We start from the raw sequence: 95,930 nt of genomic DNA on the forward strand, positions 1-95,930 counted from the left end.
CCCCGCCATGCCCGCGAGCATGCGCTCGACGTAGGGGCTCGCGTCGAAGAGCTCGTCGCAGCATGGCTGCTTGCACTGAAGGTGCGCGAAGCTTCCCTGATAGTTGCAGATCCTCTCGGTGGGAAACGTCTTCTCGACTTGGGTGTCCACATTGGTGCTCAGGATGAAGTAGTCCTTATGGCCGATGAGGGACCGTAGGTCGAGATAGGGCTGCGAGGCCAGCTCGCGCAGCATGAAGTCGATGTATCGCGCATAGTATGCCCATCGCTGCTCGAGGCTGGGGTAGAGGTGGTAGAAGCCGTCGAAAAGGCTCTTGAAGCCAAAGGCTTGCTGCCAGTCCGTCATTCCGGCGCGCGCCATGCCTGCGCGGTTGTAATGGTTGAACCCGGCGGCGCTTGACATGCCCGAGCCGATGCCGACGATGATGGCGTCGGCATCGTCGATAAGGCTTCGAAGCCTATACGCTTCCCTCTCTAGAGACGGCATTGGGCAATCTCCTCGAAAGCCGGGGCCATATCGCCGTCAACGAGAATCGTCTCGCACGATGCATCGGGCGCCATAGCCTGGCTGTAGTTGAACACGATGTAGGTGGCGTGCTCGCAGACGTTCGCGATCTGGGCGAGCATGTGCTTTATGATGCCGTTGCGCAGTCCCACGCCAAGTTCGAGGATGGCGACCCTGCCGTTGCGATGGGCTTGCACAAGGCGCTCGAGCTCCTCGAGCTGGGTCATGGCGAGGGCGTCTGGATGGGCGAGGCGCCGCTCGTCAACCGACGTGCGCGTGCTCCCCTCAGTCTCGAGCACGCGCTCCTCGTCGAACCCGGCGCGCGCGAAGTGCCCGTCGATGTTGCATGTGACCACGAAGGTGTCGGCGTGCTCCGTAAGACGCCGCAGCCCGTTCATGAGCGAGCCGGGCTCATATTCGAGATACTCCTTTTGATGGAACCGCTCGGCCCATCGGCGTCGCACGCTGGCATCCGGGGAAGCGAGCCCCTGCAGTATGCAGCCGATGCCGTCTGCCTGAGCGAGGTCGCCGTACGCCTCTTGGAAATGAGCATCGGCGCAGAAAAGGTTGAGCCCCTCCGCCATGTCGAGTCCGTTGCTAGCGCCGATGATGACAAGATCCGCTTCGGCTAGCGCCCTGCCTATGCGAACTGCTTTCGCCGTCTCCATGCGCTACCTCCCCAGCGTCTTGCGCACGTCGGCGAGCACGTCGGCGATGTCGGCGCGAACGGCGAGCCCCCGATCCTCGATCGCGCGGGGGAGAAACTGCGTCTTGTTGTTTACGGCGATGTAGCTGGCCTGCGGTAACTGCGCCGTGAGGGCCCAGAACGGCTCCTGGATAAACGCGGGCGTCATGCGGCCCACACCCAGCTCGAGGAAGAGGATCCTCTGCCGTGCGTGCGCGTCGAGCCAGTCGGACACCTTGCGGTACTGCTCCTCGTAGAGTTCGCCCTGCAGGAAGTTGCCGTAGCCGCGAACCCAGGGGAACGCCTCTGCTCCGCAGTGCGGGCAGCGCGGCACGAGCTCTGTCGGAACCTCCAGACCGTCTCCCATGGCCTCTACCATGTGGGAGACCGGCTCGACCGCGTTCCACACCTCGTCGGTGCAACAGTGGGAGCACTGAAAGAAGCGGTGGTCGCCTTGGATCTCTGCCACTTTCTCCCAGGGATAGAGCTTCACAAACTGCGTGTCCTGGTTGGTGGTGAGCACGAAGAAATCCTTCTCGGCGAGAATGGTGTCGAGGTCCCTGTAGGGCTTGCGCAGCGGGGCGTTGAGCGTGGTGTCGAGGAAGGTGGCGAGGTATCCCCAGCGCGCCTCGGCGGTGGGCCAGCGGTAGAACGACCCCTCGAAAGCGCCCTTGAAACCGTAGCGCTCGGCGAATTTGCCGAAATGCCTGCGATAGGTTGCGTTGTCCTCGTAATAGAAGTCGCCGCCGTCCGCCGCGGAGAGCCCAGAGGCCCCGCCCACCAGCACGCAATCGGCTTCCTCGATCATGCGGGCGAAGTCCCTGATTTGCTGGTCGTAGGGCTCGGGCTCGCGGTCACTCAGCTCATAGGGCGTGCCGCCGCTGCGGTAGGCGGCCTGAAGGGAAAACGATTGGTTGGTGAGCTCGATAACGAGCTGCTCGTACAGGGTCACTGGATACCTTCTTTCAGCTATTATAAACAGGTGTCTATAAAAAGTATCCATGTCGATTTGCTTAAGAGCAATGAACAGCTTCGGCCTGCTGTCGATAAACGAGCGTTTGCCGGGCATTGTCGAGCGTTGCAATTGGAGGGGTAATGGAAGCGGGGAAGATCGATCGTCGCCGACGCTATACACTCTCGGTCATACGGGAGGCGTTCTTCGCGCTGCTGGCCGAGGTCGGCTTCGCGAAGATGACGGTAGCGGATATCTGCCGCCGCGCCGATATCAACCGTGGCACGTTCTATCTGCACTACGAGGACAAGTTCGCCCTGCTCGACGCGCTTATCGACGAGGCCTTGGCGGCGGTGCCGCCGCTCGAGGGAACGGAGGCGGGTGCCCTCTGCCAGCGTCCGCCGGCAAACGATGACTATTATCTGCTCTACTCGGATGACGATGCGTACGCCCGGGTGGCACAGCGCGTCGTCGAGCGCGGCGCCGAGCAGATGATTCCCTCGATCATGGAGGAGACTGGGCTTTCGCGCGAGGACGCCTATCTGCTCTTCGTCCACAACGTCCAGGGAAATCTCGCGGTCAACCGCCTGCTCGGTTGGAGGCGAGGGCCCGAGTTTGCCCACGCTCAGGAGCTGCTCAGCGCCTATTCCGAAGGGGGCATGCGGGCGGTGTCTGCCCGCTATGATTCTCGTAGTTCATCTTGACCACGGGTTCATTTCAAGTAAGCAGTGCAGCTATGAGCTGAGGATAAAGCGCCACAGTGTGCCCCGCGTTCTCGACTTCCCGGCAGAAACGTGAGTCCTTTGGTTAACGCATCTCAAGATTGAGCGTTGGTTCCGCTTTTGATTTGGTGGCATGACGGAGTGGACGGCATGGCATTGTCGCATCGCCGTGCTGTCGCAGCGCCAGACGTCTTCGTGGCTGCCGTTCAGCCCTCGTCGAGCTCCTTCAGCCGGGAGAGGCAGCGGTCCAGAAACCCGCTCCTAGCTTGCGCGGCAAGGAGTCCGTCGCAAAAGCGGTCGCCACGAACGCACCACGTGATGCATGCACGTATCAGGTCAATGTCCCCATGGTCGATGTCGCAGCTGTCTATACCTTCCGAGGTGTCGATGCTATGGCGTTCAAGCGTCTCGAAGTAGCTGGTGTCCGCGAACCCGTCCAGTCCATAGAAATCGTCGACGAAATCCTCGAGTCCGAACGTCCCGCCCCCAAACTCGACATTCATGTTTCTGTCCGCCAGCTTGCCAGCGTACTTGGTTAGTCTTTCGAACATGTTCGCTCCTTAGCTCAAAAGTCCGTTGTCGCCCAGGTAGTCCACGAAGGCATCGATGATCCGTGCCGTGCGAGTCGCGATGTCTATTTCGGTGAAGTCTCCCATGACTTGTGCCAGGCGCTTGAGTTCCGTGATCTTTGTTCCGGCTTTGCGCTTGCCATTGCCGTCGGTGTATCCCTCATAGTATTTGCGTTTATCGCAGAATCTGTAGTCGGCCGCGCGGATGTTTACACGCTTCTCGAGCAGCGCCTTGTTACCCAGCGCCTCCAGGCTGGATTGATCGACGAGCGGGTCTATCTCGTTGCGCTTCTTGGCATAGATGTGCTCAATTTCGAGCGTGGTGTCTAGGTCCATGAGTGGTTGATCTGGGTCTGCGTACGCCCACCAAGTGAGTATGGACTTTGTTACAGGCCTGCCGTTGGTGAACACGTAGGTTCGGAATCGCTCAGCAATATTTGCGCGATTGAAGTGGTGGTTAGGAAACTCCACCGGGCGGTGCTCCACGATGTTGATCATCTCGGGATACACTGGCGAACGCAGCGCGTTCACGCCGGGTCGCTCAATGGCGTAGGCGAAAATGAATGCCGTGATCTTGTTTAGAAAGCCGTAGAGTGCCTCGTCATCGAGGACACCTTTGCTGTCGCTGTTGGCAAGGAACCAGACGCTTAGCAGATAGGTCCACATGCCGTTGGGGGCGTAGTTCAGCACGAAGAGCCTGCGGAGCACGCGCTCGCTGAACCCTTCCTGCGCGTCGACGCGTTTCCAGAAGCCGAGCAGCGCCTCGAGATCGGCGAGCGTGGCGTCCTCCTTGAGCATGGCGTAACCATCGGCACCGAAGAAGTCGCGCAACGATGCGGTGGTCGTGTCGCGGATGCCTTTCTTCGCGCGGCGGTAGTACATGTAGCGCGTAAATAGCTCATCGGTTGGTGTGCCGCGCATGGGCCGGAAGATAGCGTTCGCTCCCTCCTCGAGTCCCTTCCAGCGACGGATGAACTCGTCCTTGCGCCCCGTGTCGGAATAATGCTTGTAGAACTGGCTCTTGAAGATGTCGGCATCCGAGAGAGGCAACCCTCGGTCGTTTAGAGTCGAGAAGATGCGTAGCGCGGTGTCCTGCGATTCCGCTTCAATGGGCAACAGTATCACATTGTTGATGACGCGTGTGGCCATGTAGACGGTGTAGGTGGGCCACTCGCTCACCAGTTGCTCAATTTTCCTCTGGAAGAAAGCGAAGTTGCGGGCATAGGCGCTCTTCCAGCCATCGCCTACATTGCCCTCTCGTAAAATCTCGAGGAATTCATTCTTGTCGTTGTCCGATGCAACCTCGGAGTCGATCTTGAGGCGTTCCATGTCGGGCTCGTCGAACTCGTCGGTTTTCCATACACAACGGGCGATTGCCTCGCGCATCTTCACAGACTGCTTATCCTTCATGTTGGTGAACTTGTCGTAGAACGCGCGGAGCAGCAGCATGATGGTGGTGAGGCGCTGCTGGCCGTCAATGATTTCGAGTTGGCCAGAGAGGTTCTTAAAGGTGACGATGGGTCCTAGGAAGTATTCGTCGTTCTCGCTGTCGAAGCGCTCGTAGTCATCGCCCGGAAAAGCGAACGCGAATAGGTCATCCCACAGCGTTGCGCATTCGTCCTCGCCCCAGGCGTAGGGCCTCTGGTAGTCGGGGATGAGGAAGTCTGATCGCTTATCGGTGAGAAGATCGCGAATCGATCGCTGGTCGATGTTGAGCTTGGACATGAGCTGTACCTTCCGCGCGGGAACAATCAAGATGACACGGATTATATCGCCGAAGTCGTCATTCGCTCTATTGCTGCGAGCTACTGAATCTGGCAACCTCTGGCCAACCCTTACGGTTTCATGTCGTGATCCATATCGGCGCTGATTAATGTCCGTGATGCTTCTGCTTGCACCTTCTTTGGAGAGCGCGAGCGAGAGATGCGATCTACAGACGTCTGAATAGCTCCATCCGTTTTGGTTACAACAAAATGTGTGCCGCGCGCCTGCGGCATGAAGAAGGGAGATTCTTGTGAATATCGTTGTATTGAGCGGTAGCCCGCGTAAGGGCGCCAATACAGATACCATGGTCGAGGCGTTTGCCGAGACCGCGCGTGAGGGCGGCAATACGGTCGAGGTCGTCCGCGTTGCCAGCAAGAAGATCGCCGGCTGCTTGGGATGCCAGTACTGCTTCGCTCATGAGGGCGTCTGCGTGCAGAAGGATGACATGGTCAACGTGATCGAGTCGCTGAAAGACGCAGATATGGTCGTCTTTGCCTCGCCTATCTACTGGTTCGATATCACTGCGCAGGAGAAGGCTGTCATCGACCGCCTGTACGCCTTCGGTGCTACGGGCTTCCCGTTCACCAAGACGGCCCTTTTGCTCGATAGCCACAGCGAGGGCGTCTATGATGCGGCGATCGCCATGTACAAGTCCACGTGCGCATACTGCAAGTGGGAGGACCAGGGCATTGTCACCATCAGCGGTATGACCGAGCGCGACAGCATGGCCTCCTCGCCCAAGCTGGAAGAGGTGCGAGAGCTCGCTCGCAAGCTCGCCTAAGGGCAAGAAGAGCGCATGGCAATCGGTGTTGGTGGAAATGCTTGCTGTCCTTACCGAGAGATAGGGGCGCATTCCCTCAAGCGCTGTATAGAACAATTTTTAAACGCAGAAAAATAACTGAAAACAAATTAATCCGCGTTAAAATATTGTCAAACAGAAGTTAATGAGGGAAGGTTGCGTATGCGTCGCAAGGCAGACGAGCTACTTAGGGAATGGCGAGACAGAGCTGATAGAAAACCTTTGCTGGTCAAAGGCGTGCGCCAGTGTGGCAAGACCTATTTGCTCAGAACGTACGCCCAGGATCTTTTCGAATCGGTTGTCTACGTTAATCTTGAGAACGACCGGTCGGCGCGAGCGGATTTTTCGGGCGGTCTTGACCCTCATTCGATTGTGCGCGCGATCGAGGCTCGTACGGGACAGCGTATCGTGCCTGGCAAAACCTTACTGTTCATTGACGAGATCCAGGCATGCGAGGAAGCGCTCACTTCCCTTAAATACTTTTGCGAAGATGCTCCCGAGTATTACGTTGCGGCTGCCGGGTCGCTTCTTGGGGTTGCCATTAACCATCAGTCGTATTCGTTCCCCGTCGGAAAGACCGACTTGATCGAGATGACTCCACTCGATTTCGAGGAGTTTCTCTGGGCAATGGGGCACGATCAGCTGGTCGATGAGATACGCTCGTCATTCGAGTTAATGGGTCCTCTTGCGCCAAGCCTTCATGAAAAGGCGCTTAGGCTCTATCGACAGTATCTTGTTGTTGGCGGAATGCCCGAGGCGGTCCAAACGTATATCGATGATCAGTCAATCATTGATGTGGCCGAAAAGCATCGGATTATTCTCGACGGATATTCCGCCGACACCAATAAATATGCTGATGAACGCTTGAGCGCAAAGACGCGTGCGTGCTTCGATTCCATTCCACAGCAGCTTGCCAAAGAGAATCGCAAATTTCAATACAAGGTAGTGCGAGCGGGGGGCAATGCGTCTCTCTTTGGAGATGCTCTCGACTGGCTTGTATTGTCGGGTACGGTGGCGCGCTGCAGCCTAGTCGGGCAGATCGAAAGCCCTTTAGAGGCCTTCGTTAACCCTTCTGCTTTTAAAATCTATCAGGCGGATACAGGGCTGCTCGTCTCCAAGGCCGGTGCTCAACGCGCCGATATTCTTGCCGGCATCGGCGGCACATTCATGGGTGCACTTACCGAAAACTACGTCGCCCAACAGCTTTCAGCCATGGGCTATCCGCTGCATTATTGGGCGCGAGATAATCGTGCGGAAATCGACTTTGTAGTAGAGAAGCAGGGATGCTTGTCTGCGATTGAAGTCAAGGCGGGAGAGAACACAAGATCTCGAAGCCTGTCCTCACTTAAAAAGACCCATCCGGGCGTACGCCTTATCAGGCTATCGACTAAGCCCTTTGGAATGAATGATGGGCTTATGTCTGTTCCACTTTATGCGGCATTTTGTCTATAGGGATGATGCTGGTGTAATGCATGGGGCCCAGGGCGCAGCGTTTACTGCGCTCCGGGCCCCGCTGCTTAGTTAAACCATGACGGTTTGGTCGCCGTCGTCCTAGTCAAACAAACTCGGCATGTCGTTTTCCTTCATGAGGGCACCGGCAGAGGGCAGGCTCTGCGCGGTGAACTTCTCGGCCGAGACGCCGGCGCCAAGAATCTCCTCGGTCGTGCCGACAGTGGTGACCGAGCGGCCCTTCTTGGCCGTGAAAGCCTGGACGCCCTGCGTGTTGGTGGTCGTCTTGGTCTTGAGCAGCGACGTGTTGAAGTTCATCAGGCGGTAGTCGCTCGAGACCAGCGCGATGTCGCGATCTTCCTTGAGCACCTGGGCATACAGCAGCTTGCTGCCACCATAGATGGCGTTTTTGAGGCGCTTGCGGTTGGTCTTGGTAACGTATCCGGCAAGCGCGACACGCACCACGCGGCCGTTCTCAAAGACGAACAGCACGTCGGCCTTGTAGTCCTCGGGGTCGATGACCCAGATGACGTTCTCGTCGGGTTCCATCTCAAGATCGGTCGGCAGGTACGAGCCCAGCTGTGCCGACTTGGTGTCCTCAAACGCCGTGACCTTGCACTTGTACACCTGGCTCTTGTTGGTAAAGACCAGCAGCTCGTGGGTGTTGGAGGACGGGAACTCGATAAAGGGTTTGTCGCCGTCCTTGTACTTGAGCGTGGTCGCCTTCTTGAGCACGCGGTCCGTCATCTTCTTGAGGTAGCCATCGCGCGAGAGCATGATCGTAACCGGGTACTCCTCGACCTCGGGCTCCAAGCTTACCTCGATAACCTCATGGGGCTCGATCCTGCCCGTGCGGCGCGGCATCACGTACTTCTTGTTGACCGCGGCCAGCTCGTCGCTGATGACCTTCTTGATGTTCTCTTCGCTCGAAAGGATCTCCTCAAGCTCGGCAATCTCACCCTCGAGCTTGGCGATGTCCTTGGTGCGGTTGAGGATGTACTCCTCGTTGATGTTGCGGAGCTTGAGCTCGGCGACAAACTCGGCCTGGGTCTCGTCGATGTCGAAACCCTTCATAAGGTTGGGTACGACCTCGGCCTCGAGTTTGGTGCCGCGGATGATGGCGATCGCCTTGTCGATGTCGAGCAGGATCGCCTCAAGGCCGTGCAGCAGGTGCAGGCGCTCGGACTTTTTGCCCAGGTCAAAGTTAATGCGGCGACGCGTGGACTCAATACGCCACTTGACCCACTCGTGCAGAATCTGGCGCACGCCCATAACACGGGGATAGCCGTCGACGAGCACGTTGAAGTTGCACGAGAACGAATCCTGCAGCGTGGTCGAGCGATAGAGCTTGGCCATGAGCTTGTCGGGGTCGACACCGCGCTTAAGGTCGATGGCGATACGCAGACCCGAAAGGTCGGTTTCATCGCGGATGTCTGCGATCTCCTTGACCTTGCCCTCCTTGGAGAGCTTGACGATGCGCTCGATGATGACATCGGTCTTGGTGGTGTAGGGGATCTCGTAGACCTCGATGATGCGCTCTTCGGGAATCCAGCGCCAGCGGGAGCGAATCTGGAAGCTGCCCAGGCCGGTCTCGACGATCTTCTCCATCTCCTCGCGGCGGTAGATAATTTCGCCGCCGGTCGAGAAGTCGGGCATGGGCATGTACTCGAGCAGGTCGCAGTCGGGATCCTGCAGGTAGTGCATCGTGGCGGTGCAGACCTCGTTGAGGTTGAAACCGCAGATGTCGGACGCCATGGCGACGCCGATGCCCTTGTTGGCCGAGACGAGGATGTTGGGGAACGTGGTGGGCAGCAGGCGCGGCTCCTTCATGGCGCCGTCGTAGCTGTCGACGAAGTCGACCGGGTCCTTGTCGATGTCCTTGAAGATCTCGGCGCTGATGGGGGAGAGCTTGGCCTCGGTATAACGAGAGGCGGCGTAGCTCAGGTCGCCCGAATAGTACTTGCCAAAGTTGCCCTTCGACTCCACGAAGGGGGCAAGCAGCGCTTCGTTACCCGTCGCCAGGCGCACCATCGTCTCGTAGATCGCGGCGTCGCCGTGCGGGTTGAGCTTCATGGTCTGACCCACGATGTTGGCGCTCTTCTGGCGCTCGCCCTTGAGCAGACCCATCTTGTACATAGTGTAGAGCAGCTTGCGATGCGAGGGCTTAAAGCCATCAATCTCGGGGAATGCGCGCGAGACGTTGACGCTCATGGCGTAGGGCATGTAGTTGACCTCGAGCGTCTGCGTGATCGGCTGGTCGGTGACCTCGGAGTGCAGGCCGATGACGTTCTCGGCGTTGACCTGCTTTTTCTTTGGCTGGTTCTTCGTCTTCTTCTTTGCCACGATTTCCTCTTGAACTTCTTATAGGCCGTCGTTATCGATTTGCTGCTACTGCAGGTCCAGCTGGTCCAGGTATTCCTTGCCGTGCTCGGAGATATGGCGCTTGCGGCCCGCCTCGTCGTTGCCCAGCAAAAGGTTGAACATGGTTTCCATCTTGGTGACGTCCTCGGGCTCCACCTTGATCAGGCGGCGCGTCTCGGGATTCATAGTGGTGAGCCACATCATGTCCGGGTCGTTCTCACCAAGACCCTTGGAGCGGTTGATGGAGCACTTTTGGTCGCCGACTTCTTTGAGGATGCCGTTCTTCTCGAGCTCGGTGTAGGCAAAGTAGGTCTTCTCTTTGCAGTTGATCTCGTAGAGCGGCGACTCGGCGATATACACGTAGCCTTCGTCGATAAGCGTGGGCACCAGGCGATAGAGCATGGTGAGCACGAGCGTGCGGATGTGATAGCCGTCGACGTCGGCGTCTGTACAGATGATGACCTTGTTCCAGTTGAGGTTGTCCAGGTCGAAGGCACCGAGGTTCTTGATCCGCTTGTCCTTGATCTCCACGCCGCAGCCCAGCACGCGCATAAGGTCCATGATGATGTCGGACTTAAAGATGCGCGGATAATCCTCCTTTAGGCAGTTGAGGATTTTGCCTCGGACGGGCATAACGCCCTGGAACTCGGCATCGCGCGAGGTACGAATGGCGCCTGCTGCCGAGTCGCCCTCTACGATGTAGATCTCGCGGCGGCTCTTGTCCTTGGAGCGGCAGTCGATGAACTTCTGCACGCGGTTGGCCATGTCGGTCTTCTGCTGCAGGTTGGTTTTGATGCTCTGGCGCGTCTTTTCGGCGTTCTCGCGCGAACGCTTATTGATGAGCACCTGCTCCATGATCTTGTTGGCGGCATCTTTGTTCTCGATCAAGTAGGTCGAGAGGCGCTCCTTAAAGAATGCCGTCATGGCCTGCTGGATAAAGCGGTTATTGATGGCCTTTTTGGTCTGGTTCTCGTAGGACGTCTGGGTGGAGAAGCAGTTGGTCACCAGTACCAGGCAGTCCTGGACGTCTTGCCACTTAATGCCAGTCTCGTTTTTGTTGTACTTGCCCTGTTGCTTAATGTAGGCATCGATGGCGCTGGTCAGAGCGCTGCGGGCGGCCTTCTCGGGCGAGCCGCCGTTCTCGAGCCACGATGAGTTGTGGTAGTACTCCTGCATCGTAAGGGTGCGCGAGAAGCACATGCACGCGGTGATCTTTACGTTGTAATCGGGCAGGTCCTCGCGATCGCGACCGCGACGGTCGGCCTCGATAAAGAAGGGCTCGGTAAGGTAGTCGGCACCGACCTTCTCGAGCACGTAGTCCTCGATGCCCTTGGGGTAGCAAAAATCCTCTTCGGAAAACTCGCCGTCGTCGCCTTCGATGCGCAGACGGAAGGTCACGTTGGCGTTGACCACGGCCTGGCGGCGCATGGTCTCGCGATACCAGTCGTGGGGAATGCTGATCGAGGTAAAGACCTCAAGATCGGGGCGCCACTTGATGGTGGTGCCGGTGCGGTTCTCATCGCTGGGCTCAATCTCGAGCGCCTTCTTTTTGGTGCCGACGACCTTGCCCTTCTTAAAGTGCAGGGAGTACTTGTTGCCGTCGCGCCAGACGGTGACGTCCATGTACTCGGAAGCGTACTGGGTCGCGCACGAGCCCAGGCCGTTGGTGCCGAGCGAGAAGTCGTAGTCGCCGCCCTGGTTGTTGTTGTACTTGCCGCCGGCGTAGAGCTCGCAGAAGACGAGCTCCCAGTTAAAGCGCTTCTCGGAAGGGTTCCAGTCGAGCGGGCAGCCACGGCCATTGTCCTCTACCTGAATAGAGCCATCGCGAAAGGCGGTGAGGGTGATGAGCTTGCCGTAGCCCTGGCGCGCCTCGTCAACGGCGTTGGACAGGATCTCGAAGGCGGCATGCGCGCAACCGTCGAGTCCGTCCGAGCCAAAGATGACGGCGGGGCGCAGGCGTACGCGCTCCTCGTCCTTGAGCTGGCGGATACTGTCGTTACCATAGTTTGCGGTGTTTTTTGCCATACTCGCTCTCTCGGTGCTCCTTTGCTGCGTTTTAGTCATATAGATAGTCAAGGTAGCATAGCCCAGGCCTTGGGCGATTCCAACCAACACGAATTCCATCGAACAATCGTTCGGATTAACGGGTAAAACGTGTCGTGCGGATTGTTGTTCCGAATCGAACATTGGGACAAGCGTCTCGTTTTATGGGCCACGGGCGTGCGTGTGCGAGTCCCTTTGGCCCATAAGGAACGCTGGCGGGTCGTTATTTGGGCCGTGGGTCACTTCGCCGGCGTCGTGTTTCGTCATACGCTCATAGTGGAAGCCGATGCCACGGGGTCGACTTGGGACTCGGGCAACGGATGAGCTGCAAGCCGAAAGGAGCGGTGAGGATGATGAAGCCCATGACGAAGAAGCTGCTGTTAGGAATTCCCACCGTGACGCTTTCGGCCGTGCTGGCATGTACGGTGGCCGGCTGCGGCGGTAATGCGCCGAGTGGCTCGGGCGGGAGCGCACCTGTGCAGGAGAAGGCCGAGAAGCCCAAGGCCTATGAGTCGCAGACGGTCGAGGTGGCAGGCATTACCTATGAGTCGGTGGCTCACGGTACGTTCTATCGCGGTGATGCCAAGAAGCAGGACGGCTTTTACCTGCACATCAAGATTACCAACAACAACACAAAGAACAGGACGTTCAGTTCCTTTAACGTGCATGCTGCCCAGGGCGATCTTGAGGCAGGCGACCCGTTGTTTACTTCCGGCAAGGCGGCCGTGCTCGACTACGTTGCAAGTGAGGCTCCCGATGAGCTTCACGAGGGCATCGATCTTTCCAAGAGGCCAGATATCGGCCCGGGCGAGACCGTTGAGTACGTGTATTTCTGGGCGCCCAAGACGGCGTACTACGGGCCCATCACTGTCGAGTTCGTAGACGCTTACGCCCCCGCCAAGAATCATGAGGCCATGCACTTTGACACCACGGGATGCGAGACCAAGGAGTTCAAGGCGGCCGGCGGCGTGGCCGATTCTGGCGAGAAGGCAGATTTAACGGGCATCGACTGCGCATCGTACAGCATCGAGGCCGCCGATGGGTACACGCTGGATTCGTCCGACGAAGAGCACGAAAAGGCAAACTTCTTCCACGACGAGACTGGAGGACGCCTGAACATCAGCATCTTCCTACGCTCGCCGGAGGAAGAGGTTGCAAGCCTAGAGCAGGTCTACGAAGGTAAGGAGACAACAACCGACCAGGTCGAGTACAACGGCATAACGTGGCTGCGCTTTACCGGTCCCGACAACGGCCATACACTGTTTGCGACGGCTCCCGCAACGGGTGAAACCGTCCGCGTGTCGATTGGCTGGAAGATCGATTGGGACGCCGCCGTGCCCATGATGGAGGCGCTGAAGCTCAAGTAACGCCGCGATTCTTACGTCAGGCGACTCAGGGCTGGCTCCGAGTTATCGGGGCCAGTCCTTTTTGGTGCTCGATGAGCCGAGCCGGCGTCTCTCACAAAAATAACTAGGAGCTAGCGAGACTTATCCGAATTGACCTCATTGGCGGTGTCTTTTTCGAGCGCCGTGCGGCGGGCGCTGTAGGCGATGAGGCCCGCGCCTGCCGCGGCGAGTGCTGCAGCGGCTGCTGTAAGGGGAGCGTTGACATCGCCCGTGCCCGCAAGCGCGCCCGCTTTTCCGGAGCGCTTGTTATTGCCGTGGTTCTTGCCGCTGCCGGAGCTGCTTCCGCCGGAGCCGCCGCCCTCGTCAGTACCGCTGCCACTCGAGCCACCATCGCCGTCTGCTGTCATCGGGGCGTCGTGAAGTCCTGTCGTATCCGCGCTGTCGCATACGCCGACCTGCACTTCTGAGCGTTCGCATGCCGCGTCGGGCACATGAAGCTCGTGCAGAACGGCACTCAGCGCCGAGTTTGCGCCCGGTCGGATCTCCTCGAGCGTTACGGGATCGAGCGCCACCAGATTACGCGCCTTCGCATACAGCGTGACGCGTTTGCCCACTTCGTCGCTCCAACTCTCGGGGATGGCGAAGCTCATGCGGAACTGTGCCGTGCAACCCGGTGCCAGCACGGCGTTGCCGTTGTCGGCTACCAGCGGGTGCGTTGCAAAACGTGCGCCCAGCGTCTCGAGCGCGTACTTTACGTGTGTCATGTCGTTGGCCGAAGCGTCTTCGGCAAGCTCTGGATCGTAGATCGAAGCCATGCGTGCGTTCGCTCCGAATCCGATGGATGCGCTGGAGAACGGCTGGCTGGAGCCCTCTCGGTACAGATCGATTGTGCCGGCAGTCAGCAAAGTGTTGCCGTCGTTTCGCACCGTGACCATGAAGGATTCGCCTGCTGCTCCGGGCACCACCGCGCCCGAGGTAGCGACCGCGCCCGTCGGAGTGGCACACGCCACCAGAGGCACTTCGATGCCGTGCAGCTCTGCCTCGCTCTTCTCCGCGCTCACAATGTGCGTGGCGAGCGCGGAGAGCATGCCTCCCGACGTCAAAAATGTCGTTATCTGATCGACGGGATGGTCCAGCTCGCACATCACGAACGGCTCCGTGAACAGATCGCCTGCCAAGGTGCTGGCGAAGATGCGGAAGTGCTTGCCCATCACTGCTACCGGGTTGCCTTCTTCGTCGTAGGTTTGCCCCACCTTGCCATCGGTGTTCTCTACATAGAGCGCGCACCTGCCGTTGTTGCTTACGCTAAACGATGCCGGGCCACAGCCTGCGGCACCCACGGGCTGCGTTGCAAATGCCGATGCACCTCGCGTCCAAGTAATATGCTGCAGCTGCTCGTTGACGGTGGCCAAAAAGCCCGAATGTTGTGGCCACGGCACCGCATGGGGCACCGTGGCGTCTGGTGGCATAACGCCCCAGCCCGCAATGGACTGGCCGATCACGGCGTACGATGCGCAGCCGCAACCGTCTGCGGTCTCGTACGCAACGGGCACCACCATTTTGCCGTTGATATTCTCGGGCTCGCTCAGCTCGATACTCGACGGTGCCTGCGGAAAGCGAAGAACTTGGCGGAACGTCAGGCTGTCGCCCAAATCATCCGACCACAGGGTAAAGCATTCCAGCGCAACCTCGGCCTCGCTGCCGAGCGCCTTCTCTGCGGTGGTTCCGCGGCGGTGGAGGTAGGCACCCGACAGGCGTCCGTCGACCAGCGTCTTGCCTGCCGTGATGCGCGGGCACTGCAGGCAATGGTAGCCATCCTCTTGCAGGCGGCCGCGCGAGATGCTGCGCCATGACGTATGCGACACCACGCGGATCTCGTCATTACTTATGCGCAGGCGCACAACGGACAGTATGCCGGCTGTGCTTGCCGTATCGAAAAGGGTGTTGTCGCCGGCGGGGCGCTCGCCCGAGACCAGCAGCACGTAGGCGTCCTGGTTTCCTCTTCCGTCCGTATATTCCACCACGTCGAAGTCGTAATCGAATATGCCGTCGCGCTCCACGTCGCCCTCGCCAAACCCAAGGGGAAAGTCCACGGGCGTGGGAGCGGACCACGTGCCGTTTGCCTTTGTGTGCACCACCAGGCGCGAGCGGCCATTGTCGCCGTAGCGCACCGAGGCGATACGGAACAGGCATTCTACGCCGGCAATCATCGTTAGCTTCATGTGGGCTTCGCTGAGCACGCCGGAAAACAGCACGTTGTCGCTCGAGGGTTTTATGCCGCCACGCTCGTCCTCCGACACGCCGGCAGAATTGGCGTTCGGGTCCGCAACGGCGTTCGTTGACTGACCGATGTAGGTGTACTCATACATCGGCGCGGCGTTTTCGTCGTTTTCCATCAGTGCGTGGACGAAATGCTCAACCTGTCCCGTGTCGTCGCTTTCTGCATCCGCCTCGAGCTCAATGCGCGTGACCGCTTGATCCCAATCGCGCACGACAGGCGCGACGTTTATCGCGGCGGCTGCAACCTCGGCGCGTGCGAGCAGCTCGGAATTGGTGACGATGGTGGCCGACGCGATAAACTGCGGCACACCACCTGCCTCGGTGTTGCCGGGCGTGCCGAAGCAGGCATCCAGCGTGTAAGGCGTATCTCCACCCAATGCCAGCTCAGAGCGTTGGGGCACATACCGGTCGTCATTGTTCACCGACATATTCCACGAATCGATGAGTGTGGGCCACGACCCCGACCAAGCCTTGGTGGTCCACTTGAACATTACGAACTGGAGTATCACATCGACATCGACGTCTGCACCCACGCGCAGCCGCGGAAGCTGGTGTCCATCTGCCTTCTCGTACCCAATGAACAGCGTGAGGGATGCGGCACCGCGCACGGCAGACGAAGCGACGCCTGCAACGCCGGCTCCAAAGGTGACGGCAAGTCCGATCTGGATGGTGAACGAGCCCGACGTGTTGGAATAGTCGAGCGAAATGTTCTTGAAAAACGCCGCGCCGCTGCCGTGCGTGTGGGCACCCACAGCGAGCGCCAGCTTCGCCAGCACCCAAGGGTTGACGTTTAGGAAAAATGGCACCGGTCCTAGGGTAAACTGCTCGGTCCAATTGAGGTCAGTTCTTACCTGGAAGAGGGCCTTAATATTGCCGTATGCAGGGTCGTTGTTGTTACCCCAGGTTTTGCCCACCCAATCGTAGGCGAGCGAGCCGTACAGCTGTGTGGCGATATCCATCGTGAACAGCGGCGTGCAATGGTGGCGAAGGAGCTTGGTGTTTCTTGGATCGGTGCCCGAACCGGCACTCATACTCTTGTACTGATTCCACTTCCCCTCCATCTCGTCGAGGTAGCGGTTTGCCTGCTTGGCGCCCGACTCACGCGGCGATTTCTTCCAGTATTCCGGATCAGGGTTGCCCGAATCGTTCATATAGCTGGCTGGTTTGTATCCTCCGCCAAACAGTACGTACCCGGCAAACGAGAAATCGAACAGAATGGGGAACGAGGGCATCCAGCACGTGAACTTATTACCACCGATGCCGGGAAACGATGCGGGGAAATCAAACGGAGTGATCTCTTGGTCCATAGTGGTGGGGACGATAGTGGTCGATCCGGATTCCGCCTTTGCCGCCGGCGCGGTAACAACGGCCATGGGGGAGGAGAGCGTGTAGGTTTTGTCCTGGTAGTCGAGGACAAAGCGCAGCTTGCATCCTTCTTCCAGAAGGCTCGACGCTGCATCGAGGAACTTGTCTTCGAGTGTGAACGTCGCCAGATTATCCGCGCTCGATGCGCTGGCCTTGATCTGACCAATCTGCGTGACGGTTTCGGTTGAGCTGCCCGCAGCGGGCATCACTTTATTGATATGCAATGTTGCCTGCCCGCCCTGCGGCAGATGAGCCTGCACGGTAAATGCGTGCGTATCGGGCTGCTCGTTTGCCGTGTCGTCCTTCGGCAATGCCATGAACGTGGCTTCAGCGTACTGGATGTCCCATTCGTCGAATGTGAGCTGGCGGAAGTACGGCTCGCCGTCGGAAAGCGGACGCGTGGGCGCGGTTATGGCGGTGCCGCCCTGGATACGCGCAAGGGGAATCTCGACATCGCGGTAGCCCGCCATGCTAATGGAGATGCCGCCGTTAAAGTCGTACGCGTCAAGGAGCTTTGCCTCGTCTACGTAGCCTTCCGAAAGCGAGGCAATCTCAAAGATGGCGGTGCCTTCGTCATCGGTCGTGGCGGCGAGCTGCTTGCCTGCGGCGTAGCGCGACGTGAGCGTGACCTGCGCTCCCTTGATGGGCATATTCTTGTTGGCGACGTCGACCACGACCACACCAAACACGGTGCGCGAGAGAACGAGCACCCTGAAGGGGTCTTTTTCGTCGGCATAGGCCGCGGTGGGCGCGAACGGCAGCAGGAAGGCATTTTCGCTTCCCGGCACGCGAGGCAACATGATGCTCGCTAGTGAGGACGCTCCGGCAACAAGTAACGAACGGCGATCAAGCATCTTGGGCTCCCATCCCGCAAATATCGGTGGAAATAATCCAATTTTGCGAGAAGACGCTTCGTGGCGGTAGTGCCGTTCAAGGGTCAAAATGTCCAAATTGATCGAGCGAAGCGCCGGGTTCCGGAACGCGTTCGATGCGCTTGGCAGCCCGGTCGCTAACGCAACATGTGCGCGACCAGCTCGGCGCGTGTGCCGATGCCAAGCTTTGCGTATACGCCGGATAGGCGGTTTTTGACGGTGCCCGGCGATACTCCCATATGGCGTGCGATTTCAGCGTTGGTCCATCCGCGGCAGGCGAGCATGGCCATGGTGAACTCTGTGGTCGTTAAATCGTCGGCAACGTCCTCGCCCGAATCGGGGTTGTGGATGCGCCGCCAGCCGTAGCTGAAGCGGTACGTGATCTCGATGATGCGTGCGAAGTCGTCAGGGTATTGCGTTTTTAGGCATGCCTCGATGAGCCCCTGCAAAAGGCCGTGGTGCTCGCCAATGAGCTCGATAAGGCCGTCGGGGCGCGCAATGTCCCAAGCGGCTCCAAAATGCGCTTTTGCGGCGTCGATGTCCTTGAGGCTCATGCATGCCATGGAAGCTGCCAGGTGCAGGAACAGTTCCGAGATGGGATAGCTTCCCTGTTTCATAATTAGGGCGTTTTCCGCCATGCCCAGGCTGCGGCCGTATTCGCCGCGCAGATACAAGGCGTGCGCCATCACGTAGCTGGCGAACAGTCGCAGGCCTTCGGGTAGGTGCGCCGCAAGTGGATAAAACTCTTCGGCAGAATACGGGGAAGGCAAGTGCAGCAGGACGCTCGCGGCCGAGGCGAACAGGATATGCGTGGCGTGGACGGCGGGCGATTCCTCGTCGGCCGGCGTATCGAGGATGCCCGCAAGGCACCGGCGGGCGTCGGCGATACGGTTGAGCGACAGACTGGCGTATCCGCAGATAAAGCATGCGGAATAGCGCAGCGCGGGATCGGTGACGTCAAGATAGGGGTGCGCCGTCTTGGCGGCGAGTGCGGCCTGTCCGCGAAAGTACAGCGCTTCTGCCGTGGCGATGGCGCGTGAATCGGGGTCGGAAATGCCTGCAACCGCAGCGTCAATCTGCCCCGGCACAAAGGCGGTGCACATCAACGGCATGGGAACGCATGGGTAGCCATCGCAGTCCATCTTCCATCTCCCAACAGCTGGCAACACTAGCAGCAATTGTACTCTTGTTGCTCGGGACTGGAATTTGTGGGTATCGCCTACGATTGTGCCGAACGTATAAAGGAAGAGTCTATTGGCGATGCTCCCAAGGTGGCTACCGAAGTCTAGCTGACCTTGGGATATAGAAAAACTGCCGCCCCTGCAAAAAGCTCTGTCGCAGCGATGGGAAACGTATCTCGTTCTGCATATAATGAGGTCATATGACGGTGCGTCTGCATACGCGCGGCGCATTTCCATCGAACCGAGAAGGAGCTCTGCATGGATCCCAACAAGCGTCCCGACGACATGGTGCGTATCACCACTCCCGAACTTGCCCAGGTGTTCATCGATGAGCAGGTCGCTGCAATCCGCGAGCAGATCGGCGACAAGAAGGTCCTGCTGGCTCTTTCCGGCGGCGTCGACAGTTCGGTTGTCGCGGCCCTGCTCATCAAGGCCATCGGCAAGCAGCTCATTTGCGTGCATGTGAACCACGGCCTGATGCGCAAGGGTGAGAGCGAACAGGTCATCGACGTCTTCAAGAACCAGATGGACGCTAACCTGGTCTATGTGGACGCGACCGATCGCTTCCTGGATAAGCTCGTGGACGTCGAGGAGCCCGAGGCCAAGCGCAAGATCATCGGTGCCGAGTTTATCCGCGTGTTCGAGGAGGAGGCCCGCAAGGTTGGCGACGAGGTCAGTTTCCTCGCCCAGGGCACCATCTATCCCGACATTCTTGAGTCCCAAGACGGCGTGAAGGCTCACCACAACGTGGGCGGTCTGCCCGAGGATCTGCAGTTTGAGCTCTGCGAGCCCGTCAAACTGCTGTACAAGGACGAGGTCCGCGTCGTGGGTCGCGAGCTCGGCCTGCCCGAGAACATGGTCGAGCGCCAGCCGTTCCCCGGTCCCGGCCTGGGCGTCCGCTGCCTTGGTGCCATCACCCGCGACCGTCTTGAGGCGCTGCGCGAAGCCGACGCGATCGTGCGCGAGGAGATCGACAAGGCGGGTCTGACCATCTGGCAGTATTTTGCCGTCGTGCCCGACTTCCGCGCCACCGGCGTGCGCGAGGGCAAGCGCGCCTACGATTGGCCCTGTATCATCCGCTGCATCAACACCGTCGATGTCATGACCGCCGAGGTGCCTGAGCTCGACTGGGCGTTGCTCAAGCGCATTACCGCCCGCGTCACCGCCGAGGTTCCCGGCATCTGCCGCGTGTGCTACGACCTCACGCCGAAGCCCGTCGGCACGGTGGAGTGGGAGTAGGCTTCTACTCTTTTGGGCGAATTGCATTGACAGGGAGGGGGTCCCGCGCAAACGTGTGCGGGACCCCTTTCGTTTTACTGTTCGGTTAATGCTGCGGATCGTTTTGGAAGGCTTGCGAGCATAGTGGTCCCGTTCTCGGAACTTGCTTCGACCTCTACAGCGCCACCGTGAAGCGCTGCAATCTCCCAAACGAGCGCGAGTCCGAGTCCTGCGCCGCCGTATGCCCTGCTGCGGGATTTATCCAGGCGAAAGAACGGTTGGAAGATGCTCTCGTGGTACTGCTTGGGTATTCCCGGGCCCTGGTCCTCGACTCGCAGGAACACGCGGCTGTTGTTGTCGCAGATGGAGACGTTGACAGTCGAGCCGGGGCGGCTGTAACGGATGGCATTTTCGACCAGGTTAAACACCAGCCGATAGAGGAGCGTGTCGCTCCCGATTACTAAAGCGTCTCCAGCACAATTGAGGGCTATGCCCTTATTTTCGGCAAGTGGCGCAAGGTCGGTGAGGACCTCTTCGGACAAGGGACCAAGTTCAACATCGTCCTCGCAAGGAACGCTGCGGAGCTCACTCATCTCGAGCAACACCTTGGTCATCCGCGACATCCGCTCAGTTTGTTCTTGTAGCAGGCCGAGCAGCTCGGCTGTTTCGGGTTGCAAACCGGAGTGCTCGGAGATGAATAGTTCAATCTGTGCTTGCATAAGGGCGAGCGGGGTGCGAAGCTCGTGTGCGGCGTTGCCGGTAAACTGACGCTGTGCAGAGAACCCTTCGCCAAGACGAGCGATCATGTCGTTGAAAGAGGCGCTGCATCGTTGTAGCTCGGTGGGCACATCTTCATTGAGTCTGATTTCGCTTAGGTTGTCAGGCTGCACACGCTCAACCTGAGCTGCAAAAGCCCGTAGCGGTTTGAGTGCACGGCCGCTCACAAAGTATGCCAGCGCGCCGCCAAGGAGTGTGACTCCAGCCGTGATGTACCAGGCTGTCGTGCCAAAAGACTCCTGTGCGTCATTTACGACGATTGTGACCTTGTCATCGAGGGCCGCTTTCGTTGGGTCGAACGCCTGGAGCGAATCTTCGCCGGTTGCGTTAAAGGCCGAGATGTCGCTGCCGATGGCATCCATGTAGCGCATGCCCGTATAGCCGACCAAGCAGTTCGTCAGTACGCATGCCGCACACGTCAGCAGTGCCGTCATAATCGTTATGCGCCATTGCAGCGAAAGCCCTTTCATTCTCCATCCTCCATAACGTAGCCCTCTCCAATCCGATTGCGAATCGGGTCGTATCCCAAAGCGCTGCGTAGCTTTTTGCGGAGCGACGAGATATGAACGCGGGTTGCGTTGCTAAAGCTGTTGACGCTGCTGTCCCATACATGCTCGATAAGCTCTTCCTGGCTCACCGGCCGCCCCTGGTTAAGCATCAGGTATTCCAAGATGCCGGTCTCCTTGCGCGTGAGGGATAGGGTCTCGCCGCCCACGGAGGCGAGGCGCGCCTTGGTGTCAAAGCTCAACAATCCACAGGCTAGAACAACGTCGTTTTGCGTAAAGCGCCTGAGCGTGAGACTGCGTATGCGTGCCGCCAGCTCGTCAAGATGGAACGGCTTGGTGAGGTAGTCGTTGGCGCCCGCATCGAGCCCCGCTACCTTGTCGGAGACCTCGCCACGTGCCGAGAGCACAAGCACCTTGGTCTCACAATCAGTTGTCCTGAGTTGCCTGAGCACGGTCATGCCGTCGACATGGGGGAGATTGAGGTCGAGCACGACAAGATCAAAGGTCTCGACATCGAGCAGATCGAGGGCCTGCTGCCCGTCGTAGCAGCAGTCGACGCTATAGGCTAAGTTGCGCAGGCTGCGTGCGATCGCATCGCACAGCGCCCGCTCGTCCTCGACGACCAAGATGCGCATAACGTTCTCCTTGCATAGTCATTCGCGCTTAACACGGATTTTATAGTCGGTATGGTCCAATGGGTCGCGAAACGAAAGGAGTGGTCAGATTGTTCAAAGCGATTAAGCCTGTGGCGCAGGTGGCTTTGCTGATCGTTGGGGTAGCCATGGTTGGCTTTGGCATTATGCGCGGCGAGGCAGATGCCGTGCTGGCCAAGGCAATCAGGCTGTGCTTGGAGTGTATCGGAATTGGTTAAAAGAAAAAATACCGTATCGCATCTTTTGGCGAGATTTCGCGGATTGATTCAGGCGGCGGCAACGCTTGCGACCAATATTCACCTGCCTAACTTTGCCAAGGGAGGCATCTACCAGGGGGCGGGCAAAGCCGTCTGCGTGCCGGGGCTCAACTGCTACTCGTGTCCGGCGGCCTCGGGTGCGTGCCCCATCGGGTCGTTTCAGTCGGTGGTGGGCTCGTCTAAGTTCAGCTTTTCGTATTACGTCACCGGAACACTCATTCTGATCGGCGTGCTGCTGGGGCGTTTTGTATGCGGCTTTTTATGCCCGTTTGGATGGCTGCAAGAGCTTCTGCATAAGATTCCCGGCAAAAAGCTCTCGACGAAAAAGCTCAAGCCGCTCACGTACATCAAGTACGCCGTGCTGCTGTTTGCCGTGGTGCTGCTGCCCGTTCTGGTAGTCAACGATGTGGGCATGGGCGACCCGTTCTTTTGCAAGTACATCTGTCCGCAAGGCGTGCTCGAGGGCGCGATTCCGCTGTCCATCATGAATACGGGAATCCGTTCCGCGCTGGGAAAGCTCTTTACCTGGAAGCTCGCAATCCTCATTGTGGTTGCGGTGCTGAGCGTGCTGTTCTACCGCCCCTTCTGTAAATGGATTTGCCCCCTCGGTGCGTTTTATGCACTCATGAACAAGGTGTCTTTGCTGGGGATCCAGGTTGACCAGTGCAAATGCGTCTCGTGCGGCAAGTGCGCCAAGGTGTGTCAAATGGACGTGGACGTTACGCGTACGCCCAACCATGCCGAGTGCATTCGTTGCGGCAAATGCGTGGGCGCGTGCCCCGTCGATGCTATTAGCTTTCGCTATGGGCTGGGTGTGACGGGCGACAAACCCGCGCAGTCCACGCAAGCCTGCGAAAACAAATAGGTACCTATATAAGTTTCGATATAAACGGAGGAACCATGAAACTGTCAAAAATTGCGGCTCTGTTGATGCTGCCCGTGCTGGCGCTGACTCTCGCGGCGTGCTCTGCCCCCAAGGGCGACGCGAAGGGTGCTACGAGCGGCGATGCGCAGATTGCCGAGCTTGTGGCACAAAAGCCGTCGAGCGCCGAGGAGGCGGCCGAGCTGTACCAGCAGCTGCTGCAAAAGGAAAACGAGATCTTTGCGAGCGATAACGCCCTATGGGAAAAGGTGTTCCTTGCGGCCAACAAAGACACTCCCATGATTGAGGACGGCAAGAACTACGGTGACTTCTTGCTCGATACCATCGAGGGCGCCAAGGATCAGTTTGCGGCTGACGAGCTTAAGACGCTTAAGGCCGGCGCGCAGCAGGTCAAGGAGATCGAGGACAAGCTCATGGCGCTGGAGAAGGAGTTCCCCGGATGTGGCAGCACGCCCGGCGAGGGGGAGAGTGTTGATGCCTCGACCGCGGGCATGACCAACGGCGAGAGCGGGGAGACGAAGTTCCCCAGCTTTAAGGGCAAGGACTTGGACGGCAACGATGTAAACAGCGACGAGCTGTTCTCCAAGAACAAGGTCACCGTCATGAACTTCTGGTTTACCACCTGCAAGCCGTGCGTGGGAGAGCTGGGCGATCTGGAGAAGCTCAACAAGGAGCTTGCCGAGAAGGGCGGCCAGGTCGTGGGCGTTAATTCCTTTACGCTCGATGGCAACAAAGACGAGGTGGCCGATGCCAAGGACGTGCTTTCCAAGAAGGGCGTAACGTATAAGAACATCTGGTTTAAGTCGGACAGCGAGGCCGGAAAGTTCACCTCCAACCTGTACTCGTTCCCGACCACCTACGTGATCGACCAGAACGGTAACATTGTGGGAGAGCCGATCATGGGCGGCATCAACTCCGCTGAGCAGCGCGAGGCGCTCAACAAACTGATCGATCAGGCACTCGCGAAGAGCGAACAGTAAGTCCGTGGGACAGACAACTGAAGGGGAGTCGCTGGAAACAGCGACTCTTTTTTCTGCTTCGGGGTAGCATCATGGGTATACGTCGAAAGGGCACGCAGCTTTTCGTGCATTGCCTGAGCGGTGCGCGAAGCAACCAAGCTGTGAGTTTTCTTAAGCGTTCTGGGTATGGCAGTGTCAAGAATATCGGCGGCATAAGCGGCTACACGGGAAAGGTGGTGCGTTAGCTATGAAGGTGGTTATCGTTGGAGGCGTCGCGGGCGGCGCATCGGCGGCGGCACGTTTGCGCAGACTCGACGAGCAGGCCCAAATTGTCATCTTTGAGCGCACGGGTTTTGTATCGTATGCCAACTGTGGGCTTCCGTACTACATTGGCGGCGTGATAGAAGAAGAGAGCGCATTGACGCTGCAGTCTCCCAAGGGCTTTTGGGATCGCTTTCGCATTGCGGTCAAGACGAGTCACGAGGTGTTTGCCATCCATCCCGATTCGCATACGGTCGAGGTTCGCAATATGCTGACGGGCGAGGAATTTGTCGAGACGTATGACAAGCTCATCCTGTCGCCGGGTGCAAAGCCGATTCGCCCTGCGTTGCCGGGCATCGACTCGGATAAAATCTTTAGCCTACGCACCGTTGAGGACACGCTGCGTATTCACAGCTATGTTCGAGAGCGGCGACCGAGCAGTGCCGTCGTGATCGGCGGCGGCTTCATTGGCGTCGAGACGGCGGAGAATCTGTGCGAGCTGGGGCTCCAGGTGACCCTTCTGCAGCGTCCCGTCCAGCTTATGAACAACCTGGATTACGACATGGCGACCCTTTTGCATACCGAGGTGCGTGAGCACGGTATCGATCTGCGCCTCAAGGCCGATGTGACAGGTTTTGAGGAAGTTGATGGCCGCGTTGTCACCCATGTTGCGGGCGATGACCCTATCGGAGCCGATATGGTGCTGCTTGCCATTGGCGTGGCACCTGAGAGCCATCTGGCGCAAGAGGCGGGGCTCAAACTGGGCATCAAGGGGGCTATTGTGGTCAACGACCGCATGGAGACCTCTGCTGCCGACGTGTATGCCGTGGGCGATGCCGTGCAGGTCACGCATCAGGTGACCGGCGAGGACGCGGTCATTTCGCTCGCCGGCCCCGCCAACAAGCAGGGGCGTGTCGTCGCCGATGTCATAGCCGGCATGGACAGCTGCTACCTCGGATCGTTGGGCTCATCGGTTATCAAGGTATTCGACTTGACGGCGGCAAGCACGGGACTATCCGAAAAGGCGGCACACGCGGCGGGAGTTGACTGCGACAGCGTGGTCCTGTCGCCCGGTTCGCATGCGGGTTATTATCCGGGTGCAACGCCCATGACCATGAAGGTTGTCTTCGAGAAGCAGGGATTGCGCCTGCTGGGTGCGCAAATCGTGGGCATCGATGGTGTGGACAAGCGTATCGACGTTCTGGCGACTGCCATCCAGGCAGGCATGCGCGGCGATAGGCTTAAGGATTTGGACCTAGCATACGCGCCGCCGTATTCATCGGCGAAGGATCCCGTCAATATGGCGGGCTTTATGATCGAGAACCTCAATCGCGGCATACTGGCGCAGTGGCATTGGGAGGATGAGCCCAACTTGCCACGCGATGGCAGCGTGCAGCTGCTCGATGTTCGTACGGAAGGGGAGTATGAGCGCGGGCATATCGATGGTTTCGTAAACATTCCCGTCGATGATCTGCGCAATCGCCTGGGCGAGCTCGACCGGGCCAAGCCGGTCTACGTGATTTGCCAGAGCGGCATTCGCAGCTACATTGCTTGCCGCATTTTGGCGCAGCATGGCTTTGAGTGCTTTAACTTCTCGGGCGGCTATCGCTTCTTTGCAGCCGTGACTGAGGCTCGCCGCGGCAGCGCTAACGTTATGCCGTGCGGGTTCGAAAAGTAGCGCGCATTGGAATGTGACAAAGTGACAGCCTCTTTGTCGCATCGGGGATGTTATATGCGGGATGGTGCGCCATGCGGCGTGCTGTCCCGTTCGTTTTTTGGCGCGGTTCGTTACATTCCTCACTGGTATCGGCCAAAAATGAGGATAGAGTAGGACAAACGCGCCGAACGTGAACGGCGGGGGAGCGGGCGAGCGCGCCCGCGCGAGAGAGGTTGCCGTCCATGCTGGATCTCAGAGTTATTTGCAAAAGGTACGTTACGCAGTCGTTTACGCAGGTAGCGCTCGACAGCGTAAGCCTGTCTTTTCGCGATAACGAGTTCGTAGCCGTTCTGGGTCCCTCGGGTTCGGGTAAAACTACGATGCTCAACGTCATCGGTGGACTCGACCATTTCGATTCGGGCGATCTGCTGATCGACGGCATCTCGACCAAGGACTTCAACGACCGCGATTGGGATGCCTATCGCAATAATCGCATCGGCTTTGTGTTCCAGAGCTATAACCTCATTCCGCATCAGAGCATTTTGGAAAACGTGGAGTTGGCGCTTACGCTCACGGGCGTGGGGCATGCCGAGCGCCGCCAACGTGCGCGCAAGGCGCTCGAGGCAGTCGGTCTGGGCGAGCACGTTGACAAGCGCCCGAGCCAGCTTTCGGGCGGGCAGATGCAGCGCGTGGCCATTGCCCGCGCCCTGATCAATGACCCCGAGATTGTGCTGGCTGACGAGCCGACCGGCGCCTTGGACTCAACGACATCCGTACAGGTCATGGATTTGCTCAAGGATGTTGCGCGCGATCGTTTGGTCATCATGGTCACGCACAATCCCGAGTTGGCATACAGGTACGCCACGCGTATCGTCACCCTGGCGGACGGCAAGATCACCGACGATTCCGACCCCTTTGATGCTGCCGAGGCCGCGCGTCGCGAGGCCAAGCCCACGCGCAAAACCTCGATGAGCTTTGTGACAGCGCTGGGGCTTTCGGCGCGAAACCTTTTGACCAAGAAGGGCCGTACGGCTATGACGGCCTTTGCTGGTTCGATCGGCATTATCGGCATTGCGGCGATTCTGGCGCTCTCCAACGGCGTAAACGGCTACATCAAAAAGGTCGAGGAGGATACGCTCTCGAGCTACCCGCTCACCATTTCCAAACAAGATTATGACCTGTCGTCCATGATGGGCGGGCATGGAGCTACGGATGAGGAGGCGTCCGAGGACAAGGACGCGTCCGACGGCGCCACCGGCGGCAAGGCTCAGGGGACCGATAAGATCCCTGTGGTCACGGCCGTAAAGGATATGTTCGCAAGCGTTAAGTCCAACGACATGACGAGCTTTAAGGCATGGCTCGATGCCGGTGGCGACGGCATCGATAAAGAGGTCAACGCCATTCAGTACGGCTACGGTGTATCGCCGGTTGTCTATCGTGCCGGCAAGGGCGATGAGAAGCCTGTCCGGCTGGTGCCCAACGCTATGACTGAGGCCATGAGCGGAGGTGCGAGCTCGGCGGCAACGGTGAGCATGGAATCCATGGGAACGTCGGTCTTCAACGAGATGATTGACGACCAGAGCCTGCTCGACAGCCAGTACGATGTTGTTGCCGGCCATTGGCCTACGTCAGCCAACGAGGCCGTGATGGTGCTTTCGAGCCGCGGAACGGTGGGCGACTACACGCTCTACAGCATCGGTGCGCTGGATATCGATGAACTCAACGACCTGGTTAACAGCGCCATGACGGCCGACGGCAAGGTCGAGGCGCCCAAGACCGGCGCCGACTTTACCTACGACGATGCACTGTCCACGACGTTTAAGGTGCTGTCGCCGGCAGATGCCTATCGCAAAAACGAAGAGACCGGCATGTGGACTGACATGGCTGGCGATGCCGACTATATGGCGGCCAAGGTTGCCGACGGTATTGACGTGCGCATTGTGGGCGTGGTGCGACCCAACGAGACGGCCAACGCGAGCGCATTATCCCCGGGCATTGCCTATACGCATGCGCTGACTCGCCAGCTTATGCAGCGTGCTGCCGATTCGCAGATTGTGCAGGAACAGCTTACCCACCCCGAGACGGATGTCTTTACGGGTAAAACCTTCGACGAGCTGCAGGGCGAGGCCAAGCAAGGCGTGGATTTGGGCAGTATGTTCAGCGTAGACGAGGCGGCACTGAAGAGCGCGTTCTCACTCGATACGTCTGCGCTCTCGGGCGCGGCAGGTGGCATGGACCTTTCTGGTCTCGATTTGTCCGGGTTGGACATTGACCTTTCGGGTGTTGGGCGAGACATCGATTTCAGCGACATCATGGCCAAAGCGCCGGCTCCAGATTTCTTGGGTATCTTCGATGGGTTGGAGCTTGCGCCCGAGCAGATGCGGCAAGTGGGGGTGCTCGCCAACCAGCTGTTTGAGGGCTTTCTGCGGTCTGATCAGTTTAAGGTGCTGTCGCCCGAAGATCTTAAGGACGCGTCAAAGCTTGCTGCCGCATTCTCAGCGTACCTTGAGAATGATGCCGCCGCCCAGCAATGCTTGGCTCAGCTTAAGGCGCTCGGCGGCGATGCCTTGGCCGAGCGTCTGCAGCAGGTGATGGGCGACTATGTGCAAAAGCAGCTGGCTCCGTATTTGCAGCAGTCTATGGATCAGGTGATGAAGGCGGTCAGCGAGCAGATTGCGACGACGGTATCAACCCAGCTCAAGGCGGGTGCGGCAGGGCTCATGGGCCAAATGGCGACGCAGATGTCTTCGAGTTTTGCCAACCTGGCGAGCGCCATGCGCGTGGATGCGGGCGCCTTTGCTCGTGCCATCCACTTCAACATGGACGCCGAGGACCTGAGCTCGCTCATGATGAGCTATGCCAAGGCGTCGAAGCTCACCTACGACAACAATCTGACCACGTTGGGCTATGCGGACGAGGCGGACCCCATTTCGGTCAAGATTTTCCCGCGCGACTTTGAGGCCAAGGAGCGCGTGCTCGATTACATCGATGCGTACAACAAGCAGGTCAAAGCTGCTGGCCACGATGAGCAGGCAATCTCGTATACCGACTACATGGGCATCATCATGGGCTCGGTGACCGACATCGTGAATACTATCAGCTTGGTGCTCATCGCATTCGTGAGTATCAGTTTGGTGGTGAGCTCCATCATGATCGGCATCATCACCTACATCAGCGTGCTGGAGCGCAAAAAGGAGATTGGCATCCTGCGCGCGATCGGCGCGTCAAAGCGCAACGTGGCCAACGTATTCAATGCCGAGACCTTTATCGAAGGCCTCATCGCTGGCGTCTTTGCTATTGTCGTCGTGGTGGCCGTGAGCTTTCCGGTTAATGCCTGGGCGCTTGCGGCCAAGCAGGTGCCCAACCTGATGAGCCTGCCCGTTCAAGACGCGCTGATGCTCATTGTAATTTCGGTGCTGCTGACGGTCGTTGCCGGCCTGCTGCCGGCTCGCAGCGCATCCAAGAAAGACCCTGTGGAAGCCCTACGCTCCGAATAATGTGACAAAGGGACAGTCCCTTTGTCACATTGGGTGGCTAGCTCGTTTTGCCCATCAACGTGATACGGATGCTTGGATGGGTGTACTCGTCAAATTCATCCTCGGGATCCGTGTCAAACGAATAGTACGTTTTGATGGGGTTGCCACTCGTCCTGATGGAGATTCTCTCGTAGAGCGAACCGTTCAAAAAAGCCTGCCTAAACTCTTCGGGGAGCTTTTGCGGTGCTAGGAGCTCGGGACTCACGGTCTTGACGTCTACGGTTTGGACGACAGAGGAAAGTTCGTCCAAGTCGAGCTCGATGCGGGCGAGGTTGTCCTCAAGGCTCGCGTCGGGGTCGATCTCTGCTATGTAACTCACTTCCTTGAGCGTTCCCTTGTTGTCGAAATCCAGGTACGTATAGGTCTTCTGGGTATCGGAGTCGCCGTCGTGAAGGTAGCCGCGGACGTGATAGCCGTAATCTTGATATCGCTCGTAAGGGTCATCGGCGGATACGTACTCGCATGCGGGCTCTAGCGTCTTGCGGGCGATGGCGATCTGCTCGGCCGCGGCCGCGGCGTTCTGTTGCATCTCGATGTTTCCCTGCGCCAGCTGCGGGATATAGGCACCGCACACGATTGCGAGGGGCAGTGCCACAAGCGCGACGATCCACTTTTTTGCACGGGGGATAGGCACGCCACAGGCCTCTGCCATGGCCTTTGCGTTGGCAAAGCTTTCGGCAAGCACGTCTGCCGCGGTGGCGACGGCGCCTACGGCAGCGGCGACTTCTGCCGCACCGCCCAGGTTGCGTGCGGTCTCATTGTCGCTGTTCTTGAGCAGACGCGCGGCGGCCTGCGTGCCAACAACGCCTGCAATTTGTGCCGAGCGGTCTTTTTCGCTCTGCTCGACGGCGAGCCGGTGCTGCATTTCCCTCCACTGCTTGCCGCGCATGCCAAAGCGCGGCGCGAGCGCGCAATAGCAGAAGATGATGAGCTCGACGGCGGTGAGCGCCAAGGCGGTCATCATGCCCGTCTCCTGGAAGCTTTCATGATGGAAGACGATATCGTCAATCATTTCGAAGGGAATGATCAAAAAAGGCAGCACAAACGCCATGGCAAGCGCCGCGCCGGCAACCTTGGGACAGATGCAGTATCGCTGGATGCGCTTGCGTTCTTGTTCGGAAAGTGTAGCCATAGCTGCTCCTTGGTGTCGTGGCGGTCGTTGCGGCGCATGGGGTGCGGGGCGCATCAGTTTGAGCTAGCGCTGGATAAGAACATAGAGCAAGATGCTCATCGCGATGAGCAAGAAGCCCGCGATGTTAAACATCAGTGTGGCAAAGTTGCCCACGATGGGGCGTTCGACATAGCTTTTGTCTGGGTTGCTGGGGTTGTAGTACACGGTCATTTGGCTACCGAGGGGCCAAAGCTGCTCCGCGAGGGTGCCTAGGCGGGCGATGGGGCCTGTCTGCACGTGCAGCCAGCCCTTGGCGTCTTCGTAGGCGGTGGCTTGCGTGCGGATGGGGAGTCCCGACAAGCTTTTGGTCTTTATGCCACGGAATTGTTTTTTCGCGCGGTATTGCGTGCCGTCGACGGTGTATTCCAAAACGGGATTCATTCTGCCTTCACCCATAAAGCGATGGTCGATGACCGTCCCCATGGTCACGGCGGTACAGGCCTTGGCTTTCTTGCGGGCGGCGGCCTTCATGAGCATGCTCGCTCCGATAAACAGGATGCCGATGCCTCCAACCGAGATGAGCGCGAGCAGAGATATCTGCGAGGTGGTCACGGCGTTCTCCTTTGGCACGATACCGTCATATGTGACCCAGTATAGAGAATCCCGCCATCGATGAGCTATTGCGGGGGGGGGGGGGTCAATTCTGAATGTGACAAATGGACTGTTCCTTTGTCACATCGGGGACTGCGGAATCGAGGTCTAATACTTTTCCCGAGAAGTGAACGAGTGAAAACGGACTCCCGAAGCATCGACACTTTTGGCGTGCAATTTCCTGCGGTTTTGCCAGTCAAATCCTGCGGTTTTGACGCCTAAAAATGTCAATGCTTCGGGGGTCCAAATACAGCCGTTCACTTCTCGGGAAAAGTATTAGACCTCGAAATATGGGCGGCGTTCGCGAACGGCAACTAGCTTGCGTCCGGTAGCCGGCACTTGGGGCAAAGGGACTGCCCTTTTGCCCCTTCACCATTGCATCGTATCTGGTGTGGAAAAAATATCGCCTGCGTTCTCGCGCCTGCGAAGAGTTCCTGAACCGCTTGAATGGGATGTGACAAAGGGACAGTCCCTTTGTCACATTGATTTGAGAATGGATGTTGATGTATTTATCGCTGGCTCCTATGGAGGGGATTACCGGGCATGTGTTCCGTCGCGTGCATGCGGAGTGCTTCGGCGCGCTCGATTGTTATTACACGCCGTTTTTGCCGCCGCCGCGGGTGGGCAATCGCTTTGGCGGCAAGGCGTTTAAAGAGGTCGATCCTGCCAACAACCAGGGACTTAACGTGGTGCCCCAGCTGATGTCCAAGAATGCGGACGAGTTTGTGTGGGCGGCGCAGGTGCTTGCCGATATGGGTTACCGCGAGGTCAACCTCAACCTTGGCTGCCCTTCGGGTACGGTGGTCGCGAAGGGCAAGGGTTCGGGCTTTCTGCGCAATTTGGATGAGCTCGAGGTGTTCTTGAGCGACGTGTGCGAACGCTCGCCCTTGCCGGTGTCGGTCAAGACCAGACTGGGGCTCGAATGCGATGACGAGTACGAGCGCGTGCTCGACCTCTATTGCCGAATGCCGCTGGCGGAGTTGATCGTGCATCCGCGCGTGCAAAAGGACCGTTATACGGGCTCACCGCGCAAAGAGTTTTACGGCGAGACGCTGGAACGGGCGCCGTTCCCCGTGGCCTATAACGGCGACATCTTTGATCTTGAGGACATGGATGCACTGGTGGAGGCCTATCCCGGAACACGCCACGTCATGTTGGGGCGCGGCTTGCTTGCGAACCCAGCGCTCGCTCGCATGGTCAAGGGCGGCCCTGCTGCCGCGGCTGCTGAGCTGCAGCGCTTCCACGACACACTGTTTGCGGCCTATGCGGACGAGATTGGCGGCAATGCGGTCTTTCGCATGAAAGAGTGGTGGTTCTACGCTAAATGCGCCTTCGCCGATCCCGCGACCGTTCACAAGCTCGTACGCAAGACCAAAAAGGTCGATGAATACCGCGCCGCTGTTGAGCGCGTCTTTCGTGAACAGCCGCTTGCGCCCATCGCCCGCTTTTGTGGCTAAATGATCCCTTGGGGACGGAGAAGAACGGATCGCCTGTGCCGGGCCCATGCAAAAAGCTGTACGCCAGCATCCAAAGATGTCGAAAAATGTCGACTTTGGATGCTGGTGTACATGTTTGGGTCGTATGGGCTTGGACGTCGGGGCGAGCCGACTGCAATTGCGTACTAGAGCAGGTTCTTCTGTACCCACGCGATGATGTCGCCCGATTCGTAGAGTGGTTTGCCGTCGATGAACAGGCAGGGAACCTGGCGTTTTCCGCCGATGGCGATGAGTGCCTGCTCGGCTTCGGTATCGGTCGAGATGTTGCGCTCGGGGATGGTCACGCCGTTATCGGCCAGGAAACGCTTGACCTTTATGCAATACGGGCAGCCGGTCATAACGTAGAGCGCGAGCTCGTGATAAGTAGCCATAGGTCTCCAATCGGTTGAGGTTTCGATTGAAATACCCAAAGCCGCCGCGGTCTATGCGCGAATCAACGACGACTCGATGGCCTGAACCAAAAACGCCGTGGCCCCGGTGCCGCAGGGCTTGTCGTAGTAGTCAACAAAGCGCTGGTCGGCAAGGTAGCCGTGTGCGAGCCCCAGGTATGCTTCGTCTTGAGGCTTACGCCCCCAGTTGAGGCTAATCCAACGACGATGCATCGCAACAATTTTTTGGGCCTCGATGCTCTTTGGGTCGCCGTCGTCCATGGCAATCGAGAGCTGGCCCAAAATCGCGCGCTCGAGTTCTTTCATGTCGTTCCAGGTTTCGGGGTCCATGTCCAGCAACGCCTCGTTTGCCGCATCGATTGCCCTGTCGCCGTAGCGCGCCCGGGCCTCGGCGCCGTAGCGCTCCTCGTTTTCCTGCACGGTGCGCCAACGCTCCAGTTGCGGCAACACGGCACCCATGAGCGAGACGGCTTCGTCGAGCGACATGCCGGTGCTTTGTGCCAGCCGCGGGGCACAATCCTCGATCATTGCTTCCATGGTGGTGTCGTAGGTGTACTTGCCGCGGTCGTAGCACCACTTGCAGTAATGGTCGGTCGTGGCACCCGTCGCATCGGTGCCGCAGTCGTCGGGTGTGAGCACCATGCCGCAGCTCTGGCAATAGTGCTCGGGCATTTCGAGCAGGTGGGACAGCGGTTCTCCGGTTACGGCGGCAATGAGCTTCATCATGTCGATGCCCGGGGTGACTTCGCCGCGCTCCCAGCGGCTGACGGCTTGGCGCGTGACATAGAGCTTGGCGGCAAGCTGCTCTTGGGTAAGGTTGTTGGCGCGACGGACGGCGATGAGTTTTTCTGCAAAGGCCATAACGGCTCCTTTCTGCTGCTTGTTGGCTTAAGCATACGCGGCGGCCGACGCCCTTCCAAGCAACCGTTGGTTGCAAAAGGGGCGGTCGCGGTGAGGGATTACGCGCATCGCGCATGCCCTCATGCCGTACAATGACCGGCATGGAACCTATTGCACACATACATACCGACCTGCCGCAAAAGTTCGGCATCCCGCGCAACAGCTTTTTGGCGCCCCATCTTGAGGGACGCATCGTCTTTGAGCCGGAATTTGCCTCCAGCGCGGCAGTTGAGGGTCTGGACTCCTTCTCTCACCTGTGGCTGCTCTGGCGCTTTGAAAACGGAACACCCGGCGGCGCGGCCGAAGACATCGCCGCCGATGCCAAGACACAGGATAGGTCCGGCACCAACGCCAAGTGGTCGAAGACCGTGCGTCCGCCGCGCTTGGGTGGAGCCGAGCGCGTGGGCGTATTTGCCACGCGCAGCCCGTTTCGACCTAATCCCATTGGGCTTACCTGCGTCAAACTCGATCATGTCGGGCTTACCGACGATGGCCCCATCATCCATGTGCTAGGGGCCGATCTGCGTGACGGCACGCCCATCTACGACATTAAGCCCTACATTCCGTTTGCGGACTGCCACTCGGATGCGACCGGCGGCTGGATTGAGGATGCGCCGTGGCAAGAGCTCGACGTTGACTTCCCGCAAGCGCTGCAGGAGATGGTCCCGCCCACGAAGCTCCCCGGGTTGGTCGAGGTCCTTCGCCAAGATCCGCGCCGCGCGGGTAGCAAGCACGAGCCAAACCGCATTTACCACTTGGCTTACGCTGGGCTCGACATATCCTTTACGGTTGACGGAACCAGGCTGACGGTAACCGCCGTCGACGACGCGCAGGACTAACCGGCCATTTGTCCGCATTCCCATAGTGGTGCCGCGAGCATGGCTGCGATATTCAGTGGCTGCTCGACGAGGGGGCGCGTGTGGGCGTGGGCTATCAGGACGGCCGTCCGTTCCACGGGCCCTGCCACATTCGCGTGAATCTGGCGCTGCCGCTTTCGCGTGTAAGGGAGGCGTGCGACCGCCTGGACCGCTACGTTTTTAATGCACGGTAAGTGAGCGCTGCATGCGGGGCCGTCTGCCAGATTGGCTGGAAGGCCCCGTATGGTAAAGCATCTGTAACCATTGAGCGCAAGCGCGGTTTTGTCTGCTAATATCTTTGCTCTTGAGTCTGTAAACAGGAACGTCTGGAGCTCGATGAAAAGACCTCGTCGCTCGGCCGCCATATCGTTGTTTGTTGCGCTTGCAGTGGTGAGTGCCTTTGTCGTGGCGATAGCTGGCTGTTCCGGGTCGAATGACGGGGCCGCGGCGTCTGCATCAGAAGGCGCGGCCGCCTCGCAGGTCAAAGACGACAACCTTAAGACGCTCAACGTCGGCAGCGACCTCTATCCGCCGTTTGTGTATAGCGACGAGTACGGCAATATCGTTGGCCTGGATGTCGAGATTTTGACCGAGGCTTTGGTCCGCATTGGTTACAAGCCAAAATACCAGCTGATCGACTGGGAAAAGAAGAAAGAACTGCTGGCGAGCGGCGAGCTCGACTGCGTCATGGGCAGCTTTAGTATGACGGGTCGCGAAAACGAATATCGCTGGGCCGGCCCGTACCTTGCGAGCCGCCAGGTGGTCGCGGTCGATCCCGAGAGCGATATCTACACGCTTGCCGATCTTGAGGGTAAGGTCGTGGCGGTCCAGTCCACCACCAAGCCCGAGTCGATTCTGCTCAATCGTACCAGTGAAAACGTTCCGCAGATCAAGGAGCTCTACAGCTTTTCGGACCGCTCGTACCTGAACCCGGCGCTCGTCGAGGGCCTGGTCGATGCCATCGCCGCGCATGAGTCCTCGCTGCTCACCTACGAAAAAGACTATGGTGTGACGTATCGCATTCTGTCTGAGCCGCTGCTGGAGGTTGGGTTGGGCACCGCTTTCGATCTCAACGACACACGCGGCATTGACGTTAAGCTCACCCATGCCTATCAAGAAATGCTTGCCGATGGCACCATGGAACGCCTGGTGTCAAAGTACTATGATGACCCTACGCCGTTTTTGAATGTGGAGGGCCTGTCATGATTGATGCGTCCGACCACACCGCTCAGGAGCGGGGCGATCGTTCGGCACGGGAATGGCTCATCGTCGTCCTGTTGGGGATAGCGCTCTCGATTGTTGCCGGCATGACGAGCTACGCCTACACGACAGCTCAGGCCGAACAGCGCTTTGCCGACGTTGTCGATTACGTGGCGACACAGAGCCTTTCCTACGATGCGTTCAACAGCGCCTATGCGACCAAAAACCTGATTCGCGTTATGGAGATCGCCGGAGAGGCGGCGCGCGATATGGAGCGCGACGGCTCGGTGGATAACGCTACGTTGGAGCAATATGCTGACCAGTTTAATGTGACAGCGCTGATCGTAACGGATGCATCGGGCAACTTGGTGTCCGAGTCCTCGAAGGATGACGTGGGCTACGAGTCGCTCGCTGCGAATCTCAAAGAGGCGCCTGTGCTGGAGGTGGCAGCCCATCCGCTTAAGTCCTATACCGCTCGCATTACGCTTGCGGACGATTCGGTCGCAGACATTGGCTGCGTGGCCCGGCGGGACGGTGAGGGCATCGTTGTCGCGGTGAGGCACCAGAGCGCCAAGGCGGTCGCGAGCAATACGCTCAAGTTGCAGAGCTTGCTCGATGGTTATGAGACCATCGATAGCGGCAATATCGTGATCGAAAACGACGGTAAGGTCGTTGCGACCAACGCTGTTGAGCCCGCCGTGTCAGGCGTGTTCGATTTGCCTGCGACGGATGCCATCGTTGTCAACGGCATTAAGGAGCGTTGCCTGGCTGGTAAGGTCAGATTGGTTAACGACAGCGGTGAGTGGTATCTGGGCACATTTGGTAAAGCGCGCGATTTTTACGTGTACACCTATGCTCCCGCGCAGCGTTACTTTGAGGTTGTTGCCGCTGTTGTTGCCAGTGTGTTGGCACTCTACGGCGGTGTTATAGCCACTGTTGTGTTGGTGCGCCGCCGCGCCGAGAGCCAACGCTTTGCCGACCTGTTGCTGCAGGAGCGCGACTATGGCGACAAACTGGCAAAAGCGGCGCGCGAAGCTTCGTCTGCCAACTCTGCAAAGACGGAGTTCCTGCGTCGCATGAGTCACGACCTGCGCACGCCCATCAACGGCATTCGCGGTATGGTCGAGGTGGGCAATGCCAACGCGGACGACTTGCAAAAGCAGACTGAGTGCCGCTCAAAGATCTGGACGGCGTCGGGACTGTTGCTCGACCTTGCGAACGAGGCACTCGATATGAGCCGCTTGGAGAGCGGGCAGGTCGACCTGAATCTCGTGCCTACAGATATGGTGGCCCTCAACCGTGAGGTGTGCGATATTCTGGAGCGCCAAGCCGAGGAGCGCCTGGTGACAATTATCTGCGACCAACGGACTCTTGATCATCCCTATGCCCGGGTGAGCGTGACGCACCTCAAGCGTCTGTTGCTCAATATTGCCGGTAATGCCGTCAAGTACAACCGCCAGGGCGGCTATGTTCGCCTGACATACCGCGAGGTGGAGCCGGTGGACGGTGCCCCCGTCTATGAATACACGATCGCCGATAACGGCATTGGCATGAGCGAGGAGTTTCAACAGCACCTCTACGAGCCGTTCAGCCGCGAGGAACAACAGGTGGAAGGCGCTTCATCGGGAACTGGCCTGGGCGCGTCTATTGCCAAACAGTTGGTCGAGCTTATGGGCGGAACCATGAGCTTTACGAGCGCCTTGGGGCGGGGGACGACGTTTACCATTTGCCTGCCGTTTGAGAAGTGCAAGAGTTCCGAGATTCCCCAGGCAGTTCGCGTGGATGCAGGCGACAGCGACGTGCTCCAGGGCCTGCGTGTTTTGCTCGTAGAGGATAACGACCTGAATGCCGAGATCGCACAGTTTACGCTCGACCGCGCCGGTGCCGTCGTGACACATGTCAAAGATGGCGAGTCTGCCGTCGAGACGTTTGCCGCGAGTGCGCCGCACGAGTACGACGTGGTATTGATGGACATCATGATGCCCGGCATCGATGGCCTTGAGGCCACGCGTCAGATTCGAGCGCTCGATCGCGAGGACGCCGCGACCACGCCGATTATCGCCGTGAGCGCCAATGCCTTTGCCGACGACCGTAGGCTTTCGCGCGAGGCGGGCATGAACGCGCATCTGAGCAAACCCGTGAGTTCTCAGGATCTCGTTGAGGCGCTTGCGCACATAGCCGCCGACGCTTCATAAACAAATGGCTCGGTTCCAATACTGGTTGGAACCGAGCCATTTTGCTATTTGCAGGACCTATTTTTGGGCTTACTTTTCATGGATCTGCTTGCCGCAAAGATGCTCAATCGAAATCTCGTAGAGTTGGACGCCCTTGATGTCTTTGGCGATTTCCTCCTCGACTTCTTCGGCAGAAGGGTAGTACTTAAGCGCTAACTGGCGGACTTTGTCCTCGATAAACGAAGGCGTCTCGTTTACCAGGCGGCAACGGCCAAAGACCACGGTGCTCATAACGTAGGGAGCCCAGTCGTCGTCCTTGTACCACTCGTTGCCGTACACGGTAAAGCAGACTTTATCGTCACGCTTGAGCGAATCGACCTTGTGGCCAGCCTTGGCGCCATGGAAATAAATCTTGTCGTGCTTGGGGTCAAAGAAGTAGTTGACGGGAATGGCGTATGGGTAGCCATCATCGCCGTTAACGGCAAAGACGCCGCGCTTGCAGGTGGCCAGCAGCTCGCGCGCCTCCTCGTCGGTGATGGCACGTTTCTTTCGGCGTAAGGGTCTAAACATCGTCGGCTTCCTTTCTAACTGTGCATGGTGGGTGGGCACAAACTATAGCGAAACAGTTCCGTTTTTCTTGATGCGGGCGAGGATGTTTTTGAGCTTGTTAAAGTCGAGCGGTTTGGGCAGATGGGCGTTCATGCCGGCATCGTGTGCCGCCTTGGCGTCCTCGGCAAAGGCATTGGCGGTGAGCGCGATGATGGGGATGTCGGCTGCATCGGCCTTCTCGCTCAGACGAATCGCGCGAGTTGCCTCGTAGCCATCCATACCCGGCATCATGATGTCCATCAGGATCGCATCGAAGCTGCCGGCGGGACGACTAGTGTATAGTTCGACCGCTTCTTTGCCGTCGGCGGCGCGAGTTACGACGATGCCTTCGCTTTCGAGCAGGGCCTGGGCAATTTCGGCATTGAGCTCGTTGTCTTCGGCCAAAAGAACGTTCATGCCGGCAAGCGAGCAGCTGATCGCCTGCTCGTCCGCACCTTCTCTTGCCTGAGGGTTCTTGTCGATATCGAGCGGAATCTGGACGTTGAACGTACTTCCCACGCCGACCTCGCTCGAAATCTCAATCGTGCCGCCCATCATGTCTATGAGCGATTTGACGATCGGCATGCCCATGCCAGTTCCCTGAAATTTACTGCGGGCATCGTTGCCCTCTTGGGCAAACGGTTCGTAGATGTGCTTAAGAAACTCGGGCGACATGCCGATGCCGGTGTCCGAGACGCTAAAGCAAAAGAGCACCTGGCTATCATCGATCGGTTTAATCTGCGATGCAAAAGCGACAGTCCCGCCATCTTTGTTGTACTTGATGCTGTTGTCGAGCAGGTTGATGATAATCTGACGTACATGAGTGGGGCTTCCCATTACATGTGGATTGCAGAGGGGATGTGCTCTTTGATCCTGCATCGTAATATTGCGATCGGAAGCGCGGAGCTTGCACAGAACAATTGCATCGTTGCAGAGATCTTCGAGGTTAAATGAGACATGCTCAAGCGTTAGCTTACCATTTTCAATCCTGCCCATTTCTAGAATGTCGTTGATGAGTGAGAGCAGATGGTTGGCGGCGATTCGCGCCTTAGCTCGGTTTTTACGGGCGGCATCGACATCGTCTTCGTGCAATTCTTCAATTTCGATGAGCCCCAGAATGCCGTTGAGCGGCGTGCGGATGTCATGGCTCATGCGGGCGAGAAAGGCCGTTGTGGCCGCATTGGCGGCGAGTGCCTTGTTTTGCTCTACTCTGGCTCGCTGCAGGGCCCAGGTTAGAACCGCTACCCCAGTCAACAGTACACCGACGATGATGACGACAATCGAGCTACGATGACGATATATAAACCTGAACGCGTCTGATTCCTGTGCGCTATACGACGTAGAGGAATAATTGCTCGCAGAAAGCGATTCTCCGGCGTTGATGATGCCCTTGTTGACGATACTCAATAATTCGGGATTTCCGCGTCGCATAAGGCAAGAAAGTTCGGCCGTGCGTGAGAGTTCCTGTATCTCGTAGTCTCTGATATCGTAGCTATCTCGGATGGTTTCCAGCCGTGCGTTGGGAACAACGATGCAGCTTGATCTTCCGTCCTTAAGGGCAGAAAGCATGTCGTCTGCAGACGGATACTCGGTTACATTTGCATTTGGAAACATAGTTTTTAATTCGCTGCGGTTGACGATGGAAAACCCTGTGCAACAGATATTGCGGAGATCCTTGTTGAGATCGCTGGTGGCGTGGATGGCGGTAAGAGAGATCGTTCCCATCGAAATCGATTGAACGGTTCCCATTTGCTCGGCAAGCCAGTAGTCGCGAAATGCCGGTAGGGCGATGTCGATATTTCCCTTTGAGAGCGCTTCCGTCATTTGCTGGTTGCTTGAAAAAGCGAGCGTGTGTACGGTAATGCCAAATTTGTCGTGGAGCGTCGTAACGAGTGAGACGAGTGACCCTTCCATTTCTCCGTTTGCATCTTGGTTGCAGAAGGGGAGATTGTTGTTGAGATAACCAAGTGTAAGCGTGTTGTTATTGGCCTTGAGCCACGACCGTTCGGAGTTGGTAAGTGATGCGGATCCGCTATTTTGCGCCGAGTAGTTGGATTTGACTTCGTCGTTGTAGCGCGGGTTGGTGCGGTTGATTGCCGCCATGGCCGAGTTGATGTCGTTCATCAGATCGGGGCGGCTTTTGGGGACGGCAAAATAGTAGTCGCTCGAGCCTACGTAGAACATGGGCGACGCATCGGGCGACGAAATGGTGTCGTTCATGATGACGGCGTCGACCTCGCCGTCTGAAAGTGCCTCAAAGAGGGCGCCGCCGGTGTCGATTTCTTTATAGGTACAGGTGACGCCTTCGTTGGCGAGCCACTGCTGGCCGACGAAGGTTTGCATAACGCCAGAGTTGCAGCCGATGGTGAGGCCTTGGAGTGCCTGGGGGTCACCCTTGGCCAGATCGTCGCGATCGGGCTTGGCGTAGATGTAGTAGCGCTCGGTGCCCTCGGGGTTTGAGGAAAAGAGTAACTTTTGCTCGCGTTCTACTGAATGCGAGATGTTGGGCATGAGGTCGATTTCGCCCTTCTCGAGCATGTCCATGAGCTCGGTGAAGGTGCCGGACACGTATTCGTACTGCCAGCCAGGGGTGTAGTACGAGAGGGTCTGGAGGTACTCGTAGCCCCATCCCGAGAGGCGCTCGCCCGGTGTGCCTTCCTGGAACCCCTCGTTGTTGACAAGCCAGCCGACGCGGACCGTCTTGACCTGCTGGTCGGAGTCGGCGGCAAAGGCCGGGGTGGGCATGACGGCGCTCAGTAGTGTGAGCGCAGCAAGCGCGACGGCTAGGGTGCGATATAGAGCTAAGCGAAGGACGGCGGAAGGTTTCACAGACAATCCTATCGAGTTGAGATAATACCGCATAAGGATACCAGCTCAGCCACCCTAACACCCGGCAGATGGGTAGTCATTGGGGACGTTCTTAAACGACTAGTCGCTGGGGACACTCTTTGCCGGAGTTGGCACTTAGGGACGTTCCCAATCTGTTTGACACAAAAGGAACGTCCCCAAGTGCCGGATGTGCGACAATACCGAGCAACGTGATGGGGCGTCTGGGAAAAGGGGTCGCGATGAACAAGTTGAGGACGCTTGCCGACGTGTTGCGCCAGGCTGGCTTTGCGCGCATCACCGGCCTGTTCCTTATCTTCTACCTGCTGTGCTCGACGGCCGTCTGGCTGTCCGACCCTGCGACCCTTACGTTTGGCGATGGCCTCTGGTTTAGCTTTGAGACCGTATCGACGATCGGCTTTGGCGATATCCCGGCCGAAACGCCGGTTGCCCGCGCTATCACCGTCGTTTTGAGCGTCATCAGCATCTTCTACATCGCCATGCTCACGGGCGTGGCGGTGAACTACTGCAATACGCTCATCAAGATGCGCCAAAAGGACACCATGGCGCGCTTCATGGACGATCTTGAGCACCTGGAAGAGCTCGATCGCGATGAGCTCGCCGACCTGTCGCGCCGCGTGCGCGAATATCGCCGACGCCAACGCTAGGGCGGGCGCCGCGCGTCACGATGAGGGGGACAAAAATATGAATATTACGGTATACCTGGGCGCCAGCGTCGGTAACGACCCGGCGTTTCTGCCTGCGGTGCGGCAGCTCGGCACATGGATTGGCTCCAACGGCCACGCGCTGGTATACGGCGGGTCCAAGTCGGGACTGATGGGCGCGCTCGCCGATAGCGTGCTCGATGCCGGTGGGCACGTGACCGGCGTGGAGCCAAGCTTTTTTATCGAGGCCGAGTTTCAGCACGATGGTATCGATGACCTGATCGTGACGGGCGACATGGCCGAGCGTAAGGCCAAGATGATCGAGCTCGGCGATGCGTTCGTCGCCTTTCCGGGCGGCACGGGCACACTCGAGGAGATCGCCGAGGTCATGTCGGCTGTATCGTTGGGGCATCTGAGCACGCCGTGCATTCTGTACAACCTGAACGGTTACTACAACGACCTCAAGGCGCTGCTCGAGCACATGATTGATAAGGGGCTTTCGAGCCCGAGGCGCCAGCAAGGCATTTACTTTGCCGAGGACCTGCACGAGATCGCATCGATTATCGGCAGCTAAGCCGTAGGCCTATCGCACGTGCGGCGCCCAACGGTGCCGTTTGAGGCGTAGATGGCTGGCCCGTCCGCGCTGTGCCCGTCCTACAATAAAACGTATCTTTGTCGATTTAGACCACGGGAGGTCCCGATGGACAACCTTGCAAAACCCAAAAACCGTGCGCTGTTTTTAGTTAGCGTAGCCGTGACCGGTGCGTTTGCAGGCGCCGCGGTCTGGCTGTTTTTCTTTGCGATGGAGCACGGTATCGACTATCTATGGACCGAGATCCCGCATATGCTGGGCGTCGCTTCGCCCGAGCTCGCGAGCGGTCCGTTCGGTTTTTTGCCGTATCCGTTTTTCGTCTGCCTGCTGGGCGGCCTGCTGATCGGTCTGTACGAAAAGCTTACGGGCACCAAGACCGATGACCTCAACCAAGTGATGGTCAAGGTAAAGCGCGACGGCCGCTACCCGTACGACAACTTGGGCAAGCTTTCGCTTGCGGCATTGCTGCCACTGCTATTTGGCGGAAGCATTGGACCGGAGGCCGGCCTGACCGGCGTCATTGCGGGTCTGTGCAGCTGGGTCGGCGACCGCATGCGTCGCTTTGGCGCCGAGTTTAGGCAGCTCACGCTGCTGGGTACCCAAGCTGCCCTGACGGCGCTCTTCACCGCGCCCGTGTTTGGCTTTGTGGCGCCGCTCGCCGGTAGCGCCGACGGCCAGGGCGCTAATGACGATGAGTCCGCGTCCGATGAGATCACGATCAAGCTTCCCAAGGCGCAAAAGACCGTGGTCTACGGCATTGCGATTGCCGGCGGTCTGGGTACCTACCTGCTGCTCGGCCAGCTTATGGGCGGCGGCATGGGCATGCCCAGGTTCGAGTCCGCTCAGGTGGGCAACCTGGAACTTGTCTGGCTCATTCCGCTGGCGTTGGTCGGCACCGTATGCGGCTGGCTGTACTTTGTCTCTGAGCATGCAAGCGAGGCACTGTCCCATGCCATAGGGGAGCGCCCTGTCGTCAAGGCCATGCTGGCCGGTTTGGCGCTCGCCATCTGCGGTACGGTTCTGCCCTACACCATGTTTGCCGGCGAGACACAGGCCGATGTGCTCATGGAGACCTATATGGCCATTCCCGCCGGCGTGCTTATCGCGACCGGTCTTGTCAAGGCCATGTTGACGCCTGCCCTCATCAACCTGGGCTGGCGCGGCGGTCACTTCTTCCCGGTTATCTTTTCGGGCGTGAGCCTGGGCTACGGCTTCGCCATCCTTACCGGCGCCAATCCGGTCTTTTGCGTCGCCGTCTGCACGGCATCGACGATGGGTGCGGTCATGCGTCAGCCGGTCATGGTCGTGGGCCTGCTGCTCATGTGTTTCCCGCTCAAGGGTATCGTCTGCATGATTATCGCCGCCGTCATTGCGGCAGGCATTCCGCTGCCCAAGCTGCTACGCAAGTAGCACGGTGGCGCACGCCGGGGACATGCCGTTTGCCACGGATTTGCGGGGAGGGGGCGATCACTCCCTTCGTGGATCGAGACTCGCATGCTTACAAATCGCGTACTCGATAAACCTTGGTGCTGACGGCGCAGCTCAGTGCACATAGCACGAGGGCCAGCGCGGCAATTCCTGCGCACAGACAGCCGAGGACGGCAGGATCGGGGTTCGCCCCGGCAATCGACATAAGCCAGTTGCTGATGGGGTTGGAGGAGCTCAGTGCGGCCATGGCAAGGCATCCGAGCAGGGCAAACAGGCCGACGGAAAGGCGCAGCGCCTCCATGTGTCCAAAGCGAAAGAACAGCGGCTGCGCCAGAAATACCATCATGAGTGAGATGAGCATCGAGGCTGCTGAGGCGATTGCGATCTCAAAGACCGTCTGTCCCGCCGAAGGAATGCCCACGCTGCTGAAGAGCGGGATGGCGATGATACTCAAAAGCGTAGCTGCACATGCCATGACGGCGGAGAAGGCAATAACGCTCAGGTAGCGTGCGCAGATGATCTCTTTGCGCGAGAAGGGCAGCGTCGCCCGATAACGCTCCCAGCCATTTTGATTGTCGAAGCCGGCCAGCGAACTCATGACCGTGATGGGCGACATGGCGCTGACCGCGCAGGCGCCGGCGCTCATACCGGAATCGCCATCCGATGCGTTGGCGAGGGTCAACACGACGAAGATGAACAGGCCGACGCCCGCAATGCTCGGGATGAGCGTGCGAACGATGGCGAGCTCGGACATAAAGGCGCGTTTCATTTCGAAGCCCCTTTCAGCATGAGGCGCAGATAGTCATCAATGGTTGCCCGATCGCAGGGAATCTCGGGAAAGGCCTCGAGCGTATCGCGACGGTTGGGCACGAGCACGTCCACGCTGTAGGCGTGGTGGGCGGCGCGGGCGCCTTCGACGCAAGCCGTAAGCTCGGCGGCCTGTGCTTGGGTACAGTGGGCGATGCCGGCGCGGTCGGTAATGTCCTCGCGCGGCAGGTCAAACACAATCGAGCCGTTATCGATACAGATGACGCGGTCGGCGGCACGATCGAGGTCGGACGTAATGTGGCTCGAGAGCAGCACGCTGCGCTGGCCGTCGGCGACAAAGGCAAGCAGCTCATCAAGCAGTTCCTCGCGTGCCATGGGATCGAGGCCCGCGGTGGCTTCGTCCAAAACGAGCAGCTTGGCATTGTGGCTGAGCGCACAGGCAAGCTGCAGTTTCATGCCCATGCCGCGGGAGAGGTCCTTGACCTTTGTCCTGGGATCGAGGCCAAATCGGTTGATGAATCCGGCGAACGTTTTGCGGTCCCACGTGGGGTACGCAGGGCCTACGAGCGCCTCGATTTGGCCCACCTTGAGCGTGGAGGGGAAGGGGCACGTGTCCAGGACAAGACCGACGCGGGAGCGCAGGTGGCGTTGCGATTCATCGGGCGCCTCGGCGCCACAGCGCTGCCCAAACAGGCGCACCTCGCCGGCATCGAGTTTGATAAGCCCGAGCGCGGCTCGAATCGTCGTTGTTTTGCCAGCACCGTTGGCACCAACAAAGCCAACGATCTGGCCAGGCTCCACGGCAAGCGTGACGTCGCGCAGCGAAAAGCGATCGCTCACATGGCGCGACGCACCTTTGATTTCTAGCAAATATTGCATGGTATAGCCTTTCTTGCAGATGGCTACTGCATGGTTTCGGGGGCCACCAGGTCGAGCATTTCGTGCAGTTTGTCGCGCGTGACGCCCAGGGTTTCGGCTTGGCTCGCCGCTTTCGCAAGCAGCTCTTCGATATGGCAGAGCTGGTTTTCGCGCAAGAGCTTCTGGTTGCCCTCGGCGACAAAGCAGCCCTTGCCCTGCACGGTGCAGATAAACCCGAGTTGCTCCATGTCGGCGTAGGCGCGCTTGGTGGTGATGACGCTCACACCCAGGTCGCTCGCGAGTGCACGGATGCTGGGGAGTTTGGCTCCCGCAGCGAGTGTGCCCGAAAGGATCTGAGCTTTGACCTGCGAGGATATCTGCTCGTAGATGGGCTTGTCGCTCGAATTGGATAGGATAATGTCCACAGCGGCTCCTTAGCTGTTGTGCTACACGTGTATATAACCGGTAAGCACAGTATATATACACTATGCACAGTTACGCAAGAGACAAATTCGGATTGGGCCGGCTACCCAGGCCCCAACTGATGAATTTGTCCTGATAGGTGCCCTATGGCGGGATTTCGCGGCTACAATGGTGCGGTTACAACGACGTAATGCACTCAATGCAAGAAAGGATCCGCATGGCAAGCCTGTCGGATGAAATCTCGTCGCGCCGCACATTCGCGATCATCAGCCACCCGGACGCCGGTAAGACCACGCTTACCGAGAAGCTGCTGCTCTATACCGGCAGCATCCAGACTGCCGGCTCGGTCAAGGGCAAGAGCTCGGCCAAGCATGCCGTTTCGGACTGGATGGACATCGAGAAAGAGCGCGGTATTTCCGTTACCTCCTCGGTGCTGCAGTTCACCTACAACGGCGCCTGCGTCAACATCCTCGATACCCCCGGCCACCAGGACTTCTCGGAGGATACCTACCGTACCCTTATGGCTGCCGACGCCGCGGTCATGGTCATCGACGGCGCCAAGGGCGTCGAGGCCCAGACCAAGAAGCTCTTTAAGGTCTGCACACTGCGTCACATTCCCATCTTCACCTTTGTGAACAAGCTCGACCACGAGGCCCGCGACCCCTTTGAGCTCATGGAAGAGATCGAGAATGTTCTGGGGATCAATACGTATCCCATGAACTGGCCGATCGGCAGCGGGCGCAACTTCCGCGGCGTGTTCGATCGTCAGACCCGTCGCGTCATTGCCTTTGAGGGCGACGGCCACGCCAACGCCACCAAGAAGGTCGCCGAGGTCGAGGCCGAGCTGGGCGATCCGGCCATGGACGAGCTTATTGGCGAGGAGAACCACAAGAACCTGATGGACGACATCGAGCTGCTCGATGGCGCCGGTGACGAGCTCGACCTGGATGCCGTGGCCTGCGGCAAGCTGAGCCCGGCGTTCTTTGGCTCGGCACTCACCAACTTTGGTGTGGAGCCCTTCCTTAAAGAGTTCCTGCGTCTGGCCCCGACGCCGCGCGCCTATACCGATACACTCACCAGCGAGCCGGTCGCGCCCGCCGAGAACGACTTTAGCGGCTTCGTGTTTAAGATCCAGGCCAACATGGACAAGAACCACCGCGACCGCATTGCCTTTGTGCGCATTTGCTCGGGCAAGTTCGAGCGCGGCATGGATGCCTTCCATGTGCAGGGTAACCGCAAGCTCAAGCTGGCGACGGGCACCTCGATGATGGCCGACGACCGCGCCATCGTGGACGAGGCGTACGCGGGCGATATCGTGGGCCTGTTCGACCCGGGCATCTTTAGCATCGGCGACACCGTGTGCTCCGGCAAGCGCCACGTGCAGTATCCGCAGATCCCGACGTTTGCCCCCGAGATGTTCGCCCGCATCACGCAGGTCGACACGCTCAAGCGCAAGCAGTTCGTAAAGGGCATGGAGGAACTTGCCCAGGAGGGTGCCATCCAGATCTTCCGTGAGCTGGGTGCCGGCATGGAGAGCGTCATCGTGGGCGTGGTCGGCGTGCTGCAGTTTGAGGTACTCGAGCGCCGTCTTAAGGCCGAGTACCGTGTTGAGGTCCGTCGCCAACCGCTGCCCTATACGGACATCCGCTGGATCCAGAACGACCCCGATACCATCGATATCCCGGCCCTTTCGCTCACGCGCGACACCCTGCGCGTCGAGGACATGCGCGGCGGCAAGCTGCTGCTGTTCACGAGCCCGTGGAACGTGGACTGGGCAACCGACCACAACCCCGACCTTATCCTGTCGGAGTTTGGCAACGTAGCGTTTTAGCGCATCGGCGCGGTGGACCTGCGGGGCTGCCGCGCCGGTTGCTTGCCTGATGCCGTGTGAGCGGCTATCATACCCACCGTCGTCTCAAGACCGGGGCGTCCGAGCAGTTCGGGTCCGATATCCTGCTCGTTAAACCTAAAACCAAAGGAGTACACAATGATCAAGAAGGTCATGGAGGACTATAAGGTCCTGTTGCGGAGCATTCCCGCGGCAACGGTTTCGCTGTTTTTCGTGAGCGTCATCATGATGAACCTGCTGGCCAACAAAGAGCTCATCAGCCTGCCGTATCTGGCACTCGATTGCGGCTTTGTGGTGAGCTGGGTTTCGTTTTTGTGCCAGGACATGATCTGCAAGCGCTTTGGCGCCAAGGCATCCATCAAAATCTCTATCCTCGCGCTGCTGGTCAACCTGGCTGTGAGCCTGTGCTTTTGGGCATGCTCGCTCACGCCCGGCATGTGGGGCGCCTACTACGACACGGGTATGATCGAGGTCAACACCGCCCTTAACGCCACCATCGGCGGCACCTGGTACGTGGTGCTGGGCTCTTCGCTGGCAATGCTCGTTTCTGCCGTGGTTAACTCCACGCTCAACCAGTCGCTCGGCCGTATGCTCAAAAAGAATAACTTTGCGAGCTTCGCCTTCCGCTCCTATGTGTCCACGGGTGTTGGCCAGTTTATCGACAACCTGGTCTTTGCCATTGTGGTGAGCCATACGTTCTTTGGTTGGACCTGGGTGCAGGTCCTTATGTGCTCGCTGACCGGCGCTGTTGCCGAGCTGCTGTGCGAGGTCTTCCTGAGCCCCGTGGGCTACAAGGTCGTGCGTGGCTGGGAGCGCGAGAATGTGGGCGCCGAGTACCTCGAGCGTCACGCAACCGCCTAAGGAGCAAGTATGCGGGTTTTGATCACGGGCGCTTCGGGCGGTATCGGAGCCGCGTGCGTGCAGCGCTTTTTGGACGAGGGCCACGAAGTCGTGGGCTTTGATCTGCTGCCGGCGGCGATCGAACACGAGCGCTACCGCCATCTGATCGTTGATGTCCGCGAGCCGGACTCGTTTCCAGTTAACCTTGAACCCCAGGTAATCGTAAACGTCGCCGGTACGCAGGATTCGGCCGACGACATTGCCGCCAACCTGTGCGGCACCATCAACGTGACCGAGCGCTACGCCTTTGTGGGGGAGGGGCTTGCCGCCAAGCCGGCGCCGGCCATTACATCCGTGGTCAATGTGGGGTCGGCGAGCGGGCATACGGGATCGGAGTTTCCCGCCTATGCCGCCAGCAAGGGCGGCGTTATCGCCTACACCAAGAACCTTGCAAACCGCCTGGCGCCGCAGGCCATCGCCAACAGCGTGGACCCGGGCGGCGTTATCACGCCGCTCAACCGTTGCGTGATGGAAGACGAACACCTGTGGAACCAGATTATGGAGCTCACGCCGCTTAAACGCTGGGCCACCGCCCAAGAGATCGCCGAGTGGATCTACTTTGTGGGCGTGACCAACCGGTTTATGACCGGGCAGAGCCTGCTGATCGATGGCGGCGAGGCCGGCCGCACCCAGTTTATCTGGCCCGAGTAACAAAACGCGCCCGATGGCAAGCCGTCGGGCGCGTTTTTGATGTATCGATTTTTAGCCGAGGCAAGTCCAGTTGACGGGGGTCGAGCCGTGCTGCTCGAGTAGCTGATTGGCTGCCGAGAAGGGACGCGACCCCATAAAGGCGGGGAGTTCTGCCGTGGCGCGGTTGGCCGAAAGCGGCGAGGGGTGCGTGGAGGCCAGGCAGAACTTGTCGGTTGCCTTGCCCGCGCCAGTTGCGACGAGCTTACCTTCGACCATCTGCTGGGCAAAGCGGCCCCATGCCAAAAAGACTACCGGTTGGGGTAGCTGACAGCAGCGTTCGATAATATAGTCGGTGAGCGTGCTCCAGCCCAGCTTGGCGTGCGAATTGGCGGCATGCTCGCGCACGGTGAGCGTAGTGTTGAGGAGCAGGACGCCCTGTTGTGCCCATGGGGTCAGGTCTCCCGTGGCGGGGATGGGGCAGCCCAGATCGGCGCTGAGTTCCTTATAGATGTTGCGCAGGCTCGGCGGCAGTTTGGTTTGCGTCGCGGGGACCGAGAACGAAAGCCCCATGGCCTGGTTGGGTCCGTGATAGGGGTCTTGACCCAAGATGACAACTTTGGCTTGGTCTGCCGGCGTGTAGGCGAGGGCATTGAGGATGTCGTCTTGTGCCGGGTAGATAGTCTGCTCGGCACGTAAAAGGGCGATGCGCTCGAGCAGCTGGTTCGTCGTGTCACGTACCGGCTGCGGCGCATCGCCCAACCAAGTTGCTATGTTGCGGTCGCGGGTTGCGGTGTCCATGGGGCTCCTTTATGGCAGATGCTCTGTTGGCATCTATTGTAAAGGCGCACCGGTTGCCTTTATGCCACGGCTGTATGAAGAGTGGGGTCTACGAGACGCGCTCGGGCGCTCCTGCCATGCGAGCGTGTTCATGTGCGCGAAGACGAGGAAGCTCGACGGTTGCCACCATGACACCGGTGAGGATGAGGGCGGCGCCAAAGAAGGCGATGGGGCTCAGGACCTCGCCGACCAGGAAGAACGAGAAGACGGCGGAGCAGACCGGCTCGAGCGAGAAGGCAAAGCCGGTGGTCTCGGCGGGCACGTGGGGCTGCGCGAGCGTTTGGGTGATAAAGCCGTAGGCAGAGCAGATGAGCGCGAGTGCGACGACGACCACGACCTCGCCCGGCGTGCCGGGAAGCGTGAAACCGCCAAAGGCAAATGCGGCGATGCCCGAGAACAGGCCGCCAAAGCCCAGCTGCCAAACGCCCAGAGCCAGCGGGTCGACATCTTCGACAAAGCGCTTCGCCACAATGATATGGCCGGCATAGACAAAAGCGGAGAGCAGCATGATGATCGCGCCGGGATTCAGGCTGGTAAAGTCGGCACCCGAGAGCAGCAGCATACCGCAGGTGACGATGGCGGTGCCGATGAGTACCTTGCGCTCGGGGGCGCGACGCAGCAGGGCGGCGTTGGCAAACGGCACGATCACGACCGTCAGGCTCTGCAAAAAGCCGGCGGTGGAGGCGGAGGTAAGGCTGGAGCCCAAGCACATGCAGGTGAGCTCGGTTGCCATGATGGCGCCGATGATGGCGGCGCGAACCATCAGGTCGCGGTTGATGCGGAAAGCGCGCTTGTGGAAGAGCAACAGGCAGGCCGCAAAGGCGATGATGCAGCGCAGCGCAACGATGCTCGTGGCGTTCATGCTGTCCATGCCGATCTTCATGAGGGGATACGAAAAGCCCCATGCGACGGGAACGGAAAACGAGAGCGCGATTGCTTTTTTGCGATCCATGGGACTCCTTTTGTTACAGAACGGTTTCGCAAAAAGGATTCTGCTCCCAGATTTAGATGTAGTAAAGCGAATGTATCTTCAGTATGATTAAGTAATACTAATGTAGGCGGGAAAAGCGCTGGCAAAACGTTTTACGGCTACGTCGATGTGGAGGTACGATGGCATCGCGGTATCAGATTGTTTGTATGGTGGTCGATCGCGGCAGTCTTAAGGGTGCAGCCGATGAGCTGGGCTATACGCAAAGCGCGGTGAGCCAGGCCGTCAAAGCGCTCGAGCGCGAGCTGGGTACCACGCTTATCGAGCGCGGCAAGCAGGGCGTTTCGCTTACGCGCGACGGCAAGCAGTACCTGCCGTATCTGCGCCAGATTGTAACTGCCGAGGCCGAGCTTGAGGGCAAGCGCCAGGAATTGCTGGGACTCTCCTCGACTGATATTCGTATCGCAACGTTTACCAACGTGAGCCGCACCGTGTTGCCGCGCGTGATCCGCGACTTTGGTGCCCTGCATCCGGGTGTACGCTTTACGCTCAAACAGGGCGATTACACGCGCAATGCCCAGTGGGTGCACGATGGCGTGGTTGATTTTTGCTTTACGGCACGCGGATTTACTGCTGGGCTCGAGAAGCGCGTGGTCTATCACGATGAGTTGGTAGCACTGTTGCCGGCCGCGCATCCGCTGACGGCAAAGGAAAAGGTGACGCTCGCCGACCTGGCGTCCGAGCCGTTTGTGCTGCTGGATGAGGGCGAACAGAGCCTGGTGCTCGATGCATTCGCGGCGCATGGGCTGTCGCCGCACGTGACGAGCGAGGTGACCGACGACTACACCATCATGGCGATGGTGGAGGAGGGCCTAGGCGTGAGTATGCTGTATCGCCGTACCGTCGAGGGCATGAGGGCCGATATTCGCGTGCGTCCCATCGTGCACGCTCCCTCGCGTGACGTAGTGGCAGCCTGGCGCAGCTGGGACACCATGCCTATCGCCACGAGGCACTTTATCGACTATATGAGCTCACATATTGTCAATTAATGACTGGCATGGCGTTGAGTGCGGTGTTTAGCGGGCTGTCGCTTTGGCTTGGGCGGCGCGATAGGTGCGTGCCGGGTGGCAGAGTAGTACCGCCACGACCATAAAGAACGCCGTGGTGCCCAGGCTGATGGGGTAGACCATCATGATGTTCGCAAAGGTGCGGAAGTTCGGGAACACGCAGAACACCCAATAGAAGCGGATGCCGCAGACGCAGATCATGGTGATGAGGGCGGGCATGAGCGAGATGCCAAAGCCGCGCAGGTAACCGGACATGTTTTCGTAGAACATGCTAAAGGCGTATGCCGGGAAGATCGAGCACACGCGGATATAGCCGATCGAGACGATGTTGGGATCGCTGTTAAAGAGCGCCAGGATCTCGCGCCCCAGACCGACGATGATGACGATGGTGGTGAGCGCAACGATACCGCCTTCGACCAGGCAGACCTTGAGCGTTTTGGTGCAGCGGTCGATCTGGCGGGCACCGTGGTTTTGTCCCACAAAGGTGGTGCAGGCCTGGCTAAAGCTGTTGAGCAGGTTGTAGCACACGTACTCCAAGCTCATGGCAGCGCTCGATGCCGCCATGACCTCGGTGCCCAGGCTGTTGATGGCGGACTGGATGATGATGTTGGCGACGGCAAAGACAGCGCTTTGGATGCCGGCGGGCAGGCCTATTCTGACGATGCGCTTGAGGGCTACGGGGTCGATGGCCAGGTCGCGCGGGGTGACACGGACGACAGAGTCGGTCTTGAGCAGGCGGATAAAGAGCGTAGCGGCGCTGACGGTGTAGGCGATGGCGGTGGCGATAGCGACGCCCGCGACGCCCCAGTGGAGTACGGGGACAAAGATGAGGTCCAGGCCAATGTTGAGGACGGTGGACACGGCAAGCGCCTGCAACGGCATGCGGGTGATGCCGACGGAGCGGAAGATTGCGGCCTCAAAGTTGTAGAGCAAGATCGAGGGCATGCTGAGCAAAAAGACGCGCAGGTAGAGCGATGCGAGCGGCATGGTTTCGTCAGGGACGTTGAGCGCGGCGAGCATGGGCTCGGCAAAGATCTCGCCCAGCGCGATGACGACAAAGCCCACGAGTGCCATAAGAATCGAGGTATGGACGGCGCGCTTGACCATGTTCTGATCGTTGCGGCCGATAGCGTTGGCGATGACCACGTTGGAGCCAAGCGACATGCCAATAAAAAGGTTGAGCATAAGACTGGTAAGCGGAACATTGGAGCCGACCGCCGCCATGGCGAGGGTTCCCTGGTCGCCCGAGAAGTTACCGATGATGACCGTGGCGATGAGGTTCGACAGCTGCTCCAAGATGCTCGTGGCGGCCACGGGGAAGGCGAACAGGGGAATATTGCGCCATAGCGAGCCGGTGGTCATGTCAATGTGCTTAGATGCGGTGTCTGCCATACGCTCTCAATCTCTAATATGCTCTTTCGTGCTTATTTGCGCAGACGATGATACTCCTAATCGACTAGTCGGCACTTAGGGACATTCCTTTTCTGCCGGCAGCTGGGGGACACTCCTTGTCTCTTCTATGACTAGATGGGGAAGGCGTGCGACAATGGTGGGCGTTGTGTTGTTCGCGCTAAGGAGTTGCCATGTTGTTGTGTCCCGTTTGCCATGAGCCGTTGGTGGACGATGAGCGCGGTGCTGTGTGCGCGGGCGGACACCGGTTTGATCGTGCGCGCGAGGGCTATCTGTATCTACTGCGCTCGTCCAAGAGCGGCGACTCCATGGGCGATCCCAAGTCGCAGGCGCGTAGTCGTCGCGACTTTCTGAACCGCGGTTACTATGCGCCGTTGCGCGATGCGATGGTCGAGCTGGTGCGCAAGCAGGTGTCTGGGCGCGCGGCGTCTGCAGGCGTCCCCATGACCTTGCTCGATATTTGCTGCGGCGAGGGCTACTACACTAGCGCCATGGGTGCGGTGCCGGACGTGGATGCTTACGGTTTCGACCTGGGCAAGGAGATGGTGCGCCTGGCCGCCAAGCGCGGCGATGCGACCTACTTTGTGGCCAATATGAAGGACATCCCCGTGGCCGATGGCGCCTTCGATATGGTGACCGAGCTCTTCGCTCCCTTTAACGAGCGCGAGTTTGCCCGCGTGCTGGCGCCCGAGGGCTCGCTCTACACCGTGGTGCCGGGTGCCCGTCATCTGTTTGGGCTCAAGGAGGTGCTCTACGACACGCCGTACCTTAACGACGAGAAGCTGCCGAAGACGACCGAGCTCGAGTTGGTGGGAACGCAGCGGGTGTCTGCGAACATTACGCTCCAGACCCAGGCTGACATCGAGGCGGTGTTCCAGATGACGCCGTACTACTACCGTACGCGCCCCGCCGACAAAGAGCGCCTGGCAAACCTGGACACCCTTCAAACCGATATCGACTTCATCATCGCCGAGTACCGCCACTAATCTACCAAAAAGGGACAGTTTAATTTGGCAGGTTTTATCTGGGCAAATGCAAAGGGCCGACCGCGGAGATGTGCGATCGGCCCTTTTTAGTTGCTTGGCTGCAGAGGCTATGAGAAGCGAGCGCTTACAGGCGGTCCTTGTTCTCGGCCTTGACGGCGTGCGCCTGCTGAACAAAGAACAGGTCGTACACCACGATGACAAAGGCGCCAAAGTTGATGGCGTCGCCGCCAAACGCGGGAAGCGTGAGCACCGCCTGGGCAAGCGTGGCGACTGCAGCAACGATACCGAGCTTAAACGCGCCGTCAACCTGCGAAGGCTTGTTGGCACCCTTGATGCCCGCAACGCCCGCGGCAAGATCGATGAGGCCCTTGGCGATAATCACGGCCGCGGCGAGCATGGCGTTCGATCCGTAGGTGGACTCGAACTTGCCGGTCGCGATGCCGGCGATTCCTATGACGAGACTGGCGATGCCCAGAACAAAATAAATCAGGGCAAGGATTTTGAGTGTCTTGCGAGTGAAGCTCATGGCTGGTCCTTTCGATACGAGTACGCCAACCTGGCGCACCCTATGTGCTGCACATATGGTGAAGCACATTGTAGTTCAACGCGGCGATGCATGCGCCTGAAAGCGTCTCTTGCCTGCACGGTTCAACCTTTCAAAAAGGAAAGCTGGACGTAAGTCAAATCGATGGCAGCGCATGCGCGGCGCTGCGATGATGAGGCCATGGTAAGAGCTGGACCGAAGGAGGAGCCATGATGTACGGAGTCAAGCAAGTGGATGAGCCGCGGTCGCTGGGAAGGCGCATGAGTGATTCTGTGATCGCTGCCGTGTGCACGGTATTGATGGCGGTGCTTTGCATTGGGATGCTGTGGACCATGTCGCATGTGGGACAATAACGGACGGTTGGGTGCCGACATGAATGGCGCCCATGTATTCGTTTTGTTTGCTAAGGAGTGTCCATGGGCGTCGTCGATCCCTTTTCTGTTGCTCGGGCTGCTGGGCTCGAGCTCGTGCGGACGTCCGAGGGCCTTACGCTCACCGACGGCACGATGGAGTTGCGTGCCGATTTTGGCCGCATGCTTCCACGGCTCAAGCAGGGTCGTCTGCAGCAAGAGCTGTTGGTAAAGGCTGCGCGCACAAAAGGCATCGAACAACCATGGGCGATTGACGCCACGGCAGGCTTTGGCGAGGATTCGCTGCTGCTGGCGGCAGCGGGCTTTACCGTCGATCTGTATGAGCAGGATTGCGTGATCGCGGCGCTGCTCCAGGATGCCCTGGATCGCGCGGCAGATGATTCGGCGCTTGCGGCCGCCGTGGCGCGCATGCACTTACATGCGGGCGAGGACAGCATTGCCGGCCTTCGCCATACGGCTGAGCTGGTCGAGCGCGATGAGCTCGCGGCTCCCGACGTGGTGTATCTGGACCCCATGTTTCCTGAGCGCACCAAGAGCGCGGCGGTCAAAAAGAAGTTCCAGCTCTTGCACCATCTGGAACAGCCGTGTGCCGATGAGGAGACGCTGGTTAAAACTGCGCTTGCAGTGCGGCCGCGCAAGGTCGTTATCAAACGGCCGGTGAAGGGCCCATTGCTTGCCGGCGTTAAGCCGAGCTATCAGCTTGCGGGCAAGGCCGTCCGCTACGATGTTTTGGTGCCGCCGCGCCCGTAGCCTGCGCGTGATGGCCGGCGATGTGTCGGTGCCGTGCCGCTGCGTGAGCGCCGCTCCGTTGCGGAGCCTATTTCCAAGGATGCGACGTCAGATGCCACCCGCCGCAGTATTCGCATTTGTAGCAGGCCAAACCACGCCGTCCACGGTTTTCGCAGTCGGCCATAACGGCCTCGGCCTCGGCGCGTGTGTCGTAGCGGTTTTTGCGCTCGCACGATTTGTAGCGCCAAGCCTCATCGCGCTCGGCGTCCAGGGCATCGCGGCGCTCGTCCTCGCGCGCAAACAGGTCGCTCATATCGCCGCCGGTGGCAGCGCCCAAAAACTCGCTTTTGGCCTTTGACCAGGCGGCTCGCTTTTTGCTTCCCATCCGCTCCTTGCCCTTTCCAAACGCTGGTATCATTGCTCAATCAAAGTGATACCAATAAACGTGAGGTCGCCGCGTGATGATCAGAAAAACCCTCGAGACCGACATTCCCGCCGTCATGGCTATCTATGATGCCGCCCGCGCCTTTATGCGCGCGCATGGCAACGCCACGCAGTGGCCCGAGGGCACGCCTTCGGCCGAGCAGCTGGCTGCCGATATCGCCGCCGGTGGCAGCTATGTGTGCGAAGTCGACGGTCGCGTGGTGGCGACGTTTGCCTTTTTGCCGGGCCCGGACGAGTGCTATGACGTCATCGAGGACGGTCAGTGGCGCAGCGACACTCCGTACGCCGTGCTGCACCGCGTGGCGTCCGACGGCACCGTGCACGGTATCGCGGCCGCGATGTTTGCCTTTGCCAAGGAGCGTGCCGACCATCTGCGTATCGATACGCACGCGGACAACCTGCCCATGCAGGGTGCGAGCCTCAAGGCAGGGTTCGAGCGCGCCGGCGTCGTGTATGTGTCCGACGGCACGCCGCGCGTTGCGTTCGACTGGCTGCGCGAGGCATAAGGGCCGAGTCACATACCAGCGTTTCATCGAAATGAAAATGGCCCCGCGTGGGGCCATTTTTGGTAAAACGCGTCGTTGTGGGACTCGCATTGTTACCGCCTCAGATGAGACCGGGCAGACAAAAGGGGAGGTGCCGGCTTTCGTAAGGCGCGAACCTACGAAAATCGCCGCGCGGCAACGCAGGGCGATGAACTTGGTCGGGGGATAGGGCCCGCTTCGCCCGCCGGCCCGTAAATTGTATCATCCAGTGTGGAACGAGGATGCCCGTTGCCGAGTGCGACGGGCTTGCAATAAGAGGAGAGCCATGTCGAAGCAAGCGGTCGTTGGAATCTTGGCGCATGTCGATGCCGGCAAGACCACACTGGCCGAGGCCATGCTGTTCTGCGCGGGTCGCATTCGCAAGCGCGGCCGCGTGGACGATGGCGACTCGCACCTGGATACCAACGCCATCGAGCGCGAGCGCGGCATCACGATTTTCTCGTCGCAGGCCGTGCTCGACCACGGCGATACCCACGTCATGCTCGTGGATGCTCCCGGCCATGTCGATTTTTCTGCCGAGGCGGAGCGCACGCTGCGTGCCCTGGACTACGCGATTCTGGTGGTGGGCGCCAACGATGGCGTGCAGGGGCACACCGAAACCCTGTGGCGCCTGCTTGCACGCTATGACATCCCGACGTTCATCTTCATCAACAAGATCGATTTGGAGAATCCCGGCCGCGATGTTTTGCTGGCACAACTCGGGCAGCGTCTTTCCGAGGGCTGCCTGGATGCCAACGAGCTGCTGGCGGGCGGCGCCGTTCAGGAGGACGCTGCTGCGTTGGACGAAGCGGCGCTCGAGGAGTTTCTTGAAGCGGGTGAGCTTTCTGTCGCAACGCTGTCGCGCATGGTTGCCGAGCGCAAGCTCTTTCCCTGCTTTGCCGGCTCGGCGCTCAAGGACCAAGGCGTTGACGAGCTACTGGATGGTATATGCGCGCTGATGCGTGAGCAGGCGTGGCTCCCGGAGTTTGCCGCGCGCGTCTATCGTGTCAGCCGCGGGGATCGTGGCGAGCGCTTGGCTTGGGTTAAAGTGACCGGCGGCACGCTGCGCGCAAAACAGATGATCAGCGGGCATTCCAGTGCCGAGGCGTGGGAACAGAAGGTCGATCAGGTACGCATCTATAACGGCGAGAAGTATGAGCTTGCCCAAGAAGTTGCTGCTGGCGGTATTTGCGCCGTGACGGGTCTTGCGCACGTTCGCCCAGGGGACGCCCTGGGCACGGAGCCCGCGGGCGATGCGCCCGTCATCGCTCCGGTCCTCACCTATACGGTGCTGCCGGGCGAACACGACGTTCATGCGGTGTTTAAAGCGCTGAGTGAGTTGGCGGACGAAGATCCCATGCTCGGCGTAAGCTGGAATACGCATCTTGAGCAGATCCATTTGCAGTTGATGGGCGCCGTGCAACTCGAGGTCGTGCAGCGGGTGTTGGCCGATCGCTTTGGCCTTTCGGTTGCGTTTGAGCCCGGCGGCATTCTCTATAAGGAGACTATTTCGCGGCCGGTCGAGGGCGTGGGCCACTTTGAGCCGCTGCGCCACTATGCCGAGGTGCATCTGCGCCTGGAGCCGTTGCCGGCGGGTTCGGGTGTGCAGTTTGGCACCGTGACCTCGACCGACGAGCTCGATCTTAACTGGCAGCGTTTGGCACTCACCAACGCTATGGAGCGCGACCACCTGGGCGTGCTGACGGGCTCGCCCATCACCGATGTGCGCATTACGCTCACGGGCGGCCGCGCGCATGCCAAACACACCGAGGGCGGCGATTTTCGCCAGGCCACGTATCGCGCGATTCGCCAGGGTTTGATGCAGGCGCGCGAGGTCGGCGCAGACGTGTTGCTGGAGCCGTGGTACCACTTTGAGCTCGAGGTGCCGGGGGAGTGCGTGGGCCGGGCGTTGTCAGATGCCACACGCATGGGTGCCGAGTACGAGCCGCCGACGATGGCGGGAGACCGAGCGAAGCTTGTGGGTCGCGTGCCGGCATCCGAGGTGCAGGATTACGCGCTGGAGGTGGCTGCCTACACGAGCGGGCGCGGTCATCTGTACCTGGAGTTCGCCGGTTATGCGGCTTGCCATGATGGCGAGCGCGTAATCGAGGCTGCCGCCTACGAGCCCGAGGCCGATCTGCCCAACACGCCCGACTCGGTCTTTTGCTCTCATGGCGCCGGCTACACGGTCAAATGGTATGACGTGCCCGCCGCAGCGCACGTAAAGATCGATCCCGTCACCTTCCGTCCCTGGCGAGCAGCAGACGCCGAGTTTTTCGGCCACATGTGACAAAGGGACAGCCCCTTTGTCACATGCTATTGGTATAACTCAGTATAAGTTGGTATAACTGTTACCAGGGTTTGCCAATCCGAGGAGGCCGATATGAATCCAAATCCCTTTAAGCCCACAGCTGGTAAGCGGCCTCCGATACTCATCGGTCGCGAGTCGGTCATCGAAGATTTTGAGGAAGGGCTCGACAACGGCGCCGGAGCGCCGGGCAGGCTCATGCTCATTACGGGAAACCGCGGCTGTGGCAAAACGGTTCTCCTGCGGGAGCTGCAACGTCTAGCCAGCGAGCGCGGATGGGCGGTTGTCTCCGATTCCGCTTCGCTTGGTTTGTGCGACCGCTTGGCCGACGCGCTTCGCTCGAATAAACCCGTTGTGACGTCAATGGAGTTTGGGCCGTCGTTTGGCCGGATGTCGGTCGAGGCGGCGCGGGCAAAAGGCGAGACATTGCGAGGGCTGGTCAACGAGCGTCTCAAGAAGCTCGGTCCGGGCAAGGGCGTCTTGTTTGCGATTGACGAGGCACAATCGGTGTCTATCGAGGAACTGGCGGCTCTTGCCGTCCTCTATCAGCAGGTGCTCGGAGACCAGGATGCCACGGGCTTGCCCGATAGCGACCAGCGCGGTCTTGCGCTGGCGTTCGCCGGCTTGCCCAGTATGGTTGACGATCTGCTCGAAGAGCCGAGCGTGACGTTTTTGCGGCGTGCCCAGCAGCGTACGTTGGGGGCAATATCTTTGCCCAAAGTGCGCGATTCGTATATCCAGACGGTCAAAGACGCTGGTCTTTACGTTGACGCGGAGACGGCGGACCTTGCGGCGCGCAAGAGCATGGGGCATCCCTATATGGTTCAGCTGGTGGGCTATTACATGTGGCGGTCTGCTGTCCGGCGTGGCTCGCAGGTCATCGAAAGGCGCGATGTCGAGAATGGCCATGCGGATGCCGTCTCCGAGTTCTACGAAGCGGTTGACGCACCTCTGTATTACGGTCTGCGCAGCCCTCAGCGCCTCTTTATCGAGGCTATGGCGGTTGACGAGGACAAGCCGACGCGCACGGCGGATATCATTGAGCGCTGCGACCGTACCCAGAGCTGGGCGAGTAAATATCGCGCAAGCCTGATTCGCGAGCGCGTCATCGAGGCCGCCGGATACGGCCTTGTGCGGTTTACCGTGCCCATGCTGGGCGAGTATATCCGCGACCGCGTTTTATGGCATGAGTAGGGTGATAAAGGTGACGGAACAGAAGATGAGCCCGCAGGCTATCGAGGTGCGCGGTGCACGTGTTCACAATCTCAAGGACATCGATATCGATATTCCGCTGGGGAGGCTCGTGGGCATTGCCGGCGTGTCGGGCTCGGGCAAGAGCTCGCTGGCGCTGGGAGTTCTTTATGCCGAGGGCTCGCGCCGTTACCTGGAGGCGCTCAGCACCTATACTCGACGTCGCCTGACGCAGGCCGAGCACGCCCAGGTGGACGAGGTATTGCACGTACCGGCGGCACTCGCGTTGCATCAGCGTCCCAGTGTGCCAGGCGTGCGCTCGACCTTTGGTACCATGACCGAGCTCAACAACAGTCTGCGTTTGCTCTTTAGCCGCTGTGCCCATCACGTGTGCCCACATTGCGGGGCGCGTGTGGAGCCGAGCCTTAACGTGGCTGCGGGCCTGTCGCTCACGTGCCCCGCATGCGGCCGCGAGTTCTACGCGCCGAGTGCCGAGGACCTTGCCTTTAACAGCGGCGGTGCGTGCCCTACCTGCGGCGGCACCGGTGTCATGCGCGAGGTGGACGAAGCGAGCCTGGTGCCCGACGAGTCAAAGACCATCAACGAAGGCGCGGTGCTTCCCTGGGGTACGCTCATGTGGGATCTGATGAAGCAGGTAGCCGGCGAGATGGGCGTGCGCACCGACGTGCCGTTTAACCAGCTCACGCCTCAAGAGCGCGACATCGTGTTCCACGGTCCGGCGGTTAAAAAGCACATTCTCTACGTTCCCAAAAACGGCGAGGGCGCCACGCCGCTCGATTTTACCTATTACAACGCTGTCTATACCGTCGAGAATGCGCTCGCCAAGGTTAAGGACGACAAGGGCCTCAAGCGCGTGGCGCGCTTTTTGCGCGAGGGGCCATGCCGTGACTGTGGCGGCACGCGTCTCTCCGAGGCCGCACGCCATCCCCAGGTGCGCGGTATCAATCTGGCGCAGGCCGCGGCTATGACGCTGGGTGAGGCGATTGAGTGGGTGCGCGGGGTGCCCGCATCCTTGCCGGCCGAGATGCAGCCCATGGCGACGGATATCTGCGATTCGTTTTTGAGCACGGCCCGTCGACTGGTCGATCTGGGCCTCGATTACCTTTCACTCGACCGCGCCGGTGCCACGCTCTCCACGGGCGAGCGTCAGCGCGTGCAGCTCGCCCGCGTGGTGCGTAACCGATCGACGGGCGTGCTCTATGTGCTGGACGAGCCCTCGATTGGCTTGCATCCTGCCAATGTCGACGGCCTGGTAGGCGTGATGCGCGATTTGGTGGATGACGGCAACACCGTGGTCGTTGTCGACCACGACTCGCGCGTACTGGCGGAAGCCGACTATCTGGTCGAGATGGGCCCCGTTGCCGGAGCAGGCGGCGGCAATGTGATCGCCGCGGGCGCGGTAGGCGAGGTCGAAGAATCGCAGGGCAGCCGCATCGCCCCATTTTTGCGCTCGGAGCCTGAGCGCTTGCGTCCGCAGGTGCCTGACGACGAAATGTTTGACCGGGGCCATATCCGCATGGCGACCGATGCCATCCATACCGTCAAACCGCTCGAAGTCGATATACCGCGCGGTCGCCTTGTCGCGGTGACGGGCGTTTCGGGTTCGGGTAAGACGACGTTGGTGCTCGAGACACTCATCCCGGCACTTAAGGCGCAGGCAGCCAGCGAGCGCCTGCCAAAACACGTGCGTTGGGTCGATGCCGAGGGCATTGCACGTGCCAACCTGATAGACGCCACGCCCATCGGTGCCAACGTGCGTTCGACGGTAGCGACTTATGCCGACATCCATGATGAACTGCGTCGCGCCTTCGCCCGTACGCCCGAGGCCAAGGCAGCCGGCTACAAGGCAGGCGCCTTTAGCTACAACACCGGCGCCTTGCGCTGCCCTACGTGCGATGGCACGGGTTCGATATCGCTCGACGTGCAGTTTTTGCCCGACGTCGAGATCGTCTGCCCGGCATGTCGCGGCTCACGTTATGCAGACGCGGCTTCGCATATCCATCGCGAGGGCAAGGACGGGAGCTTACTGACGTTGCCGCAGCTCATGGACATGAGTGTGGACGAGGCCCTCGACGCCACGCTGGGACTCAAAAAGGTACAGGCGCGGTTGCAGACCTTGCACGACCTGGGCTTGGGTTATCTCACGCTCGGTGAGCCCACGCCGGCGCTTTCGGGCGGCGAGGCGCAGCGTCTTAAGCTTGCGAGCGAGATGGGCCGCGTGCAGGACGATGCCGTATTCGTATTTGACGAGCCCACGATCGGCCTGCATCCGCTCGATGTTCAGGTGTTGCTGAGTGTGTTTGACGGCCTCGTCGCCAAGGGCGCCACAGTTGTCGTGATCGAACACGACCTCGACCTTGTCCGCAACGCCGACTATGTGATCGACATGGGCCCGGGCGGCGGTGACGCGGGCGGGCAAATCGTCTGCGCCGGCACGCCGGGCGACATCGTGGCCTGCCCCGCAAGCATCACCGGCCGCTACCTATAACCGAATGTGACAAAGGGACAGTTCCTTTGTCACATTCCCGGAAAGCCTGTTTGGCGCAGGGCCTCGTAGAGGACGATGGCGGCGCTGTTAGAGAGGTTGAGAGCGCTGATGCGGTAGTCGTCCGGGTCGATGAAGTTGCCGCAGATATCCTGTCGAAGGATGGCTTCGTGGCTGTCCTCGGTATGCCCGAGCGACTCCTCGTGGGCCTCCCAGGCGTCGGCGTTTTCGAGCGAGTCGCAATCGCGCAACATGGGGATGCGCTCGCAGCGCTCGGGCGCCGCGGCAAGCAGTGGCTCGGGAATCCCCGAGCTCTCGCTGCCAAAGACCAAAAAGTCACCGTCGCGGTAGGTACTTTGCGCATAGGTGCGGCGCGCCTTTTTGGTCAGCAGATGCAGGCGTTCGTCGGCGGGGGAGAGGCCGTTGCGCGCAAGGAAATCCTCCCAGCCGGCATAGGTCGTCACGTCCAAATTTTGCCAGTAGCCCAGGCCGGCGCGACGCACCGTCTTGTCGTCGAGCGAAAACCCCAGCGGCTCCACCAGATGCAGGCGGGCGCCGGTAACCACGCAGGTGCGGCCGATATTGCCCGTATTGGCCGGAATCTCGGGCGCATACAGCACAATGTTGAACATGAATCTCCTTGGCTCAGAACGAAAAACCACCACGAAGGGCACCTTCGTGGTGGTTTGGCGGTTACGTAGGCGGAAAAATGCCCGCTTGGATAAATCTAGGCGCGGTGCCAGTCGGTCAGGCAGGCATCGAGGGAGGCGATGAGCGCATCCTTGTCCATGTGACGGCCGATGATGCACAGGCTCGTCATGCGGTCGCCCGTCTCGTCGTCCCAAATCTGCATGATCTCGGGGTTCTCGTCGATGATCTTCTGCTTCTCGCCCTCGGGCGCGGAGTCAACGAACAGACCGTTCTCCATCAGGCGCATTTGGTGGCCGGCCTGCTCGAACATGTAGCACATGTCCGGATCGCCGGTCTGCCACAGCGGACCCTTGACGCGGATGACCTCGTCGGGCCACTCCTGCTCAACAAAATCGGTGAACTTCTGCAGGTCAAACGGCTTGCGGCGCGAGTACACAAAGGTCTCGATGTCGTACTCGAGCACCTCGGGGTCGTCGTGCTCCTCGGGATGCTCCATGGCCTCGATCCAGGCGGCGGAGTTGTAGGCGCGCATAAAGTCGAAGCGGTCGGTGTCGAGCAGCTCCTCCATGGGGACCTCGCCGTTTTGGGCCTCGACAATCACGGCGTCCTTCTGCAGGCTGCGCACGATAGCCTTGAGCTCGGCGATCTGCTCAGGGCTCACGGTATCGGTCTTGTTGAGGATCAGCGTGGAGCAGAACTCGATCTGCTGGATGAGCAGGCTCTCGATGTCGTCCTCGTCGATATCCTCGGCCAACAGGTCGCGGCCGCCGTTGAACTCGTCGTACATGCGGGCGCAATCGACCACAGCCACGATGTTGTCGAGTGCAAGCTTGGGCTGGCCGCCCACCTTGGCCTCGTCGCAGAAGCTCGAGATGGTGTAGGCGATGGGGATAGGCTCGCAGATACCCGAGGCCTCGATGATGATGTAGTCGAACTTGCCCGAATCGGCGATGCCCTGCAGCTGGTTGGCAAGGTCGTCCGAAAGCGTGCAGCAGATGCAGCCGTTGGTGAGCGGGATGAGGTCGTCGGTCTCGGAAAGGCCGCCGTCGGCGATGAGGCTGGCGTCGACGTTGATCTCGCCGATATCGTTGACGATCACGGCGGCGCGGATGCCGCCGTCGTTAGCGAGGATGTGGTTGAGCAGTGTGGTCTTGCCGGCACCGAGGTATCCGGTAAGCATGATGATCTTCACGGGTTTGTTGGGCATGTGCCCTCCTTTGTTAGACATGGCTTACAGTTGAATCTTATGCCAAACGCCTGCTCTTATACCCACGCGCCGGCAAATAACACAGGCTACTCCCAGGCTCCCCATACATCGGGGCAATAACCGACGGTGGCCTTTTTGCCGTTGCGCACGATGGGCTCGGCTAGAACCTGCTGGTTCTCGAGCAACTTGTCGAAGCGCTGGCTAGGGGTGAGGTGCTGGATGAGCGCGAGCGTCTCCTCGTCCTTGGCCTTGGGGTTGAGCAGCTTGTCGATGCCGCCGACCGCCTGCATCACGCTCGTGAGCTCGCCTTTGCTCATCTCCTTTTCCTTAAGGTCGATAAACTGCACCTTGATGCGGCGCTCCTTAAAATAGCGCTGGGCCTTCTTGGTATCGAAGGACTTCTTGGTGCCAAAAATCTGGATATTCATGTTCCGCCGTTCTACCGAATGAAGTTGGTGCGCTCGCGATCGGCTTCGGGGGCTTCGATGCCGGCAGCCTGTCCTGCCTCGATACAATGCAGGAGCCAAGCCATGTTCTTGCCGATGTTGCGCATGGTGGCCAGGCCCTCGGCGTCCTGGGCGGCCTCGCCCGGCATGGCACCAAAGACGTTGTTCCAGTATGTGGAGGCCACCACGGGCATCTGGTTGATAGTGAAGTATTTGTTGAGTACATCGAAGGTGGTCGACGTGCCGCCGCGACGGGCGACGGCGACCGCGGCACCCGGCTTGTGCACAAAGGCCTTGCTGCCAGCATAGAATGCGCGGTCGAGAGCCGAGAGGATGCGTCCGCTGGGATGCGCATAGTAGACGGGGGAGCCAAAGACAAAACCGTCTGCCTGCTCGGCGGCAGCGATGAGCTCGTTCACCACGTCGTCGTCAAAGGTGCAGCGACCGCCAAGCTTGCCGCACTGACCGCAGCCGATGCAGTCGCGGATGGGCTTGGCGCCCAGTTGGAATACCTCGCTGTCGATGCCCTCGGCTTTAAGTTGCTCGGCGACTTCGGCGAGCGCGCGAGCGGTGTTGCCGTTTGCCTTGGGGCTGCCATTGACCAAAAGAACCTTCATCACAAACTCCCTCTGCTGTCGGTGACTTCTGCAGAGGATTATCGCACGAGCGGGCAGATGGCGTGGGGCACGATGCCGGCCCCGAGGGCCCACGGCAGGCACGCTCACCAGGTACGAGCGGGATACGGTCCAGAGGATGTTGGAGTGCGGGGCCTCGTGCGAGCAGATTGTAAGGGGTCTGGGCGGGTCGCCCTCGATGGCGAGCTTTGAGGCCTTGGAAGGCGGGCTGCTGCGGCGGCTATGGTTTATACTAAGGCGGTTGCTATCGAGTAATTCATACTTGGTTTGATTCGATTGTGAATGCGTAACTAGGATGGAAAGCAAAGGAAACTCTATGGAAACAGAGGATGCTGTTTGCTTGATGACTTCGATTGCCTTGATTGTCCTTTCAATCCAATACCGAAGAGGAAGATGGCTCTGCTCAATTGCTGGATATGATGTCACAAAAAGGGAGAGCGAGATTGATATACGCCCTTACGCAAAGCTGATTTCTTCTGTGACGTTATGGATGGGGCTGCTGTTTTTCTTGTGGGCGGTAGAGGACTGGGTACGCGATTGGAATACCAGCGTTTTTGAAGTTTTGGTTCTACTTCTGTTCAGCTTGGCCTCTTTGTCGTTCGTGCGGCTCGTTAGGTTTGTGTTTATGAGGCGGTAGCCAGCGGAAGTGGCTGGACGACAAAATGGACCAATGCAGCCAATTGTCAATAGAATTTGATAGGCTTGGCTTAACAGATTTACTCGAGGGCATATCCGTGGCGAGGGATAGGTTCTATCTTGTTGAGCACTTATTTGCATCAGGCAAAGTAAACCAAGAGTATCGAAACGGTGCCCCCGGGCCCCGGGAGGGACTGCGGGGACGTTCGGCTAACTGCGGGTACGACCTATTTGCCCAATGTGTTCGGTTGAGATCGGAAATTAACCATCATGCGCCCCATAACGCTAGTCCAGCTTGGTGCCCGGTACTTGTGGTGCCTCTTCAAGTAGCGCTTTGAGCTCGTTCAAAATGGAAACGGGCTGTCGGTCGACGGCGTCCAGATGAAGTGTGGCCACACGAATGGGCGGCTGATATTCAAATGAGCCAAAGAGTACGGGCGACCCCAAGAACCGCTCGATTTCTTCTGCGATCGCATCGGTCTCTTCGGGATCAAGGTCATCGAAAAGCGCCACGAACATCGGTCCGGTCGAGCGGAACAGACGGCCCTTGCCGCGCGAACAGTCCATGAGGCAGGCGGCACTTTCTGCCAAAACGCGGTCGCCCGCATCAAAGCCAAAGCGGGCATTGACCTTGGCGATGTCGTCGATTTTGATGGCGACCAGGCCTGCCTTGCGCGCCACGCGACGCATTTCGCCAATGGCGTTGACCAGGGCGTGGATATCGCCCAGGCCGGTCACGGAATCGGTCGTATCCGCCAAGCTTCGGTTGATGATAATGCCCACATACATGTTGGGCTCGGTTTCGGTGCTATCCAAGCGGTAGCCCGTACACTCGCACAGCGCATATTTACCAGCGGTATTCATGACGCGATACTGCATGTAATGGAAGTGCCACGCGCCGTTTACCACCATATCGAGCTCGCTGCGCACGTTGTCGCGGTCCTCGGGGTGAACGCGGGCGAGCCACATATCGAGCGAGTTATAGGGATGCTGGGAGGGCAGGTCAAAATCGCGCACGGCATTAATCGACCATTGCGATTCGCCGGTATCGAGGTTAAGGATAAACGGATAGCGCGTCTCGGAGCTCATGGAGATCGCTTGGAACACCCGGTCGTTGCAGGGAGGCTGATCGGCGATTGGGCGCATGGATGCGTCGTTTTCCTTCGGCTGCTGCACACGGTGCATGAGCTTGTAGCGATACATTTTGCGGTCGGCGTCCATGGTCATCTGGCGACGCGTATCGCCAGCGAGTGGGTCGACGCGCGAGCAGCCAAAGCTAAAGCTAGCGATCATGGGCGCTTTGCCGCCCGATGTTGCCTCGATAAGGTTGGTGCGCGTCCGCTCCAGGCGCTGCTCGAGTTCGGCTTCATCTGTCGTGGGGGATACGAGTACAAATTCGTCTCCACCGATACGGAACAGCAGGTCATTGGGTTCCATTGTCTCGGTGAGTGCACGGCAGATGCTCAGGATGTAGCGATTGCCCTCGGTGTGGCCAAACGTATCGTTGCAATGCTTAAGGCGATCGATATCGATATAGGCGCAGGTGAAGGGGGTGCCTTTGTGCCAAAGCAGCTCGGCATAACGGTGGAGTCCAGCACGGTTGCCAAGATTGGTGAGCGAATCGATATAGGCGCCGCGCTCAAGCAGCTCGCGTTCTTGCTGCAGGATGGCAAATGTCTTCTGTAGCTGCTCGCCGATGGCGCACAGCTCCGTGGGCAGCGCGGCAACATCGAGCTCGGCGGTCGAGACCCCGTTCGCAAGTCGCTGAAGATAAGCAATGATCGATTGCTCGCCCAGGCGATACGACTCGTTCATGATGGATAACCTCCTTGGGCACAACAGTGGTTTGCATCATATCCCCAATTCGGTTTGGATTGGGGGCATAAGTTAGCCAATGGGGACAAGCGCCCCTTCGGCGGTATCGTTTTGCGCGCGAGCGTATCAGTTTTTGTTACCGCCATCGAGCAATGCCTCAAAATCCTTTGCCTGCATGGGGCGGTAGTAGAGGAAGCCCTGAGCGTAGTGGGCACCCATTTGGAGCAGCATGTTCGCCTGCTCGTTTGTCTCGACGCCTTCGATTACAACGGGCAGATGGAGCGATTGCGCCATCTCGAGCATTGATGAAACGATTTGCGCGCTACGGCTTTGATCGCGGTCGGTGGGCACAAACGTGCGATCAAGCTTGATGACGTCGACGTTGACGTTCTTGAGCATCGCGAGCGTAGACTGGCCGGTGCCAAAATCGTCCATGTAGGTCGAGAAACCGCGAGTGTGTAGGTCGGCCGTCAGCTTATCCACGGCCTCGGACTCTCCCGTATAAGCCGTCTCGGTGATCTCAATGCGCATGAGCTCGGGCGGTAGGTTGTATTGGGCGGCAAGCGCCCCCATATGCTCGGCGACGTCGCAGGCAAGGATATCCACGCGCGACACATTGAGCGAGATCGGAACTACGCGCAGCCCTCGATCGATGCACTCACGCAGCCACGAGGCGACGCCCTGCCAAACATATTTGTCGAGCGTCACCACAAAACCGCTTTCCTCGAGAGCGGGGATAAAGGTGGTAGGTGAAATGAGGGAGCCATCCTTGTCAATCCAGCGTGTGAGCGCCTCGGCGCCAACGATCTCGCCGGTTTCCATGTCGACCTGGGGCTGCAAGTAGTAGGTAATGCGGCCGTTTGAGAGCGCATACTAGAATTCGGTCAGCGTGCGGTGGAACGCGATTTCGTGTTCGTATTCCTCGGGGCGGAAAATGGCAATGCGCTCCTTAAAGTCGTTTTTTGCGCGCCGATTGGTAAACATGGCCTTGGCCTGCGCATCGATGGTGATTTCCTCGTTGGAGTCGATGGGGTAGACGCCCATGGACGGCCAGAAGCCCACGCCGTCATCATGCTTGGCCACGGCCTGGCGAATGCGGCTATAGATCTGATGGACGGTGTCGTGTTCAAAGGGGATGAGTACGCAAAAATCGTCTTGGCCCCAGTACCCTGCGACGCCCATGGCGGCATTCTCGATGTCCTTGAGAACCGTGCCCACATCGGCGAGTACGCGGTCGCCCTCGGCCTGTCCGTGCCATTCGTTGAACAGTCGCATGTGCCCCATATCGACGGTGGCGATACACCAGGCGCCGTTGCGCCTTGTCTCGAGAAATTCGTTGGCGCGGCGCATAAACTCGCTGGGTCGATAGAGACCCGTGAGCGGATCGATGCGTTCGGCGATGGCGCTTTTGCGCTCCACCTCGGGTATGGGGAGGCTGTCGTTGGGAACAAGCCCGCCGGCCGTGCGAATGCGACGGTCGAGTTCGCCTAAAACGGCGGCCGTTTGATTGGTCAGGTGCTCGTAAAAGGCCGGAACGACAAGACAGACGGGGGTAATAGTGTCGCCCGCGATTCGAACGGGAGCGAAAACGGCCTCTTTGAGATGTTGGATCAGTTGCTCGAATGCTTCGTGATCCAAATTGTTGCTAAGCACGACGAACTGGGCGTTGCGTGAACGGAAGACGCGACTCCTGCCGCGAGTAATCGACAGCATGCGGCCTGCGTATTCGGCGAGCATGTTGTCGACGGCCTCGGCCCCGTAGAGCTCGTTGAGCTTTGCCGTGCCGCGAACGCGCACTGCTATAAGCCCCGTCTCGCAACGGTCGCGACGGCAGGCATCGATAGCGTTGATCAGCGTGCGCTGTGTTCCGAGACCCGTGGCGGCGTCGACGGTCTCGGCAAGCGAGTGGTTGACGAGCTCGCCGACATAGAGCGAGGGGACATTTCCGTCGCCGTCGATACGAAACCCGCGAGCACGGCCGAGGATGTAATCGCCGGCGGCATTGCGCACGCGGTACTGCATGACGTGACGATGTTTGGAGCCGTCATAGATTTGGTCGATGTCGTTGGTATAGGCCTCAAGGTCATCGGGATGGACACGCGTTTTCCAGTAATCGTGGCAGTTGTCTATATGCTCCGAAGGAAGACCAAGATCGCGCAAGGCGCCTTGTGACCAAAGGGTTCGATGTTTGTCCAAGTTCTCGATAAAGAAATATCGGCCTTCGTTGAGCATCGAAAGGGCGTCGAAAATGCGATCGCTTATTTCGAAGTCGTCGGTGTTTGCTTGTGCGATATTGCGTTGATCAAGGTGCACGGCATGACGTAGCTTGTAGTCGTACATGCGATGATCGGCATCGTTCGTCAAGCGATTGGGGGCTTCGCCCAGGGCGGGGTCGGCGTGTGCCACTCCGTAGCTAAACGAGTGAGGCATCTTGGAAGCGTTGTTTTCGAGCAGTACCGTTCGGCAGTGTTCCAGACGTTCGGCAAGGTCGTCCTCGGTCGCAATCGTAGATAGGATGGCGAACTCGTCGCCCCCCAGACGAAATGCCGCCTCGTCCACCTTCATATACAGTTTGAGATAGAGGCTCACCTGCAAGATATAGCGGTTGCCCTCGTCATGTCCAAAGATGTCGTTGCAGTGCTTAAGGTTATCGATGTCGATAAACGCCATGGTCACGGGCAGTTCCTGCTCCCAGAGTTCCTCTAAGGAACGGGTAAAGCCGCCGCGGTTGCCAAGTCCGGTGAGCTCGTCGGTAAAGGCGGTCCTGATCAGATCGTCCTGACGCTCCAGAAGGTCACGGATGGTCTTTTCGAGCGTTTCGGTATTATTGCTGGCGTTATCCATACTGTAAGCGGCTTTCTGAGGTCGGGGCGGATTGCGTCGGGCGAGCTCGTTGTGCACATGCGTTGCTGCTCAACGCCTTGCGTGTTTCCAAGCCCCCGCCTTGCTGCGTCGTTGGGTTTATTTGTCGGTTCGTGCTCTCGGCTGATAACTACTGAGTAGTATAAACAAGTGTATGGAATTATGTAGGGGTGCCCATGTTGCGGGCGGCCATTATTCGCCAAACGGTAACGCGACGATGTTCGATGAAAATGCGACTGAGACGATATTTGTTGATGGGTATACTTGTTCCGTTTTAAAACGCAGGAACGGAGATGGTCGCATGGCACAGTCAAATATGACGCGCACGGTGGGGCTGGCGCTCGAGGGAGGCGGCTACCGCGGTATGTATACGGCGGGCGTGCTCGACGTTTGGATGGAGCACGGTTTGACCTGCGACCATATGGTGGGCGTCTCGGCGGGCGCGGCATTTGGCTACAACTTTAAATCGCGCCAGATCGGCCGCGCCATTCGCTATAACAAGGCCTATTGCGCCGACAAACGCTATGCGAGCGTGACCAGCTGGCTGCGAACCGGCGATATGTTCAATGCCGATTTTGCCTATCACGAGGTGCCCATCGAGCGCGATCCCATCGACCTGGAGGCGTATCGCGCCTGCCCCATGCGGTTTACGTGCGTGTGCACCGATATCGAGACGGGCAAGGCCGTCTACCACGACCTGCCCTATGGCGACGAGCGGGATATCGAGTGGATCCGGGCATCGTCGGCGATTCCTGTGGCGACGCGTCCCGTTGCTATTGACGGGCATAAGTATCTGGATGGTGGCGTGGCTGATTCTATTCCCAGCGCATGGCTGTTTGCGCAGGGGTATGACCGCAATATCGTGGTACTCACGCAGCCGGCGGGCTTTGTGAAGCAGCCCAACAGCGTGATGCCCATGCTGCGGCGCGTGTTCCGTCACTATCCGGAGTTTGTTGCAGCGCTTGAGCATCGGCATGAGGTCTACAATGCCACGCTCGATGACCTGGCACGTCGAGAGGCTGCCGGGGAAATCTTTGTGGTGCGGCCGAGCGAATCGGTGAAGGTGCCGTCGCTGTGCCGCGAACCGGATGAGCTCGAGCGCATCTACCAGGTCGGCCGCCACGATGCAGAGGCGACTTTGCCGGCGTTGGAAGCGTATCTGGCGGGGTAAGGGTCGCATACGGAAAGCGCATCCCGGAATGGAGGCCCAAACTGGGATGCGCTTTCCATTGCTGAAGATATGAGGCTGCGAATCAGCTGTTCGGCCTATGCCTATGCCTGCTGCCAGGTGTCGACAAGCTCCTTGGCCGCGGCGTAGGGATCGTCGGCGCTGCAGACGGCGCTCACCACAAAGAAGCCGTCGACGCCGGTTGCCTTAAGCTGCGGCAAGTCGGCCGTCTTAACGCCGCCGCCCACCACGATGGGCACGGGGCTTGCCGCGTGGAGTGCGGCCAGGTCCTCAAAGCTCTTGGTGATGATGGAGCCATCGGCTGCGCGTCCGCAGTCGCGCTTGGTCTCGGTCTCGTGGAGCGGGCCGATGCCCAGGTAGTCGACCAGACTCATGTCGGCGGTCTTGACGTACTCGAGCATTTCCTCGCAACGGGCCGAAAGGCCCACGATGGCGTCGGGGCCCAGCAGCTTGCGACAGACCTCGACGGGAATATCGCTCTGGCCCACGTGCACGCCGTCGACCGCAATGCCCTGCTCGCGTGCGGCGAGTACGCAGTCAAGGCGGTCATCGATCAGCAAGGCGACCTGACCGGTCTTGCCGGCCTGTGCGATTGCCTGCGCGGCGTCGCCGGTCAGCGCAATGATCTCGCGGGCGCTTGCCACCTTGGAGCGCACCTGAATGCAGGTAAAGCCGGCGTCGAGCGCCTGGGCCACCACATCGCCCACGGGGCGTCCGAGGGTGTTTTCGGGGCCGAGCACCAGATAGGCCGAGATATCAAGGTTGTCGCGGATGCTCATCGTGCTTCCTCCTGCTTTTTGATCTGCGCTTCCATGCGCTCGAGTTTGCCGGTCATGGTGTCGGTAAATCCAGGTCGAATATCGGCTTTGAGCACGACTTCGGTTCGGATGCCCTTGTTCGCTAACACAAAGGTCGCGTCGCGCACGACCTGCATGACCTCGTCCCAGTCGCCCTCGATCTCGGTGAACATCGAGGTGGTGCGGTTGGGAAGGCCGCTCTCGCGAATGACGCGCACGACCTCGGCGACCTCGGCGGACAGTTCATCGCCGGTGCCGCACGGGGCGATGGCCACAGCGACGAGCGTGTTCATGCCGGCATTGGTTGCGGGCTCGGACATGGCTTATGCCTCCTCGAGCTCGAGTTGGTTATCGGCGATGTCTTGGGCGGTTGCGCGGTAGAGCTCGTCGATAAAGGCGACCTTAAAGCTTGCCGGGGCATCGGCGACGGCGGCGGCACGCGTGCCGGCGACGTTGTAGACGGCGGTACCGCAGACGGCTGCCGTAAACGGATCGGCAGCGCAGGCGTACACGGCCAGCACGCCGCCCTGCGAGCAACCGCAGCCGGTAATCTTGGACATGAGCGGGCTGCCGCCGTGGGATTTGGCCACGGTCGTGCCGTCGGTAATCAGGTCGACTTCGCCCGAGACCACAACGGCGCCGCCGGTGTAGCGAGCGAGCGCCACGGCGGCATCGCGGGCGGCGTCGACCGTGTCGGTGGTATCGACACCACGTACGCGGCTCAGATCGGCCGACTCGCCCTCAAGACCCCACAGGCCGGAGAGTGCGATGATCTCGGAGGCGTTGCCGCGTACGATGGCGGGCTTGTACTGCTTGAGCTCGTTTACCAGCTGGGTGCGCAGGCTACCGATGCCCAGACCCACCGGATCGAGCACCCAGGGCTTGCCGGCGTCGTGTGCCGCCTTGGCCGCGCGGGGAATCGTCTGCTCGTAGATGGGGAAGAGCGTGCCCATGTTGAGATAGATGGCGGCGCCGCCGGCAACGAGCGCCTCGCCCTCGTCGGGCAGATAGACCATGGCGGCCGAACCGCCCACGGCGAGCTGCGCGTTGGCGACAAAGTCGATCGTCACCGTGTTGGTGATGGAGCCGGCCATCGGATTGGTGGCTCGAATCTCCTCTACGGCCTTGACCATATGTTGCTTAAGCTGTTCCGAATCAATCACTGCACATGCCTCCTTGGCATAGAAAAGGGGCGCTGTGCATAGACAGCGCCCCTGTAAAGGCGGCATGCTCCCTACGCCAGCATTAACTGACAGGTTCAAAGGATTGGGCCCTATGCCCTCTCAGCCTTGTGGTTTGCACCGCCGGCACTCCCGCATCGAATCTGTTGTTCCCTATACTAGCGCACCTGCCAATATGGGACAGGTTTATTTTGGCAGGTGGCAACAGGGGCGCTGCATTTTACCAGATAAAACCTGCCAAGATAAACCTGTCCCTTATTGGCAGGTCGTTACAATAGACGGGATAAAGAATGACCGAGGGGACCTTATGATCAAACTTGTTCTGACCGATATGGACGATACGCTGATTCCTGCTGGACACGATGGCGCCAGCGACTGCGCCATCGAGGGCATTCATGCCATGCAGGCGGCGGGCCTGCATTTTGGCCCGGTTTCGGGTCGCCAGCCGTCCGCGATGAGCTGGATGTTCCGCAATCGCTCCGAGTGCTTCTCGACCGGTGCGTTTTGCAACGGCCAGGTGATGTTTGTCGATGGCGAGGCGGTTGCCTCGCGCGCAACTGATAACGATGCCCTTATGCGCCTGGCCGACTACCTGGAGCAAGAGACCGACGATACCTATTTGAAGGTCTACCGTCTGGGTGATGACTTTTGGGACAACGACGCCTATTGCGTGACAAGCGATCCCGAGCGTGTGCGTCGCGCCATGGAGTCAGGCGGCAACGCGTGGCTCAAGGGCGAAGAGGCTCCCTGTCGCCCTGTCGTTGACGATGCCCCGGTATACAAGGCGAATATCTGGAGTGCCCGTTCGCGCGAGGAGCTCGCCGAGCTGCGCGAGCGTGTTGCCGCCGAGGTGCCGGAGCTCTCGCTCGTGTTTCCCAACAACCGCGTGCGCCTGTTCGACGTTCTTCCGACCGGCTGGGACAAGGGCTGTGCCGCGCTGGAGCTGGCGCGCGCTTTGGGCCTGACGCCCGACGAGGTGGCCGTATTCGGCGATTCCGATAACGATTTGCCCATGATCGATGCCGTTCCCAATTCCGTTGCAGTCGCCAATGCCAACGAGGCCGTCACGGCTGCCGCGCGCTGGCATATCGGCGCTGCGGCAGATGATGCGGTTGCCGGGGCTCTGCATCAGATTGCCGCCTGCGCCGCGACGGGGGAGATGCCGTCGTTTATGCGTCAGATGGACGCGACGGGTTTCGACGTCACGAACGTCTAGGGAGAAAGCCATGAAGCTCCAGCAGCTCAGATATGTCGTCAAAGTTGCCGAATGCGGCAGCATCACCGAGGCCTCGCGCCGGCTCTTTGTGTCGCAGCCTTCGATTACCGCGTCAATTCGCGATCTCGAAAACGAGATGGGTGTACACATCTTTGAGCGCACCAACAAGGGCGTCATTGTGTCCGAGGAAGGCGAGACCTTCTTGGGCTACGCGCGCCAGGTGCTCGACCAGGCCGACCTGCTCGAGGGCAAGTACAAAGGCACGTCCGAGCAGGTGCCGCACTTTAGTGTGAGCTGCCAGCATTATTCCTTTGCCGTTAATGCATTTGTCGATGTGATCCGCGAGTTCGATGCCGCGCGCTACGACTTTACCCTGCGCGAGGAGCAGACCCACGAGATTATCGAGGACGTCGCGCATATGAAAAGCGAGCTCGGCATCCTGTATCTGTCGGAGCACAATCGCGAGGTCATCGAGCGCATGCTGGCGGCCAACGAGCTCGTATTCGAAGGACTCTTCTGCGCTACGCCGCATGTCTTTGTGTGCTCCGACCATCCGCTGGCGGGTCGCTCGAGTGTGACGCTCGAGGACTTGGAAGACTACCCGTTCCTGTCCTATGAGCAGGGCAGCTACAACTCGTTTTACTATTCCGAGGAGCTGACCTCGACCTTTGAGCGCCGCAAGAATATCCGCGTGCGCGACCGTGCGACGCTGTTCAACCTAGCTATGGGCCTTAACGGTTACACGGTGTGTTCGGGCGTGATCAGCCATGAACTTAACGGCCCCGGCATTATCTCCATTCCGCTCGATGTAGACGAGTACATGGAGATCGGCATCATCACGCGCAAGAACACGACACTTACGCGCTACGGGCAGGCCTATATCGAAGCGATTCGTCAGCACATCTAGACTGCTGCGTTCTGCACGGGTCAAATCTCTTTATGGCAGTCCCAACTAATATAGGAAGCATCTATATCAAACTGTTATAAACGCATATTTTACGATGTCCATATGAGCGCTCATACTCTGTCCCAGTAAAGCAACCAATGCAAAGGGAGATATCTATGAGCACTTCGATTCAACCGAACGCGCCGTTTCGTGCCGATATCGTCGGCAGTTTTCTTCGTCCGCAGGCTGTAAAGGACGCCCGTGCCGCCTATGTCGCGGGTAAACTCGACGCTTCCGGCCTTAAGGCCGTCGAGGACGAGGCCATCCGCGACTTAGTGGCCAAGCAGAAGGCTGCCGGCCTGCAGGTGATTACCGATGGCGAGTTCCGCCGCAGCTACTGGCACCTCGATTTTATGTGGGGCCTCAACGGCATTGAGCGCCGCGCCTCGCGCACGGGCTACATGTTCCACGATGAGGAGACTACCGCCGACACCGCCGTGGTAACCGGTCCCATTAGCGGTGAGAATCATCCGTTCGTCGAGCACTTCAAATTTATCAAGTCGCTCGAGGGAGAGGGCCAGGTCGCGCGCCAGACCATTCCGGCGCCGATCCAGACGTTCTCCGAAGTCACACTCGACCGCTGCGATGGCCAGCAGGAGAGTCTGCACGCCGTCTACAAGACCGACGAAGAACTCGTCGATGCCATTGCCGCAGCATACCGCACCGTGATTGCTGACCTGTATGCCGCGGGCTGCCGCAACATCCAGTTTGATGACTGCACCTGGGGCATCTACTGCGATACCGACTTTGTGTCCAAGACTGGCATGAGCCCGGTTGACCTGCAAAGGGTGAGCGAGCTGGGCGTGGCGCTCAACAACGCCGCCATCGAGGACAAGCCCGACGACCTCGTCATTAACACGCACGTGTGCCGCGGCAACTACCACTCTACCTATGCTTTCGAGGGCGGCTATGACCCCATCGCGCCGTACCTGTTTGCACATGAGGATGTCGACGCATTCTACCTGGAGTTCGATACGCCGCGCGCCGGCGGTTTTGAGCCGCTCAGCTACGTTGCCCCGGGCAAGAAGGTCGTGCTGGGCTTGGTGACCACCAAGGCCGCAGAGCTCGAGAACGAGGATGTTATCGTCGAGCGCATCCGCGAAGCCGCAAAGTACGTGCCGCTCGAGAACCTGTATCTGTCTCCCCAGTGCGGCTTTGCCAGCTGCGAGATTGGCAACAAGCTGACCGAGGACGAGCAGTGGGCAAAGATCGCCCTGGTCAAACGCATCGCCGAGCGCATCTGGAAGTAGTGCTGCCGTTCGCAGGGGCGTCGTGGTCGGAGCGGCATGCATCGCGTACAATGGTTCGGATCGTATCGTTCGGGCAGGTAATCCGATATGCCCGAGCGCCCTTCCATTATGAAAGGACATCCATGTCCCAATCCTCGACGCCCGCCGTCGCCGATGCCATCTACGATGCGTCGTCGCTCGGTCGCCCGCGCATGTTCCTACTCGGTCTGCAGCATCTATTCGCGATGTTCGGTGCCACGGTGCTCGTACCCGTGCTCACCGGTCTCTCGGTGTCGGCGACCCTTTTGTTTGCCGGCCTGGGCACGCTGCTCTTCCACTTCCTATCGCGCGGCAAGGTGCCAGCGTTTTTGGGATCTTCGTTTGCCTTTATCGCGGGCTATGCCGCCATTGCGCCCAACGGCGAGGCCGAGCTTTTGCCCTACGCCTGCCTAGGTGTAGCCTGTGCCGGCCTGCTCTATCCGGTGCTGGCGGCCCTGTTTCGCGCGTTTGGTGCCAAGCGCGTTATGCGCTTCTTCCCGCCGGTAGTGACTGGCCCCATCGTCATTTCCATCGGCCTGATCTTGGCAAGCTCTGCCATCGCCAACTGCCAGACCAATTGGCTTGTTGCCGTTGTCGCTGTGGCGGTGATCGTCATCTGCAACATCTGGGGCCGTGGCATGGTCAAGATCGTGCCGATTCTGCTGGGCGTTGTGGTGAGCTATGCCGTTGCGACTGCGCTCGGCGAGGTTGATTTCTCGGGCGTCGCAGCCGCTCCCTGGGTTGGCTTGCCCGTCGTGTGGGATAACACCGTGTTTGCGCTCTTTGGCCCGCAGTTCGATAGCGGTCTTGCCACGACGGCCATCATCACCATTATGCCGCTGGCCTTTGCGACCATGATCGAGCATATCGGTGACATCTCGGCTATCGGCTCCACTTGCGAGCGTAACTACATCGCCGATCCTGGCCTGCATCGCACGCTGCTTGGCGACGGCCTGGCGACCATTCTCGCATCGCTCTTTGGCGCTCCGGCTAACACCACCTATGGCGAGAACACCGGTGTGCTTGCCCTAACGCGTGTGTTTGACCCGCGCGTGATTCGCATTGCCGCATGTTGTGCCATTGTGCTCTCGTTCTGCCCCAAGTTCGCGGCTGTCATTGCGGCCATGCCGGCGTGTGTAATCGGCGGCGTGTCGCTCGTGCTCTATGGCATGATCAGCGCCGTGGGCGTCCGCAACCTCATCGAGAACCAGGTCGATTTCCAAAACAACCGCAACGTGCTGGTGGCCGCCCTGGTGCTCGTGCTTTCGCTCGGCATTGCGTACAGCACCGCCGGCGCCATCGTGCTTGAGCTGGGCGGCGTGACGATTTCGCTTTCCGGCCTTGCCGTGGGCTCGCTGGTGGGCATCGTGCTCAACGCCATCCTGCCGGGTAACGACTTTGAGTTTGACGTCTCCGAGCTTGAGGAGGCTGCTGAGTAACAACTGCGTCCAGCTAAAACAAGATATGGTGCCCATGCGTATATGCGCGTGGGCACCATTTTTAATGCGTCAGTATCCAGTGGATGCCGCGGGCCATGCGCAAGTCGGTCTGGGAAAAGTGATTGCCGGGGTTGAGCTCCAGCGTCGTGGGAATACCACGTTCGCCGAGCAGCTTTTCCATTGCGCGCGTATCGTCGAGTACGTGCCGCATCATGCGGTTGGGAGTCTTGGTCTCCTTTTTACCGAGCGACAGATAGACAGCCTGCGGGCTGCCGGCAAATGGCGCCGTGCTGGCGCGATCGACAAAGTCGGGAAACCATAGCGACCCCGATGCGCTCGCGGCGCGGTCAAATGCGTCGGTTTGCCAGAGGGACCAGAGTGCGAAGAGGCCCGCGAGCGAGTAACCGGCAATGCCACGCCAGGTGGGCGGCTGAGGAAGCGATGACTCGACCTGGGGGATTATCTGATTCAGCAGCTCATCAAGAAAACCGGCAGCTTGGCCGCCGAAAGGCTCGGCATCGCGTACGGTCCCGTCGCATGCCCAGGGGCTCAGCTCGCGATTCCAATCGAGCCCGCCAATGGTGACGAGGGCGAATGGCGGACAGTCGAGCTCTCGGCAACACTTATAAACCTCGCTGCCGTCGCCCACGACCACAGGAAGGTAGATGACAGGCGCGCTTTCCGTATGATTCGAATAAACGGTTATCTGCTTTTGATGCGCTTCCATGACGGGCTTCTCTCAGTGTTGTGATATCGGCAGCCCCAATTGTCGCACGCCAGCGTATGCCGGTTGGGCTAGACCAAAGACAATCTCGTGCATCCCCTGCGGACGCATATGGAAAACGCCACCGCCGGAGGGGAGCTCGGCGGTGGCGTTGTTAAACGGTGCTGGGGCTCGGGGCCTTCGCGGGAGCTGCCATGTGCGCAGAGGCGTCTAAGAGCGCTTACGGCTCGCCATGGTGCCTGCGGCGATAGCGGCTGTTCCCGCAAGGACGGTTGCCACGATGGCCGCACCCGAGGTGTCGCCGGTTGCCGCGAGCACGCCGGTAGTCTTGGCTTTCGTGGTTGAAGCCGCAACGGCCTTGGTCGGCTTTGAGCCCTCAGGCTTGGGGTTCTGCTTGGTCTCGTCGGGCTTGGGGTCTTCCGGCTTGGCTACCTCGGGAGGTGCGATGGTCGTGCTTTTGGCGACTGCTTTGATATAGAGGGAGTCGACCGTGGCGTCGCCCGTGCCGATGGCTTGGCCTGCTTCGTAGATGCCGTCACGGAGCTTGCGATAGTCAATGACCTTGCCGCCTTCGGGCGTCTGGATGGCGGCGTTCTCAATCTTGATGGTGCCGATTGTCTTGCCGTCAGCGCTCATGGCACGGGCAAAGATTGCCGCTGTATCTCCTTCGACCGTTACCTTGCTGCGGATGATCGAGATGACTGCGGGTGTGACGCCCTCGCTGGTCTGGGCGATGATGCCGATGTTCTCGCCTTGGGGTTCGCGCCTCGTCTCGCCATCTTGGTTTTCGCTGTAGGGGATGGGGCCGTCGCCGTTCTCGACATAGCGGGCTATGGCCTTGACAACGGAGTCGCTGATGTAGATGTGGCCACCCTTCTCGTTGGGTCGATCGTTTCTGGTGGAGAATGCAGCCGAAACCTCGCCTTCCGCAAACGCGTCCACGGTGGAGCCGTTCTTGACGACGATGTCGTCCTGGTAGGTGAAGAGGGCGATGGCGCCACCGTATCTGCCTTTACTTGCACGGACCGTCACGTTTGCATGATCGAGGGTGATGCCCTTGTGGGCATAGACGCCATATTCAACACCGTTTACGTTGAGGGAGGCGTTTGTGGCTGCGAGGCTGCCCTTGGCCTCGATGGCAGCGTCTTTCTCGGAGCTTGCCTTGACCTGGCTGCCGTCCGAGATGTTGATATTGCCGCCGCTCCAAAGGGCCTCACCATCGGCTGAGCTTGCCTCGACTGCCCCGCCACCCTTTATGGTGAGGTTCTTGTCGGTTCCAATACCCTTGTCCTTGGTAGCCCTGGCGGTGACGGCTCCGCTGTCGTCAATCGTGATATTGCCGTTTGCCCTGATGCCATCCGATGCGCCCGTGGCGTTGACGTTGCCCGAACCTTTGATAGCGAGATCACCCCCGGCATTGATGGCATCAAACCCAGTGCTCGTGGCGTTGACGGATCCGGCTCCGTCGATTTTGATATTACCCGTGGAGAGGATAGCGTCCTCAGTAGATGTCACGCTGAGCGTGCCGCCCTCGTCGCCTTGGATATTGAGCTCGGCATTCTCGTTAGTGCCATGAGAAACGTTGATGCTTTCGATCCATTCGGCAGTGACGATGTTGGTTCCCGAGTAATTCACGTTGAGCTTGCCTGCGGCCTGGATCTCGCCGCCGTTATAGTTGCTGAGCTTCAAGTCGTCGGCGCCGTCCCACGACCAGGTACCGGCCTCGTCGCTCGCCGCGGTGTTGTACTTGTTGCCGCCGACCTTGACCCATTCCGCTGCGAGCGAGACGCTCGGCATGAGCAGCGAGCTTACCGTGAGCGCGCATACGGCTCCCACGACGATGCGGCGCGTCACGCGGCGCCAGCTGCCGTGCGCGAGTCCTATGCGACGGCGAACGTCGGGTTCGGCAACATGGGTTCCGGCGGTAGTGTCATTGCGTTTGGGGGTCGTGAACAAGGCTGCCATGGTTGCTCCCGTTCTCATAGGGCCTATACGACTAGATTCAGCGTATCTGCTGGATGTTGCCGGCGGTAGTGCCGTATGGAGGGCAAAATGGCCAAAATGGGGGAGAAATAGGCCGCACGCCGGTGCAGGGACCGGCGCTAAAAGAAAAGCGCGGGGCCGCATGGCGACTCCGCGCTTTATTGTTCAGCTTTTGTAGCCTTGCCCTTACGCTACGAAGAAGTAGACGAGGAAGGCAAGGGCCGCGATGCACCCGTCCTGTGCGAAAAAGTGTTTACGAGCGTTTGCGACTCGCCAGGGCGCCTGTGACGATGGTGGCCGTTCCTGCAAGGGCGGTCGCTATGATGGCCGCGCTCGAGGTGTCGCCGGTTGCTGCGAGTTTGCCGGCGATCTTGGCTCCCGTGGCTGCAACTGCAACGGTCTTGGTCGTCTTTGCGCCCTCGGGCTTGGAACCCTCGGGCTTGGTCTCGCCGGACTTTTCCTCGGGTTTGATCTTCTCGGGAGGTACGGTGAGCGTGCTCTTGGCGACAGCGGCGTCATAGGGAGAGTCGATCACGTCGTCGCCCGTGCCGATGGTTTGACCCGCCTCGCAGAGGATGCCGCCGCTGAGTTCTTCCTTGTTGCGATAGTTAATGATCTTGCCGCCTGCGGGCGCCCGGATGGGAGCGCCTTCGATCTCGATGGTGCCGATCGCCTTGCCATCCTCGCTTATGGCAGGAGCGAAGATTGCCGCCGTGTCTCCCTCGGCCGTGAGCTTGCTGCGGACGATCGAGATACTCGCGGGCGTGATGCCCTCGTAGGTCTGGGCGAAGATACCGATGTTCAGACCCCTAGGCTCAGGGATGACCTCGCCGCTTTGGTCGTTGCTGTAGTGATCGGGGCCATCGCCACCGGTCTCGACATAGCGGGCTATAGCCTTAACAACGGAGTCGCTGATGTAGATGTGGCCGCCAGCGACGTTTGGCTGGTGGTTTCTGGTAGAGATTGCAACCGAGAATTTGCCTTCTGCGAACGCGTCCACGATGGAACCATTCTTGATGACGATGTCGTCCCCATCAGTGATGAGGGCGATGGCCTGGCCGCCGCTCGCGCTTGTGCGGACCGTCACGGTCGCATGATCGAGCGTAACGCCCTTGTAGGCATAGACACCATATTCAACACCGCTTGCGTCAAGGGAGGCGTTCGTGACCGCGAGACTACCCTCAGCGTCGACGGCAAGATCTCCCTGGGAGCTTGCCTTGACCTGGCTGCCGCCCGAGATGTCGATGTTGCCGTCAGCCCAAATCGCCGCTTCTTCTATCGAGCTTGCTTCTACCTTGCCACCGCCTTTGATGATCAGGTCACTGCCCGCGGCGACGCCGTAACCTTCGCCTCCTTTAGCGATCACTGTGCCAGAGGAATCGATGGTGGTCTTGCCCTTGGATTGGATGCCTTCGGTACCGCCCGTTGCATTCACGGTGCCCGAGCCCGTGATAGAGAGATCGCCCTTTGCCTCAATTCCGTCGGAAGCAGTGCTTGTGGTGTTCACAGTGCCTGGGCCAGAAATGGAGAGGTCGCCTGTTGATTTAATTGCATCGGCCTCGGCTGTCACATTGAGCTCATCCGTGCTATTCGAGCTCGTTATGTTCAACTCTGCTTTCTGGCTAGTGCCGTCCTGCGCCTTGATGGCGGCTCCGGTGTAATCAGGCTCGGTTTTCACGGTGTTCTTGCCCTCATAGACAATGTTGAGCTTGCCTGCAGCCTTGATCTCACCGCCGTTATAGTTGATGAGCTTCATGTCGTCGGCGCCGTCCCAGCTCCAGGTGCCGGCGCCGTCGCCCGCCGCAGTGCCGGCGTTGTACTGGGTGCCGCCAACATCAATCCACTCGGCCGCGAGCGAGATGCTCGGCATGAGCAGCGAGCTCACCGTGAGCGCGCACACGGCGCCCGCAACGATGCGGCGCGTCACGCGGCGCCAGCTGCCGTGCGCGAGCAGTGCGCGACGGTGCTCGTCGGGCTCGACAAAATGGGCTCCTGAGGTTTTGTCATTGCGCTTGGGGGTCGTGAACAAGGCGGCCATGGTTACTCCCATCCTCATAGGGCCTATGCGGTTATATCCAGCATATCTGCAGGATGTAGCCGTCGGTAGTGCCGTTTGGAGGGCAAAATGTCCAAAACTTGGGAAGCAATACATCGCGCGCCCGCGCGGTGCCTGGCTTTAAAAGCAAAGCGCGGAGCCGCTCGATGCGACTCCGCGCTTTGGTGTTTGGTATTGTGAATCTTGCCCTTACGCTACAAAGAAGTAGACGAGGAAGGCGAGGGCTGCAATCCACATGAGCGGCTTGATCTTGGAGGCCTCGCCCTTAAAGAGCGCGACGATCACGTAGGCGATAAAGCCCAGGCCAATGCCGGCGGAGATGGAGTAGGTGAAGGGCACGCCGGCGACAATCATGAACGCCGGGAAGCCCTGCGACACGTCGGACCAGTCGATCTCGGAGGCCTCGCTCATCATGAGGTAGCCGACATAGACCAGGGCACCGCAGGTGGCGGCACTGGAAACGATGGTGACGATGGGGGAGAAGAACGCGGCGAGAATGAACAGCACGCCGGTGGTGACGGAGGTGAGGCCCGTGCGACCACCGTCGGCGGCGCCGGAAGTGGACTCGACGAAGGTGGTGATGGAGGAGACGCCCATAAAGCCACCGGCAGCGGCGGCCACGGAGTCAACAACCAGGATGGGGCGGATGTCCTCGACATTGCCGTCCTCGGTCAGGAACTCGCCCTGCTTGGCGACGGCCATCGCGGTGCCCATGGTGTCGAAGAAGTCGCTCATGAGCAGCGAGAAGGCCACGACGAGCAGCATCGGGTCGGTCAGAACCTTCACGATAGCCATGTTGCCGTCGGCGGTGCTGGCAAACGGGGCGCCGAAGGTCGAGAAATCGAGCGGGGCGATGAGGCCCTCGGGGGCGTGGGTGACGCCCAGCGGGATGCCGGCGATAACGGCGACGATGATACCGATGAGCAGCGAGCCCGGCACGTTGCGGGAGGCCAGGGCAACCGTCACGACGATGGAGATGATGCCGACGATAAAGGTGGGGGAGGTGATGTCGCCCAGACCGACGAGTGTGCCGGCGCCAGCGGTGATAATGCCGGCGTCGCACAGGCCGATCATGGCGATAAACAGGCCCAGACCCACCGAGATGGCGTGGCGCAGGACCACGGGGATGGCGTCCATGATGGCCTCGCGCAGGCCGCAAAGGACGAGCAGCAAGATGACGATACCCTCGAGGAAGATAACGCTCATGGCGACGTGCCAGTCACCGCCGCACATGGTGGTGGTGATGCCCGCGATCATGGCGTTGATGCCCAGGCCTGAAGCGCAGGCGAGCGGGCGGTTTGCGAAGATGCCCATGCAGATGGTCATGATGCCGGCGCCCAGGCAGGTGGCGCAGGCGAGCGCTCCCGCATCAATGCCAGCGCCCGAGAGCACTGCGGGGTTGACGGCGATGATGTAGGCCATCGCCAGGAATGTTGTCAGTCCAGCGCGAAGTTCGGTCCCGATTGTGGACTTGCGCTCACTGACGTGAAAAAGTTCGTCCATGCATACCCTTTCCTTGTTCGGCCCCGAGTTTAGGCCGATTGACACGAACTCATTTACTATATCGCCTTTACAACCTTGCTGTTCCTCGCATGTTGATGTTCGGCGCTTTGTAACAGACGGACGGTATTTATCGCATGAAAATGTGTGGGTACCGTATACTTAAGCGGTTACAACGACCCCTATGGAGGAACGTATGATTAAAGAGCTTTGCCACGACGAGGCTATCCTGTCCCAGCGTTGCGAGGTTGCGACCGTCGAGGACGAGTCGGTTGCTCAGGACCTGATCGATACCATCAAGTCGCTCGATGATGCCGGCTGCTTGGCCGCCAACCAGATCGGCGTTACCAAGAAGGTCTGCGTCTACCTGGACGACGCCGGCGAGCCCCACGTGCTCTACAACCCCCGTCTGGTGTTTGGCCTGGGCGCCAGCAAGATGGAGGAGAGCTGCCTGACGCACGAGGAGGTCACCAAGTCCACGCGCTATATCAAGTGCAAGGTTGCCTTTGACCAGATCGTCGATGGCAAGATGCGCGAGCGCAAGCAGGACTTTGTGGGCTTCGAGGCGCAGATGGTCCAGCATATGATTGATCACTGTCTTGGAAAGTTGGTTTAAAGCGCCGATGCACCGCACCTTGGCGTTCAATCGTCGCTTACGTACCGTTAGTACGCTGCGCTCCTCTTTCACGCCAATCTGCGGCACCTCGACACTTTAAACCGACCTGTTCGGTTATTTCCGGTCGAGTGATTTGATCGGGGATTGAACCTGTGCTTTTGTCCCGGGCGTGACATTGTTGTCATGTCCGGGCTTTTGTGTTTAGCGCCTTTTTGTTTGGTGACAATAACCTTAGCAGGACCGTAAAGCTAGGAGGCGCTATGTGCACGAGCATTCGATTTACCGATAATTCTGGCCACATGTATCTGGGCCGCAACCTCGACTGGAGCTTTGACTACGGCCAACAGGTTCGCGTGATGCCGCGCGGGTTCCACATTCCGTATTCGTTTATCGACGATGCGTCGGCGGCACACGCGGTAATCGGCATGTGCATCGATTACAAGAACTATCCCATGTTTTTCGACTGTGGTAACGATGCGGGTCTGGCTGTGGCGGGGCTCAACTTTCCCGGCTATGCCGAGTATGCCGAGGGCCCTGTCGACGGCAAGAACAATATCGCGGCCTATGAGTTTCCCCTGTGGGTGGCAGCGACGTTCTCGACGGTCGATGAGGTCGAGGCCGCGCTGCGCGACACGGTGATTGTCGCCAAATCTGCCGGAGAGGGGCTGGGCGTGTCGCTGCTCCATTGGATTATCGGCGACAGCCAGCGCAGCATCGTGGTCGAGATGATGGCTGACGGCCTGCATGTATACGACGATCCGGTCGACACCCTTGCCAACCAGCCGACCTTCCCGTGGCACATGGAAAACCTGCGCACCTATATCACCGCCACAAGCGATTTTCCGCAGACGGCGACATGGCGTGGCGCCGAGCTTAAGCCCTATGGAGCCGGTGCCGGCATGCGCGGCATTCCGGGCGATTGCTATTCGCCGAGCCGTTTTGTAAAGGCGGCGTACCTCAATGCCAATTACCCGCAAAAGGAGAGCGAGACCGAAAACGTCGTTCGCATGTTCCGCTCGCTCGAGGGCGTGGTGATGATTGAGGGGGCGTCCAGGATGGGCGATGGCAAGTTCGAGAAGACTATCTATACCGGATGCTTTAGCGCGCGCACGGGCAATTATTACTACGCGATGTATGGGGATCCGTCGATTCGTTACGTGAGCCTGATGGATGCCGAGGGCGCGAGCCCCGATAGGCTCGTGGTTCCCGAGCCGCGTCGTTCGTAGCCCATAGCTTTACTGCAGTGCAAAGCGCCCCTGCATCTCCTGTGAGGTGCAGGGGCGCTGCGACCTGGGCTTTATCCCGCATGCGCCCCGAGAAAATGTCCCTTAAGCGCGTGCTGCCTGGGCGATACCGGCCTTGGTGCTTGCGCGTTTGCCGGCGAGTTCGCAAAAGACCGCGCCGCCGATGATGAGCGCGGCGCCCATGAGGCGGATTGGCGTCATGGTCTCGCCCAAAAGGACGGCGGAGAACACGACTGCCGAAAGCGGCTCGAGGTAGCCGACAACCGCGACGGTCTGCACGGGCAGCTTGGCGACAGCACTAAAGTAGAGCAGGCAGCCGATGCCGGTGTTGACGACGCCGAGCATGGCGACGGCGCGCCAATCGATGCCGGCGGCAATGCTGGGGGAGAGGAACGAGGGGGCGCCCTGCGTGAGGAGCGTAAGGACCAGCGCGGTCATAAAGGCGGCGCTCACCTGGAGCGCGGAGTTTTCGAGGCCTTCGACGTGTGGCGCACCCTTGCTAGCGATGACCATCAACGCGTAGCAGAAGGCCGAGGCGATGCCGCAAGCGATACCCGCAATGGGCATATTGCCGCCTAGACCTTGTGCCGCAATGAGAAAGGCGCCGCAGGCAACGGCGATAAACCCGGCGATTTTGCCGCCGGTCAGCTTTTCGCCAAAAATGAGCGGGGAGAGGGCCATAACGATGATGGGGCCGCAGTAATACAACAGCGAGGAGATGCCAACACCGATCGTCTGATAGGCGCGGAACAGGAAAATCCAGCTGGCGCCCAGCGCGGCGCCCGAGACGATGAGCGCTGCGGCCTCACGGGGGCGAGACGGAGCCTGCAGGTTATGGCGCTTGGTTATGAAGAGGATGGCGGCAAGGGTGAGAGCGCCCAAAAACGTGCGCAGGAGCACGATATCGGAGCTCGGCAGCGCGATGGCAGCGGCGATGATGCCATTGGAGCCAAACAATAGCAATGCTGCTAAGTACGTAAACAGTCCGTTGTTCATGCGCTGACATCCCCTATATATCCGAACATGTTCACTATGGGTGAACTGGCTTTAGAAGAAAAGCGAATATAATGCATGGAAAACATGACAAAAACTCATGCAAGGGTGGGGGGTGTACCGTGGAGACCAATATCCAAAAGATGCAAGTGCTGCTCGAGACGGTGCGTGCCGGCAGCTTTACGCGTGCTGCAGAGCGCCTGAGCTATTCGCAATCGGGCGTGAGCCGCATGGTGGCCGACCTCGAGGCCGACTGGGGCTTTAAGGTGCTCGACCGCAGCCGCGAGGGCGTGACGCTTTCTGCCGACGGGCGGCAGGTCATGCCGGCTGTCGAGGCGCTCTGCGAGGAATTCATTCGCTTGCAGCGGCGTGTGGATGAGATGCGTGGGCTCATGCGTGGCAAAATCTGCATCGGTACGTTTTCGAGCGTGGCGACCCACGTGCTGCCGCCGGTGATCGCGCGTTTTCGCGCCGATTATCCAGACGTCGATTACGAGTTACTGATGGGCGACTATTCAGAGATTGAACAATGGGTGGCGCAGGGCCGCTGCGATCTGGGCTTTATCCCGCATGAGCCCCGAGAAAATGGCATGACATCGCGATCTTTGGTGCGCGACGAGTTGATGGCGGTGGTGCCGACAGACTCTCTGCTTGCTAGTGAGGGGGCCGTCTCGCTTGCCGACTTGGCCAACGAGCAGTTTATTCTGCTGGAACGCGGCACCGATGACGAGATTACGCCGCTGTTCCGTCGGGCGGGGCTGACGGTGCGCTCAAAACTGTCGACCTGGGATGACTATGCGATTATGGCCATGGTCGAGGACGGCTTGGGCGTGAGCATCCTTCCGGCGCTCATCTTGCGGCGCTGCCAGTTCAATGTCGCCATTCGTCCGCTCGAGGGACGTCCCCATCGGCAGATTAACGCCATATATCGAACGGCCGACGTTTCGCTTGCCGCCGCTCGTTTTCTCGAATATCTCTAGGCGAGCGCATACCGTTGTCGCTTTGGGATAAATCTCGAGGTGTGGTTCGCTTTATTATTGAAATTGAACTTTTCGAAAGAGCACGGCGCTATACTGCTTGCTAAATTGAACCTTGGTTCAATTCGTGTTCTATAAATTGAACTTTGCCAGCAAGGAGGTTCCTGTGGCCCAAGAGACGTTTAGCGATCGCCTGCGACAGGCTATGTCCGATCGCGACGTTCGCCAGTCGGACGTGATCCGCGCATCGGAGATGCTCGGCAAAAAACTCGGCAAGAGTCAGATGAGCCAATATGTGAGCGGCAAGACGATCCCGCGGCGTGATGTGGCAGAGCTGCTCGCCCGTATTTTGGAGGTCGATGTTACCTGGCTGCTCGCCGGTGACGCCGATCAAGGCGAGACATCATCGCCCCGCAACGTTTCCAAGCCCGAACTCAATCCCTCAGCCCAAATTGCAAGGAGCGTCCCCATGCGTACTTTTTCTAAATCCACCAAACTCGACAACGTCCTCTACGACGTCCGCGGCCCCGTCGTCGATGAAGCCGCCCGTATGGAGGACGAAGGCGAGCGCATCCTCAAGCTCAACATCGGCAACCCTGCGCCCTTTGGTTTTCGCACGCCCGATGAGGTCATTAAGGATATGCGCCAGCAGCTGCCCGACTGCGAAGGCTATTCCAACTCGCGCGGACTGTTCTCCGCGCGCAAGGCGATCATGCAGTACTCGCAGATCAAGGGCCTGCCCAATGTTCAGATGGAGCACATCTACACGGGCAACGGCGTGTCCGAACTCATTCAGCTTTCGATGAACGCACTGCTCGACAATGGCGACGAGATTCTGATCCCCAGCCCCGACTATCCGCTCTGGACGGCGTGCGCAACCCTTGCCGGCGGTCATCCCGTTCACTATCTGTGTGATGAGCAAGCGGATTGGTATCCCGATCTGGAGGATATGGAGTCCAAGATCACGAGCGCGACCAAGGCCCTCGTCATTATCAACCCCAACAACCCCACGGGTTCCGTCTATCCGCGCGAGGTGCTCGAGGGTATCGTCGAGGTTGCACGCAGGCATCAGCTGATGATCTTTGCTGATGAGATCTACGACCGCCTGTGCATGGACGGCTACGAGCACGTCTCGATTGCCTCGCTCGCTCCCGACCTGCCCTGCGTCACCTTTAGCGGCCTTTCCAAGTCGCACATGATTGCGGGCTATCGTATTGGCTGGATGGTGCTTTCGGGCAACCAGCGCTGCATGAGCGACTTTATTATGGGCATCAACATGCTCTCGAACATGCGCCTGTGCTCCAACGTGCCGGCTCAGTCAATCGTCCAGACGGCACTCGGTGGACACCAGTCCGTCAACGACTACATCCGTCCCGGCGGCCGTGTCTACGAGCAGCGCAACTTTGTGTATGAGGCGCTCAACAAGATTGACGGCATCTCGGTGGTCAAGCCGCGTGCGGCGTTCTATATCTTCCCCAAGATGGATGTCAAGAAATTCAACATCACCGATGACGAGCAGTTTGCCCTTGACCTGCTACACGAGAAGAAGATCCTGATCACCCGCGGCGGCGGCTTTAACTGGGCCGAGCCCGACCACTTCCGCATCGTGTACCTGCCGCGCATGGAAGTGCTCAAGGAGTCCCTCGAAGACTTGGCTGACTTCTTCGATCACTATCGCCAGTCGTAGGGGATTAGATATGTGCCGCCGCGAGAACTGAAGCGTCGCAGGATAGGCAAACGACAGCGAGCGAGCCGCATTTGCGCCAAGGTGACGTGAAGCGAAAGGGCGCTGACCTTTTGGTCGCGCCCTTGAAGCTGAACGTCAGATTGGTGTGAATGCGGCTCGCGCAGCGTCAAGCGGTCCGCCGTTCGGTAGAACGGCGGAACTATACAACGATTCCGCAACAGTGGTCGATTTCGTGTTGGATGATCTCGGCGGTGTAGCCCGAGAAGTTCTTGATGCGGTGGACGAAGTTCTCGTCCAAATACTCCACCTTAATGCGACGGTAGCGGGTACAGGGGCGCTCGCCGATCAACGAGAGGCATCCTTCGCTCGTCTGATAGGCATTGACCTGCTCAAGAATTTGAGGGTTGTACATCAGCAGCGCCCTGTTGCCGTCCTTTACGCAGATGATGCGTTTGCGCACGCCGATCATGTTGGCGGCGAGGCCAACGCACTCGTGCTCATGCTCGAGGAGCGTATCCAGGAGGTCCTGCCCGGTCGCGGCATCATCGGGCCCTGCGTCTTCGGAGGGCAGGCGCAAAAAGAACTCGGATTTCATGATGGGCTTAATCATGGCGGGCTCCTCATGTCTCATGCTTTCGTGGACTTTTGATAATAGCGCGGAAGGAAAGCTGTGCGTCCGCGTTACAATCTTTCGACGTTGGACCATGTTGCCAAACTCGTCGCGTGCGGCGTCTGGCGTAAGTCTAGGGCTCATCCTCGCCCTGGACTGTTCCTCTGGGGCGATACGACTGTCGTTCCAAGAGGAAGGAAATGCAAGGGGAGCAAATCTCAGCAACAAGTTAGGGCAACGCCATCGGGCACTTCGGCGTTTCTCATCGTTATGTATATCGCAGCCTTTGTTGCCGCGTTTAACGAGAACATCATTAACGTGGCGCTGCACGACATTATGGCGGCCTTTTCGGTGAGTGCCACCACGGCGCAGTGGCTTGTTTCGGGCTACATGATCGTGACGTCGATCTTTACGGCCATCATGGCCTTTCTGTCTGGTTGTTTTTCGACGCGTAAGCTGCTGTTTTTCGCATGTGGATGCCTGGTCGCCGGAGAAGTCCTGTGCTTGGTCGCCCCAACGTTTACCGTCTTGCTGCCAAGTCGCATTTTGCAGGCTGCGGGATCGGGCATCTTGTTTCCGCTCATGATGAACGTGGTGCTGTCTTGCGCCCCGCGTGAGAAGCTCGGTCTGTACCTGAGTCTGGGCGGTGCCTGCATTACGCTAGGGCCGGCGTTTGGACCCGTGATCAGCGGTCTTATGTGCACGTTGTTTGGCTGGAGAGCGGTGTTCGTAGTGCCGTTGGTGGGCGGCATTGCGGTCGCTGCGGCGGGCGTAAAGCTTGTTCAGAATGTCGGAGAGCGCTCGAACACCACGCTTGATATTCTGTCGGTTGTTTTGCTCGCTGCCGGCATTACGGCATTTGTGTATTCCGTAGGCGAGTTCTCGACCAATCTGATTTCCGGCATCGGGACGCTTTTCGCCGCCCTTGTGCTGCTCAGCTTGTTTGCGGCCCGTCAGCTCAAGCTCGAGCATCCGGTGCTTAACGTGCGTCCCATGGCGAGCGTTCGTTTTTGGCCTGCGTGCCTGCTTGTGGTGGTGTCGATGATGACAACGTTCTCGATGAGTGTTTTGTTGCCGCTCTATTTTGAGGGCGCATACGGCATGACCGCACTTGTTGCGGGCTTGCTCATTTTGCCGACGATTGCCTGCAATGCCGTGACCTCGATTGTAGGCGGGCGCGTGATGGATGCCCGTGGCGCATGGCCGCTGCTGCCGGTCGGTTTTGCCCTGATTGCCGTGGGACAGACTGCGATCTCGATGACCGCGGCGACCATGAACATCGGCGTTGTCGCGGCACTGACCGTTGTAGTGTATGCCGGCGTCGGTTTGGTGCTGAGCCCCTCGCAAACGGCCGGATTGGAGACGCTACCCGCTGCCGAGCATCCTCACGGAACGGCATTGCTCAACACGTGGAACATGATTGCCGCGTCGTTTGGCCCGTCGCTGTTTATCGACCTGCTTTCGAGTTCTGCAGCGGCTGCCGGTGCCGCCGGCGTCGCGACGGACGTTGCCCAGGCGATTGGATTTGCGGCTGCCGTGCGCGTGGCGGCTGTGATTGCCGTTGTCGGGTTCGCGGTGTCGGTTGTGTACGCTCGCCGCGAGTCGTACATGTCGCATTAATGTGTGCACATAGATTCTGCAGCTAGATTGGATGGCGACACCATAAACTAATTGACGTTTTGCCGAGAGGCATGAATGTTTAAAGCGCAAAGAGTGCGCGACGGGCCCCGCGAATGGGGCGATGATGCCCGAGAGGGCCAAGAAGGAGTCTCATGTCCGAGAACGAAGAGATCATGAACGAGACCGAGAACGAGACCATGGCTGCCGAGGTTGAGGCAGTCGAGACCGTGGAGACCGAAGTTGCCGAGGTTGAGGCTGCTGACGAGGTTTCCGCCGAGGAGGAGGCCGAGGTTGTCGAGGCCGCCGTTGATTACGATGACGAAGAGCTGATGGACAAGATGCAGAAGGCCGCCCGCCTGCTGCGTAGCCGTCGCTTTGCTATTTCCAAGGAGGAGGAGGCCAAGGCCGAGCGTATGGCGAACATCGAGCGCGCCATCAAGCTGCTTGACCTCAAGCCCAAGATGGAGCAGAAGGAGATGTCCGACCTGCTGGGCATGCGCCTTCGTGAGCTCGATGGCCTGATGGCCGAGGCCGAGGCTGCCGATCTGGTCGGCCGCATCGACGACGCCGAGGGCGATATGCGCAAGATCGTCGTCTTCGCTGCCGAGGATGCCGCCGAGGGCCTGGTCGAGCTTGCCAACAAGAAGGAGAAGCTCCTGCCCGAGCTTTCTTACGAGGAGGCCACCGAGTTGATGGCCGCTCTCGATAAGGTTATCGCTCCGCTCGTCGCCATGGGCCTGGACGAGGACCGCGGTCCTCGCGGTGGCCGTGACGATCGCGGTGGCCGTGGCGGCGACCGTGGTGGCCGCGGTGGCTTTGGCGATCGCGGTGGCCGCGGCGGTGACCGTGGCGGTCGCGGTGGCGATCGTGGCGGCCGTGGCGGCTTTGGTGACCGTGGCGGCGACCGTGGCGGTCGCGGCGGCTTTGGCGGCAACCGTGGTGGCTATGGCGACCGCGGTGGCAACCGTGGCGGCTTCGGCGGCAACCGTGGTAACGACCGCGGCGGTCGCGGCGGCGATCGCGGCGGCCGCAACGGTGGCGGCTTCCGCGGCAACCGTTTCTAGGTTAGTTACGCCGTTCTACCGAACGGCGTAACAGCTCGACGCTGCGCGCCCACCAGAGCGACAACTTGTCATTCAAAGAGGACGGCATGACCAGAAGGTCTATGCCGTCCTCTTTTCATGCCAATTTGTTCGCTCTGGCGGGCGCTCGCTGTCGTTGCCAAAACATCGGCATTCTCTCTGTTGCCAGAAGGTGGTCGTTGGGTGTTCCTATAGTTTTGTCAACCGTCGGGGCTACTCCCGGTAGGGCACCCGGTCGCGCATCACGGCGTATATCGCCCTGAGCCGCTTCCTCGCGACGGCCTTGAGCGCCCGCCCGTGCCCCATGCCCCGCGCCCTGCAGGCCCGGCAGTACTCGCCGTAGCGCCCCGACGACCTCACCAGGCTGTTGCACGAGAAGATCAGCAGGGACTTGAGCCTCGCGTCGCCCCGCCTGGACGCCCTGACCGACCTCACCGACGTGCCGGAGCCCCTCACCCTCGGGGCTATGCCGCGGTACGAGGCCAGGTGGTCGTGGTCCGGGAACCTCGCGATGTCGACCGACACCGCGAGCTGCGCCGCGGTCCTCGGGCCGATGCCGGGCACGGTGAGCAGGCACGCGTAGGTCTCGTCGCCCTCGAGCAGCGCCGCCGTCTCGGCCTCGAGGGCCCCGGCCTCGTCGAGGGCCTCCGATATCCGGGCGGCCAGGAACCTGACCTGCCTGTTCTCGGCCTCGACGAGCGCCGGCGGGGGCGCGGTGGAGGCGGCCGCGGCCTCCCCGGCGGCCTCGGCCCGCGGGCCCCCGGCCCCGGAGCGGGCGATCCCCCACGCCCCGCCGAACCC

General features: G+C 59.5%; 79 protein-coding genes, 2 pseudogenes and 1 riboswitch. Of the genes and pseudogenes, 39 read left to right on the top strand and 42 right to left on the bottom strand.

The features are described from left to right. From DW892_RS10500 to DW892_RS07960, 3 genes and pseudogenes are all read right to left on the bottom strand, one after another. Positions 1–486: pseudogene (locus DW892_RS10500) on the bottom strand (hypothetical protein); the annotation flags it as partial. Beyond that, positions 474–1,172 (bottom strand): hypothetical protein, encoded by a 699-nt coding sequence (locus DW892_RS07955; RefSeq protein WP_117758299.1) that lies wholly within the window; start codon positions 1,170–1,172, stop codon positions 474–476. The gene DW892_RS07955 and the pseudogene DW892_RS10500, both read right to left, overlap by 13 nt. A gap of 3 nt (positions 1,173–1,175) precedes the next feature. Beyond that, the gene (locus DW892_RS07960) at positions 1,176–2,258 is read right to left on the bottom strand and encodes a Sir2 silent information regulator family NAD-dependent deacetylase (protein ID WP_199577697.1); all 1,083 of its coding nucleotides are present in this window, start codon (positions 2,256–2,258) and stop codon (positions 1,176–1,178) included. 26 nt (positions 2,259–2,284) lie between these two features. Here DW892_RS07960 and DW892_RS07965 point away from each other — a divergent pair, with 26 nt between their 5' ends. After that, a complete protein-coding gene (locus DW892_RS07965) occupies positions 2,285–2,845 on the top strand; it encodes a TetR/AcrR family transcriptional regulator (protein WP_117758298.1) in 561 nt (186 codons plus the stop codon). Positions 2,846–3,069: 224 nt separating this feature from the next. Here DW892_RS07965 and DW892_RS07970 read toward each other — a convergent pair whose 3' ends face one another. Further along, a complete protein-coding gene (locus tag DW892_RS07970) occupies positions 3,070–3,414 on the bottom strand; it encodes a DUF6508 domain-containing protein (protein ID WP_117758297.1) in 345 nt (114 codons plus the stop codon). Between the two features lie 9 nt (positions 3,415–3,423). Beyond that, complete coding sequence (locus DW892_RS07975) at positions 3,424–5,157, bottom strand: DUF262 domain-containing protein (RefSeq protein WP_117758296.1); 1,734 nt, start codon at positions 5,155–5,157, stop codon at positions 3,424–3,426. A gap of 289 nt (positions 5,158–5,446) precedes the next feature. On the opposite strand from DW892_RS07975, the gene DW892_RS07980 reads away from it, so the two are divergent. Next, positions 5,447–5,977, top strand: a complete 531-nt coding sequence (locus DW892_RS07980) for a flavodoxin family protein (RefSeq protein WP_117583296.1) — start codon at positions 5,447–5,449, stop codon at positions 5,975–5,977. 180 nt (positions 5,978–6,157) lie between these two features. Further along, positions 6,158–7,447: an ATP-binding protein gene (locus DW892_RS07985; protein WP_117583295.1), complete on the top strand. Its 1,290-nt coding sequence runs from the start codon at positions 6,158–6,160 to the stop codon at positions 7,445–7,447. A gap of 99 nt (positions 7,448–7,546) precedes the next feature. Here the strand turns inward: DW892_RS07985 and DW892_RS07990 are convergent, their stop codons facing one another. Together DW892_RS07990 and DW892_RS07995 are read right to left on the bottom strand one after the other, a co-directional pair. Continuing rightward, entirely contained in the window at positions 7,547–9,787 is a 2,241-nt protein-coding gene (locus DW892_RS07990; RefSeq protein WP_117766807.1) for a DNA gyrase subunit A, read from the bottom strand. Positions 9,788–9,832: 45 nt separating this feature from the next. Further along, positions 9,833–11,830, bottom strand: a complete 1,998-nt coding sequence (locus tag DW892_RS07995; protein WP_117766809.1) for a type IIA DNA topoisomerase subunit B — start codon at positions 11,828–11,830, stop codon at positions 9,833–9,835. 368 nt (positions 11,831–12,198) lie between these two features. Between DW892_RS07995 and DW892_RS08000 the strand changes: the two genes are divergently transcribed. After that, positions 12,199–13,215 (top strand): hypothetical protein, encoded by a 1,017-nt coding sequence (locus DW892_RS08000; protein WP_117766811.1) that lies wholly within the window; start codon positions 12,199–12,201, stop codon positions 13,213–13,215. Between the two features lie 110 nt (positions 13,216–13,325). On the opposite strand, the gene DW892_RS08005 is transcribed toward DW892_RS08000, so the two are convergent. Together DW892_RS08005 and DW892_RS10505 are read right to left on the bottom strand one after the other, a co-directional pair. After that, positions 13,326–17,693, bottom strand: a complete 4,368-nt coding sequence (locus tag DW892_RS08005; RefSeq protein ID WP_147349861.1) for a hypothetical protein — start codon at positions 17,691–17,693, stop codon at positions 13,326–13,328. Positions 17,694–17,848: 155 nt separating this feature from the next. Further along, positions 17,849–18,853 carry a helix-turn-helix transcriptional regulator gene (locus tag DW892_RS10505; protein WP_199408678.1) on the bottom strand — a complete coding sequence of 335 codons (1,005 nt, stop codon included), beginning with the start codon at positions 18,851–18,853 and terminating at the stop codon, positions 17,849–17,851. A gap of 297 nt (positions 18,854–19,150) precedes the next feature. Here DW892_RS10505 and guaA point away from each other — a divergent pair, with 297 nt between their 5' ends. Next, complete coding sequence (guaA, locus tag DW892_RS08015; RefSeq protein ID WP_117635851.1) at positions 19,151–20,131, top strand: glutamine-hydrolyzing GMP synthase; 981 nt, start codon at positions 19,151–19,153, stop codon at positions 20,129–20,131. Positions 20,132–20,205: 74 nt separating this feature from the next. Here guaA and DW892_RS08020 read toward each other — a convergent pair whose 3' ends face one another. Both DW892_RS08020 and DW892_RS08025 read right to left on the bottom strand, forming a co-directional pair. Continuing rightward, positions 20,206–21,357 (bottom strand): cell wall metabolism sensor histidine kinase WalK, encoded by a 1,152-nt coding sequence (locus DW892_RS08020; protein ID WP_117635850.1) that lies wholly within the window; start codon positions 21,355–21,357, stop codon positions 20,206–20,208. After that, positions 21,354–22,028, bottom strand: a complete 675-nt coding sequence (locus tag DW892_RS08025; RefSeq protein WP_117635849.1) for a response regulator transcription factor — start codon at positions 22,026–22,028, stop codon at positions 21,354–21,356. The genes DW892_RS08020 and DW892_RS08025 overlap by 4 nt, the downstream gene beginning before the upstream one ends. Positions 22,029–22,117: 89 nt before the next feature. Here DW892_RS08025 and DW892_RS08030 point away from each other — a divergent pair, with 89 nt between their 5' ends. The 5 genes from DW892_RS08030 (at position 22,118) to DW892_RS08050 (ending at position 29,560) form a co-directional block, all read left to right on the top strand. Continuing rightward, positions 22,118–22,264 carry a CD1871A family CXXC motif-containing protein gene (locus DW892_RS08030; protein WP_197032826.1) on the top strand — a complete coding sequence of 49 codons (147 nt, stop codon included), beginning with the start codon at positions 22,118–22,120 and terminating at the stop codon, positions 22,262–22,264. Next, positions 22,209–23,168, top strand: coding sequence for a 4Fe-4S binding protein (locus DW892_RS08035; RefSeq protein WP_117766815.1), 960 nt, complete (start codon positions 22,209–22,211; stop codon positions 23,166–23,168). The genes DW892_RS08030 and DW892_RS08035 overlap by 56 nt, the downstream gene beginning before the upstream one ends. A gap of 35 nt (positions 23,169–23,203) precedes the next feature. Then, positions 23,204–24,166 carry a redoxin domain-containing protein gene (locus DW892_RS08040; RefSeq protein ID WP_117766816.1) on the top strand — a complete coding sequence of 321 codons (963 nt, stop codon included), beginning with the start codon at positions 23,204–23,206 and terminating at the stop codon, positions 24,164–24,166. A gap of 226 nt (positions 24,167–24,392) precedes the next feature. Next, a complete protein-coding gene (locus tag DW892_RS08045) occupies positions 24,393–26,084 on the top strand; it encodes an FAD-dependent oxidoreductase (protein WP_117766818.1) in 1,692 nt (563 codons plus the stop codon). Positions 26,085–26,305: 221 nt separating this feature from the next. Next, positions 26,306–29,560, top strand: a complete 3,255-nt coding sequence (locus DW892_RS08050) for an ABC transporter ATP-binding protein/permease (protein ID WP_117766820.1) — start codon at positions 26,306–26,308, stop codon at positions 29,558–29,560. A gap of 37 nt (positions 29,561–29,597) precedes the next feature. Here DW892_RS08050 and DW892_RS08055 read toward each other — a convergent pair whose 3' ends face one another. Both DW892_RS08055 and DW892_RS08060 read right to left on the bottom strand, forming a co-directional pair. Beyond that, a complete protein-coding gene (locus tag DW892_RS08055) occupies positions 29,598–30,731 on the bottom strand; it encodes a hypothetical protein (protein ID WP_117645845.1) in 1,134 nt (377 codons plus the stop codon). A 63-nt stretch (positions 30,732–30,794) separates the two neighbouring features. Next, positions 30,795–31,340, bottom strand: coding sequence for a DUF3592 domain-containing protein (locus DW892_RS08060; RefSeq protein ID WP_199577699.1), 546 nt, complete (start codon positions 31,338–31,340; stop codon positions 30,795–30,797). A gap of 524 nt (positions 31,341–31,864) precedes the next feature. On the opposite strand from DW892_RS08060, the gene DW892_RS08070 reads away from it, so the two are divergent. After that, positions 31,865–32,818, top strand: coding sequence for a tRNA-dihydrouridine synthase (locus DW892_RS08070; RefSeq protein WP_117766824.1), 954 nt, complete (start codon positions 31,865–31,867; stop codon positions 32,816–32,818). 164 nt (positions 32,819–32,982) lie between these two features. Here DW892_RS08070 and DW892_RS08075 read toward each other — a convergent pair whose 3' ends face one another. Then, complete coding sequence (locus tag DW892_RS08075) at positions 32,983–33,228, bottom strand: glutaredoxin (RefSeq protein WP_117766826.1); 246 nt, start codon at positions 33,226–33,228, stop codon at positions 32,983–32,985. Positions 33,229–33,279: 51 nt separating this feature from the next. Then, on the bottom strand, positions 33,280–34,107 hold the full coding sequence (locus DW892_RS08080) for a TipAS antibiotic-recognition domain-containing protein (RefSeq protein WP_117766828.1): 828 nt from the start codon (positions 34,105–34,107) through the stop codon (positions 33,280–33,282). Positions 34,108–34,247: 140 nt separating this feature from the next. On the opposite strand from DW892_RS08080, the gene DW892_RS08085 reads away from it, so the two are divergent. From DW892_RS08085 to DW892_RS08100, 3 genes are all read left to right on the top strand, one after another. Beyond that, positions 34,248–34,985, top strand: a complete 738-nt coding sequence (locus tag DW892_RS08085; protein WP_233546888.1) for a tRNA (N6-threonylcarbamoyladenosine(37)-N6)-methyltransferase TrmO — start codon at positions 34,248–34,250, stop codon at positions 34,983–34,985. A 354-nt stretch (positions 34,986–35,339) separates the two neighbouring features. Further along, positions 35,340–36,209, top strand: coding sequence for an ABC transporter substrate-binding protein (locus tag DW892_RS08095; protein WP_117766832.1), 870 nt, complete (start codon positions 35,340–35,342; stop codon positions 36,207–36,209). Further along, the gene (locus DW892_RS08100) at positions 36,206–38,398 is read left to right on the top strand and encodes an ATP-binding protein (protein WP_117766834.1); all 2,193 of its coding nucleotides are present in this window, start codon (positions 36,206–36,208) and stop codon (positions 38,396–38,398) included. Before DW892_RS08095 ends, DW892_RS08100 begins: the two co-directional genes overlap by 4 nt. Positions 38,399–38,467: 69 nt before the next feature. Here the strand turns inward: DW892_RS08100 and DW892_RS08105 are convergent, their stop codons facing one another. Together DW892_RS08105 and DW892_RS08110 are read right to left on the bottom strand one after the other, a co-directional pair. Continuing rightward, entirely contained in the window at positions 38,468–38,947 is a 480-nt protein-coding gene (locus tag DW892_RS08105; RefSeq protein WP_117766836.1) for a pyridoxamine 5'-phosphate oxidase family protein, read from the bottom strand. A gap of 42 nt (positions 38,948–38,989) precedes the next feature. Then, positions 38,990–41,794 carry a transporter substrate-binding domain-containing protein gene (locus tag DW892_RS08110; protein WP_158567046.1) on the bottom strand — a complete coding sequence of 935 codons (2,805 nt, stop codon included), beginning with the start codon at positions 41,792–41,794 and terminating at the stop codon, positions 38,990–38,992. A 239-nt stretch (positions 41,795–42,033) separates the two neighbouring features. Between DW892_RS08110 and DW892_RS08115 the strand changes: the two genes are divergently transcribed. From DW892_RS08115 to DW892_RS08125, 3 genes are all read left to right on the top strand, one after another. Next, positions 42,034–42,459, top strand: a complete 426-nt coding sequence (locus tag DW892_RS08115; RefSeq protein WP_117862347.1) for a potassium channel family protein — start codon at positions 42,034–42,036, stop codon at positions 42,457–42,459. Between the two features lie 37 nt (positions 42,460–42,496). After that, a complete protein-coding gene (locus tag DW892_RS08120; protein ID WP_117766842.1) occupies positions 42,497–43,030 on the top strand; it encodes a TIGR00730 family Rossman fold protein in 534 nt (177 codons plus the stop codon). Positions 43,031–43,156: 126 nt separating this feature from the next. After that, positions 43,157–44,458 (top strand): chloride channel protein, encoded by a 1,302-nt coding sequence (locus tag DW892_RS08125; protein ID WP_117766844.1) that lies wholly within the window; start codon positions 43,157–43,159, stop codon positions 44,456–44,458. Positions 44,459–44,546: 88 nt separating this feature from the next. Here the strand turns inward: DW892_RS08125 and DW892_RS08130 are convergent, their stop codons facing one another. The 3 genes from DW892_RS08130 to DW892_RS08140 are packed head-to-tail and all read right to left on the bottom strand — an operon-like array spanning position 44,547 to position 46,527. After that, complete coding sequence (locus tag DW892_RS08130; protein ID WP_117766846.1) at positions 44,547–45,245, bottom strand: ABC-2 transporter permease; 699 nt, start codon at positions 45,243–45,245, stop codon at positions 44,547–44,549. Further along, entirely contained in the window at positions 45,242–46,123 is an 882-nt protein-coding gene (locus DW892_RS08135; RefSeq protein WP_117766848.1) for an ABC transporter ATP-binding protein, read from the bottom strand. The genes DW892_RS08130 and DW892_RS08135 overlap by 4 nt, the downstream gene beginning before the upstream one ends. A 23-nt stretch (positions 46,124–46,146) precedes the next feature. Continuing rightward, positions 46,147–46,527 carry a GntR family transcriptional regulator gene (locus DW892_RS08140; protein ID WP_117766851.1) on the bottom strand — a complete coding sequence of 127 codons (381 nt, stop codon included), beginning with the start codon at positions 46,525–46,527 and terminating at the stop codon, positions 46,147–46,149. A gap of 215 nt (positions 46,528–46,742) precedes the next feature. Between DW892_RS08140 and DW892_RS08145 the strand changes: the two genes are divergently transcribed. The 3 genes from DW892_RS08145 (at position 46,743) to DW892_RS08155 (ending at position 49,925) form a co-directional block, all read left to right on the top strand. After that, positions 46,743–48,356 carry a peptide chain release factor 3 gene (locus tag DW892_RS08145; RefSeq protein WP_117766853.1) on the top strand — a complete coding sequence of 538 codons (1,614 nt, stop codon included), beginning with the start codon at positions 46,743–46,745 and terminating at the stop codon, positions 48,354–48,356. A 156-nt stretch (positions 48,357–48,512) separates the two neighbouring features. Beyond that, positions 48,513–49,235: a VUT family protein gene (locus DW892_RS08150; RefSeq protein ID WP_226812554.1), complete on the top strand. Its 723-nt coding sequence runs from the start codon at positions 48,513–48,515 to the stop codon at positions 49,233–49,235. A gap of 9 nt (positions 49,236–49,244) precedes the next feature. Then, a complete protein-coding gene (locus DW892_RS08155; RefSeq protein ID WP_117766855.1) occupies positions 49,245–49,925 on the top strand; it encodes an SDR family NAD(P)-dependent oxidoreductase in 681 nt (226 codons plus the stop codon). Between the two features lie 51 nt (positions 49,926–49,976). Here the strand turns inward: DW892_RS08155 and DW892_RS08160 are convergent, their stop codons facing one another. Both DW892_RS08160 and DW892_RS08165 read right to left on the bottom strand, forming a co-directional pair. Next, positions 49,977–50,702, bottom strand: coding sequence for a uracil-DNA glycosylase (locus DW892_RS08160; RefSeq protein ID WP_117766857.1), 726 nt, complete (start codon positions 50,700–50,702; stop codon positions 49,977–49,979). 88 nt (positions 50,703–50,790) lie between these two features. Continuing rightward, on the bottom strand, positions 50,791–51,693 hold the full coding sequence (locus DW892_RS08165; protein ID WP_117766859.1) for a DMT family transporter: 903 nt from the start codon (positions 51,691–51,693) through the stop codon (positions 50,791–50,793). A 158-nt stretch (positions 51,694–51,851) separates the two neighbouring features. Here DW892_RS08165 and DW892_RS08170 point away from each other — a divergent pair, with 158 nt between their 5' ends. Continuing rightward, positions 51,852–52,718 carry a LysR family transcriptional regulator gene (locus DW892_RS08170; RefSeq protein ID WP_117766861.1) on the top strand — a complete coding sequence of 289 codons (867 nt, stop codon included), beginning with the start codon at positions 51,852–51,854 and terminating at the stop codon, positions 52,716–52,718. A 27-nt stretch (positions 52,719–52,745) separates the two neighbouring features. Here DW892_RS08170 and DW892_RS08175 read toward each other — a convergent pair whose 3' ends face one another. Next, positions 52,746–54,128, bottom strand: coding sequence for an MATE family efflux transporter (locus DW892_RS08175; RefSeq protein ID WP_117766863.1), 1,383 nt, complete (start codon positions 54,126–54,128; stop codon positions 52,746–52,748). A 191-nt stretch (positions 54,129–54,319) separates the two neighbouring features. Between DW892_RS08175 and DW892_RS08180 the strand changes: the two genes are divergently transcribed. Further along, positions 54,320–55,132, top strand: coding sequence for a putative RNA methyltransferase (locus tag DW892_RS08180; protein WP_117758263.1), 813 nt, complete (start codon positions 54,320–54,322; stop codon positions 55,130–55,132). Between the two features lie 124 nt (positions 55,133–55,256). Here the strand turns inward: DW892_RS08180 and DW892_RS08185 are convergent, their stop codons facing one another. Continuing rightward, positions 55,257–55,658, bottom strand: a complete 402-nt coding sequence (locus DW892_RS08185) for a hypothetical protein (protein WP_117635536.1) — start codon at positions 55,656–55,658, stop codon at positions 55,257–55,259. Between the two features lie 434 nt (positions 55,659–56,092). On the opposite strand from DW892_RS08185, the gene DW892_RS08190 reads away from it, so the two are divergent. Continuing rightward, positions 56,093–56,797, top strand: coding sequence for a class I SAM-dependent methyltransferase (locus tag DW892_RS08190; RefSeq protein ID WP_117758262.1), 705 nt, complete (start codon positions 56,093–56,095; stop codon positions 56,795–56,797). Positions 56,798–56,864: 67 nt separating this feature from the next. On the opposite strand, the gene DW892_RS08195 is transcribed toward DW892_RS08190, so the two are convergent. Next, positions 56,865–57,161, bottom strand: coding sequence for a hypothetical protein (locus DW892_RS08195; RefSeq protein WP_055310006.1), 297 nt, complete (start codon positions 57,159–57,161; stop codon positions 56,865–56,867). Positions 57,162–57,237: 76 nt separating this feature from the next. Here DW892_RS08195 and DW892_RS08200 point away from each other — a divergent pair, with 76 nt between their 5' ends. The 4 genes from DW892_RS08200 to DW892_RS08215 all read left to right on the top strand — a co-directional run bounded on the left by DW892_RS08200 (position 57,238) and on the right by DW892_RS08215 (position 63,752). After that, complete coding sequence (locus DW892_RS08200; RefSeq protein ID WP_117736485.1) at positions 57,238–57,726, top strand: GNAT family N-acetyltransferase; 489 nt, start codon at positions 57,238–57,240, stop codon at positions 57,724–57,726. A gap of 304 nt (positions 57,727–58,030) precedes the next feature. Then, positions 58,031–60,034: a translation factor GTPase family protein gene (locus DW892_RS08205; protein WP_117766865.1), complete on the top strand. Its 2,004-nt coding sequence runs from the start codon at positions 58,031–58,033 to the stop codon at positions 60,032–60,034. 93 nt (positions 60,035–60,127) lie between these two features. Then, positions 60,128–61,246, top strand: coding sequence for an AAA family ATPase (locus DW892_RS08210; RefSeq protein WP_089572898.1), 1,119 nt, complete (start codon positions 60,128–60,130; stop codon positions 61,244–61,246). A gap of 10 nt (positions 61,247–61,256) precedes the next feature. Beyond that, positions 61,257–63,752 carry an excinuclease ABC subunit UvrA gene (locus tag DW892_RS08215; RefSeq protein WP_233546891.1) on the top strand — a complete coding sequence of 832 codons (2,496 nt, stop codon included), beginning with the start codon at positions 61,257–61,259 and terminating at the stop codon, positions 63,750–63,752. Between the two features lie 29 nt (positions 63,753–63,781). On the opposite strand, the gene DW892_RS08220 is transcribed toward DW892_RS08215, so the two are convergent. From DW892_RS08220 to DW892_RS08235, 4 genes are all read right to left on the bottom strand, one after another. Further along, entirely contained in the window at positions 63,782–64,381 is a 600-nt protein-coding gene (locus DW892_RS08220) for a tRNA (cytidine(34)-2'-O)-methyltransferase (protein WP_117766869.1), read from the bottom strand. A 95-nt stretch (positions 64,382–64,476) separates the two neighbouring features. After that, positions 64,477–65,607: a GTP-binding protein gene (locus DW892_RS08225; RefSeq protein ID WP_055252195.1), complete on the bottom strand. Its 1,131-nt coding sequence runs from the start codon at positions 65,605–65,607 to the stop codon at positions 64,477–64,479. Positions 65,608–65,693: 86 nt separating this feature from the next. After that, complete coding sequence (locus DW892_RS08230; RefSeq protein ID WP_022093957.1) at positions 65,694–66,035, bottom strand: arsenate reductase family protein; 342 nt, start codon at positions 66,033–66,035, stop codon at positions 65,694–65,696. 11 nt (positions 66,036–66,046) lie between these two features. Beyond that, positions 66,047–66,670, bottom strand: coding sequence for a flavodoxin family protein (locus DW892_RS08235; RefSeq protein WP_089572906.1), 624 nt, complete (start codon positions 66,668–66,670; stop codon positions 66,047–66,049). A gap of 334 nt (positions 66,671–67,004) precedes the next feature. Between DW892_RS08235 and DW892_RS08240 the strand changes: the two genes are divergently transcribed. Continuing rightward, on the top strand, positions 67,005–67,325 hold the full coding sequence (locus DW892_RS08240) for a DUF3784 domain-containing protein (protein ID WP_055252192.1): 321 nt from the start codon (positions 67,005–67,007) through the stop codon (positions 67,323–67,325). A gap of 284 nt (positions 67,326–67,609) precedes the next feature. On the opposite strand, the gene DW892_RS08245 is transcribed toward DW892_RS08240, so the two are convergent. From DW892_RS08245 to DW892_RS08255, 3 genes and pseudogenes are all read right to left on the bottom strand, one after another. Next, positions 67,610–69,139 carry a diguanylate cyclase domain-containing protein gene (locus DW892_RS08245; RefSeq protein ID WP_117640602.1) on the bottom strand — a complete coding sequence of 510 codons (1,530 nt, stop codon included), beginning with the start codon at positions 69,137–69,139 and terminating at the stop codon, positions 67,610–67,612. 126 nt (positions 69,140–69,265) lie between these two features. Further along, positions 69,266–69,997, bottom strand: a pseudogene (locus DW892_RS08250) (EAL domain-containing protein); the annotation flags it as partial. A 15-nt stretch (positions 69,998–70,012) separates the two neighbouring features. Further along, on the bottom strand, positions 70,013–71,983 hold the full coding sequence (locus tag DW892_RS08255; protein ID WP_117766873.1) for a diguanylate cyclase domain-containing protein: 1,971 nt from the start codon (positions 71,981–71,983) through the stop codon (positions 70,013–70,015). Positions 71,984–72,302: 319 nt separating this feature from the next. On the opposite strand from DW892_RS08255, the gene DW892_RS08260 reads away from it, so the two are divergent. Beyond that, entirely contained in the window at positions 72,303–73,172 is an 870-nt protein-coding gene (locus tag DW892_RS08260) for a patatin family protein (protein WP_187365011.1), read from the top strand. A gap of 101 nt (positions 73,173–73,273) precedes the next feature. On the opposite strand, the gene DW892_RS08265 is transcribed toward DW892_RS08260, so the two are convergent. The 3 genes from DW892_RS08265 to thiM are packed head-to-tail and all read right to left on the bottom strand — an operon-like array spanning position 73,274 to position 75,150. Beyond that, the gene (locus DW892_RS08265) at positions 73,274–73,969 is read right to left on the bottom strand and encodes a thiamine phosphate synthase (protein WP_006234517.1); all 696 of its coding nucleotides are present in this window, start codon (positions 73,967–73,969) and stop codon (positions 73,274–73,276) included. Further along, positions 73,966–74,307 (bottom strand): thiamine-binding protein, encoded by a 342-nt coding sequence (locus DW892_RS08270; RefSeq protein ID WP_233502661.1) that lies wholly within the window; start codon positions 74,305–74,307, stop codon positions 73,966–73,968. Before DW892_RS08270 ends, DW892_RS08265 begins: the two co-directional genes overlap by 4 nt. 3 nt (positions 74,308–74,310) lie before the next feature. Then, entirely contained in the window at positions 74,311–75,150 is an 840-nt protein-coding gene (gene thiM, locus DW892_RS08275) for a hydroxyethylthiazole kinase (protein ID WP_233502662.1), read from the bottom strand. A gap of 51 nt (positions 75,151–75,201) precedes the next feature. Further along, a riboswitch (TPP riboswitch) is annotated at positions 75,202–75,312 on the bottom strand. A 163-nt stretch (positions 75,313–75,475) separates the two neighbouring features. Between thiM and DW892_RS08280 the strand changes: the two genes are divergently transcribed. The 4 genes from DW892_RS08280 (at position 75,476) to DW892_RS08295 (ending at position 80,037) form a co-directional block, all read left to right on the top strand. Further along, entirely contained in the window at positions 75,476–76,384 is a 909-nt protein-coding gene (locus tag DW892_RS08280) for an HAD-IIB family hydrolase (protein WP_158549063.1), read from the top strand. A gap of 10 nt (positions 76,385–76,394) precedes the next feature. Beyond that, on the top strand, positions 76,395–77,291 hold the full coding sequence (locus DW892_RS08285; protein WP_117563541.1) for a LysR family transcriptional regulator: 897 nt from the start codon (positions 76,395–76,397) through the stop codon (positions 77,289–77,291). A gap of 155 nt (positions 77,292–77,446) precedes the next feature. Then, complete coding sequence (locus DW892_RS08290) at positions 77,447–78,580, top strand: 5-methyltetrahydropteroyltriglutamate--homocysteine S-methyltransferase (RefSeq protein WP_233502663.1); 1,134 nt, start codon at positions 77,447–77,449, stop codon at positions 78,578–78,580. 122 nt (positions 78,581–78,702) lie between these two features. After that, positions 78,703–80,037 carry a uracil-xanthine permease family protein gene (locus DW892_RS08295; protein WP_089572925.1) on the top strand — a complete coding sequence of 445 codons (1,335 nt, stop codon included), beginning with the start codon at positions 78,703–78,705 and terminating at the stop codon, positions 80,035–80,037. Positions 80,038–80,098: 61 nt separating this feature from the next. Here the strand turns inward: DW892_RS08295 and DW892_RS08300 are convergent, their stop codons facing one another. The 4 genes from DW892_RS08300 to DW892_RS08315 form a co-directional block, all read right to left on the bottom strand. Then, positions 80,099–80,764 (bottom strand): alpha/beta hydrolase, encoded by a 666-nt coding sequence (locus DW892_RS08300; RefSeq protein ID WP_117655640.1) that lies wholly within the window; start codon positions 80,762–80,764, stop codon positions 80,099–80,101. A gap of 207 nt (positions 80,765–80,971) precedes the next feature. Then, a complete protein-coding gene (locus tag DW892_RS08305) occupies positions 80,972–82,726 on the bottom strand; it encodes a hypothetical protein (protein ID WP_158561601.1) in 1,755 nt (584 codons plus the stop codon). Positions 82,727–82,997: 271 nt separating this feature from the next. Continuing rightward, positions 82,998–84,782 carry a hypothetical protein gene (locus DW892_RS08310; protein ID WP_117766877.1) on the bottom strand — a complete coding sequence of 595 codons (1,785 nt, stop codon included), beginning with the start codon at positions 84,780–84,782 and terminating at the stop codon, positions 82,998–83,000. Between the two features lie 207 nt (positions 84,783–84,989). After that, entirely contained in the window at positions 84,990–86,303 is a 1,314-nt protein-coding gene (locus DW892_RS08315; protein WP_117582871.1) for an NCS2 family permease, read from the bottom strand. Positions 86,304–86,496: 193 nt separating this feature from the next. Here DW892_RS08315 and DW892_RS08320 point away from each other — a divergent pair, with 193 nt between their 5' ends. Further along, positions 86,497–86,916, top strand: coding sequence for a peptide deformylase (locus tag DW892_RS08320; RefSeq protein WP_117563534.1), 420 nt, complete (start codon positions 86,497–86,499; stop codon positions 86,914–86,916). Positions 86,917–87,176: 260 nt separating this feature from the next. After that, positions 87,177–88,142, top strand: coding sequence for a choloylglycine hydrolase (gene bsh, locus DW892_RS08325; RefSeq protein ID WP_117629622.1), 966 nt, complete (start codon positions 87,177–87,179; stop codon positions 88,140–88,142). 102 nt (positions 88,143–88,244) lie between these two features. Here the strand turns inward: bsh and DW892_RS08330 are convergent, their stop codons facing one another. Beyond that, entirely contained in the window at positions 88,245–89,156 is a 912-nt protein-coding gene (locus tag DW892_RS08330) for a DMT family transporter (protein WP_117758254.1), read from the bottom strand. Positions 89,157–89,275: 119 nt separating this feature from the next. On the opposite strand from DW892_RS08330, the gene DW892_RS08335 reads away from it, so the two are divergent. Further along, the gene (locus DW892_RS08335) at positions 89,276–90,133 is read left to right on the top strand and encodes a LysR family transcriptional regulator (protein WP_233539876.1); all 858 of its coding nucleotides are present in this window, start codon (positions 89,276–89,278) and stop codon (positions 90,131–90,133) included. Positions 90,134–90,335: 202 nt separating this feature from the next. Next, positions 90,336–91,817, top strand: a complete 1,482-nt coding sequence (locus DW892_RS08340) for an aminotransferase class I/II-fold pyridoxal phosphate-dependent enzyme (protein ID WP_117758301.1) — start codon at positions 90,336–90,338, stop codon at positions 91,815–91,817. A gap of 199 nt (positions 91,818–92,016) precedes the next feature. Here DW892_RS08340 and DW892_RS08345 read toward each other — a convergent pair whose 3' ends face one another. After that, on the bottom strand, positions 92,017–92,427 hold the full coding sequence (locus DW892_RS08345) for a peptide deformylase (RefSeq protein WP_117758252.1): 411 nt from the start codon (positions 92,425–92,427) through the stop codon (positions 92,017–92,019). 270 nt (positions 92,428–92,697) lie between these two features. Here DW892_RS08345 and DW892_RS08350 point away from each other — a divergent pair, with 270 nt between their 5' ends. Further along, a complete protein-coding gene (locus DW892_RS08350; RefSeq protein ID WP_233546897.1) occupies positions 92,698–94,047 on the top strand; it encodes an MFS transporter in 1,350 nt (449 codons plus the stop codon). A 152-nt stretch (positions 94,048–94,199) separates the two neighbouring features. Then, on the top strand, positions 94,200–95,111 hold the full coding sequence (locus DW892_RS08355; RefSeq protein ID WP_117766881.1) for a hypothetical protein: 912 nt from the start codon (positions 94,200–94,202) through the stop codon (positions 95,109–95,111). Positions 95,112–95,342: 231 nt separating this feature from the next. Here the strand turns inward: DW892_RS08355 and DW892_RS08360 are convergent. Further along, on the bottom strand, positions 95,343–95,930 hold a 588-nt coding region (locus DW892_RS08360; protein ID WP_147349862.1), incomplete at its 5' end, for a transposase.

The sequence above is a fragment of the Collinsella sp. AM40-7AC genome, from assembly GCF_003468125.1.
GTDB lineage: Bacteria > Actinomycetota > Coriobacteriia > Coriobacteriales > Coriobacteriaceae > Collinsella > Collinsella aerofaciens_O.

Excerpts from the sequence above, each read along its gene's own strand:
- DW892_RS08320 (WP_117563534.1), top strand. The coding sequence starts at position 86,497 with ATGATTAAAGAGCTTTGCCACGACGAGGCTATCCTGTCCCAGCGTTGC.
- DW892_RS08185 (WP_117635536.1), bottom strand. The coding sequence starts at position 55,658 with ATGAGCTTCACTCGCAAGACACTCAAAATCCTTGCCCTGATTTATTTT.
- DW892_RS08240 (WP_055252192.1), top strand. The coding sequence starts at position 67,005 with ATGGAAACAGAGGATGCTGTTTGCTTGATGACTTCGATTGCCTTGATT.
- DW892_RS08160 (WP_117766857.1), bottom strand. The coding sequence starts at position 50,702 with ATGGACACCGCAACCCGCGACCGCAACATAGCAACTTGGTTGGGCGAT.
- DW892_RS08080 (WP_117766828.1), bottom strand. The coding sequence starts at position 34,107 with ATGGCCTTTGCAGAAAAACTCATCGCCGTCCGTCGCGCCAACAACCTT.
- DW892_RS08260 (WP_187365011.1), top strand. The coding sequence starts at position 72,303 with ATGGCACAGTCAAATATGACGCGCACGGTGGGGCTGGCGCTCGAGGGA.
- DW892_RS08300 (WP_117655640.1), bottom strand. The coding sequence starts at position 80,764 with ATGGAAGCGCATCAAAAGCAGATAACCGTTTATTCGAATCATACGGAA.
- DW892_RS08085 (WP_233546888.1), top strand. The coding sequence starts at position 34,248 with ATGGAACCTATTGCACACATACATACCGACCTGCCGCAAAAGTTCGGC.
- DW892_RS08225 (WP_055252195.1), bottom strand. The coding sequence starts at position 65,607 with ATGCCCAACAAACCCGTGAAGATCATCATGCTTACCGGATACCTCGGT.
- DW892_RS08150 (WP_226812554.1), top strand. The coding sequence starts at position 48,513 with ATGATCAAGAAGGTCATGGAGGACTATAAGGTCCTGTTGCGGAGCATT.
- DW892_RS08100 (WP_117766834.1), top strand. The coding sequence starts at position 36,206 with ATGATTGATGCGTCCGACCACACCGCTCAGGAGCGGGGCGATCGTTCG.
- DW892_RS08155 (WP_117766855.1), top strand. The coding sequence starts at position 49,245 with ATGCGGGTTTTGATCACGGGCGCTTCGGGCGGTATCGGAGCCGCGTGC.
- DW892_RS08220 (WP_117766869.1), bottom strand. The coding sequence starts at position 64,381 with ATGTTCAACATTGTGCTGTATGCGCCCGAGATTCCGGCCAATACGGGC.
- DW892_RS08235 (WP_089572906.1), bottom strand. The coding sequence starts at position 66,670 with ATGAAGGTTCTTTTGGTCAATGGCAGCCCCAAGGCAAACGGCAACACC.
- DW892_RS08285 (WP_117563541.1), top strand. The coding sequence starts at position 76,395 with ATGAAGCTCCAGCAGCTCAGATATGTCGTCAAAGTTGCCGAATGCGGC.
- DW892_RS08120 (WP_117766842.1), top strand. The coding sequence starts at position 42,497 with ATGAATATTACGGTATACCTGGGCGCCAGCGTCGGTAACGACCCGGCG.
- DW892_RS08330 (WP_117758254.1), bottom strand. The coding sequence starts at position 89,156 with ATGAACAACGGACTGTTTACGTACTTAGCAGCATTGCTATTGTTTGGC.
- DW892_RS07970 (WP_117758297.1), bottom strand. The coding sequence starts at position 3,414 with ATGTTCGAAAGACTAACCAAGTACGCTGGCAAGCTGGCGGACAGAAAC.
- DW892_RS07965 (WP_117758298.1), top strand. The coding sequence starts at position 2,285 with ATGGAAGCGGGGAAGATCGATCGTCGCCGACGCTATACACTCTCGGTC.
- DW892_RS08350 (WP_233546897.1), top strand. The coding sequence starts at position 92,698 with ATGTATATCGCAGCCTTTGTTGCCGCGTTTAACGAGAACATCATTAAC.
- DW892_RS08125 (WP_117766844.1), top strand. The coding sequence starts at position 43,157 with ATGGACAACCTTGCAAAACCCAAAAACCGTGCGCTGTTTTTAGTTAGC.
- DW892_RS08190 (WP_117758262.1), top strand. The coding sequence starts at position 56,093 with ATGGGCGTCGTCGATCCCTTTTCTGTTGCTCGGGCTGCTGGGCTCGAG.
- DW892_RS08345 (WP_117758252.1), bottom strand. The coding sequence starts at position 92,427 with ATGATTAAGCCCATCATGAAATCCGAGTTCTTTTTGCGCCTGCCCTCC.
- DW892_RS07985 (WP_117583295.1), top strand. The coding sequence starts at position 6,158 with ATGCGTCGCAAGGCAGACGAGCTACTTAGGGAATGGCGAGACAGAGCT.
- DW892_RS08045 (WP_117766818.1), top strand. The coding sequence starts at position 24,393 with ATGAAGGTGGTTATCGTTGGAGGCGTCGCGGGCGGCGCATCGGCGGCG.
- DW892_RS08255 (WP_117766873.1), bottom strand. The coding sequence starts at position 71,983 with ATGGATAACGCCAGCAATAATACCGAAACGCTCGAAAAGACCATCCGT.
- DW892_RS08095 (WP_117766832.1), top strand. The coding sequence starts at position 35,340 with ATGAAAAGACCTCGTCGCTCGGCCGCCATATCGTTGTTTGTTGCGCTT.
- DW892_RS08000 (WP_117766811.1), top strand. The coding sequence starts at position 12,199 with ATGATGAAGCCCATGACGAAGAAGCTGCTGTTAGGAATTCCCACCGTG.
- DW892_RS08270 (WP_233502661.1), bottom strand. The coding sequence starts at position 74,307 with ATGTCCGAGCCCGCAACCAATGCCGGCATGAACACGCTCGTCGCTGTG.
- DW892_RS08315 (WP_117582871.1), bottom strand. The coding sequence starts at position 86,303 with ATGGACGAACTTTTTCACGTCAGTGAGCGCAAGTCCACAATCGGGACC.
- DW892_RS08205 (WP_117766865.1), top strand. The coding sequence starts at position 58,031 with ATGTCGAAGCAAGCGGTCGTTGGAATCTTGGCGCATGTCGATGCCGGC.
- DW892_RS08145 (WP_117766853.1), top strand. The coding sequence starts at position 46,743 with ATGGCAAGCCTGTCGGATGAAATCTCGTCGCGCCGCACATTCGCGATC.
- DW892_RS08180 (WP_117758263.1), top strand. The coding sequence starts at position 54,320 with ATGTTGTTGTGTCCCGTTTGCCATGAGCCGTTGGTGGACGATGAGCGC.
- DW892_RS08135 (WP_117766848.1), bottom strand. The coding sequence starts at position 46,123 with ATGCAATATTTGCTAGAAATCAAAGGTGCGTCGCGCCATGTGAGCGAT.
- DW892_RS08115 (WP_117862347.1), top strand. The coding sequence starts at position 42,034 with ATGAACAAGTTGAGGACGCTTGCCGACGTGTTGCGCCAGGCTGGCTTT.
- DW892_RS08005 (WP_147349861.1), bottom strand. The coding sequence starts at position 17,693 with ATGCTTGATCGCCGTTCGTTACTTGTTGCCGGAGCGTCCTCACTAGCG.
- DW892_RS08070 (WP_117766824.1), top strand. The coding sequence starts at position 31,865 with ATGTATTTATCGCTGGCTCCTATGGAGGGGATTACCGGGCATGTGTTC.
- DW892_RS08035 (WP_117766815.1), top strand. The coding sequence starts at position 22,209 with ATGCCGTGCTGGCCAAGGCAATCAGGCTGTGCTTGGAGTGTATCGGAA.
- guaA (WP_117635851.1), top strand. The coding sequence starts at position 19,151 with ATGGATCCCAACAAGCGTCCCGACGACATGGTGCGTATCACCACTCCC.
- DW892_RS08165 (WP_117766859.1), bottom strand. The coding sequence starts at position 51,693 with ATGGATCGCAAAAAAGCAATCGCGCTCTCGTTTTCCGTTCCCGTCGCA.
- DW892_RS07975 (WP_117758296.1), bottom strand. The coding sequence starts at position 5,157 with ATGTCCAAGCTCAACATCGACCAGCGATCGATTCGCGATCTTCTCACC.
- DW892_RS08130 (WP_117766846.1), bottom strand. The coding sequence starts at position 45,245 with ATGAAACGCGCCTTTATGTCCGAGCTCGCCATCGTTCGCACGCTCATC.
- DW892_RS08290 (WP_233502663.1), top strand. The coding sequence starts at position 77,447 with ATGAGCACTTCGATTCAACCGAACGCGCCGTTTCGTGCCGATATCGTC.
- DW892_RS08230 (WP_022093957.1), bottom strand. The coding sequence starts at position 66,035 with ATGAATATCCAGATTTTTGGCACCAAGAAGTCCTTCGATACCAAGAAG.
- DW892_RS08295 (WP_089572925.1), top strand. The coding sequence starts at position 78,703 with ATGTCCCAATCCTCGACGCCCGCCGTCGCCGATGCCATCTACGATGCG.
- DW892_RS08020 (WP_117635850.1), bottom strand. The coding sequence starts at position 21,357 with ATGAAAGGGCTTTCGCTGCAATGGCGCATAACGATTATGACGGCACTG.
- DW892_RS08040 (WP_117766816.1), top strand. The coding sequence starts at position 23,204 with ATGAAACTGTCAAAAATTGCGGCTCTGTTGATGCTGCCCGTGCTGGCG.
- DW892_RS08245 (WP_117640602.1), bottom strand. The coding sequence starts at position 69,139 with ATGAACGAGTCGTATCGCCTGGGCGAGCAATCGATCATTGCTTATCTT.
- DW892_RS07955 (WP_117758299.1), bottom strand. The coding sequence starts at position 1,172 with ATGGAGACGGCGAAAGCAGTTCGCATAGGCAGGGCGCTAGCCGAAGCG.
- DW892_RS10505 (WP_199408678.1), bottom strand. The coding sequence starts at position 18,853 with ATGGACTGCGATGGCTACCCATGCGTTCCCATGCCGTTGATGTGCACC.
- DW892_RS08265 (WP_006234517.1), bottom strand. The coding sequence starts at position 73,969 with ATGAGCATCCGCGACAACCTTGATATCTCGGCCTATCTGGTGCTCGGC.
- DW892_RS08310 (WP_117766877.1), bottom strand. The coding sequence starts at position 84,782 with ATGGCCGCCTTGTTCACGACCCCCAAGCGCAATGACAAAACCTCAGGA.
- DW892_RS08025 (WP_117635849.1), bottom strand. The coding sequence starts at position 22,028 with ATGCGCATCTTGGTCGTCGAGGACGAGCGGGCGCTGTGCGATGCGATC.
- DW892_RS08075 (WP_117766826.1), bottom strand. The coding sequence starts at position 33,228 with ATGGCTACTTATCACGAGCTCGCGCTCTACGTTATGACCGGCTGCCCG.
- DW892_RS07995 (WP_117766809.1), bottom strand. The coding sequence starts at position 11,830 with ATGGCAAAAAACACCGCAAACTATGGTAACGACAGTATCCGCCAGCTC.
- DW892_RS08340 (WP_117758301.1), top strand. The coding sequence starts at position 90,336 with ATGTCCGATCGCGACGTTCGCCAGTCGGACGTGATCCGCGCATCGGAG.
- DW892_RS08210 (WP_089572898.1), top strand. The coding sequence starts at position 60,128 with ATGAATCCAAATCCCTTTAAGCCCACAGCTGGTAAGCGGCCTCCGATA.
- DW892_RS08050 (WP_117766820.1), top strand. The coding sequence starts at position 26,306 with ATGCTGGATCTCAGAGTTATTTGCAAAAGGTACGTTACGCAGTCGTTT.
- DW892_RS08175 (WP_117766863.1), bottom strand. The coding sequence starts at position 54,128 with ATGGCAGACACCGCATCTAAGCACATTGACATGACCACCGGCTCGCTA.
- DW892_RS08170 (WP_117766861.1), top strand. The coding sequence starts at position 51,852 with ATGGCATCGCGGTATCAGATTGTTTGTATGGTGGTCGATCGCGGCAGT.
- DW892_RS08305 (WP_158561601.1), bottom strand. The coding sequence starts at position 82,726 with ATGGCAGCCTTGTTCACGACCCCCAAACGCAATGACACTACCGCCGGA.
- DW892_RS08200 (WP_117736485.1), top strand. The coding sequence starts at position 57,238 with ATGATCAGAAAAACCCTCGAGACCGACATTCCCGCCGTCATGGCTATC.
- DW892_RS08105 (WP_117766836.1), bottom strand. The coding sequence starts at position 38,947 with ATGTTTAGACCCTTACGCCGAAAGAAACGTGCCATCACCGACGAGGAG.
- DW892_RS08280 (WP_158549063.1), top strand. The coding sequence starts at position 75,476 with ATGATCAAACTTGTTCTGACCGATATGGACGATACGCTGATTCCTGCT.
- DW892_RS08195 (WP_055310006.1), bottom strand. The coding sequence starts at position 57,161 with ATGGGAAGCAAAAAGCGAGCCGCCTGGTCAAAGGCCAAAAGCGAGTTT.
- bsh (WP_117629622.1), top strand. The coding sequence starts at position 87,177 with ATGTGCACGAGCATTCGATTTACCGATAATTCTGGCCACATGTATCTG.
- DW892_RS07960 (WP_199577697.1), bottom strand. The coding sequence starts at position 2,258 with ATGCCCGGCAAACGCTCGTTTATCGACAGCAGGCCGAAGCTGTTCATT.
- DW892_RS08355 (WP_117766881.1), top strand. The coding sequence starts at position 94,200 with ATGTCCGAGAACGAAGAGATCATGAACGAGACCGAGAACGAGACCATG.
- DW892_RS08055 (WP_117645845.1), bottom strand. The coding sequence starts at position 30,731 with ATGGCTACACTTTCCGAACAAGAACGCAAGCGCATCCAGCGATACTGC.